The organism is Epibacterium sp. MM17-32 (assembly GCF_022348205.1).
In the GTDB taxonomy this organism is placed as follows: Bacteria; Pseudomonadota; Alphaproteobacteria; order Rhodobacterales; family Rhodobacteraceae; genus Epibacterium.
Map to the genome: position 1 here is coordinate 224,975 of NZ_JAKRFC010000005.1, position 86,916 is coordinate 311,890.

General features: G+C 60.7%; 84 protein-coding genes (1 of these 84 running past the window's edge). 56 read left to right on the plus strand and 28 right to left on the minus strand.

Annotated features, from left to right (window positions below; genetic code table 11):
- A protein-coding gene (locus MHM88_RS10740; RefSeq protein ID WP_239364291.1) for a shikimate dehydrogenase crosses the window boundary here: on the minus strand, nucleotides 1–629 show its 5' portion. Its footprint begins 205 nt before the window's first position; the window shows 629 of its 834 coding nt (coding positions 1–629); the start codon lies at nucleotides 627–629; its stop codon lies off the left edge, out of view.
- Nucleotides 626–1,225 (minus strand): nucleoside triphosphate pyrophosphatase, encoded by a 600-nt coding sequence (locus tag MHM88_RS10745; RefSeq protein WP_239364294.1) that lies wholly within the window; start codon nucleotides 1,223–1,225, stop codon nucleotides 626–628. The genes MHM88_RS10740 and MHM88_RS10745 overlap by 4 nt, the downstream gene beginning before the upstream one ends.
- Nucleotides 1,226–1,643: 418 nt before the next feature.
- Between MHM88_RS10745 and MHM88_RS10750 the strand changes: the two genes are divergently transcribed.
- The 7 genes from MHM88_RS10750 to MHM88_RS10780 all read left to right on the plus strand — a co-directional run bounded on the left by MHM88_RS10750 (nucleotide 1,644) and on the right by MHM88_RS10780 (nucleotide 9,038).
- The gene (locus MHM88_RS10750) at nucleotides 1,644–2,099 is read left to right on the plus strand and encodes a CopD family protein (RefSeq protein ID WP_239322274.1); all 456 of its coding nucleotides are present in this window, start codon (nucleotides 1,644–1,646) and stop codon (nucleotides 2,097–2,099) included.
- A 127-nt stretch (nucleotides 2,100–2,226) separates the two neighbouring features.
- Nucleotides 2,227–3,498 (plus strand): transcription termination factor Rho, encoded by a 1,272-nt coding sequence (gene rho, locus MHM88_RS10755; RefSeq protein WP_239322275.1) that lies wholly within the window; start codon nucleotides 2,227–2,229, stop codon nucleotides 3,496–3,498.
- 30 nt (nucleotides 3,499–3,528) lie between these two features.
- Entirely contained in the window at nucleotides 3,529–4,815 is a 1,287-nt protein-coding gene (mnmE, locus tag MHM88_RS10760; RefSeq protein WP_239364297.1) for a tRNA uridine-5-carboxymethylaminomethyl(34) synthesis GTPase MnmE, read from the plus strand.
- 12 nt (nucleotides 4,816–4,827) lie between these two features.
- Nucleotides 4,828–6,702 carry a tRNA uridine-5-carboxymethylaminomethyl(34) synthesis enzyme MnmG gene (mnmG, locus tag MHM88_RS10765; protein ID WP_239364300.1) on the plus strand — a complete coding sequence of 625 codons (1,875 nt, stop codon included), beginning with the start codon at nucleotides 4,828–4,830 and terminating at the stop codon, nucleotides 6,700–6,702.
- Nucleotides 6,699–7,316: a 16S rRNA (guanine(527)-N(7))-methyltransferase RsmG gene (rsmG, locus tag MHM88_RS10770; protein ID WP_239364312.1), complete on the plus strand. Its 618-nt coding sequence runs from the start codon at nucleotides 6,699–6,701 to the stop codon at nucleotides 7,314–7,316. Before mnmG ends, rsmG begins: the two co-directional genes overlap by 4 nt.
- Entirely contained in the window at nucleotides 7,309–8,121 is an 813-nt protein-coding gene (locus tag MHM88_RS10775) for an AAA family ATPase (RefSeq protein WP_239364315.1), read from the plus strand. The genes rsmG and MHM88_RS10775 overlap by 8 nt, the downstream gene beginning before the upstream one ends.
- Before the next feature lie 17 nt (nucleotides 8,122–8,138).
- Nucleotides 8,139–9,038: a ParB/RepB/Spo0J family partition protein gene (locus MHM88_RS10780; protein ID WP_239364318.1), complete on the plus strand. Its 900-nt coding sequence runs from the start codon at nucleotides 8,139–8,141 to the stop codon at nucleotides 9,036–9,038.
- Here MHM88_RS10780 and MHM88_RS10785 read toward each other — a convergent pair.
- The 4 genes from MHM88_RS10785 to rph are packed head-to-tail and all read right to left on the minus strand — an operon-like array spanning nucleotide 9,028 to nucleotide 11,856.
- A complete protein-coding gene (locus MHM88_RS10785; protein WP_239364321.1) occupies nucleotides 9,028–9,381 on the minus strand; it encodes a YbaN family protein in 354 nt (117 codons plus the stop codon). The genes MHM88_RS10780 and MHM88_RS10785 overlap by 11 nt on opposite strands.
- A gap of 3 nt (nucleotides 9,382–9,384) precedes the next feature.
- Nucleotides 9,385–10,539: a radical SAM family heme chaperone HemW gene (gene hemW, locus MHM88_RS10790; RefSeq protein ID WP_239364324.1), complete on the minus strand. Its 1,155-nt coding sequence runs from the start codon at nucleotides 10,537–10,539 to the stop codon at nucleotides 9,385–9,387.
- Nucleotides 10,532–11,146 carry an RdgB/HAM1 family non-canonical purine NTP pyrophosphatase gene (rdgB, locus tag MHM88_RS10795; RefSeq protein ID WP_239364326.1) on the minus strand — a complete coding sequence of 205 codons (615 nt, stop codon included), beginning with the start codon at nucleotides 11,144–11,146 and terminating at the stop codon, nucleotides 10,532–10,534. Before rdgB ends, hemW begins: the two co-directional genes overlap by 8 nt.
- Nucleotides 11,143–11,856, minus strand: coding sequence for a ribonuclease PH (gene rph / locus MHM88_RS10800; protein ID WP_011540185.1), 714 nt, complete (start codon nucleotides 11,854–11,856; stop codon nucleotides 11,143–11,145). The genes rdgB and rph overlap by 4 nt, the downstream gene beginning before the upstream one ends.
- Nucleotides 11,857–11,995: 139 nt before the next feature.
- On the opposite strand from rph, the gene hrcA reads away from it, so the two are divergent.
- Nucleotides 11,996–13,060 (plus strand): heat-inducible transcriptional repressor HrcA, encoded by a 1,065-nt coding sequence (gene hrcA / locus MHM88_RS10805; protein ID WP_239364339.1) that lies wholly within the window; start codon nucleotides 11,996–11,998, stop codon nucleotides 13,058–13,060.
- A gap of 9 nt (nucleotides 13,061–13,069) precedes the next feature.
- Nucleotides 13,070–13,633, plus strand: coding sequence for a nucleotide exchange factor GrpE (locus MHM88_RS10810; RefSeq protein ID WP_009177390.1), 564 nt, complete (start codon nucleotides 13,070–13,072; stop codon nucleotides 13,631–13,633).
- An 86-nt stretch (nucleotides 13,634–13,719) separates the two neighbouring features.
- Here the strand turns inward: MHM88_RS10810 and mutS are convergent, their stop codons facing one another.
- Both mutS and MHM88_RS10820 read right to left on the minus strand, forming a co-directional pair.
- The gene (gene mutS / locus MHM88_RS10815) at nucleotides 13,720–16,359 is read right to left on the minus strand and encodes a DNA mismatch repair protein MutS (RefSeq protein WP_239364342.1); all 2,640 of its coding nucleotides are present in this window, start codon (nucleotides 16,357–16,359) and stop codon (nucleotides 13,720–13,722) included.
- 123 nt (nucleotides 16,360–16,482) lie between these two features.
- Complete coding sequence (locus MHM88_RS10820) at nucleotides 16,483–17,331, minus strand: flagellin (protein WP_239364345.1); 849 nt, start codon at nucleotides 17,329–17,331, stop codon at nucleotides 16,483–16,485.
- Between the two features lie 324 nt (nucleotides 17,332–17,655).
- Here MHM88_RS10820 and MHM88_RS10825 point away from each other — a divergent pair, with 324 nt between their 5' ends.
- Both MHM88_RS10825 and MHM88_RS10830 read left to right on the plus strand, forming a co-directional pair.
- Complete coding sequence (locus MHM88_RS10825) at nucleotides 17,656–19,911, plus strand: NADP-dependent malic enzyme (protein WP_239364348.1); 2,256 nt, start codon at nucleotides 17,656–17,658, stop codon at nucleotides 19,909–19,911.
- A gap of 20 nt (nucleotides 19,912–19,931) precedes the next feature.
- Nucleotides 19,932–20,804 (plus strand): ribokinase, encoded by an 873-nt coding sequence (locus tag MHM88_RS10830; RefSeq protein WP_239364352.1) that lies wholly within the window; start codon nucleotides 19,932–19,934, stop codon nucleotides 20,802–20,804.
- Nucleotides 20,805–20,873: 69 nt separating this feature from the next.
- On the opposite strand, the gene msrA is transcribed toward MHM88_RS10830, so the two are convergent.
- Nucleotides 20,874–21,539 carry a peptide-methionine (S)-S-oxide reductase MsrA gene (msrA, locus tag MHM88_RS10835; protein WP_239364356.1) on the minus strand — a complete coding sequence of 222 codons (666 nt, stop codon included), beginning with the start codon at nucleotides 21,537–21,539 and terminating at the stop codon, nucleotides 20,874–20,876.
- A 175-nt stretch (nucleotides 21,540–21,714) separates the two neighbouring features.
- Between msrA and MHM88_RS10840 the strand changes: the two genes are divergently transcribed.
- Nucleotides 21,715–22,428 carry an HAD family hydrolase gene (locus MHM88_RS10840; RefSeq protein WP_239364359.1) on the plus strand — a complete coding sequence of 238 codons (714 nt, stop codon included), beginning with the start codon at nucleotides 21,715–21,717 and terminating at the stop codon, nucleotides 22,426–22,428.
- A gap of 11 nt (nucleotides 22,429–22,439) precedes the next feature.
- On the opposite strand, the gene MHM88_RS10845 is transcribed toward MHM88_RS10840, so the two are convergent.
- The 4 genes from MHM88_RS10845 to MHM88_RS10860 form a co-directional block, all read right to left on the minus strand.
- Nucleotides 22,440–22,721: an SCP2 sterol-binding domain-containing protein gene (locus MHM88_RS10845; RefSeq protein ID WP_239364368.1), complete on the minus strand. Its 282-nt coding sequence runs from the start codon at nucleotides 22,719–22,721 to the stop codon at nucleotides 22,440–22,442.
- 85 nt (nucleotides 22,722–22,806) lie between these two features.
- On the minus strand, nucleotides 22,807–23,184 hold the full coding sequence (locus tag MHM88_RS10850; protein WP_239322396.1) for a DUF1036 domain-containing protein: 378 nt from the start codon (nucleotides 23,182–23,184) through the stop codon (nucleotides 22,807–22,809).
- Nucleotides 23,185–23,305: 121 nt separating this feature from the next.
- Entirely contained in the window at nucleotides 23,306–23,764 is a 459-nt protein-coding gene (locus MHM88_RS10855; RefSeq protein ID WP_239364371.1) for a DUF1810 domain-containing protein, read from the minus strand.
- Nucleotide 23,765: 1 nt separating this feature from the next.
- A complete protein-coding gene (locus MHM88_RS10860) occupies nucleotides 23,766–24,989 on the minus strand; it encodes an argininosuccinate synthase (protein WP_239364373.1) in 1,224 nt (407 codons plus the stop codon).
- 93 nt (nucleotides 24,990–25,082) lie between these two features.
- On the opposite strand from MHM88_RS10860, the gene MHM88_RS10865 reads away from it, so the two are divergent.
- Nucleotides 25,083–25,886, plus strand: coding sequence for a hypothetical protein (locus MHM88_RS10865; protein ID WP_239364375.1), 804 nt, complete (start codon nucleotides 25,083–25,085; stop codon nucleotides 25,884–25,886).
- Nucleotides 25,887–25,963: 77 nt separating this feature from the next.
- Nucleotides 25,964–27,190: a threonine ammonia-lyase IlvA gene (gene ilvA / locus MHM88_RS10870; protein ID WP_239364378.1), complete on the plus strand. Its 1,227-nt coding sequence runs from the start codon at nucleotides 25,964–25,966 to the stop codon at nucleotides 27,188–27,190.
- A 6-nt stretch (nucleotides 27,191–27,196) separates the two neighbouring features.
- On the opposite strand, the gene MHM88_RS10875 is transcribed toward ilvA, so the two are convergent.
- A complete protein-coding gene (locus MHM88_RS10875; RefSeq protein WP_239322296.1) occupies nucleotides 27,197–27,520 on the minus strand; it encodes an Hpt domain-containing protein in 324 nt (107 codons plus the stop codon).
- 172 nt (nucleotides 27,521–27,692) lie between these two features.
- On the opposite strand from MHM88_RS10875, the gene MHM88_RS10880 reads away from it, so the two are divergent.
- Nucleotides 27,693–28,964 carry a fused response regulator/phosphatase gene (locus MHM88_RS10880; RefSeq protein WP_239322297.1) on the plus strand — a complete coding sequence of 424 codons (1,272 nt, stop codon included), beginning with the start codon at nucleotides 27,693–27,695 and terminating at the stop codon, nucleotides 28,962–28,964.
- 6 nt (nucleotides 28,965–28,970) lie between these two features.
- Here the strand turns inward: MHM88_RS10880 and MHM88_RS10885 are convergent, their stop codons facing one another.
- Nucleotides 28,971–29,414, minus strand: a complete 444-nt coding sequence (locus MHM88_RS10885; protein ID WP_239364381.1) for an NUDIX hydrolase — start codon at nucleotides 29,412–29,414, stop codon at nucleotides 28,971–28,973.
- A 76-nt stretch (nucleotides 29,415–29,490) separates the two neighbouring features.
- On the opposite strand from MHM88_RS10885, the gene MHM88_RS10890 reads away from it, so the two are divergent.
- The 8 genes from MHM88_RS10890 (at nucleotide 29,491) to MHM88_RS10925 (ending at nucleotide 38,846) form a co-directional block, all read left to right on the plus strand.
- Nucleotides 29,491–30,468 (plus strand): Hsp33 family molecular chaperone HslO, encoded by a 978-nt coding sequence (locus MHM88_RS10890; RefSeq protein ID WP_239364390.1) that lies wholly within the window; start codon nucleotides 29,491–29,493, stop codon nucleotides 30,466–30,468.
- 5 nt (nucleotides 30,469–30,473) lie between these two features.
- Complete coding sequence (locus tag MHM88_RS10895) at nucleotides 30,474–31,073, plus strand: CoA pyrophosphatase (protein WP_239322300.1); 600 nt, start codon at nucleotides 30,474–30,476, stop codon at nucleotides 31,071–31,073.
- On the plus strand, nucleotides 31,070–32,230 hold the full coding sequence (locus MHM88_RS10900) for a CCA tRNA nucleotidyltransferase (protein ID WP_239364393.1): 1,161 nt from the start codon (nucleotides 31,070–31,072) through the stop codon (nucleotides 32,228–32,230). Before MHM88_RS10895 ends, MHM88_RS10900 begins: the two co-directional genes overlap by 4 nt.
- Before the next feature lie 234 nt (nucleotides 32,231–32,464).
- Nucleotides 32,465–34,303, plus strand: coding sequence for an ABC transporter ATP-binding protein (locus MHM88_RS10905; RefSeq protein ID WP_239364396.1), 1,839 nt, complete (start codon nucleotides 32,465–32,467; stop codon nucleotides 34,301–34,303).
- Nucleotides 34,300–36,144 carry an ABC transporter ATP-binding protein gene (locus MHM88_RS10910; protein WP_239364398.1) on the plus strand — a complete coding sequence of 615 codons (1,845 nt, stop codon included), beginning with the start codon at nucleotides 34,300–34,302 and terminating at the stop codon, nucleotides 36,142–36,144. Before MHM88_RS10905 ends, MHM88_RS10910 begins: the two co-directional genes overlap by 4 nt.
- Before the next feature lie 57 nt (nucleotides 36,145–36,201).
- On the plus strand, nucleotides 36,202–37,446 hold the full coding sequence (locus MHM88_RS10915; RefSeq protein WP_239364400.1) for a class I SAM-dependent RNA methyltransferase: 1,245 nt from the start codon (nucleotides 36,202–36,204) through the stop codon (nucleotides 37,444–37,446).
- A 22-nt stretch (nucleotides 37,447–37,468) separates the two neighbouring features.
- Entirely contained in the window at nucleotides 37,469–38,254 is a 786-nt protein-coding gene (locus MHM88_RS10920; protein ID WP_239364402.1) for an ion transporter, read from the plus strand.
- A 76-nt stretch (nucleotides 38,255–38,330) separates the two neighbouring features.
- Nucleotides 38,331–38,846, plus strand: a complete 516-nt coding sequence (locus tag MHM88_RS10925; RefSeq protein ID WP_239364412.1) for a murein L,D-transpeptidase family protein — start codon at nucleotides 38,331–38,333, stop codon at nucleotides 38,844–38,846.
- A gap of 91 nt (nucleotides 38,847–38,937) precedes the next feature.
- Here the strand turns inward: MHM88_RS10925 and MHM88_RS10930 are convergent, their stop codons facing one another.
- A complete protein-coding gene (locus MHM88_RS10930; protein WP_239322307.1) occupies nucleotides 38,938–39,432 on the minus strand; it encodes a CAP domain-containing protein in 495 nt (164 codons plus the stop codon).
- 166 nt (nucleotides 39,433–39,598) lie between these two features.
- On the opposite strand from MHM88_RS10930, the gene MHM88_RS10935 reads away from it, so the two are divergent.
- On the plus strand, nucleotides 39,599–40,216 hold the full coding sequence (locus MHM88_RS10935) for a L,D-transpeptidase (RefSeq protein WP_239322308.1): 618 nt from the start codon (nucleotides 39,599–39,601) through the stop codon (nucleotides 40,214–40,216).
- A 139-nt stretch (nucleotides 40,217–40,355) separates the two neighbouring features.
- Entirely contained in the window at nucleotides 40,356–40,538 is a 183-nt protein-coding gene (locus MHM88_RS10940; RefSeq protein ID WP_239322309.1) for a hypothetical protein, read from the plus strand.
- 90 nt (nucleotides 40,539–40,628) lie between these two features.
- On the opposite strand, the gene hemH is transcribed toward MHM88_RS10940, so the two are convergent.
- Nucleotides 40,629–41,690: a ferrochelatase gene (gene hemH / locus MHM88_RS10945; RefSeq protein WP_239364415.1), complete on the minus strand. Its 1,062-nt coding sequence runs from the start codon at nucleotides 41,688–41,690 to the stop codon at nucleotides 40,629–40,631.
- Between the two features lie 110 nt (nucleotides 41,691–41,800).
- Complete coding sequence (locus tag MHM88_RS10950; protein WP_239364417.1) at nucleotides 41,801–42,634, minus strand: class I SAM-dependent methyltransferase; 834 nt, start codon at nucleotides 42,632–42,634, stop codon at nucleotides 41,801–41,803.
- Between the two features lie 11 nt (nucleotides 42,635–42,645).
- Here MHM88_RS10950 and MHM88_RS10955 point away from each other — a divergent pair, with 11 nt between their 5' ends.
- The 4 genes from MHM88_RS10955 to MHM88_RS10970 all read left to right on the plus strand — a co-directional run bounded on the left by MHM88_RS10955 (nucleotide 42,646) and on the right by MHM88_RS10970 (nucleotide 44,984).
- Nucleotides 42,646–43,377: a double zinc ribbon domain-containing protein gene (locus MHM88_RS10955; RefSeq protein ID WP_239364420.1), complete on the plus strand. Its 732-nt coding sequence runs from the start codon at nucleotides 42,646–42,648 to the stop codon at nucleotides 43,375–43,377.
- Nucleotides 43,378–43,448: 71 nt separating this feature from the next.
- On the plus strand, nucleotides 43,449–43,706 hold the full coding sequence (gene grxC, locus MHM88_RS10960) for a glutaredoxin 3 (RefSeq protein ID WP_239322313.1): 258 nt from the start codon (nucleotides 43,449–43,451) through the stop codon (nucleotides 43,704–43,706).
- A 4-nt stretch (nucleotides 43,707–43,710) separates the two neighbouring features.
- Nucleotides 43,711–44,544 carry a carbon-nitrogen hydrolase family protein gene (locus tag MHM88_RS10965; protein WP_239364537.1) on the plus strand — a complete coding sequence of 278 codons (834 nt, stop codon included), beginning with the start codon at nucleotides 43,711–43,713 and terminating at the stop codon, nucleotides 44,542–44,544.
- Entirely contained in the window at nucleotides 44,544–44,984 is a 441-nt protein-coding gene (locus tag MHM88_RS10970; protein ID WP_239322315.1) for a MarR family winged helix-turn-helix transcriptional regulator, read from the plus strand. The genes MHM88_RS10965 and MHM88_RS10970 overlap by 1 nt, the downstream gene beginning before the upstream one ends.
- Before the next feature lie 298 nt (nucleotides 44,985–45,282).
- On the opposite strand, the gene ubiG is transcribed toward MHM88_RS10970, so the two are convergent.
- Nucleotides 45,283–46,026: a bifunctional 2-polyprenyl-6-hydroxyphenol methylase/3-demethylubiquinol 3-O-methyltransferase UbiG gene (gene ubiG, locus MHM88_RS10975; RefSeq protein WP_239364430.1), complete on the minus strand. Its 744-nt coding sequence runs from the start codon at nucleotides 46,024–46,026 to the stop codon at nucleotides 45,283–45,285.
- Between the two features lie 50 nt (nucleotides 46,027–46,076).
- Between ubiG and pip the strand changes: the two genes are divergently transcribed.
- From pip to infB, 8 genes are all read left to right on the plus strand, one after another.
- On the plus strand, nucleotides 46,077–47,057 hold the full coding sequence (gene pip / locus MHM88_RS10980; RefSeq protein ID WP_239364432.1) for a prolyl aminopeptidase: 981 nt from the start codon (nucleotides 46,077–46,079) through the stop codon (nucleotides 47,055–47,057).
- On the plus strand, nucleotides 47,054–47,911 hold the full coding sequence (locus tag MHM88_RS10985; protein WP_239364434.1) for an ABC transporter substrate-binding protein: 858 nt from the start codon (nucleotides 47,054–47,056) through the stop codon (nucleotides 47,909–47,911). The genes pip and MHM88_RS10985 overlap by 4 nt, the downstream gene beginning before the upstream one ends.
- A 95-nt stretch (nucleotides 47,912–48,006) precedes the next feature.
- A complete protein-coding gene (locus tag MHM88_RS10990; RefSeq protein WP_239322319.1) occupies nucleotides 48,007–48,540 on the plus strand; it encodes an RNA polymerase sigma factor in 534 nt (177 codons plus the stop codon).
- Nucleotides 48,537–49,283: an anti-sigma factor gene (locus tag MHM88_RS10995; protein ID WP_239364443.1), complete on the plus strand. Its 747-nt coding sequence runs from the start codon at nucleotides 48,537–48,539 to the stop codon at nucleotides 49,281–49,283. The genes MHM88_RS10990 and MHM88_RS10995 overlap by 4 nt, the downstream gene beginning before the upstream one ends.
- A gap of 145 nt (nucleotides 49,284–49,428) precedes the next feature.
- Complete coding sequence (rimP, locus tag MHM88_RS11000; protein ID WP_239364446.1) at nucleotides 49,429–50,040, plus strand: ribosome maturation factor RimP; 612 nt, start codon at nucleotides 49,429–49,431, stop codon at nucleotides 50,038–50,040.
- Nucleotides 50,040–51,656 carry a transcription termination factor NusA gene (nusA, locus tag MHM88_RS11005; RefSeq protein ID WP_239364449.1) on the plus strand — a complete coding sequence of 539 codons (1,617 nt, stop codon included), beginning with the start codon at nucleotides 50,040–50,042 and terminating at the stop codon, nucleotides 51,654–51,656. The genes rimP and nusA overlap by 1 nt, the downstream gene beginning before the upstream one ends.
- A gap of 28 nt (nucleotides 51,657–51,684) precedes the next feature.
- The gene (locus MHM88_RS11010) at nucleotides 51,685–52,302 is read left to right on the plus strand and encodes an RNA-binding protein (protein WP_239364452.1); all 618 of its coding nucleotides are present in this window, start codon (nucleotides 51,685–51,687) and stop codon (nucleotides 52,300–52,302) included.
- Nucleotides 52,303–52,310: 8 nt separating this feature from the next.
- The gene (gene infB, locus MHM88_RS11015) at nucleotides 52,311–54,821 is read left to right on the plus strand and encodes a translation initiation factor IF-2 (RefSeq protein WP_239322324.1); all 2,511 of its coding nucleotides are present in this window, start codon (nucleotides 52,311–52,313) and stop codon (nucleotides 54,819–54,821) included.
- A gap of 75 nt (nucleotides 54,822–54,896) precedes the next feature.
- Here the strand turns inward: infB and mutT are convergent, their stop codons facing one another.
- Genes mutT through MHM88_RS11030 form a run of 3 tightly spaced genes read right to left on the minus strand, consistent with a single transcriptional unit; the run spans nucleotide 54,897 to nucleotide 57,416 of the window.
- Entirely contained in the window at nucleotides 54,897–55,307 is a 411-nt protein-coding gene (gene mutT, locus MHM88_RS11020) for an 8-oxo-dGTP diphosphatase MutT (RefSeq protein WP_239322325.1), read from the minus strand.
- Nucleotides 55,304–56,530, minus strand: a complete 1,227-nt coding sequence (argJ, locus tag MHM88_RS11025; protein ID WP_239364455.1) for a bifunctional glutamate N-acetyltransferase/amino-acid acetyltransferase ArgJ — start codon at nucleotides 56,528–56,530, stop codon at nucleotides 55,304–55,306. Before argJ ends, mutT begins: the two co-directional genes overlap by 4 nt.
- 34 nt (nucleotides 56,531–56,564) lie before the next feature.
- Nucleotides 56,565–57,416: a peptidylprolyl isomerase gene (locus MHM88_RS11030; protein WP_239364457.1), complete on the minus strand. Its 852-nt coding sequence runs from the start codon at nucleotides 57,414–57,416 to the stop codon at nucleotides 56,565–56,567.
- Nucleotides 57,417–57,593: 177 nt separating this feature from the next.
- Between MHM88_RS11030 and secA the strand changes: the two genes are divergently transcribed.
- From secA to MHM88_RS11055, 5 genes are all read left to right on the plus strand, one after another.
- On the plus strand, nucleotides 57,594–60,293 hold the full coding sequence (gene secA / locus MHM88_RS11035; RefSeq protein ID WP_239364459.1) for a preprotein translocase subunit SecA: 2,700 nt from the start codon (nucleotides 57,594–57,596) through the stop codon (nucleotides 60,291–60,293).
- A gap of 133 nt (nucleotides 60,294–60,426) precedes the next feature.
- Nucleotides 60,427–61,329, plus strand: coding sequence for a hypothetical protein (locus MHM88_RS11040; protein WP_239364461.1), 903 nt, complete (start codon nucleotides 60,427–60,429; stop codon nucleotides 61,327–61,329).
- 23 nt (nucleotides 61,330–61,352) lie between these two features.
- Nucleotides 61,353–62,906, plus strand: a complete 1,554-nt coding sequence (locus MHM88_RS11045; protein ID WP_239322330.1) for a phosphate ABC transporter substrate-binding/OmpA family protein — start codon at nucleotides 61,353–61,355, stop codon at nucleotides 62,904–62,906.
- Nucleotides 62,906–64,210, plus strand: coding sequence for an SDR family oxidoreductase (locus tag MHM88_RS11050; protein WP_239364464.1), 1,305 nt, complete (start codon nucleotides 62,906–62,908; stop codon nucleotides 64,208–64,210). The genes MHM88_RS11045 and MHM88_RS11050 overlap by 1 nt, the downstream gene beginning before the upstream one ends.
- On the plus strand, nucleotides 64,207–64,674 hold the full coding sequence (locus tag MHM88_RS11055; RefSeq protein WP_239364466.1) for a DUF2269 domain-containing protein: 468 nt from the start codon (nucleotides 64,207–64,209) through the stop codon (nucleotides 64,672–64,674). The genes MHM88_RS11050 and MHM88_RS11055 overlap by 4 nt, the downstream gene beginning before the upstream one ends.
- 51 nt (nucleotides 64,675–64,725) lie before the next feature.
- On the opposite strand, the gene MHM88_RS11060 is transcribed toward MHM88_RS11055, so the two are convergent.
- Both MHM88_RS11060 and MHM88_RS11065 read right to left on the minus strand, forming a co-directional pair.
- Entirely contained in the window at nucleotides 64,726–65,784 is a 1,059-nt protein-coding gene (locus MHM88_RS11060; protein WP_239364468.1) for an ABC transporter ATP-binding protein, read from the minus strand.
- Nucleotides 65,785–65,836: 52 nt separating this feature from the next.
- Nucleotides 65,837–66,628, minus strand: a complete 792-nt coding sequence (locus tag MHM88_RS11065; RefSeq protein WP_239364470.1) for an IclR family transcriptional regulator — start codon at nucleotides 66,626–66,628, stop codon at nucleotides 65,837–65,839.
- 140 nt (nucleotides 66,629–66,768) lie between these two features.
- On the opposite strand from MHM88_RS11065, the gene MHM88_RS11070 reads away from it, so the two are divergent.
- The 10 genes from MHM88_RS11070 (at nucleotide 66,769) to MHM88_RS11115 (ending at nucleotide 78,782) form a co-directional block, all read left to right on the plus strand.
- On the plus strand, nucleotides 66,769–68,022 hold the full coding sequence (locus MHM88_RS11070) for an ABC transporter substrate-binding protein (protein WP_239364472.1): 1,254 nt from the start codon (nucleotides 66,769–66,771) through the stop codon (nucleotides 68,020–68,022).
- A 144-nt stretch (nucleotides 68,023–68,166) separates the two neighbouring features.
- Complete coding sequence (locus tag MHM88_RS11075; protein ID WP_239322336.1) at nucleotides 68,167–69,090, plus strand: carbohydrate ABC transporter permease; 924 nt, start codon at nucleotides 68,167–68,169, stop codon at nucleotides 69,088–69,090.
- Nucleotides 69,090–69,938 carry a carbohydrate ABC transporter permease gene (locus MHM88_RS11080; RefSeq protein WP_239322337.1) on the plus strand — a complete coding sequence of 283 codons (849 nt, stop codon included), beginning with the start codon at nucleotides 69,090–69,092 and terminating at the stop codon, nucleotides 69,936–69,938. The genes MHM88_RS11075 and MHM88_RS11080 overlap by 1 nt, the downstream gene beginning before the upstream one ends.
- On the plus strand, nucleotides 69,935–72,001 hold the full coding sequence (locus MHM88_RS11085; protein WP_239364474.1) for an alpha-galactosidase: 2,067 nt from the start codon (nucleotides 69,935–69,937) through the stop codon (nucleotides 71,999–72,001). The genes MHM88_RS11080 and MHM88_RS11085 overlap by 4 nt, the downstream gene beginning before the upstream one ends.
- Nucleotides 71,998–73,713 carry an IlvD/Edd family dehydratase gene (locus tag MHM88_RS11090; RefSeq protein ID WP_239364477.1) on the plus strand — a complete coding sequence of 572 codons (1,716 nt, stop codon included), beginning with the start codon at nucleotides 71,998–72,000 and terminating at the stop codon, nucleotides 73,711–73,713. Before MHM88_RS11085 ends, MHM88_RS11090 begins: the two co-directional genes overlap by 4 nt.
- Nucleotide 73,714: 1 nt before the next feature.
- Nucleotides 73,715–74,485 carry an SDR family NAD(P)-dependent oxidoreductase gene (locus MHM88_RS11095; protein WP_239364480.1) on the plus strand — a complete coding sequence of 257 codons (771 nt, stop codon included), beginning with the start codon at nucleotides 73,715–73,717 and terminating at the stop codon, nucleotides 74,483–74,485.
- Complete coding sequence (locus MHM88_RS11100; protein WP_239364483.1) at nucleotides 74,482–75,408, plus strand: 2-dehydro-3-deoxygalactonokinase; 927 nt, start codon at nucleotides 74,482–74,484, stop codon at nucleotides 75,406–75,408. The genes MHM88_RS11095 and MHM88_RS11100 overlap by 4 nt, the downstream gene beginning before the upstream one ends.
- On the plus strand, nucleotides 75,405–76,010 hold the full coding sequence (locus MHM88_RS11105) for a 2-dehydro-3-deoxy-6-phosphogalactonate aldolase (RefSeq protein WP_239364486.1): 606 nt from the start codon (nucleotides 75,405–75,407) through the stop codon (nucleotides 76,008–76,010). Before MHM88_RS11100 ends, MHM88_RS11105 begins: the two co-directional genes overlap by 4 nt.
- Entirely contained in the window at nucleotides 76,007–76,855 is an 849-nt protein-coding gene (locus MHM88_RS11110) for an SMP-30/gluconolactonase/LRE family protein (protein WP_239364505.1), read from the plus strand. Before MHM88_RS11105 ends, MHM88_RS11110 begins: the two co-directional genes overlap by 4 nt.
- Before the next feature lie 7 nt (nucleotides 76,856–76,862).
- The gene (locus MHM88_RS11115) at nucleotides 76,863–78,782 is read left to right on the plus strand and encodes a beta-galactosidase (protein ID WP_239364507.1); all 1,920 of its coding nucleotides are present in this window, start codon (nucleotides 76,863–76,865) and stop codon (nucleotides 78,780–78,782) included.
- Between the two features lie 19 nt (nucleotides 78,783–78,801).
- Here MHM88_RS11115 and radC read toward each other — a convergent pair whose 3' ends face one another.
- The 3 genes from radC to dnaK all read right to left on the minus strand — a co-directional run bounded on the left by radC (nucleotide 78,802) and on the right by dnaK (nucleotide 82,868).
- Nucleotides 78,802–79,572, minus strand: a complete 771-nt coding sequence (gene radC / locus MHM88_RS11120) for a DNA repair protein RadC (RefSeq protein WP_239364510.1) — start codon at nucleotides 79,570–79,572, stop codon at nucleotides 78,802–78,804.
- A 136-nt stretch (nucleotides 79,573–79,708) separates the two neighbouring features.
- Complete coding sequence (dnaJ, locus tag MHM88_RS11125) at nucleotides 79,709–80,860, minus strand: molecular chaperone DnaJ (RefSeq protein WP_239322346.1); 1,152 nt, start codon at nucleotides 80,858–80,860, stop codon at nucleotides 79,709–79,711.
- Between the two features lie 76 nt (nucleotides 80,861–80,936).
- Nucleotides 80,937–82,868: a molecular chaperone DnaK gene (dnaK, locus tag MHM88_RS11130; protein WP_239364517.1), complete on the minus strand. Its 1,932-nt coding sequence runs from the start codon at nucleotides 82,866–82,868 to the stop codon at nucleotides 80,937–80,939.
- Between the two features lie 207 nt (nucleotides 82,869–83,075).
- On the opposite strand from dnaK, the gene MHM88_RS11135 reads away from it, so the two are divergent.
- Complete coding sequence (locus MHM88_RS11135) at nucleotides 83,076–83,678, plus strand: alpha-ketoglutarate-dependent dioxygenase AlkB (protein WP_239364520.1); 603 nt, start codon at nucleotides 83,076–83,078, stop codon at nucleotides 83,676–83,678.
- A 14-nt stretch (nucleotides 83,679–83,692) separates the two neighbouring features.
- Here MHM88_RS11135 and MHM88_RS11140 read toward each other — a convergent pair whose 3' ends face one another.
- Entirely contained in the window at nucleotides 83,693–84,514 is an 822-nt protein-coding gene (locus tag MHM88_RS11140; protein WP_239322349.1) for an ABC transporter permease, read from the minus strand.
- 147 nt (nucleotides 84,515–84,661) lie between these two features.
- On the opposite strand from MHM88_RS11140, the gene cysQ reads away from it, so the two are divergent.
- The 3 genes from cysQ to MHM88_RS11155 all read left to right on the plus strand — a co-directional run.
- On the plus strand, nucleotides 84,662–85,432 hold the full coding sequence (cysQ, locus tag MHM88_RS11145) for a 3'(2'),5'-bisphosphate nucleotidase CysQ (RefSeq protein WP_255734600.1): 771 nt from the start codon (nucleotides 84,662–84,664) through the stop codon (nucleotides 85,430–85,432).
- Nucleotides 85,433–86,233: a 3-deoxy-manno-octulosonate cytidylyltransferase gene (locus MHM88_RS11150; RefSeq protein WP_239364524.1), complete on the plus strand. Its 801-nt coding sequence runs from the start codon at nucleotides 85,433–85,435 to the stop codon at nucleotides 86,231–86,233. It abuts the gene before it with no gap.
- Nucleotides 86,234–86,412: 179 nt separating this feature from the next.
- The coding region (locus MHM88_RS11155) for a UTP--glucose-1-phosphate uridylyltransferase (RefSeq protein WP_239364529.1) at nucleotides 86,413–86,916 on the plus strand (504 nt) is incomplete at its 3' end.

Here is an 86,916-nt window from a genome sequence, read left to right on the forward strand (position 1 = left end):
AGAGGCACGCGCAGCGCGCGTTGACCAACCATGCCAAGGGACGTCGTATTCACCACCAGCGCGGCATCTTCGAGGATATTCCCGGCCTGGACCCAGTCTATGACCTTGATTTTCTGACCAAAGGCCTCGGCCAGATCATCGGCACGCGCGCGGGTACGGTTGGTGAGGCGGATTTCGGGAACGCCCGCCTCGATCAGGGACGCAACGACAGCACGGCTGGCCCCACCTGCGCCAAACACCGTCGCCGGCCCCGACTTGGGATCCCACTCCGGCGCTCCGTCATGCAGATTGGTGATAAAGCCGTATCCGTCGGTGTTGTCGGCGACAACAGATCCGTCCTCGCGAAAGATCAACGTGTTGGCCGCGCCCATCAGCTTGGCCCGGTCCGTGACCTTGTCGGCGATGTCCATGATCGCCTGCTTGTGCGGGATGGTGACATTGGCACCGACAAACCCCATCCGCGGCATCATCCGGACGACGGTTTCGAGGTCTTCGGGCTCCACGTGCATCGGCATGTAATGACCGTTGATGCCATGGGTCGTCAGCCAGTGACGATGAATCTGCGGCGACTTCGAATGCGCGATGGGGCAGCCGATCACACCGGCGAGGGGGACTTTCTGCTCTGTCATTGTTCGATAATCCCCTGCAATCCCAGATAGTTTATGAGTTCCAACATCGGCAATCCCAAGACATTAAAGTAGCTGCCGTCAATGGTTGTAAACAGCCGCACGCCCTCTTCTTCGAGTTTGTAGGCGCCGACCGCGTGGCGAATGCTCTCCCAGTTGCGGTCCACGTAGCTCTCCAGATAGGCGTCGCTGGCCATGCGCATCACCAGCCGCACCTGTCCGACATGGCGCCAGAGCGGCTCCCCATCGCGGTAGATCACGGCGGCCGACAACAACATGTGACGTTTGCCGCGCATCGCCTTGAGCTGATCCAGCGCCTGGTCCTTTGTGTCGGGCTTTGACAGCAGCGTGCCCTCAAAATCGAGCACCTGATCGCAGCCCAGAACCATCTCGCCGGGATGTTTTCCCGACACTTTGCGGGCTTTGGCCTCTGCAAGCGTGTCGGCAATGTCGCGTGGCGCGGCCCCTTCAGCCAGAAGCGCGGCCTTTATTGCGCCTTCGTCGACGCGTGCGACCTCCACACGGAACGCAACCCCCGCCTGACGGAGCAGGTGAGCGCGGATCTCCGATCCGGAAGCTAGCAGGATGTGGGTACTCATGTGGACAACCCTATGGGAAAACGTCTGATCATTCAGGGACGTTTTGTATGATTTTCCACCCTCAGCGCAAGGGTGGGACAACTCCCGAAATCTCAGGTGATTCCTCCGCGATTCCTCCATCGGGGATTGGGATAACTTTGATCACGTGGATAAGTCGCGCTCTCCCGGTTTGTCCCGATGTTATCCCCAGAGTCTCATATGTAAATATTTTGTTAACGCCTCTAATTTTAAGGGTGTTAAGGAGTTGTTCACCCTTCTGGCGGGAATAAGGCAAGAAAACTGTCCACCCTGTGCAGAACCGGTGTGAAGACTCGATAATCCACGGATTCCGGGGTGCACTACAAAAACATCATCCTTATAAAACTTATTAATTATATTAGGGTGGCCCACCGACCCGACTGCACCAAGGAAGCCTTCCATGGATCTGACTGATCTGATGTTCACCCTGTATCCTTACGTGAAATCGCTTCACATCATGGCAGTGATCAGTTGGATGGCGGGTCTCTTCTATCTCCCACGTCTGTTTGTGTATCACGTGGAGGAGGCTGAGAAGGTCCAGGATGTGGCGCCGATCTTTCTCACCATGGAACACAAACTGCTCAGAGTGATCATGGGTCCAGCAAGCGTTGTGACCTGGGTCGCAGGGCTGTTTATGGTGTTCACGCCGGGGCTGGTGGATTGGTCCTACATCTGGCCCTGGACCAAGGGCGCATCGGTGCTTGCGATGACATGGTTCCATCATTGGCTGATGTTTCGTCACAAGGACTTCAAAGCGGGCAAGAACACCCTCACAGGGCGCCAGTATCGCCTGATGAACGAGGTTCCGACCCTTCTGATGGTGGTGATCGTGGTCTCTGTGATCTTCAAGTTCTGACGCGGGGTTTGACTCACCTCCGGAGACTCACTATCTAGCGATAAAGCGGCCCCGTCCGGGATTCCCGCATTTTCCGTATTTGATACTGTGACGCCCTCCACCCTGAGGGAATAAAGGCCGTGTGCATATGACCGAGCAATCCCTGAACCTTTCCGATCTCAAGGCGCAAAGCCCAAAAGCCCTCCTGGCAATGGCCGAGGAGCTGGAGATCGAAAACGCCTCCACCATGCGCAAGGGCGAGATGATGTTCCAGATCCTGCGTGAACGCGCGGATGAGGGCTGGAACATCGGTGGGGATGGGGTTCTGGAAGTGCTCCAGGACGGTTTTGGCTTCCTGCGCTCGCCAGAGGCCAACTATCTGCCCGGTCCGGACGATATCTACGTCTCTCCTGACATGATCCGCCAGTTCTCGCTGCGCACCGGCGACACGGTTGAGGGACAGATCAAGGCACCGCTGGAGAACGAGCGTTACTTCGCCCTGACCACAGTGACCAAGATCAACTTTGAGGAGCCTGAAAAGGCCCGTCACAAGATCGCATTCGACAACCTGACGCCGCTGTACCCGGATGAGCGCCTGAACATGGAGATCGAGGATCCCACCGTGAAGGATCGCTCCGCGCGTGTGATCGACCTGGTTTCGCCGATCGGTAAGGGTCAGCGTTCGCTCATCGTGGCGCCGCCGCGGACCGGTAAGACGGTTCTGCTGCAAAACATCGCCCACTCGATCGAGCAGAACCACCCGGAATGCTATCTGATCGTCCTTCTGATCGACGAACGCCCCGAAGAGGTGACCGACATGCAGCGCTCCGTCAAAGGCGAGGTTGTGTCCTCCACCTTTGACGAGCCCGCAGCGCGTCACGTGGCGGTGTCCGAGATGGTCATTGAAAAAGCCAAACGCCTTGTTGAGCACAAGCGCGACGTGGTGATCCTGCTCGACTCGATCACGCGTCTCGGTCGTGCGTTCAACACGGTTGTGCCGTCGTCTGGTAAGGTCCTGACCGGTGGTGTCGACGCAAACGCCCTGCAACGTCCCAAGCGCTTCTTTGGTGCTGCGCGGAACATCGAAGAGGGCGGCTCGCTCACCATTATCGCAACCGCGCTGATCGACACAGGCAGTCGGATGGACGAGGTTATCTTTGAAGAATTCAAAGGTACGGGGAACTCCGAGATCGTTCTGGATCGGAAAATTGCCGACAAGCGCGTGTTCCCCGCCATCGACATTCTCAAGTCCGGCACGCGGAAAGAGGACCTTCTGGTCGACAAGGCGGATCTGGCCAAAACCTTTGTCCTGCGCCGTATCCTGAATCCGATGGGCACCACGGATGCGATCGAGTTCCTGCTTTCTAAGTTGAAGCAAACAAAGACAAATTCTGAGTTCTTCGACTCGATGAACACATAAACGGAGCAGGGCGAGGAAAGAGGCCATCCCATGGATACGATCTTTGCGTTGGCCACCGCCCAGGGAAAGGCCGGTGTCGCCGTCATTCGTGTCTCCGGCCCAGATGCACCTGAGATCGGAGAGCTTCTGACGCGTCGGACGCTTCCTGCGCGGGGCATGATATTTTCGAAATTGAAAGATAGAGATGGCCAGGTCCTGGATGAGGCCCTGGTCCTGTCGTTCACGGCACCGGATAGCTTCACCGGTGAAAATATTGTTGAATTTCAAATACATGGAAGCGTGGCCGTCGCCGATGCGGTCCTGGATGCAATCCGGGCAACAGAGCGAGCCCGTTTGGCTGATCCCGGAGAGTTTACGAGACGCGCCTTGGATAACGGCAAGCTCGACCTGACGCAGGTCGAGGGGCTTGCAGACCTGATTGATGCCGAAACCGAGGCGCAGCGCAAACAGGCCCAGGTCATCCTGTCTGGCGGTCTGGGAAAGATCGCGGATGGCTGGCGATCGGATCTGATTCGGGCAGCGTCGTTGATCGAAGTGACGATCGATTTTGCCGATGAGGATGTGCCTGTTGACGTGACACCCGAAGTGACAGCGCTGCTGCAGAACGTTCTGACAGGATTAAAAACACAGGTCGAGGGTGTCGGGATCGCTGAACGAATCCGCACTGGATTTGAAGTCGCGATCGTCGGCGCACCGAATGTCGGAAAATCCACCCTTCTCAACGCTCTGGCGGGCCGGAATGCGGCCATCACATCAGAATATGCAGGCACGACGCGGGATGTGATCGAGGTTCGCATGGATCTCGCCGGACTCCCGGTAACGCTTTTGGACACCGCAGGAATTCGTGCCACTGACGATCACGTCGAAGGGATCGGCATCAAGTTGGCACAGGAACGGGCAGAGGCCGCCGATCTGCGCGTTTTTCTTGCCGAGCCAGATGATGTTCTGGATGTCCCGATGAAAGAAGGTGATTTGCGGCTGCTGCCAAAGGCGGACCAGAGAGAAGACGCGGCGGGTGCGGTGTCGGGAAAAACCGGTGCGGGAATAGACGAACTGGTTTTGCACATTTCGTCGACATTGAAGAATCGGTCTTCTCATGCGGGGATTGCGACGCGCGCCCGTCACCGCGATGCAATGCAAACTGCTCTGGAGAGCTTGCATCAGGCGGTTACGATGCTTGAGAATGGTTCCGAATTCTATGATCTCGCGGCTGAAGATATGAGGTCGGCGATACGCGCGTTGGAACTTCTGGTGGGGCGTATCGATGTTGAGAATCTCTTGGACGAGATCTTTTCGAGTTTTTGCCTGGGAAAGTGAGGAGTGTTTCACGTGAAACATCCGGACTATGATGTTGTGGTTATCGGCGGTGGGCATGCAGGGACCGAAGCGGCCCACGCGTCAGCGCGCATGGGTGCAAAGACTGCGCTGATCTCCCTCCGTAAGGATGGGATCGGGATTATGTCCTGTAATCCTGCGATCGGAGGTCTTGGAAAAGGGCACCTCGTCCGCGAGATTGACGCTTTGGATGGGGTAATGGGCAAGGTTGCCGACCTCGCAGGGATTCAGTTTCGGCTGCTGAATCGTCGCAAGGGGCCAGCGGTCCAAGGCCCCCGTGCCCAAGCGGATCGCGAGATCTATCGCAGAGAGATCCTTAAGGCGGCGGAGCAGCAAGAGAATCTGGATATTGTCGAAGCAGAGGTCACGGATTTCCTGATGTCTGGTGATCAGAGGGTGGCCGGTGTCAAGCTTGCGGACGGTTCCGAAATCTGCGCTCCTTCGGTTGTACTTACATCCGGGACGTTTCTGAACGGCGTCATCCATATCGGGGATGTTGCTGTCTCCGGCGGCCGTATGGGGGATAAGCCTTCCATCAAGCTCGCTGAGAGATTGCAGGCGTTTGCGTTGCCAATGGGGCGTTTGAAAACCGGGACGCCACCGCGTCTGGATGGGCGCACGATAAACTGGGACATTTTGGATGCCCAACCTGGTGATGAGGAGCCGACGCTGTTCTCATTTCTCAGTACTGGCGTATCAGCGAAGCAAATCTCCTGCGGGATCACGCATACGAACGAGCGTACGCACGAGATTATTCGAGCTAATCTTGATCGTTCCGCGATGTATGGCGGGCATATCGAAGGGGTTGGCCCTCGTTATTGTCCGTCGATCGAAGACAAGGTCGTTCGCTTTGCAGAAAAGTCCTCGCATCAGATTTTCCTGGAGCCCGAAGGTGTCGATGACCATACGGTTTATCCAAATGGTATCTCGACGAGTCTTCCTGAGGAAGTTCAGCTGGACTACGTGCAGTCCATCGTTGGATTGGAACAGGCCAAGATCCTGCAGCCAGGATATGCGATCGAATATGACTACGTAGATCCCAGAGCGCTGCATGCGACGCTTCAGCTCCGCGAAATTGATGGATTATATCTTGCTGGGCAAATCAATGGCACCACCGGCTATGAAGAGGCGGCGGCGCAAGGCTTGATCGCCGGGTTGAACGCGGCGAGACATGCATTGGGCGGTGATGACATCGTGCTGGGACGCTCCAGCAGCTACATTGGTGTTATGATCGATGACCTCATCACCAACGGGGTGAGTGAACCCTACCGGATGTTTACATCTCGCGCTGAATTTCGGCTATCGCTGCGAGCAGACAACGCGGACCAGCGGTTGACGCCGCTTGGTCTTTCTATTGGATGTGTCGGTGAACATCGCAAGGTGATGTTTGAAGAGAAGAGAGAAGCACTTGAACGTGCAAAGCGCGTTCTCACTTCGTCAGTCTTTACGCCCAAGCAACTGGTCGAAGCTGGTCTTGAGGTCAATCAGGATGGTAAGCGTCGAAATGGCGTAGATGTCCTGGCTTTTCCGAACGTCGGCTTTGAGGATATCCTCGAGCTCTTTCCAGAGTTAGGCCCCGTTTCGAAAGAGGTGCGGACACAGCTCGAAAGAGATTCGTTGTACGCGAACTATATCTCCCGGCAAGAGCGCGAAGTCCTCGCTCTCAAGAAGGATGAATCTCAGATTATCCCAGCTGATTTCGACTACCAAATCGAGGGTCTGTCGTTTGAGTTACAGCAAAAGCTCGAACGCGCACGCCCGTCGAATCTCGCGCAAGCCGCACGAATTGATGGAATGACACCGGCAGCGCTTGCGCTTATTCTCGGGAATCTAAAGCGTTTACAGAGAGTTGGAGCGCAATCTGCATGAGCCTCGAAATGGTAACGGAGCGCTTCAATGTTTCACGTGAAACATCTGAACGCTTAAAGATATATGCGGATACGCTGACCAAATGGAACCCCAAGATCAATCTGGTTTCGCGAAGGAGCCTCGAGGATCTTTGGACACGGCATATCCTCGATAGCGTGCAGGTATTTGAAGCAGTCGAACCAGCCGAGACATGGCTCGACATTGGCAGCGGTGGCGGGCTGCCGGGCATTATCGTGGCGATCATGGCTGCAGAACAAGCGCCGGATATGTCTGTCACGCTGATGGAGAGTGATCAGCGCAAGTCCGCGTTCTTGCGCAGCGTGGCCAGAGAATGTGGAGTGAACGTCGCAGTAAAAGCCGAGAGAATTGAACATGCGTCACCAGTCGGGGCAAGGGTTCTTTCCGCGCGCGCGTTGGCCGATCTGTCCGATCTCCTGAGTTTTTCCAAGCGCCACTTGCAGCCAGGTGGCGTTTCTGTGTTCCCAAAGGGCGCCAGTTGGAAAAAAGAAGTGGATAACGCACGCAAACAATGGCGGTTCGAGTGCGAAGAGATTACAAGTCTTACTGAGCCAGAGGCTGTCATTCTCAAAATCAAGGGAGTAGAGCGTGTCTGAAGTGTCCCGTTCGGGAGGCCCCCGCATTGTTGCAATTGCAAATCAGAAAGGCGGGGTAGGGAAGACAACCACGGCCATCAACCTCGCTGCTGCAATGGTGGAAGAGGGGATGCGAGTACTTCTTGTGGACCTTGATCCGCAGGGAAACGCTTCCACCGGCTTGGGTGTTGAGGCGGATGAGCGGGATCATACGACGTATGACCTTCTGGTCGAGGAAGCCGAGCTATCGCAATGCATTCGCGAGACCGACCTCGAAGATCTCTGTATAATACCTGCAACCGTTGATCTGAGCTCCGCCGACATTGAGTTGTTTTCCAATGAGAAGCGCAGTTTCCTTCTTCATGATGCTTTGCGACAGCCGGCCATGGCCGAATACGATTGGGATTACATCCTGATCGACTGCCCGCCATCGTTAAACCTATTGACTGTGAATGCGATGGTTGCGGCGCATTCGGTGCTGATTCCGCTTCAGAGCGAGTTTTTTGCGCTTGAAGGTCTGTCGCAACTGATGTTGACAATTCGAGAAGTCCGCCAGGCCGCAAACCCCAATCTTCGGATCGAGGGGGTCGTATTGACAATGTACGATCGGCGGAACAACCTTTCTCAGCAGGTTGAACAGGATGCGAGAGACAATCTCGGTGATCTGGTCTTTCGTACCAAGATTCCGCGCAATGTCCGGGTCAGCGAAGCACCATCCTACGCTATGCCGGTGCTGAATTATGATGCCGGGTCGCTCGGCGCAAAGGCTTATCGGCAACTTGCGGGTGAGATCATTGGAAACCATGAAAATGTTGCGGCGGAATAAGAACAAGAGGGGCAGAAATGGCAGATAAGAAACCGAAACCGCGTGGCCTTGGCCGGGGATTGTCGGCATTGATGGCGGATGTGAATGCGGAACCGGTAAGTACCGAGGGAGGAACCCCGCCTCGGAACGCCGTTGTTCTTGTCCCGATCGAGAAGGTTCAGGCCAATCCTGATCAGCCTCGACGCCAGTTCCTGCAAGAAGATCTGGATGATCTGACAGCATCGATCAAGGAAAAAGGGGTGCTTCAACCTCTGATCGTGCGGCCGCGAGAGGGTGGTATCTACGAGATCGTCGCGGGCGAACGTCGTTGGCGCGCCGCTCAGGCCGCGCAGCTGCACGAGGTTCCGGTTCTGATCCGCGACTACTCCGATGTGGAGATGCTCGAAGTCGCGATCATCGAGAATATCCAGCGATCAGATCTGAACGCGCTGGAAGAAGCGCAGAGCTACAAGCAGCTGATGGACAAGTTCGGTCATACGCAGGAAAAGATGGCCGAGGCTCTTGGTAAAAGCCGCAGCCACATCGCCAATCTGGTGCGGTTGCTGCACTTGCCAGAGGATGTCCAAGGTCTTGTTCTGGATCGCAAGTTGTCCGCAGGTCACGCGCGCGCGCTGATTACATCTGACAATGCGTCTGAACTCGCGAAGAAAATTGTCAAAGGCGGCCTGTCGGTCCGTGCGACAGAATCTCTGGTGAAAAAGGATGCGGCGGGGATCTCTGGTGGCACCGGGGCCAAGAAACCAAAGTCCCAAGCGGAGAAGGATGCAGACACGCGTGCGCTGGAGGGCGATTTGTCAGCGATGATCCGCATGAAGGTTTCTATCGATCACAAACCGGGCGGAGAGTCCGGTACAATGACAATCTCGTATGAGACTTTGGATCAGCTGGACGAGCTGTGCAATCTGCTTAGCCGTTAGGGCGGGTCCAGATAAAGATCATCACCGCGGCCAAGGTCACCGCTTGTATCAACAGGATGTGGCCGGGAAGCTGAAGAAATATCGAAAGCAATAAGACAGCGGCGACCGAGACGGTTGCCGCTTTTTTTGCGCCAATGCGAATGGCGCCGTGTTCATTCCAGTCCGAGATCATCGGACCAAAGGTGGCGTGGGAGAGCAACCAGTCATGCAAGCGATCAGAGGAGCGCGCGAAAAAGAAGGCAGCCAATAGGAGAAACGGAACGGTTGGTAGCAATGGAAGTGCGATCCCTACCATCGCCATCAGGACGCAGAACAGACCAAGGCAGAGGTAGATAATCTTCATAAATCAATCCATTAGGAGTTCACGGAGCACAGCGTTCAAAACCGCTCGTCCCTCAGAAGTAGCCTTGAGCCGTGATCCGTCCACGTCAATCATTCCCAGCTCCTTGAGCTGGTGAATTTTGGTCGTGGGAAGCGGGAGCCCCGCAAGACTGGAATGGCGATCGAGGTCTAGCCCCTCATGTAAACGCATCCCCATCATCATGTGTTCAGCCACTTGATCTTCTTGGGACAGCGGGTCGAAAGGGAGGAGGCCGCTCCCCTTTTTCACGGCGTCAAGCCAAGCACCGGGCGCGCGGGGGGCTTCGGTTGCATACCGCTGACCATTCAGCGTGATTCTGCCATGCGCGCCGGGACCAACCCCAACGTAATCGCCATAGCGCCAGTAGATCTGATTGTGGCGGCTTTCCGCGCTGGGACGGGCATGGTTGGAAATCTCATATCCCGGAAGACCGTAGGCGTCACAGATGTCTTGTGTCGCAAGATACATATCGGCGGCGTTGTCGTCTGTGGGGAGGTCACGGAGTTTGCCGCGCGCGTAGCGATCCCCAAAGGCGGTGCCGTCCTCGATCGTGAGCTGATAGAGGGACAGGTGGTCGATCGCCATGCTAAGGGCCTCGGAAAGCTCTGCTTTCCACGCCGCCAAGGTCTGACCCTGACGTGCGTAGATCAGATCAAAGCTGACGCGATCAAAACAGTTCCGCGCCACGTCAAAGGCTGTCCGCGCCTCATCGACGGAATGGATGCGGCCCAGGCGACGCAGGTCATCGTCGTTCAGCGCCTGTATTCCCATCGAGATGCGATTTACGCCAGCATCACGATAACCGGCAAATCGCCCCGCCTCGACGGAACCCGGATTGGCCTCTAGCGAGATCTCGATGTCGTTGGCAAAGGTCCAGTTCTCGCGCGCCGCTTCAATCACCGCAGCGACGGTATCCGGATGCATCAGCGAGGGTGTGCCGCCGCCAAAAAAGATGGAATTCAGCAGACGATCAGGGAGCAGCTCGCCCATGCGGCGCAGCTCGGATTGATAGGCGGTCACCCAGGCCGATTGATCGATCTGGGAAACCACATGGCTATTGAAGTCGCAGTAGGGGCATTTGGCCTGACAGAACGGCCAATGCACGTAGAGACCAAAGCCCCCGTTGCGCCAATCATCCACCAAAACACCCCTGCACAAACTGGGCCAATGCGCGGCCACGATGGCTGATGCGGTTTTTCTCCGCCTTGTCCATCTGCGCGCAGGTCACGTCATAGCCTTCGGGCATGAACATCGGATCATAGCCAAAGCCGCCCTCGCCACGTATGGGCCAGACAAGGCGTCCGGGCATAACGCCCTCAAAGACCTCATCGTGACCGTCGGGCCAGGCCAGAACCAAAGTGCAGCGAAATTGTGCGGTACGGGGAGCATCGGGGCCTTTTGCGGTAATTTCATCATTGGCGCGGGTCATCGCCATCATGAAGTCACGACCCTGATCGGTCTCGGCCCAATCTGCGGTATAGACGCCGGGCGCACCATCGAGCGCGTCGATGGTGATGCCGCTGTCGTCCGAAAGGGCCGGGAGGCCGGTGGCCTTTGCCGCGGCATGCGCCTTGATGCGGGCGTTGCCGACAAAGGTGTCTTCGGTCTCTTCGGGTTCGGGCAGGTTCATTTCGCCCGCACCGACAACCTTCACGCCAAAGGGTGCGAGGATCTCGGTGATCTCGCCCAGCTTTCCTGCGTTATGTGTAGCGACGAGCAAGGTGTCGCCTTCGAATTTGCGGGTCATGCGCAGGCGGCCTTCTGCATCTCTGCGAGTTCGGAGGTGCCTTTGGCCGCAAGGTCCATCAGCTCATTCATCTGATCGCGAGAGAAAACAGAGCCCTCGGCGCTCATCTGAACCTCGATGAGTTTGCCCGAACCCGTCATGATAAAGTTGCCATCGACGCCGGCCTCGGAGTCCTCGGGGTAGTCGAGATCAAGCACGGGCTGGCCTGCATAGATGCCACAGGAAATGGCGGACACCGGATCAACCAACGGGTCCATGGTGACGTCGCCCGCCTTCATCAGTTTGTTGACAGCCAGACGCAGCGCCACCCAGCCCCCGGTGATCGACGCACAGCGGGTGCCACCGTCGGCCTGAAGCACATCGCAGTCAACGGTGATCTGGCGTTCGCCCAGAGCCACACGATCAACTCCCGCACGCAGTGCACGGCCGATCAGACGCTGAATTTCGACGGTGCGCCCGCCTTGTTTGCCGGACGCAGCCTCACGACGCATACGGGTGTTGGTCGCGCGGGGCAGCATGCCATATTCTGCGGTGACCCAACCCAAGCCAGAGCCTTTGATGAAGGGGGGAACGCGGTCCTCGATCGTTGCGGTACACAGAACATGGGTGTCGCCCATCTTGATCAGGCAGGAACCTTCTGCATGTTTGGTAAAGCCGGTTTCAATGGAAACGCTGCGCATTTCATTCAGGGCACGTCCGGAGGGTCGCATGTGGATATCCTTTTGTTGTTGCCCCGTCGATACCGCCCGTGGGGTTGGCGATGCAAGGGTCATTGACCATATCTGAGGATGCGCTTTAGTGACAAATGAGGGGTATGAAGGCCTTCGGGTCGGAAACATCGGGTAAGAGATGACGAACGCGAATTCCATTCTCCAGGATATGAACGATCGCTCACGCGAGGTGTTTCGGATACTGGTGGAGAACTATCTGGATACTGGTGGACCTGTCGGTAGCCGGACCCTGACGCGATCCCTGAGCGAGAAGGTCAGCGCCGCGACTGTTCGAAATGTCATGCAGGATCTGGAATATCTCGGTCTGCTCGACAGCCCGCATGTCAGCGCGGGCCGTATTCCAACGCAGATGGGGTTGCGGTTGTTTGTCGATGGCCTGTTGCAGATGGGCGATCCGAGCCGGCAGGATCGCGAGATGATCGACCGTACGTTGGGGGACAATTCCAGCGATGTGGGCGGCATGCTGGATCGTGTGGGCGCTGCGCTTTCGGGGGTGACGCATGGGGCATCGCTGGTGCTGACGCCCAAGCATGAGGCGGAACTGCGCCATATCGAATTTGTGTCTCTGGCGCAGGATCGTGCGCTGGTGGTTCTGGTGTTTTCGGACGGGCATGTGGAAAACCGGCTGTTCACGCCGCCGCCGGGACAGACGCCAAGCTCGATGCGGGAGGCGGCCAATTTCCTCAATGCGCTGATCGAGGGGCGGACGCTAAGCGACGTGCGCAAGGATGTGCAGGTCGAGATCGAAAAGCGCCGTCAGGAGATCGACACCCTGGCAAGCGACATGATCGAAAGCGGGCTGGCAGCCTGGGAAGATGACGGTAGCGACCAGGCGCGTTTGATCGTGCGGGGACGGGCGAATCTCCTCTCGGAAGACGGCGCACCGGACGAATTGGAGAAGATCCGCAGCCTGTTTGACGATCTGGAACGCAAACGTGACATCGCCGAATTCCTTGAACTGACCGAAGAAGGCGACGGTGTGCGCATTTTTATCGGCTCGGAGAACAAACTTTTCTCACTTTCGGGTTCCTCTTTGGTGGTGTCTCCATATATGAACGCTGATCGAAAGATCATCGGTGCGGTCGGGGTCATCGGCCCCACGCGCCTGAACTACGGACGGATTGTGCCGATCGTGGACTACACGGCACAACTGGTCGGGAAAATGGTATCCGACCGGAGCTAGAGGTGGATTATGGCAGAGCCCAAGAACGAAGACTTTTTGGACGATATCGAGGCAGCCGAAGCCGAGGAGCTGTCGGCTCAGACCGAGGAATTCGACGACGAAGCGCTGGAGCTGGACAGCCTGCGTGCGGAGCGTGATGAATACAAGGACCGCTTCATGCGCGCCTTGGCCGATGCGGAAAACGCGCGCAAGCGTGGCGACAAGGCACGGCGTGAGGCGGAGCAGTATGGCGGCTCCAAACTGGCGCGGGACATGCTGCCGGTTTACGACAACATGAAGCGTGCGGTTGAGGCTGCAACCGAAGAGCAGAAGGCTGTGTCTGCTGCGTTGATCGAAGGGGTTGAACTGACCATGCGCGCGCTGCTGGACGTGTTCCAAAAGCACGGCATTCAGGTGGTAACACCTGAGGTTGGAGACCGGTTTGACCCGCAGGTGCATGAGGCCATGTTCGAGGCACCCGTGCCCGGCACAAAGGCCGGTGACATCATTCAGGTGTCCGCTGAGGGCTTCATGCTGCATGACCGCCTGCTGCGACCCGCACAAGTTGGCGTGTCGTCAACACCCGCGTCCTAATAGAAATGGGCCCTGATGGGCCCATGCCTCCGGCGGTGGTATTTTTGAAAAGATGAAAGGGCGGCCGTTTGGGACCGTCCTTTTTCTTAGCTCTTGCTGGCGTCCTTTAGCCGGTAGAGCGCTTCGAGTGCCTCGCGCGGGGTGAGATCATCGGGGAAAATCTCTTCGAGGAGCTTTTCTGCCGGCGAGGGGCCTTTGGCGGGTTTGGGCTGCGGCGCTGGCGCGGCGGCGAACAGTGGCAGGTCATCGATTTGTACCTTGCCCGCGCCGCCGCCTTCGCGGCTGCTTTTCTCCAGCATATCAAGGACGCTGCGTGCGCGTTCCACGACGGAAGCGGGTAGGCCCGCGAGTTGCGCCACTTGCACACCGTAGGAGCGATCTGCGGCGCCTTTTTTGACCTCATGCAGGAAGATCACTTCGCCTTCCCACTCCTTGACCGACACCGTGGCATTGTCGACACCGGGCAGCTTTGCGGCGAGCTGGGTCAATTCGTGGTAGTGGGTGGCAAAGAGCGCGCGGGAGCGGTTGACCTCATGCAGATGTTCAAGCGTCGCCCAGGCGATCGACAGGCCATCGTAGGTGGCCGTGCCACGTCCGATTTCATCAAGGATCACCAGCGCGCGGTCATCGGCTTGGTTCAGGATGGCGGCAGTTTCCACCATCTCCACCATGAAGGTTGAGCGACCCCGGGCGAGGTCGTCGGAAGCTCCGACGCGGCTGAACAGCTGGCTGACCATGCCGATGTGGGCGGATTCAGCCGGTACATAGCTGCCCATCTGGGCCAGAACTGCGATCAGCGCATTCTGACGCAGGAAGGTTGATTTACCCGCCATGTTCGGACCGGTCAGCAACCAGACAGCGGCGCCATCGTCCGTGCTGAGGTCGCAGTCATTGGCAACGAAAGTCTCGCCGCCTTGTTGGCGCAGCGCCTGTTCCACGACCGGATGGCGGCCCCCGTCCACGTGAAACGCGCGCGAGGTATCAACCCGTGGCCGGGTCCAGTTTTCACCGCGGGCCAGATCGGCCAATGCGGTCACCAGATCAATCTCGGCAAAGCCACGTGCAGCCTGGTTGAGACGCGCGGCGCAGTCGAGAATTGCGCCGGAAAGCCTTTGATAGAGCCGCTTTTCGATCTCCAGGGCCAGGTTTCCGGCATTGAGGATCTTGGTTTCAATCTCGCTCAGCTCCACCGTTGTGAAGCGTACCTGATTTGCGGTAGTTTGACGGTGGATGTAGGTTTCCGACATCGGTGCCGACTGCATTTTGGCGGCATGGGTCGCGGTGGTTTCGATGAAATAGCCAAGCACGTTGTTGTGCTTGATCTTCAGCGAGCTGATGCCGGTGTGTTCCGCGTATTTCTTCTGAAGACCTGCGATGACGGAGCGGCCCTCGTCGCGCAGGGTCCGGGCTTCGTCCAATTCGCTGTCATACCCTGACGCGATAAAACCGCCATCACGGGCGAGCAAGGGGGGCTCTGCAATCAAGGCTGCATCCAGCAAGGACAGAAGCTCGTCAAATCCGCCAAGGGCGTTTCTGGCTTCTGTCAGAAGAGGCGGTAGATCTTCGCCCTGAAGTTCGCGCTCGATCTCTTCGCCTTGGGTCAGCGCGTTGCGAATGGCGGCGAGGTCGCGGGGGCCGCCGCGGTCCAGCGCAAGCCGCGACAGGGCCCGGTCGATATCGGGCGTTTTGCGGAGAAGACCCCGCAGCGCATCGCTCCGCGTCGGGCCCTCAACGGCGGCATCGAGCGCAGCAAGACGCGAAGAGATCACATCGAGATTGCGCGAGGGGCTGGAAAGCCGTTGTTCCAGTAGACGCGCGCCCCCCGGGGTCACGGTACGATCCACGACCGCGAGGAGCGATCCGGCGCGCCCCCCAGAGAGTGAGCGGGTAAGTTCGAGATTGCGCCGTGTCGAGGCATCGATTTGAACGGTGCGATCTTCGGACTCTTGCAAGGGCGGCTGCAATAGCGGCAGTTTGCCCTTCTGTGTGATCTCCAGATAGTCCACCACAGCGCCCATCGCGGAAATTTCCGCGCGGCTGAAGGTGCCAAACCCATCGAGCGCGCCCACGTTGAACAGGCTACAGAGACGTTTTTCGGCGGCAGTGCTGTCAAAACTGGCTTTGCCCAGTGGGGTCAGCGGGATCTTGTATTCCTCCGCCAGCGGTAGCGTGGCGTCATAAACCGCGCCATCGGCGACAATCAGCTCTGACGGAGCAAGGCGCGCCAGCTCCGGGCTGAGCCGCACACGGGCGACCGGCATCACGTGGAACACACCGGTGGAAATATCGGCCCAGGCAAGCGCGGCCTGATCGCGCAGTTCCGAATAGGCCACGAGGAAATTATGCCGACGGGCCTCCAGCAGGGAATCCTCGGTCAATGTGCCGGGGGTGACCAGACGCACCACATCGCGTTTCACAACGGATTTCGAGCCGCGTTTTTTGGCCTCGGCCGGGCTTTCCATCTGTTCTCCGACAGCAACCCGAAACCCCTTGCGGATCAGGGTCAGGAGATAGCCCTCTGCCGCGTGCACCGGCACGCCGCACATGGGGATGTCTTCGCCTTCGTGTTTGCCGCGTTTGGTGAGGGCGATATCAAGCGCCTCGGCGGCGTTCACCGCGTCCTCAAAGAACATCTCGTAGAAATCGCCCATGCGATAGAACAGCAGCGCATCCTGGTATTGCGCCTTGATCTCGAGATATTGCGCCATCATCGGCGTGACAGACATGCGAGCCCCCATTCGTCAGGTCGCATGACGTTTACATGGCTCGAGTCGCGAGGAAAACCCGGCAATCCAAAGGCCGAACCCCGCATCTGCGGAACTCGGCCATAGGTGTTGTTTTCAGGGCGATCAGGAGTAGAGCGACCGCAAGGATCCCGGTGAGGCGTTGGCGATCGAGAGCGACAGCCCGCTGAGCTGTTCCTGAGCGCTGAGGGCCTCGTATCGGGCGGCGGCGTCTTCCATGTCGGTATCGGTCAGCTCGCTTATGCCCATCTTCACCGCATCGCTGAGCTTGTCGAGAAAGACATCCTGCTCGGCCATCTGCTGCGCACCGGCGCCAAGAGCCGCGGCACTGTCGGTGGCATAGCGCAAGAAGCCCTCTATTTCGCCAAGGGCGGTACGGGCCGAGGCTGCATCGGTCACCGCGGTACGGTTGTTGATGTCAAAGCTGGCGTTGCCTTCGAAATCGACGCTGTCGACGGTGATGGTGGATTGCGTCGGCGCCGCGTCACCAGAGCGATCCTGAGACGCCGCGACCGTCAGACCCGTGCCGCCATTGCCATCGGCGTCGGTTGCCAGAAGATTGACCCCGTTGAAGCCAGAGGACGAAATGATCGTATTGATCTGCTCTGTCTTCTGGGCCAGCTGTTCCTCGATCATCGAGTAGTCGCCGACACCGGAGCTGGCCTGGACCGTCAGCTCCTTCATGTCGGTGAGGATCGAGGTGATCTGTTCCGCACCGGCAGAGGCAACGGAAACGGTGGCCTCGACGACGTTCAAGCCACTGGAGGTGGCTTCGAACCCGGCCAGATCAGATCCCATGATTTCGGAAATGGCCCAGATCGCCGGAGCGTCCTTGGCTTTGTCGACCTCTTTGCCGGTGGAGATGTCGTCCTGGACATCCTCCTTTTCCACCTGCTTGTCGGTGAGAACCCGAAGCGCGATCTCTGCGCCCGGGTTGGTGTTGATACTTGTCATTTGTGCACCCCTATATAACCCAATACCTGGTATGCATGCTTCATTGGCCCGCGCGGGAAAGGCCCGAACGGACGGGGGATGCCATTCTGACATATGCAGTCGACAGATGAGTCGCTGCGCCACTTGGGCAGCAAGTGCAGTTAAGAAACACCAAGGAAGTGTAGCAAAGACGGGTCTGGATTGGGGCCAAACTTTGACAAACCCTTTCGATTTTAAGCCGTGATTTGAAAGAAATGCAAAAGAGTGAATTGTGAAAGCGGTGGATTGAGAGGCTGCGGCCGCTGGGATATGACAGTTTTCGACTAGGAGAGGACGAAGACCGACATGCCCAAAGCCAAGATCACCAATGAAGAGGCGCTGGCCTTTCACCTGGAGCCCAGCCCCGGCAAATGGGAGGTCACCGCGACGGTCCCCATGACCACCCAGCGGGATCTGTCCTTGGCCTATAGCCCCGGCGTGGCGGTCCCCTGTGAGGCGATCGCCGAAAACCCCGAACTTGCCTATGATTACACCAACAAGGGCAATCTTGTTGCGGTGATCTCCAACGGGACGGCGGTTCTGGGGCTTGGTAATCTCGGTGCACTCGGCTCCAAACCGGTGATGGAAGGCAAATCGGTCCTTTTCAAACGTTTTGCGGATGTGAACTCGATCGACATCGAGCTCGACACCGAGGACCCGGACGAGTTCATCAAGGCGGTGAAGCTGATGGGGCCGACCTTTGGCGGTATCAACCTCGAAGACATCAAGGCGCCCGAGTGTTTCATCATCGAGCAGAAGCTCAAGGAAGAGATGGATATTCCGGTCTTCCACGATGACCAGCACGGCACCGCGGTGATCTGTGCCGCTGGCCTGATCAATGCTTTGCACCTGTCTGGCAAGAAAATCGAGGATGTTCGGATCGTTCTCAATGGGGCAGGGGCGGCAGGCATCGCCTGTATCGAGCTGTTGAAATCCATGGGTGCGCGGCATGAGAACTGCATCGTCTGCGACACCAAGGGCGTGATCTACCAGGGTCGGACCGAAGGGATGAACCAGTGGAAATCGGCCCACGCGGTCAAGACCGAGCTGCGGTCCCTCGAAGACGCCATGAACGGCGCGGATGTTTTCCTCGGCGTGTCGGTCCGGGGCGCGGTGACCCAAGAGATGGTGAAATCCATGGCCGATAATCCGGTCATCTTTGCCATGGCGAACCCCGATCCCGAGATCACCCCCGAAGAGGCGCATGAGGTCCGTGTGGATGCCATCGTTGCCACCGGGCGTTCGGACTATCCGAACCAGGTGAACAATGTGCTGGGCTTTCCCTACCTGTTCCGTGGGGCGCTCGACATTCATGCGCGCGCCATCAACGACGAGATGAAGATCGCCTGTGCCCATGCACTGGCCCGCCTGGCCCGTGAGGATGTGCCGGATGAGGTGGCGCTGGCCTACGGCAAATCGCTGTCCTTTGGTCGCGACTACATCATCCCGACGCCGTTTGACCCGCGTTTGATCCACCGCATCCCGCCTGCGGTTGCCAAGGCCGGTATGGATACCGGCGTGGCGCGCCGTCCGATCATCGACATGGACGCCTACGAACACGGCCTGCGAGGACGGATGGACCCGACGCAATCGATCCTGCGCGGCCTCAACGCGCGCGCCCGTGCGGCACAGTCTCGTATGATCTTTGCCGAAGGGGATGATCCGCGTGTGCTGCGTGCGGCTGTGACCTATCAGCGCTCCGGCTTTGGCAAGGCGCTGGTGGTTGGCCGTCAGGAGGATGTCAAAGCCAGGCTCGAAGAGGCCGGTCTGGGCGATGCGGTGCGCGAATTGGAGGTGGTCAACGCCGCCAATACCCATCACTTTGATGCCTATAAGGAATTCCTTTATAACCGCCTGAACCGGAAGGGGTTTGATCGCAAGGATATCCACCGTTTGGTGGGGCGCGACCGGCATGTGTTCTCTGCGCTGATGCTGGCACATGGGCACGGCGATGGTCTGGTGACCGGGGCGACCCGGAAATCCGCGCATGTGCTGGAACGCATCAACCATGTGTTCGACGCCGATGCCGACCACGGTGTGGCCGGGGTGACGGCGCTCTTGCACAAGGGGCGCATCGTGTTGATCGGCGACACGCTGGTGCATGAATGGCCAAACGAGAATGACCTTGCCACCATCGCAGAGCGTGCCGCCGGTGTGGCCCGGCACATGGGGCTTGAACCCCGGGTGGCCTTTGTGAGCTTCTCGACCTTTGGCTATCCGGTGTCGGAGCGGGCGGAGAAGATGCATATCGCGCCGACCGTGCTCGACAAACGCGGCGTCGATTTCGAATATGAGGGTGAGATGACCGTGGATGTGGCGCTGAATGCCAAGTCGCAGGAACATTACCCGTTCCAGCGCCTGTCCGGTCCGGCCAATATCCTGGTGGTTCCGGCACGGCACTCGGCCTCGATCTCGGTCAAGCTGATGCAGGAAATGGGCGGGGCGACTGTTGTGGGGCCGATCCTGTCGGGCGTCGACAAGCCGATCCAGATCTGCTCTACCAGCTCGACCGCCAATGACGTGCTGAACATGGCCGTTCTGGCGGCCTGCAACATCGGCTGAACCACGAGGGGGCGCGCATCATGGCAATCTGGAACCTTGGGTCGATCAATATAGACATGGTCTATGCCCTGCCGCATATGCCGGCCCCCGGCGAAACACTGGCCGCCAACTCCCTGGAGCAGGGGCTTGGCGGCAAGGGCGCGAATATGTCGGTTGCGGCGGCGCGGGCCGGTGCGCATGCCTGTCACATCGGTGCAGTCGGGCCGGAGGGCAAATGGTGCGTTGATCGGTTGACCGAATACGGCGTCGATACGCGCCACATCGCGCAGATGAATACCGCCACCGGGCATGCGATCATCGCTGTCGACCCGGCGGGGGAGAACCAGATCATTCTCTATCCCGGTGCGAACCGGGCCCTGAGCGCGGATCAAATCGGTCAGGCCCTGACGGCTGCGCATGCCGGTGACATTCTTCTGATGCAGAATGAGACGAATATGCAGGCCGAGGCAGCTGAGATTGGTCGCAAGCTTGGCCTGCGTGTGGCCTATGCGGCAGCGCCGTTTGATGCAGCGGCGGTGCAGGCGGTTTTGCCATTCATGGATCTGTTGTTCCTCAATGAAGTTGAGGCGGCGCAGCTTCAGGATGCGACCGGCAAAGCACCGCAGGATCTGGGTGTGGACGATGTGATCGTCACACTTGGTGCCGAGGGCGCGCGCCATTTTGATGGCCGCACCGGGACCGCTACAGATATTCCTGCGCAGAAAGTGACGCCCGTGGATACCACCGGCGCGGGCGATACCTTTACCGGATACGTGCTCGCCGCATTGGACCGCGGCCTGCCGATGGCACAAGCTATGGCGCAGGCGTCGCGCGCCGGCGCGCTGATGGTCACACGTCACGGGGCCGCGGATGTGATCCCAGATCTGAAAGAGGTGCAGGACGCCAGTTTCTGAGGCCTGGACATTTCAACCTGAAGAAAGGGGCCCACGGAGGCCCCTTTTTTTGCACCGGTTGCGCAGGGTTTAATGTGTTCCGACAAAGGGCGCCTCGTCGCCCCACAGGTCTGCAACCCGCGCGTCACGACCACAGGCGGTGCGATAGCGTTTGTAGGCTTTGGATTGGCGCAGCGGGCCAAAACGGGTCAACACCAGACCGTCGCCCTTGTAGTAGTCCTGATGATAGTCCTCGGCGTCGTAGAATGTTTTGGCATCCAGGATCGGCGTGACGATTTTCTGACCAAGCTCCCTCTGGGCGTCGGATCGGACTTGCTCGGCGAGAGCCTTCTCTGCCTTGTTAGAGACAAATATCGCGGTTCGGTAGACCTCGCCCCGATCACAGAACTGTCCGCCGGCGTCGGTCGGATCGATCGAGCGGAAGAACAACTCCAGTAGGCTCTCGCGCCGGATGACAGAGGGATCGAAGAGGATTTTGACCGCCTCGTAATGCCCGGTGCCGCCGCGTCCGACCTGTTTGTAGGTGGGGTTCTTGGTGGTGCCGCCGGTGTAACCGGAGATCACCTCCGAGACACCTTTCACCGATTCAAAATCGCTCTCGACGCACCAGAAACAGCCGCCTGCCACAATCAGTTCCTGTTGCGACTGGGCGCGTGCTTCGATGCCCTTTGCCAGCGATCCGATGATGATGAACGCGGCGAGCGTGATGTGTTTCAGTGTATCAAGACGACCCATGGCATCCTCCTGAATGAAGGGGTTCCTGCATTGCGACGAGCCTGCCTGACGCGACGTGCTGCGCCAAGGGAGTGACATCGAATGTCACGCATCGGTGACGGCAGTTTACCGGTTGGCGCGCCGGGGAGTTTCTTCTAGCGTCGGCAAAAATTGCATGAGGTCAGGGAGTATAGTGATGCGGATTGCCATGTGGTCGGGACCGAGGAACCTGTCTACCGCCATGATGTATGCCTTTGGGGCGCGCAGCGATTGCGCGGTTGTGGACGAACCGTTCTACGCCGCCTATCTGGCCCGCACCGGCCTTGAGCATCCGATGCGCGACGACATTCTGGACAGCCAACCGCAGGATCCATCGGTCGTCGCAGAGCAGCTCCTGGGTCCGGTGCCCGGCGCCAGGCCGCATTTCTATCAGAAACACATGTGCCAGCACATGATCGCGGAGGTGCCCCGTGAGTGGCTGCGTGATGTCACTAATGTCTTTCTCATCCGCCATCCCGCGCGGGTGATCGCCTCCTTTGCCGCGAAATATGACCAGATTGGCCTCGACGACATCGGGTTCAGCCAGCAGATGGAGCTGATCGAGCTTGTGCGCGGATGGGGACAGAAACCGCTGGTTATCGACAGCTATGACATCCGTCAGAACCCCAGGGAAAAGCTGGAACAGCTGTGCGAGGCGATCAGCTTGCCGTTTTCGCCCGAGATGTTGAGCTGGCCGAAGGGTGGCCACAAGGATGACGGCGTCTGGGCGCCGCATTGGTACGGGGCGGTGTGGAACTCGACCGGTTTCGCCGGGCCAGAAGGCGCATTGCCCGAGGTTCCAGAGCGTCTGCAACCGGTTTTGGAACAGGCGATGGAAATCTACGAGGAGATGCGGGCGATCAAGATCTGAGCCCGCAGCGGTCAGCCGATCAGTTTGCCGAGCTTCATCGCGACCGCCATGTCGCCGGAAATCTTGATCTTGCCCATCATCACCGCGGTCATCGGATTCAGCTGCCCGCGCAGGAGCTTTTTCAGGTTTTCGATGCTCAGGCGCAATGTGCAATCGGTGGCTTGTTCCTGGGTCGTGACATTGCCGTTGTCGAGAACGATCACACCCTCGGACCCACAGTCGAACTTCAACGACCCGTCAAAGCTCTTGCCATCCAAACCGTTGCGAATATCCGTTGCGATCTCTTCCATCATTGCGCCCCCCAACTGCGGTGATGCGCACAGGCTTAGGGGGTCGGGGCACAAACTGACAAGCGTGACCAAGGGGCAGCGGGACGGCTCAATCCGTCAGGTTCTGGGTCCAGTCCAGAGCATTGCCCGTGTCGACCTCAAAAAAGCCTCCGGTCTTGTAGCCACGAGAGGTGCAGTTTTCGTCGCCACGAATGGTGTAGGCGTCATTGATGTAGCAAAAGGAATAATCACCGGTCCAGTTCCCGGTCTCGCTCTCGGCGCGGATGTAGTAGTAGCGGTTCTTCAGATCGCCAACGACAGGAATGCTGCAATCGCCCGGTTCGATCGTCCACCAGCCCTCTGACACCCATGTGTCGCCATCCTTGTAGCCGATGGAGGCAAAGGCCTTGCTGTTTGTCTTGTTGCAGATGTTAAAATCTGCAAGCACAGGCGAGGCCAGACAAAGCATCAGGCCGCTGAGGATCATAGGCTTCACTGCGCCACTCCCGGTTTGTGTCTCAGGTCATGCCAAGCTTAGCAAAACTTGCCCGGAGCGCGACAGGTGTTTTGCCAGCAAGTTGCCATGTTTTGCGCAGGAACAGCCGAGTTCAGCCGACTTCATCCGCAGTATGGGAGCAGGGTTCGCCGGCGTAGAACAGTTGCAGGATCTGGGCGCAGTGATCGGGCGCATTCGGTGCAGCAGCAAAGAGGGTCATGGACGAGCGCAGCTTTTTGGCATCCACCGGGCCCAGGATTTCTGCGGCGTCCTTGCCGGCATGACCCAGCATCAGATCGCAGACCTCGATCAGGCGTTGCCGCAAGACCGGGTGATCCAGATAGATCTGCGCCTCTTTCAGATCTTCCAGACCGTAGAGCTGCGCCATGTGGGATTGCCCGAGGCTGGCCAGCTGCGGAAAGACGAACCACATCCAGTGGCTCGTTTTCTTTCCAGCCTTGAGTTCGGCCACGACATCGCCCCAGACCGCGTCCTGAGCCTCGACGAACATGTCGAGTTCCTCTTCCAGATCGTCCTCCGGAAAGTCGTCTTCGAAGTCGTCCCCGGCCATATTATTTCACGCGCTTGTTGCGTGCGGCGAGCAGCTTCAGGCGCAGCGCATTGAGCTGGATGAAGCCCTGTGCGTCTTTCTGGTCATAGGCGCCTGCGTCTTCTTCAAAGGTCACATGCGCCTCGGAATAGAGCGAATGCTCGGACCAGCGGCCAACGGTTTTGGCGGAGCCCTTGTAGAGTTTCAGACGGACGGTGCCGGTGACATGCTTCTGGCTCTCGTCAATCAGTGCCTGAAGCATCTCACGCTCCGGGGAATACCAGAAGCCGTTGTAGATCAGTTCCGCATAGCGCGGCATGATCGAGTCCTTCAGGTGGCCGGCGCCGCTGTCGAGCGTGATCTGTTCGATACCGCGGTGCGCTTCCAGCAGGATGTCGCCGCCGGGGGTCTCGTAGATGCCGCGGGACTTCATGCCCACAAAGCGGTTTTCCACAAAGTCCAGACGCCCGATGCCATGCTTGCGGCCGTATTCGTTGAGCTGGGTCAGGATCGTTGCGGGCGACAGGGCCTCGCCGTTGATCGCTACCGCATCGCCTTTTTCAAAGGCGATCTCGATGAATTCGGGTTCATCCGGCGCGTCTTCGGGGTTCACGGTACGCTGGAACACGTAGTCCGGCGCCATTTCGGCCGGGTCTTCCAGAACCTTGCCCTCGGAGGAGGTGTGCAGGAGGTTGGCATCAACCGAGAAGGGGGCCTCGCCGCGCTTGTCCTTGGCGATCGGGATCTGGTTTGCCTCGGCAAATTCCAGCAATTTGGTGCGCGAGGTCAGATCCCACTCACGCCAGGGCGCGATCACCTTGATGTCGGGGTTCAGCGCGTAGGCCGAGAGTTCGAACCGCACCTGATCGTTGCCCTTGCCGGTCGCGCCGTGCGACACGGCGTCGGCGCCGGTGGCTTCCGCGATCTCGACAAGACGTTTGGAGATCAGCGGACGCGCGATCGAGGTGCCCAGCAGATAGAGGCCCTCGTAGACCGCATTGGCGCGGAACATCGGGAAGACAAAATCGCGCACGAACTCTTCGCGGATGTCCTCGATAAAGATGTTCTCCGGTTTGATGCCCAGAAGCTCTGCCTTCTTTCGCGCCGGTTCCAGTTCCTCGCCCTGGCCGAGATCGGCGGTGAAGGTGACAACCTCGCAGCCGTATTCGGTCTGCAACCATTTCAGGATGATCGAAGTATCAAGGCCACCGGAGTAGGCCAGCACAACTTTCTTGGGCGCGGACATGGGTTTTCCTCTTGGTCAGAACGTCAAGCGCCGTAGCGCCTTTTGCACGTGGGTGCAAGGTTTTCGGGGCTTTTCGTCCAGAATCCTTCCGTTATGAAGGGGCGACGGCAAGCTGTATTCAATAGGAGCATTTCCATGACGGGCTGGTATTTATTCAAACACGCGGTGTCGATGTTGGTGCGAAACTGGCAAATGGTCATCCGGATTTTTCTCCTGCCGACGGTGCTGGTTGGCGTGATCCTCGGGGTTCTCGCGCAACAAACCGGGGTGTTGGCGCTGCTGTCTCCCGGGGCCGCATCGGAGGTCACTCCCGGCGGCGGCCTTGTGGGCAGTTTGTTGCTGACCGCCATTGTCGTCATGCTGATTTCAATGTGGCCCATTGTGGCCTGGCATCGCTATGTCCTGGAGGAAGAGCAGAATCCGGGATTTCTGCCGCCGCTCCATCTTGATCGTATCCTGGCCTATGCGTTTCAGGGGATCTTGATCGGGCTTCTGGTGCTTCTGGCCATGATCCCGGTTCTGATCGTGATTGCGGTGCTGGCCAGCGTGCTCGGCGGGAACTTTGTTCACGTCCTGCCGATCCTGGAGCCGGGTCTGGCCTTGTTGCCGGCCTGGGTGTTCCTGCGTCTGTCGATCACATTGCCCAATGTTGCCCTTGGCAAGACGCGGTTGAGCATCACCGATGCGTGGAAGGCAACATCCGATGCATTTGGCCCGGTGTTCGGTCTGGTGCTGATTACGGTCGTGATGCAGTTCGCGATCGAACAATCGCTGCTCTTGCTGACCGGACCTGTGGTGGTTGTGTGGTGGGCGCTTACCTCCGTGGTGTTTGGCCTGATCCAGGTCAGTATTCTCACCACGCTGTATGGTCACTACGTTGAAAAACGCCCGATCTGAGCGCCGCTGACGGCATACCAAGGAATGCTTTGCCGCGCCCTCTTGCCTTGGGCGCGGCTTTGGGTCACCAAATCCCCATGACCAACTTCCGGACCCAGGCCAAGGCGGCCGAGGCGGCGATGCGCGATGTCTTCCCGCCCACGCCGCTGCAACGCAACGAACTCCTGTCCCAGCGCTTTGGCGCGGACATATACCTCAAGCGCGAGGACCTGAGCCCGGTGCGCTCCTACAAGATCCGCGGCGCGCTCAATGCCATGCGCAAGCAGGCAGGCAAGGATCTGTTTGTCTGCGCCTCGGCCGGGAACCATGCACAGGGCATGGCCTATATGTGCCGCCAGATGGACAAGCGCGGTGTGATCTTCATGCCGGTGACGACACCGCAGCAGAAGATCCAGAAAACCCGCATGTTCGGCGGCGACAATGTCGAGGTTCACCTGATCGGCGACTATTTCGATGACACGCTGGCCGCCGCGCAGGCCTGGTGTGCCGATAAGGGCGGCTGCTTCCTGTCGCCGTTTGACGATGCTGATGTCATCGAGGGTCAGGCGTCGATCGCGGTCGAGATCGAGGCACAACTGGGCAGGGCCCCGGATCATATCGTTCTGCCGGTTGGCGGCGGCGGCATGTCGTCAGGCGTGTCGCAGTACTTTGGCGAGGATGTGCATGCGCTGTTTGTGGAACCCGAAGGGGGCGCCTGTCTGAAGGCCGCGCTGGAGGCGGGTCACCCTGTTCCGCTGGGGCGGGTCGACACCTTTGTCGACGGGGCTGCGGTCGGAAAGATCGGGGAACGCCCCTTTGACATACTGCGCAACGTGCCGTTGCCGGATGTGCTGACCATGACCGAGGATCGGATCTGCACCACGATCCTTGAGATGCTCAACGTCGAAGGCATCGTGCTGGAACCCGCAGGTGCGCTGGCCGTGGAGGCGCTGGGCGACCTGCGCACGTGGATCAAGGGCAAGACGGTGGTCTGCCTGACATCTGGCGGCAATTTCGATTTTGAACGCCTGCCCGAGGTCAAGGAACGGGCGCAACGCTATTCCGGGGTGAAGAAATATTTCCTGTTGCGCCTGCCCCAGAGGCCCGGTGCGCTGAAGGAATTCCTCAATATTCTCGGCCCCGAAGATGATATTGCGAGGTTTGAATATATGAAGAAGTCCGCCCGCAACTTCGGGTCGGTGCTGATCGGGATCGAAACGAAACGGCCGGAGAACTTCGCACCGCTGTTTGCACAGCTGGATGCGGCAGGCTTCACCTATACGGATATCACCAACGATGAAACGCTGGCGCAGTTCGTGATCTGATCCCTGTCAGGCTTGTTGGTCCACTTCGGCAAGGAAGCGGGCCTTCGACAGGTCATAGCTGGAGAACACCCCGGGCAGGTCGATCGTGCTGTCCTGCCCGTTGGCCGCCAGCCGCTCCCCCTCAAAGCAGAGGTTGGAAAAATCCCGAAAGCCGAGGTTCAGCGCGCTGCCCTTGAGAAAATGCAGGTCCTGTTCAAGCTGGGACCGGTCGCCCGACTTCAATTTGTCGATGACGCCCTCCACCTCTTCGAGGAACAGTTCGATCACCTCTTCGAAGCCGTCTTCGCCGACTTCGTCTTTCAATTCGCGTACACGTGGCCAGTCAATCATCGTCTTCTTCCAAACTTCCGGGGGAGACGCGCGTATCCTATGTCAAATCGGGTAAAAGTATAGTAAAGGAAAAAAACTTGAGTAAAATTTTATTCTTCATCAGCTATTAAGCCGATCAAGTGTTTTCTAAGAAGGTCACGAGGGGACACGCCGCGTTAATGAGGGATTGTCGGTGCTGCCAGAGCATTCAGTTGAAAGCGAAGAGGTGCCTGTGAGCGGGTCCATCCGACGTGTGTTGGTGGTGGATGACAGCCGTTTGCAACGACGCATCCTCGTGGCCTCGCTCAAGAAGTGGGGCTTCGACGTCGTCGAGGCCGAGGGCGGCGAGGAGGCAATGGACATCTGTCGTGTCGATCCGCCTGACCTGATCCTCAGCGACTGGATGATGCCCGGGATGAACGGCATCGAGTTCTGCCGGGCCTTTCGTGCGAAATCCAACGAGGCGTACAGCTACTTCATCCTGCTGACCTCAAAGAGCGAAAAAAACGAGGTCGCCGAAGGGCTTGATGCGGGCGCGGATGATTTTCTCACCAAGCCGGTCAGCTCGGACGAGCTGCGGGCGCGAATCTCGGCCGGGGAGCGTATTCTGCGCATGCAGCGCGAGCTGTTCGAGAAGAACCGCATCGTGTCTGAAACGCTGGATGAGCTGCAGACCGTATATGACGCCATCGACAAGGATCTGATGCAGGCGCGCAAGATCCAGGAATCGCTTGTTCCGGAACTGACCCGCTCCTTCGGAGAGTCCGAGGTCAATCTGCTGTTGAAACCCTGCGGCCATATCGGCGGTGACTTGGTGGGGATGTTCTCGCCCGGGATCAACCGGCTGGGGTTCTATTCCATCGACGTGTCCGGCCACGGGATCACCTCGGCGATGATGACCGCGCGGCTGGGCGGTTATCTGTCCTCGACCTATTTCGATCAGAATGTCGGGATGGAAAAGAAGTTCAATCGCTTCTACGCGCTGCGCCCGCCAGAAGAGGTTGCAGGTGTGCTCAACGCGCGCCTGATCGCCGATACCGGCATCGAAGAATACTTTACCATGGCCTATTGCATCGCCGACCTGCGCACGGGCGTGATCAAGATGGTGCAGGCCGGGCATCCGCACCCGCTCCTGTTGCGTCGCGATGGGTCGATGGAGTTTATCGGCAGGGGTGGCGTGCCCGTGGGGCTGGTGCCCGATGTGGATTACGAGCAGGAAGAATTCGTAATGGAGAAGGGCGACAGGCTGCTTCTTTATTCCGACGGGTTCACCGAAGCGCATCTGAAGGATGGCTCCATGCTTGATACCGAGGGGCTGGTGGAGCTGGTCAAGCGCTGCGACCGAAAGCGCAGCGGCAAGGAATTCCTTGACGATCTGTATTGGCATCTCACCCAGGTGATGGGCGATGACAAGGGGCTGGAGGATGACATATCCGCCACCCTATTTGAGTTTCAGGGCCCCTGACGCCGGTCAGCCCAAGCGTGCCAGCAGCGCAGCAAAATGCTGGTCTCCCGCATTCCCGAGAACTCTGACCGCATCCTCCGTGGGGAGCCAAAGCGCACTATGATGCGGCTCGATCGGGGCACTAAGGCGCAAGACCGGGCGGGCGACATATATGTGGCAGAGTTTTTCCGCCCAGAGGTCATATTCCGGCATAAACACAAACCGGCGAAAGCTGCCGACCCGTCTCGGGGCTGCAATTTTCCAGCCGGTCTCCTCATAGACCTCGCGATGCAGCGCGGGGATCGGTGATTCGCCCGGATCGATCCCGCCGCCCGGCAGTTGGATGTCCGGCCCCGGGGTATGTTGACAGGTCAACAACAACTGGCCATCTCGTGGCAGCAACGCATAGGCGCCGGGGCGCAGACGGTAGGTCTGATCCCTGCGTGGTGCCTCTCCAAACCGTCTGATCACCGGACTCCCCTTCACTCTGAGGCTGAAAAGTCTATATAGCGTCGGTATGCCAATAGCCGGCCGTTAAGGAAACCCCATGATACTTGGTACGAAAATCGCGTGGGACGATACCGTCCTGCCCTTCCAGCTTGATGCATCCGACATGCGCGGCCGTGTGGCGCGGCTGGACGGCGTGCTGGATGGCATCCTGAAACAACACAACTATCCGCAACCGGTAGAGGCCCTGGTGGCCGAGATGGCGCTGTTGACCGCGCTGATCGGCCAGACCATGAGCCTGCGCTGGAAACTGTCGCTGCAGGTCCAGTCCAAGGGGGCGGTGCGAATGATCGCGACCGATTACTACGCCCCGGAAAAGGAAGGCGAGCCCGCCCGTATTCGGGCTTATGCCAGTTTTGACCCCGAGCGCATCACCGATGGCGCGCCGTTTGAGCAGGTGGGCGAGGGCTATTTCGCAATCCTGATCGATCAGGGCGAGGGCACGCAGCCTTACCAGGGGATCACGCCGCTGGCGGAGACCTCGTTGTCGCAATGTGCAGAAGCCTATTTTGCGCAGTCCGAACAGCTGCCGACGCGGTTCTCCCTCAGTTTTGGCAAATCTTCCGAACCGGGCAAACCCGAGCACTGGCGCGCGGGCGGCATCATGTTGCAGCATATGCCAAAGGCCTCGCCCTTTGCGGCGCAGGGCGAGGGAACCGGTGAGGTGCTGACCGCCGCGGATCTTGTCTCCGGCGAGGAAGAAGAGAACTGGAACCGCGTCAATATCCTGCTCGAAACGGTCGAGGACCTGGAACTGATCGGGCCGTCGGTGTCGCCAAGCGAGTTGCTCTTGCGTCTGTTCCACGAGGAACGCCCCCGGGTGTATGATGCGCAATCCGTGCGCTTTGGCTGCACCTGTTCGGAGGACCGTGTGCGGCAAAGCCTGTCGATCTACTCGGCCCGGGACATCGAAACGATGACCACCGAAGAGGGCCGGGTGACGGCGGACTGTCAGTTCTGCGGGGCGCATTACGATCTCGATCCCGCCACGCTTGGTTTTGATGCCACGAAGGAGTGAACCCCGTGTCAGCGCTTGCGGAGAAGATTGCCGAGGCGCTGGCCCGCGCTCAGACGGTGACGTCTGATTTCGACCTCAACCCGGATACCGTATTGCCGGAGGGCCGCAGGTTGCGCCCGGCCGGCGTGCTGGTCGGGATCGAAACATATGGCGCCGAGCCGCAGGTCCTTCTGACGAAACGGTCATCGGCGCTGAAACATCACCCGGGCCAGATCGCGTTTCCCGGTGGCAAGGTGGATGCCGGTGATCGGGATGTAACGGATGCGGCGCTGCGCGAAGCCTGGGAGGAGGTCGCACTCCCACGGGCATTGCCGCGGGTCCTCGGACATCTTCCGTGTCATGAAACCGTGACCGGGTTTCAGGTCACCCCCGTGATCGCCCTGATCGAGCAGCCCTTTGACGCGCGTGCCGAAGCGGGTGAGGTCGCCGAGATCTTTCGCGCGCCGCTTGCACATGTGCTTGATGTGGAACGCTATCAGGTACAATCGCGCCGGTGGCGCGGCACGCGGCGGCATTATTTTACAGCGCCCTTCGGCCCCTATTACATCTGGGGGGCAACTGCGCGCATGTTGCGAGGCTTTGCGACGATGATGGACCTGCAATGAAGATCGATGAGCCCTGGCTGCATACGCCCTCCACCCGCGCGGTCTGCGCGGCGCTGACTGCTGCGGGGGCCGAGATCTACTTTGTCGGGGGCTGCGTGCGCAATGCGCTGCTGCGTGAACCGACCTCGGACCTGGATCTATCCACCAATGTCGCGCCATCGCGTGTGATGCAGATCGCGGCCGACGCCGGCCTCAAAGCGATCCCGACGGGAATCGATCATGGGACGGTAACGATCGTGGCCGAGGGTGTCCCGCATGAGGTCACCACGTTTCGCAAGGATGTGGCAACGGATGGGCGTCGCGCCGTTGTGGCCTTTGCGACCGATATTGCCGAGGATGCGCGACGGCGTGATTTTACCATGAACGCGCTTTATGCGCGCCCGGATGGCGAGGTTGTCGATCCGCTGGGCGGTCTGGATGACCTGTATGCGCGCAGGGTGCGGTTTATCGGCGCGGCCCGCCAGCGTATTCGCGAGGATTATCTGCGCATCCTGCGCTACTTTCGGTTTCACAGCTGGTATGGCGACGCGGACGAGGGGTTTGATCCCGAGGCGCTGGGCGCCATCGCCGAGACGCAAGACGGACTTGCGGAGCTGTCGCGTGAGCGGGTCGGAGCCGAGATGATGAAACTGCTGGCTGCGGCCAATCCCGCGCCCTCGGTTGCAACCATGCGCCAGATCGGCGTGTTAGCGCAGATCCTGCCCGGTGCCGATGATCGCGCCCTCGCGCCCCTGATCCATCTGGAGGCCGGCTTGCCGGTCGAGGCGGAACTCCGCCTTGCAGCGCTGGGCGGTGATCAGCCGCGGGACGCCCTGCGCCTGAGCAAGGCCTCGGCGACGCGCGTTGCGCTCCTGCGCGAGTTGGCGACGGACGGCACAAGCGCGGCAGAGCTTGCGTATCGACATGATGCGCAGATCGCGAAGCGTGCCATGCTGTTGCGCTCCGCGCTGCTGGAAACGCCTGTTTCGCCCACATTAGACACTGATATTGACCGGGGTGCCACCGCGTCCTTTCCGATCAGCGCGCAGGATTTGATGCCGGTCGTGCAGGGGGCCGCCCTGGGCCGTGCGCTCAGGACGCTTGAGGCGGAGTGGATCGCAAGCGGTTTTGAATCCGACAAAGAGGCGCTCCTGCAGCGCCTGCCCGATCTGAGCTGACCCGGGTGTCAGGAAATCTTCATGACCCCGGGGGCGTGACAAAGCCGTTCTCTCGCGCTACCCAGAAAGCGTGAAACGGAACTGGCCGGAGGAATGCTGATGTATTACGGGATCTGGAACGACGATTGACATCCGAGTCCCGCCCGTAGGGTAGGTCGGGGGCCTCGGTCACCGCCTTTTGCCATGCGCATCGCATTTTCTCTTATTCTTTGCTCAAATTGATGGGGCAACACCATGTTTCGATTCTTTGAAAACCTCATAAACCCCTATTGCGACTATCCGGAAACGGACACTCCGCCGACCCGGCTCTGGCCGTTCATGCGGGACTACGCGCGGCCGTTCAAATCCGTGTTCTGGGCGGCTGGTCTGATGTCGATCGTTGTTGCTGCCATCGAAATCGGTCTGATTTCATACATGGGGCGGGTGGTCGATCTTCTTGCCGGGTCTCCCGAAGATGTTTGGGCCCGTCACGGCACCGAACTGATCCTGGTGGCGCTGTTCATTCTGCTGGTGCGTCCGGCGCTTCAGCTGGTTGATGTGCTGCTCCTCAACAACACCATCCTGCCCAACTTTGGCACCCTGATCCGCTGGCGGGCGCACAAGCACGTGCTGCGCCAATCCGTCGGCTGGTTCGAGAATGACTTTGCCGGGCGTATTGCCAACCGGATCATGCAGACTCCACCGGCGGCCGGAGAAGTGGTGTTTCAGGTTTTTGACGCCATTACCTTTGCCCTTGCGTATCTCGTGGGGGCGGCGCTGTTGCTGTGGGGCGCAGATCCCAGGTTGCTGCTGCCGCTGGTGATCTGGTTTGTCCTTTACGGGGCGCTGATCCGCTGGACGGTAAAGCGGGTTGGCCCCGCAAGCCAGGCGGCCTCTGATGCCCGCTCGACTGTGACCGGGCGCGTCGTGGACAGCTATTCCAATATCCACTCGGTCAAGATGTTTGCCCATCATGATCGCGAACTGGACTATGCCCGCGACGCCATCGAGAAAACCCGCACCACCTTTCAGGCCGAAATGCGGATCTTCACGATCATGGACGGAGCCCTGGTGATGCTGAACGGTCTGTTGATCGTCGGCGTTGTGGGCTGGGGGATTGCCCTCTGGATGCAGGGGCTGGCCTCTGTCGGGGTTGTTGCTGCTGCAACGGCGCTGACCCTGCGGCTGAATTCCATGACCGGCTGGATCATGTGGGCGCTGACCAGTTTCTTTCGGCAGCTCGGTGTGGTGTCCGAAGGGATGGAAACGATCGCGCAGCCGATCGAGCTGGTCGATGCCAAAGGGGCCACCCCCCTGCAGCTGACAAAGGGCGAGATCACCTTTGATGGGCTATCGCATCACTATGGACGTGGTGCCGGAGGGCTTGACCAGCTGGATCTGACGATCAAGCCGGGCGAAAAGGTCGGCCTGGTTGGACGTTCGGGTGCCGGGAAATCGACATTGGTCAAGCTGCTGCTGCGGTTCTACGATATCGAAAGCGGGCGTATCCTGATCGATGGTCAGGACATCTCCACCGTGACGCAGGACAGTCTGCGCCAGAACATCGGTATGGTGCAGCAGGACAGCTCGTTGCTGCACAGATCGGTGCGGGATAACCTGCTCTATGGTCGGCCGGACGCCAGCGAACAGGAGATGATCGCCGCTGCGCGCAAGGCTCATGCCCATGATTTCATTCTCGATCTCGAAGACCCGCAGGGCCGTACCGGCTATGATGCCCATGTCGGTGAGCGCGGAGTGAAGCTCTCTGGCGGTCAGCGGCAGCGGGTGACGCTGGCACGGGTGATCCTGAAGAATGCCCCGATCCTGTTGTTGGATGAAGCCACCTCGGCGCTGGACTCCGAGGTCGAGGCCGCGATCCAGGAAACGCTCTACGGCATGATGGAGGGAAAAACGGTGATCGCCATTGCGCACCGCCTGTCCACCATTGCGCAGATGGATCGGATCCTGGTGCTCGATCAGGGAAAAATTGTCGAAGCGGGCACGCACGAGGCGCTTTTGGCGGCGAATGGCCTATATGCACAATTCTGGGCGCGCCAGTCCGGAGGATTCCTGAACATAGAGGCAGCAGAATGAAGCTTGGAAATCTGATCGACGCCTTTCAACCGGCTGATGGTCCGCCGCCGCAGACGTTGCGCGCGTTTATGCGCTGGTGCCTGTCGGGGGCCTGGCCGATGCTGCTGGTTGCCGCGGTCTGCTCGGCGTTGGCGGGCGGAATGGAGGCAGGGACGGCGTATATCCTCGGTCTGGTGATCGATACCGCCATTGCCAGCGGCCCGGAGGGGTTCTTTGCCACCAATACGGTGGTCATCGTGGCGGCGCTGGCCTTCTTCATCCTGGTCCGCCCGTTGCTGTTCGGCCTTTCGGCGGCGTCGAACGGGATCATCGTGCAACCCAATGTCAGCCCGCTGGTTTTGTCCCGCCTCAATCGCTGGACGCTGGGGCAATCGGTGCGGTTCTTCGATGATGACTTCGCAGGCCGCATCGCCCAAAAGCAGATGCAGACGGCAACCGCGGTCACCACGGTGGTCGTCGAGATCATCAACGTAGTTGCCTTTGCGCTGGCGTCGCTTGCGGGGGCACTGATTTTGCTGGGGGCCGTCGATCTGCGCATCACGCTGCTGTTTCTGATCTGGCTGGCGGCCTATTTTGCGATGATCCGCTGGTTCCTGCCGCGGATTCGCCAACGCTCCGCCGGTCGCGCGGGCGCCCGGGCGAATGTGACCGGACAGGTTGTGGATACGATCACCAACATCAAGACCGTTCAGCTGTTTGCGCATGCCGACCACGAGGAGCGCGGCGCTCAGGACGCGATGGTGACCTTTCGCGACAAGGCGCTGGAGTTCGGATATCTTTCCGCGTCCTTCAGGTTCTGCCTGATGACGCTGGCCGGCGTGTTGCCAGTGTTGCTGATCGGGGCGACGCTCTGGTTGTGGCAGGGGGGCGGGGCCAGCGAGGGCGACATCGTTGCCGCCGGCGCGGTTTCGATCCGGATTGCGCAAATGACCGGATGGGTCAGCTTCACCCTGATGGGGATCTACTCCAACATTGGCGAGATCGAAAACGGGATGAAGACGCTGGCGCGGCCGGACCGGATCGAAGATGCCACCGACGCCAAGGACCTGACGGTGCGCGATGGCGCGATCACCTTCGATGATCTGCGGTTCACCTATGGGCGCGACATCGGCGGGATTGCCGATTTGTCCCTGACCATCAAGCCGGGCGAAAAGCTCGGCATTGTGGGCGCATCGGGGGCGGGAAAATCCACTCTGGTTTCGTTGCTCCTGCGCCTTTATGAGCCGGAACAGGGCCGTATCCTGATCGACGACGTGGATATTTCCTCGGTCAGTCAGAACTCGTTGCGCAGCCAGATCGGGATGGTCACCCAGGAAACGGCGATGTTCAATCGCTCGGCGATGGAGAACATCCTCTATGGTCGGCCCGACGCCAGCAAACAGGAGGTGATCGCCGCCGCCAAGGCCGCGGAAGCACATGACTTCATTACGGAGTTGCAGGACGGTCAGGGTCGGGAAGGCTACGAGGCCTTTCTTGGCGAACGCGGGGTCAAGCTGTCGGGGGGGCAGCGGCAACGCATCGCGCTGGCCCGTGCCATTCTCAAGGATGCGCCGATCCTGGTGTTGGACGAGGCGACATCGGCGCTCGACTCCGAGGTTGAGGCCGCGATCCAGTCGGCTCTGAGCCGGGTCATGGAAGGCAAGACCGTGCTGGCGATCGCGCACCGCTTGTCGACCCTGGCGGAGATGGACCGGATCATCGTCGTCGATGCAGGACGCATTGTCGAACAGGGAAGCCATGAAAGCCTGCTGGCGCAAGACGGGCTTTATGCGCAGTTCTGGAGCCGGCAATCCGGCGGGTTCATTCGCACCGAGGAGGAGTCGGCGGCGGCGGCCCAATAGGCCCCCGAGGTGCGTTTCAGTCTTTTGCCCAAGCGCACTCCGCGCTAAGGCAGGGGCATGACAGACGCAGCCAGAACCAGAGCCACGATCACACGTTTGGGACACCAGGGAGATGGAATCGCCCCGGGTCCCCTTTACGCGCCACGCATCCTGCCGGGAGAAATCGTGTCCGGCCGGGTGGAGGGGCAAGTGCTCTCGGATATCCGGATCGAAACCCCCTCGGAGCATCGCGTGCAGGCGCCCTGTCGCCACTACAAATCCTGTGGCGGCTGCCAGCTGCAACATGCAAGCGACGGGTTTGTCGCCGACTGGAAGACGGATGTTGTCCGTCAGGCCCTGAAAACACGCGGGTTAGAGACGCATTTTCGTCCGATCAAGACGTCGCCCCCCCGGTCCCGCCGCCGCGCGGTGCTGTCGGTCAAGCGCACAAAGAAAGGGGCGATGGCGGGGTTCCATGGCCGCGCGTCCGACATCATCACTGAAATCCCGGAGTGCCAGCTGTTGGCGCCGGAATTGTTGTCCGCGCTGCCCATGGCCGAGGAGCTCGCTATGATCGGGGCAAGCCGCAAGGCGCCGCTGTCTGTGACCTTGACCAGCTCCGATGCCGGTCTCGATGTTCTGGTGCGCAATGGCAAGCCCTTGGATGGCACATTGCGGATAGAGCTGGCGCAGGCGATTGAGCGCTATCGGCTGGCCCGGCTGACCTGGGATGACGAACCTGTCGGCATGGAGCAGCCGCCGGTACAAAGCTTTGGACCCGCCCGTGTCTGCCCGCCGCCCGGTGCCTTCTTGCAGGCGACACCGGAGGGAGAGGCCGCGCTTGTCGAGGCCGTGCAGGACATCGTCGGAGATGCCCGCCGGCTGGTCGATCTCTTTGCCGGCTGCGGAACCTTTTCCCTGCCCTTGGCCCGGGCGGCGGAGGTGCATGCCGTCGAGGGCGAGGGCGATATGCTGAGCGCGCTGGAGCTGGGCTGGCGCAAGGCGAAGGGGCTGAAGAAAGTCACCACCGAAACCCGCGATCTGTTCCGCAACCCGATGTTGCCCGAAGACCTGAAACCGTTTGGCGCAGAGTTCGACGCAGTCGTGATCGATCCTCCGCGCGCTGGCGCAGAGGCGCAGGTGATCGAGCTGGCGCAGGCCCGCATTCCGACCATCGCCTATGTGTCGTGCAATCCGGTCACCTTTGCCCGGGATGCGGAACGGCTTGTTAACGCGGGCTATACGCTGAATTGGGTACAGGTCGTTGACCAGTTCCGCTGGTCATCGCATACGGAGCTTGCAGCAAGTCTGAGCCTATCGTGAAACCTGCCCCGAGGAGAGCCCGATGATCGACCGCCTGACCGCCGTGCTGGAGAGCGACAGCTTTAGCCGGTTTATCACCGCTGTGATTCTGGTGAATGCGGTGACACTGGGCATGGAAACCTCAGATGTCATCATGGCGCATGCGGGCGGTATCGTTCACCTCGTGGACAAGCTGTGCCTGTTGATCTTTGTGCTGGAAATCGCGGCAAAGCTCATTGTGCGGCGCTTGCGGTTCTTTCTCAGTGGCTGGAACATCTTTGATTTTCTGATCGTGGGCATCGCCCTGGTCCCCGGGGCACAGGGGTTCTCCGTGCTGCGGGCCTTGCGGATTTTGCGGGTGTTGCGGGTCATTTCCGTGGCACCACGGCTGCGGCGGGTGGTCGAGGGGTTCATCACCGCGCTGCCCGGCATGGGCTCGGTCTTTCTGTTGATGGCGATCATCTTCTACATCGGGTCGGTGATGGCGACAAAACTGTTTGGAAACAGCTTTCCGGAATGGTTTGGCACCCTTGGGCTGTCGGCCTATTCGTTGTTCCAGATCATGACATTGGAAAGCTGGTCGATGGGCATCGTGCGCCCGGTGATGGAGGTCTACCCCCATGCCTGGGCCTTCTTTGTGCCATTCATCATGGTGACGACCTTTGCGGTGGTGAACCTGCTGGTCGGCCTGATCGTGAATTCGATGCAGGATGCCCATTCGGAGGAAGAGGGCGAGCGCACCGATGCCTATCGGGACCAGGTGATTTCCCGGCTGGAGGCGATCGAAAATCGCATTTCGCAGCTCCAGGACAGTTCGACGCGAAAGTGATTAGGATTTGTTAACCAAGTTTGATGTAGTGCTAATCAAAGAGCACAAAGCCTAGAAGAGCGGACAGAGCACAACAATGCACAGGCGAACATTTGGAGCAGGCGTCCTGGCTGCTCTCGGGACAGCGGGGTGTTCCAGCGGCCCCCATATTTCGCGCTACAACGGACCACCCGTGACGTCCGTCGTGGTCAACAAGGGCGCGCGAAAACTCTACCTGCTGAATGACAGCAATGTCTTGCGTGAATATCGCGTCGGTTTGGGGTTTGCCCCCATCGGGCACAAGCAGATCGAAGGCGATGGACGCACACCGGAAGGCAGCTATCTGATTGACCGGCGCAACCCGCGCAGCCAGTTCCACCTGTCCCTCGGGATCTCCTATCCCAACACCGCAGATCGGGCCTATGCGCGCGCGATCGGCGCAAGCCCAGGCGGCGACATCTTCATTCACGGTGAACCCAACGACAGGTCGGACCGGCGCCGCGCCTCAAGGGTTCAGGATTGGACCGCTGGCTGCATCGCTGTGCGCAACGATGAGATCGAGGAAATCTGGGCAATGGTCAACAACGGCACGCTGATCACGCTCAGAGCCTAGCACGGTCCGGCGCATGTAAGACGAGACATCAAAAAAAGGCCGCTCATGTCACGAGCGGCCTTTTTTGTATCAGAGGTCGTCGGGATCAGCGTCAGTTGGCCATCACCAGGGTCCACCAGATCTTGCCATTGGGTTCCTGGAACCAGGAAAACCCCATGTTGGTCGCTTTGGGGTCCATGATAACGGAGCGGGTGCCGCTGTCCTGCATCCAGGCCGCCAGCGTCTGCTGTTCGTTTTCGTAGGTTTCCGAAATCGCTTCGCCCAGCAGGGCGCCGCTGTATCCGACACGCGCGACCCGATCCAATGGGGAGGAGCCATCCGACCCGAAGTGCCAGGGGCGGTTTTGCACCGACATATCGCGGGAATGGGTGGCGGCTGCGGCATTCAACTGCGCGTTCAGCTGCACGGCGGGGCTGCCGGCGGCTTCGCGCAATGCGTTGACGGAATCGAGCATGCGGAACTGAACGCGTTCTTCGTTGCGAATTCTATAGACGCCCGACCCGGTCGCGGACCCATCATTGCCGGTGGTACAGGCCGCCAGGACAAAACTCGTCAGTGTAGCCAGAATCAGGAATACGCGTGTCATTCTAAACCCTAAGTGTTGGATCACAGCGTCCCTTAACGCTCCTGTGACTTATAGGCAAACCCGGCCCGGTCACATTGGCGAGATATGGGGGGATTGAATTGCGACTGAGGCATTCCGGCCATAAACTGTAGCGAAATCCCGCAGATTCATTGCAGAGAAGCATGTCATGACACGCAAACCATTCTTGACCCCGACCCGTCGGCAATTCCTTGCAGGCACGACATCTCTTCTGGCCGCACCCGCGCTGGCGCAGGACCTGAGCGAGGCAGAAGACCCCTCCTATGATCCGCTGCGGCCACCGCCGGAGCCCGAGCCCAATGTTGTTCGCAATATTTCGGCCTTCCGCGCCAAGGACTGGCGGCCCTATTTCGATAACCTGAAGCGGGGCGCCATCCTGGTGGATATCGACAGCCGTGCATTGCACTACTGGTCCGAGGACCAATCGGTCTACAAATTGTTCCCGTCGTCGGTTCCGCTGAGTGATGACCTGACGCGGCGTGGCCGCACCCGGGTTGTCCGCAAGGTCGAGGGGCCGGGCTGGGCACCGACGCCCAACATGCGCAAGCGCAATCCGGAATGGCCGGCCTATATCCCGCCGGGACCGGACAATCCGCTGGGCACCCATGCGCTTTACCTGAGCTGGAAGTACTATCGTATCCACGGCACCCACGACACGCGCAAGATCGGCCGTCGCTCCTCCAATGGCTGCATCGGCCTCTACAACGAACATATCGCCCAGCTTTTTGAGTTGGCACGAAACGGCACACAGGTGTTGCTAATTTGACGACAACCGCGTCGGGGCGGGTCAAAGGGATTTAACAAGCAATTGCAATCCGGTGGGTTTACTGCTTAGAAAAAAACCACGAGGTAAGTCTTGAGTGCGCACATCATATGTGTGCTGTGCGCGTATTCTGGAGGTTAACATGAAGAAACTCGTTATCGCTGCCGCTCTGGTCGCTGCTGCATCCGCTGCATCCGCTGGCTCCCTGGCAGAACCGATCGTTGAAGCACCGGTTATCGTTGAAGAAGCAACCGGTTCTTCTTCCGGCATCCTGCTGCCGCTGCTGCTGCTGGTCATTGTGGCCGCTGCTGCTGCAAGCAACTAATCGTTGCCCTAAAGAACAAGGAAGGCGGCTGGATCTCCAGCCGCCTTTTTTATTGCCTGCTTGGCCCCATGTCGTGCTGCACAAGGGGGCTCAGTCGAGCCAGCCCTTGAGGTTGTTGCGAATGACGCTCGACAGGGCGGAGATATGCGCGTCGCTGTCATTGAGGCAGGGGATATAGGTGAAGTTTTCACCGCCCGCGTGCTCAAAGCTCTCGCAGATCTCCTCGTTGATCTCTTCCAGCGTCTCGATGCAGTCCGCCGAGAAAGCCGGTGCGATCACCGCGATGTTCTTCTTGCCCTGCTTTGCCAGCTCCGCGACATGTTCGACCGTGTAGGGGCGCAGCCATTCCTCGGGCCCAAAGACCGACTGAAATGTGGTTGTGATCTGTGATTCGTCCCAGCCCAAACGCTCGCGCAGCAGCCGCGTCGTCTTTTGACATTGGCAGTGATAGGGATCGCCCTGCATCAGGTAGCGCTTTGGCATGCCATGGTAAGAGCAGACGAGAATGTCCGGCGTCTTTTCCATCTTGGCATAGGCGTCCTCGACCGACTTCGCCAGCGCGTCGATGTATTCGGGGTGATCGAAATAGGGTTCGATCGTGCGCGCCGCTGGCTGCCAGGGCTGATCCATCAGCACGCGGAAGAACTGATCGTTTGCAGTCGCCGACGTGGCGCCAGCGTATTGCGGATAAAGCGGCACAAACAGGATTTTGCGGCACCCGGCGGCGATCATCTCTTCGACCTTCGACTTGGTGGAAGGGTTGCCGTAGCGCATGCAGAAATCCACCAACACACGGTCGCCGTAGATCTCTTCCATCGCCTGTGCCATGGCCTTGGTCTGGTCCTTGGTGATCGTCATCAACGGGCTTTCGCCCTTGTCGTGATTCCAGATCGACTTGTAGGCCTCACCAGAGGCAAAGGGGCGCTTGCTGAGGATGATCAGCTGCAACAGCGGCTGCCATTTCCACGACGGATAGTCGATCACCCGCTTGTCCGAGAGAAACTCGCTCAGATAACGGCGCATCGGCCAGTAGCTGTAATGATCCGGAGTGCCGAGATTGGCCAGCAGGATGCCGACCTTTTCCGCCTTGACCGGCGGGTGATCCGCGGGCGCATGGTCAGGGCGGGTCGCAGGTGAGGTCGCATCCAGCATGGGCAAGTGTCCTGTGTCTCGGAAAAATAGATGTTTCGTCGATTGTTACGTCGGTACGGTGGGAAAGGCCAATTGGATCATCTCACTGCGACCATTGGCTCAGGTTATCATCACGTCTCGGGCAGTTTGGTTTCCGGCACCTTCAGCGCATCCGCAAGCCGCGCCTTGGCGGAGCCGGGACGCAGGGGCTGCGGTTGACTGTCGGCGGGGGACCAGCCGGTGAGGCATACCAGTTCGAAGGTTGCCGCCAGCGCGCCCTCCGGTGTGGCGAAGTTCTGGGCATAGATGTGATCGGCAAGCGTGAACACTGCACGACGGGTGGGGCTGCGTAGCCTCTCGGTCAGCGTGTTGGTTTCCCCCATATCGCGCAAATCCCGCATCAGATGTGCAAGGTCGCGGTACTGGACCGTCAAGGGCACAAGATCTGCGACCGGCAGGGCAAACCCCGCCCGTTGCAGCAACCCGCCAAGATCGCGGATTTCACCCATGGGCGTGACTCTTGGGGACAGACCGCCGCTGACATAGGTCTCTGCCTCCGCAAGGGCACTGCGCAGCTCGTGCAGGGTCTGACCGCCCAGCGTCACGACCAGCAGCAAGCCATCCTCCTTTAGCGCGCGCCGGCACTGGATCAACTGCCCGACCGGGTCGTTGGCGCAATGGAGCGCCATCACATGGATCACAAGATCATGCGCCTGCGGGTCCAGATCCAGCACCTCGTCATCCGAGATGATCTTTGCCTCCGGCAGCAGGTCCGCCCAGGGTTCCGCAAAAGGCGCAACAATCGCGGGCTTGGTAAAGACTCTCTTAACCATGCTGAGCCGATCCTCGATCTCGTCTCTGGCCAAGTCGTGCAGGAACATCGCCTCCGGTTTGCGCCGGGCGCGACGCAGTTTCAGCGCCTCTCGGTCAAAGATCTGGGGATGAGCCATCGGTTCTTTTGTCATGAGGTGTACCTATGACGTTGCGGGCACGGATTCAAACGGCAGTTTCACTGGTTTACCCCGCGCGCTGTCTGAACTGCGGCGGGTTGGTCGAGAGCGATTTTGGCCTGTGCAGCGCCTGCTGGCGTGACACCTCGTTTATTTCCGGGTTGGTCTGCGATTCCTGTGGTGCCCCCCTCCCCGGAGAGGCCGACGACCAGATTGTGCAGTGCGACGCCTGCCTGCGGACACCACGGGAATGGAGTCAGGGCCGCGCCGCGCTGCTCTATGGCGGGCAGGGGCGTCGATTGGTGCTGGCACTGAAACACGGCGACCGAACCGATCTGGCGCGGCCCGCCTCATCGTGGATGGCGCGCGCGGCGCCGGACCTTCTGGCGGACAAACCCCTGGTGGTGCCGGTGCCGCTGCACTGGACGCGCCTTCTGCGCCGACGCTACAATCAATCCGCGCTGCTGGCGCAGGCACTCGCGGCACGCGAAGGCTGTGACTGCTGCCCGGATGCGCTGGTGAGGGTCACCAAGACTCCGATGCTCGAGGGCCGCAGCCGGGAAGAGCGGATGATGCTTCTGGATGAGGCCATCCGGCCCAACCCGCGGATGACGTCGCGCCTCGATGGGCAGCGGGTGTTGCTTGTGGATGATGTGATGACCAGCGGATCGACGTTGTCTGCCTGCGCGCGGGCCTGTGTCGCAGCGGGCGCCGCGAAGGTCAGCGTCCTTGTTCTCGCGCGGGTCACGGCGGCGTGAAATCTCTGGCAATGCTTGATAAAAACACCCACATGCCGCAAAACCCATGAGCAATGCCTACGGAGCCCCCTATGAAACCGGTCGAAATCTACACTTCTCCCCTTTGCGGTTTTTGCCACGCGGCAAAGCGTCTGCTGAATCAAAAGGGTGTGAGCTTTTCCGAAATTGATGTGCTGGCCGACCCTGATCGCAAGGCGGAGATGATCCAGCGCGCAGATGGGGGCCGCACGGTACCGCAGATCTTTATCGGCGAAATCCACGTCGGGGGCTGTGACGAGCTTTATGCGCTGGATCGCGCCGGCAAGCTCGACCCGCTGCTGGCGGCCTGAGCAGATGGTGCGGGTTGGCCTCCTTCAGATGTGCTCCTCGGATATGCCCGAGGAGAACCTTGCAACCGCACGCGACATGATCGCCCGCGCCGTTGCCGAGGGGGCGGAGTTTGTCCTGACACCCGAGGTCACCAACTGCCTGTCCACCAGCCGCACCCATCAGCGCGCGGTTTTGCACCACGAAGACGATGATCCGACGCTGGCGGGGTTGCGCGAGACTGCTGCGCAACACGGGATCTGGCTCTCTATCGGGTCGATCGGGGTGAAAACAACGGATGTCGACGGCCGTTTCGCCAATCGGCAGTTCCTGATCTCGCCCACGGGTGAAATCTGTGCGCGTTACGATAAAATCCACATGTTCGATGTGGAGGTCACGCCAGAGGAAACCTATCGCGAATCTGATGGCTATCGGCCCGGAACGCGGGCGGTGGTCGCTGATGCAGGCTTTGCCAAAGTCGGCATGACCATCTGCTATGATGTTCGTTTCCCCGCGTTGCATCGCCGTCTTGCCAAGGGCGGCGCCGAGATCCTGACCGCACCCGCTGCCTTCAGCCATGTGACAGGTGCTGCCCACTGGCACAGCCTGTTGCGGGCGCGGGCGATCGAGACCGGCTGTTTTGTGCTGGCCGCGGCGCAGACCGGGACCCATTCCGCGAGTCGCGGCGCCAGCCGCCAGACCTACGGCCACTCCCTGGTGGTTGCGCCCTGGGGCGAAGTGCTGGCCGATGCGGGCACCGATGTCGGGGTGATCTGCGTTGACCTTGATCTTGAAGCGGTGAAAAAGGCGCGCAAACGCGTACCTTCGCTGACTCATGACCGGGAGTTTGATGGACCCTGATGGACGAGAACCATTCCCTTGCCATTTCGCTGTTCAGCGAAATCCTGATGGCGGACCAACTGGCCCGTGCCCGGCTTGGGAAAGCCTTGCCCAAGGGGATGGAGCTGTCGCATTTCTCCGTTCTCAATCATCTTGCGCGCGCCGGTCTGGAGCGCTCTCCGGCACAGCTGGCAAAGGCATTTCACGTCACCCGTGGCGCTATGACCAACACCATCAACAAGCTTGAGGTGGCGGGCTATGTGCATGTGCGCCCCGATTGGGATGATGCGCGTCGCAAGATGGTCGCGATCAGCCCGGCGGGCCGCAAGGCACGCGACTCGGCGCTGGCATCGATCATTCCGATGATTTCCGAAGTCGTGACAGAGCTGGGCGGGGACCGGGTGCGCGCGGCGCTGCCGATCCTGCGCGAGTTTCGCGGCAAACTGGAAACCGAGGACTGACGCCGAGCCTGATCGGGAGCGGACCCAAAAAAAGAGCGCCGGGAAATTCCGGCGCTCTTTTTTATTCAGGGGCCGTGAGTGGTGTGAGTGCGTCCCCAAGACTGTCATTCGAGTGTCCATGTGACCTGCGCGGTGTGAACGCCTGTCGCGATCGAATGTCTTTCGAGATTATGCATCCGCGGGTCAAAGCACAATCGCGCGGAAGGATGACCACCTATACCAAAGTATAGCACACCTCGATTATCAGGCGACGCAACGGGATGGCGATGCGCTGCGTGGACCCCGCGGCGCAAAAGGATCACGGTTTTATGCTTGCGGTGACGTAGTTTACGCTGAGGTCACGATCAGAGATCGACCATTTCCAAAGCAGCGGATTAAAGACGAACCCCTTGCGGTCCACAGGCCTCAGGCCGGCCTGTTCCAGCAGGTCGAACAGCTCATCCGGGGTTATGAACTTTGACCACTCATGCGTTCCGCGCGGCAGCCAGCGCATTACCACCTCGGCGCCAAAAATGGCCATGGCGTAGCTCTTGGGGTTGCGATTGATGGTGGAGCAGATCTGCAGGCCACCCGGCTTCAGAAGCTTTTGCGTCGCGGTCAGATAGCTGAGCGGATCGGCGACATGTTCCACCACTTCCATATTGAGCACCACGTCAAAGGTCTCACCAGCCTCGGCCAGGGCTTCGGCGGTGGTGTGGCGGTAGTCGATCTCCAGCCCGGATTGTTCGGCATGGATGCGGGCGACGGGCAGGTTGCCTTCGGCGGCATCGGCCCCGACCACGGTGGCCCCCAGACGGGCCATTGGCTCACTCAGCAGGCCGCCCCCGCAGCCGATGTCGAGGATGCGCAGCTCTGAGAACGGTGCCTCAGCAGTCAGGTCGCAATCAAATTCGCCCGCGATCTGGTCTGTGATATAGTCCAGTCGGCAAGGGTTGAGCATATGCAGGGGCTTGAATTTTCCGTTGGGATCCCACCATTCAGCCGCCATCGCTTCGAACTTGGCGATTTCGGAGGGGTCTACCGTGGACTGTTGCGCTTGCATTCCTGTCTCCGTGTGTTTTCTTGTGGGTTCAGTTGTTAGCTAGGTCAGTAATGGACAAATACCCGGATCAAAAGCGCGCAGTGCAGTTTCTCTACCCGCCGATCAAGCCTTTCGATCAGCGAATGCTGGATGTGGGGCAGGGGCACCGGATCTATCTGGAGCAATGTGGCAATCCGGACGGGATTCCGGTGATTGTCTGCCATGGCGGCCCCGGTGGCGGCACCAGCCCGGCAATGCGGCGTTATTTCGATCCGAGCATTTATCGCGTCATCCTGTTCGACCAGCGCGGCTGTGGCCGCTCGCGTCCGCATGCGTCTTGCGAGGACAATACCACCTGGCATCTGGTGGCAGACATGGAGATGATCCGCGAGCTGCTGGGCATCGATGCCTGGATGCTGTTCGGCGGCAGCTGGGGCGCGACGCTGGCGCTGGTCTACGCGCAGACCCACCCGGAGCGCGTCACGCATCTGATCCTGCGCGGCGTGTTCCTGATGACGCAGGCGGAGCTGAGCTGGTTCTATGGTGGCGGGGCTGGGAAATTCTGGCCCGAGACCTGGGCAAAGTTTACGGATCTCATCCCCGAGGATGAGCAGAGCGATCTGATCACCGCATACAACAGGCGCTTGTTCTCCGGGGATCGCGAGGAGGAAATCCGGTATGGGCGTGCGTGGTCCGCGTGGGAGAATGCGCTCGCCTCGGTCTATTCGAACGGCGTATCGGGAGAGAGCCCCGGCGATTACGCACGTGCGTTTGCCCGTCTGGAGAACCACTATTTTTCCAATGCCGGTTTTCTCCATATGGATGGTCAGATCCTCGCCAATATGGGCCGGATCGCCCATATTCCCGGCGTCATCGTCCAGGGGCGTTATGACATGATCTGCCCGCCACAATCGGCGTATAGCATCCACCAGAACTGGCCGAATTCGGATCTGATCATGGTGCGCAACGCCGGTCATGCGCTTTCCGAGCCCGGAATCAGTGCCGCGCTGGTCAAGACGATGGATCAGCTGGGCGAGGATCTGCTGTCATGAAGCGGCTGGATCGACGTGCGCTCTTTGCCACCGGTGCCGCGGCGGCGCTGCTGGCTGCCACGGGGGCGGGGTTGGCGCAACATCCCCAGCGGGGCGGGACGCTGCGTCTGGCGGTGCCGCGCGAAGACGATCTGATGTCCCGCGTTGCGCGTGGCGCGGTGTATAACCAACTGACCGAAGTTGCCCCTGATGGCGTGTTGCGCGGTGAGCTGGCGACAGGCTGGCGCAGCGATGATGCCGCGCGCCTGTGGTCGCTGGATATTCGCAGCGATGTGGCGTTTCATGACGGGCGTTTGCTTTCGGGGGCGGATGTTGTGGCCTCGCTGGAGGCGCATGCGGTGCGGGGTGATCTGCATCTGGAGGCGCTGGATGACATCTTCCTGTCACCAGAGGGCGCGGTGGTTCTGTCCTTGCGGGAGGGGAACCCACATCTGCCGTATCGGCTGGCTGATACCGGCCTTGTGATTGTGCCCGAGGGCGCGGTTGCGATGCCGCTCGCCAGCAGTGTCGGCAGCGGGCTTTACGAGGTCGAGCGGGCGCGCGAGCAGCATCATTTTCGCGCCGCGCGCCGCGCGCATCATTTCAAGGGAGAGCAGGCCGGATGGTTTGATGCTATCGAGCTGATTGTGATTCCGGATTCTGCGGTCCGGGCAGAAGCCTTGCGCGACGGCTTTGTCGACGTTGCGACATTGCCGTTGCCGGATGGGCTGCGCGGTCGCGGCAGCTTTCGCTTTCACCCGTCGGAGGGCGATATGGCGCTGGCCGCCGCGCCGCATGTGATGCTGCCGCACCGGGTGTCCTCCCGCGCACCACTGGACGATCACCGGATTGCCGAACGCTGGTGGATGGCATGAGCGCGCTGGCCAAACAATGAGTTGAGATCGCTCTCGGAATATCGTTAGAGTAGCGCCAATTACCTATGACGTGATAGATTGCGCAGTCCGCAGGAGTGGGATTCATTCTCGGTTTTTTGAAAAAAACGGCGCTTGAAGAGATCCGGGAGGGCATCGCAGCGGTTTATCCGCGGCTCTGGCGTTACTGCCTTGTGCAGACAGGCAAGCGGGATCGGGCGGATGATCTGGCCCAGAACACCTGCCTGCGCGCCATGGAAAAACACGAAAGCTATCAACCCGGTACGCATCTTGATCGTTGGCTTTTCACCATGGCACACCGGCTGTGGCTGAACGAGATCAGGGCGACGGCGGTGCGGACCGGAACCGGGATCGTGGCGCTGGAAGACACCGAGATTGCCGACGGATCTGCGACGTCGGAAGAGAATATTTTCGTCGCTGAAGTGTTTGCCAAGATAGGAGCGCTGCCGGAAGGTCAGCGTGTCGTCGTGCTTCTGGCCTATGTCGAAGGCTTCACCTATCAGGAAACTGCGGACACGCTTGGGATTCCGATCGGGACGGTGATGAGCCGTCTGGCCAGCGCACGCAAGAAGATCGCAGGCGCCCTGTCTGCGGTGGAGGCCGGAGAATGACCGAGGTAAGCAACAGTTTCACCGATGAGGATCTGACCGCCTTTCTCGATGGCGAGGCGGACGCCGCACTTGCGGCCCGGATCGAGGCCGGGCTGGAGAGCGACCCCGCCCTGGTCGCGCGTGTGGAAGGGTTGAGCCTGCCGATGGAGACGCTGCGCGCAGCATTTGCGATGGAGCGTATTGCCCCTCCGCCCGCGCCAGCCCTGCCGCGCCCCGCCGCCAATCGCAACTGGCGTCCGATGCAGCTTGCGGCCTCGGTTGTGCTGGCATTGGGAATCGGGTTCGCAGGCGGCTACCTGTCGCAACCAGAGCAAGCTGCGCCGGGCTGGATCGACGTGGTGGCCAGCTATCAAAGCCTCTACATGACCGAGACGGTGGAAGAGACCACCCAGGCACCAGAGGTTGCGCTGGGCGTTCTGGAGGATTTCCAAAGCCGGGTCGGCGTGGAGCTTGCGGCGGCCACTGCGGTCGAGGGCGTGGAGTTTCGCCGCGCGCAGGTTCTGGGGTTCAAGGGCAAACCGCTGATGCAAATGGCCTATCTTGGTGAAGATGGGACACCTTTTGCCCTGTGTGTCCTGACCACCAGCAATGACGACAGCGCGCCCAATGACCGCATGGCGCAGGGGTTGGCGGCGACGTCTTGGGTCGAAGATGGCGTCGGCTACCTGGTGATCGGCGGGCAGGATCCCGCGCGTACCCGCGCCCTGGCCGACGCCATGAAGCAGCGCCTCGGGCAGGGCTGATCGCCCGCTTCGGAGGAAAGGCTTGCAAAACGGTGACCGCAGGCGTATATCCACGCTCAACAGCGGCGCGTCGGGCTCTGGGCCTGAGGCACCTTTGATTGATTTCGACGGGCCGCAGGCCCGTTTTTTTGTGTTTGGAAGTCTGATGAGCAACGACCTGATAGCCAAAGCCGCGATCGACCGCCGCCTGGCCGAGATCATCACCCCGGTGATCGAGGATCTGGGCTATGAGCTGGTCCGCATCCGGTTGATGTCCGGCAAGACCACGACGCTACAGATCATGGCTGACCGTCCTGATGGCGGCATCGAGGTCGATGACTGTGCGGCGATCTCGAACGCCGTGAGCGCCACGCTTGATGTCGAGGACCCGATTCTCGATGCCTACACGCTGGAGGTCTCGAGCCCCGGCATCGACCGCCCGCTGACCCGCCTGAAGGACTTCGACACGTTCGAAGGCTATGAGGCGAAGCTGGAAACCGCCGATCTGATCGACGGTCGCCGCCGCTTCAAAGGAGAGTTGGCCGGCGTCGAAGACGATGAGGTTCTGATCAATATCGAGGAACACGGTGAGACCGTGACCATCGGTTTAAAATTCGACTGGCTGAGCGATGCAAAGCTGGTTCTGACCGACGACCTGATCAAGGAAATGCTGCGCCAGCGCAAGGCCGCTGGTGTTCTGAACGAAGACGCCTTTGACGACATCGAGACCGAAGGGTCCGCAGAAGGGACCACAGGGTCCGAAGAGGAGAACAAGTAATGGCTATCACCTCTGCAAACCAGCTGGAGCTGTTGCAAACCGCCGAGGCCGTGGCGCGTGAAAAGATGATCGACCCCGGCCTGGTGGTCGAAGCGATGGAAGAATCCCTCGCCCGTGCCGCCAAGAGCCGCTACGGCAGCGAGATGGACATTCGGGTCTCGATCGACCGCAAGACCGGCAAGGCGACCTTCACCCGCGTGCGCACCGTGGTCGAGGACGAGGAGCTGGAAAACTACCAGTCCGAACTGACCGTGGCGCAAGCCAAGCAGTACATGGAAAACCCCAGCGTGGGCGACACCATCATCGATGAGGTTCCCCCGGTCGAGATGGGCCGGATCGCGGCGCAATCGGCCAAGCAGGTCATCCTGCAGAAGGTGCGCGAAGCGGAGCGGGATCGCCAGTACGAAGAGTTCAAGGACCGCAACGGCACCATCATCAACGGTGTCGTCAAGCGCGAGGAATACGGCAACGTTATCGTCGATATCGGTTCCGGCGAAGGCATCCTGCGTCGCAACGAGAAAATCGGCCGCGAGAGCTATCGCCCCAACGACCGTATCCGCTGCTTCATCAAGGATGTGCGTCGCGAACCGCGCGGCCCGCAGATCTTCCTTAGCCGCACCGCGCCGGAATTCATGGCCGAGCTCTTTAAGATGGAAGTGCCGGAAATCTATGACGGCATCATCGAGATCAAGGCCGTGGCCCGTGACCCCGGTTCGCGCGCAAAGATCGCCGTTGTGTCCTATGACGGCTCGATCGATCCGGTTGGCGCCTGCGTCGGTATGCGTGGTTCCCGTGTGCAGGCGGTTGTGAACGAACTTCAGGGTGAGAAGATCGACATCATCCCGTGGAACGAAGATCAGCCAACCTTCCTGGTGAACGCGCTGCAACCCGCAGAAGTGTCCAAGGTGGTTCTGGACGAGGAAGCGGGCAAGATCGAAGTGGTGGTGCCGGACGAGCAACTGTCGCTCGCCATTGGCCGCCGTGGTCAGAACGTGCGTCTGGCGTCTCAGCTGACCAACCTCGACATCGACATCATGACGGAAGAGGAGGAATCCGCACGCCGTCAAAAAGAATTCGAGGCGCGCACCGCGCTGTTCATGGAGACCCTCGACCTGGACGAGTTCTTTGCCCAGCTGCTGGTCTCCGAAGGCTTCACCAACCTCGAAGAGGTTGCCTATGTGGAGCTTGACGAACTGCTGGTCATCGATGGCGTCGACGAAGGCACCGCCGAAGAGCTTCAGGCGCGGGCCCGTGACTACCTCGAAGCGCAGGCCAAGGCGGCGCTCGACAATGCACGCAGCCTGGGGGCCGAGGACAGCCTTATTGACTTTGAGGGCCTGACACCCCAGATGGTGGAAGCACTGGCGAAGGATGACGTTAAGACTCTCGACGACTTCGCCACCTGCGCTGACTGGGAACTGGCCGGCGGCTGGACCACGGTCAACGGCGAACGTGTGAAGGATGAAGGTCTCCTCGAACCCTTCGACGTGAGCCTTGAAGAGGCGCAAAATCTGGTGATGACGGCACGCATCATGCTCGGCTGGGTGGACCCGGCAGAACTTGAAGCCGATGCCGAAGATCCCGAAGAAGAAGCCGAAGGGGAAGCGGAAGCCTGATCGGCTTCCTGACGCCCAGGAGATATGGATGACCCGTGGTGGTGCAGAAAAATCCCGTGCTGACGGGCCAGAACGGAAATGTATCGCGACTGGCGAGACACAGCCCAAGGCCGGGCTGATCCGTTTTGTGCTGGGGCCTGACAATCAGGTCTACCCGGATGTGATGGGAAAGCTGCCCGGTCGTGGTGTCTATGTGACCGCGACGAAGGCTGCGCTGGAACAAGCGGTGAAGAAGAAACTCTTCGCACGCGGGTTCAAGGCGCAGGTCACGGTTCAGGACGGGCTGGTTGACGAGGTTGAGCGTCAGGTGTTGCGCCGCACGGTCGATCTGATCAGCCTTGCCCGGAAATCGGGCGATGCCGTGGGTGGCTATGAAAAGGTCAAGGATTGGCTGGACAAGGAAGAGGCACGGATCTTGATCCAGGCGTCTGACGGGTCCGGGCGAGGGAAGTCGAAACTGAGTACGCCGCACCGCGGCAAATACATCGGATGCATGACGGCAGACGAGCTTGGGATGGCTTTTGGGCGTGAAACTGTCATACATGCCGCGCTCGCCTCTGGTGGACTCAGCCAACGTGTTGTAGAGGAAGCCCAGCGATTGCAGGGTTTGCGCGAAAAGGGCGGCATCGGCCGCACGGAAGGATAAAGAGCTTTATGAGCGATAGTGACGGCAAAAAGACATTGGGTCTTCGTGGTAGCGGGTCTCGGCCCGGCAATGTGAAACAGAGCTTCAGCCACGGTCGGACCAAGAATGTTGTGGTGGAAACCAAGCGTAAGCGCGTGGTTGTCCCCAAGCCGGGCGCAGGCAAAGGCGGCGCCGGTGGCGTTGCTGCCGGCGATGCTTCGCGGCGCCCTGCTGGTATTTCTGATGCGGAAATGGACCGCCGCCTGAAGGCGCTTCAGGCCGCCAAGGCGCGCGAGGCCGAAGAGGCCGCCCAGCGTGAGGCCGAAGAGAAGGCCCGCGCCGAGGAGCGTGAGCGCCGCCGTGCCGAACAGGAGGCCAAGGAGCGCGAACAGCGCGAGGCCGAAGAAAAGGCGCGCCAGAAAGCCGAAGAAGAAGAGCGCAAGCGCAAGGAAGACGAAGAAGCCGCAAAGCGCGCGGCAGCCGAGAAAGCTGCGGCACCCAAGGCTGACAAGGGCGCCGGTGCGCCTGCGGCGGCACGTGGCCCGGCGGGCGGTGCGCCGAAACCGACCACGCAGCCGCGCAAGGCGGAACGCGAACGCGAAGAGCGTGGTCGCGGTGGCAAGGGTCGTGATGACGGCGGACGCCGCTCTGGCAAGCTGACCCTGAGCCAGGCGACTGGCGGAGAAGGCGGGCGGCATCGTTCCGTTGCAGCCATGAAGCGCAAGCAGGAGCGCGCGCGCCAGAAGGCGATGGGCGGTTCGGTCGAACGTGAAAAGGTGATCCGCGACGTGCAGCTGCCCGAAGCGATCGTCGTGTCCGAACTGGCGAACCGGATGGCAGAACGGGTTGCGGATGTGGTCAAATCGCTCATGAACATGGGCATGATGGTCACGCAGAACCAGACCATCGACGCCGACACCGCCGAACTGATCATCGAGGAATTCGGCCACAAGGTGGTCCGTGTCTCCGATGCTGACGTCGAGGACGTCATCAAGGAGGTCCAGGACAAGGAAGAAGACCTGGAACCGCGTCCGCCGGTCATTACCATCATGGGTCACGTCGACCACGGTAAGACCTCGCTTCTCGATGCGATCCGCGATGCCAAGGTTGTTGCGGGCGAAGCAGGTGGCATCACCCAGCACATCGGTGCGTATCAGGTGACGACCGACAGCGGTGCCGTGCTGTCGTTCCTCGACACCCCCGGCCACGCGGCCTTCACCTCGATGCGCTCTCGCGGGGCGCAGGTGACGGATATCGTGGTTCTTGTGGTTGCGGCGGACGACTCGGTCATGCCGCAGACGATCGAGGCGATCAATCACGCCAAAGCGGCCGAGGTGCCGATGATCGTGGCGATCAACAAGATCGACAAACCCGCCGCTGATGCGAACAAGGTCCGCGCCGAACTTCTGCAACACGAGGTGATCGTCGAAGCGATGTCCGGTGATGTTCAGGACGTCGAAGTCTCCGCCCATACGGGCCAGGGTCTGGACGAACTGCTCGAAGCGATCGCGCTTCAGGCGGAGATCCTAGAGCTGAAGGCGAACCCCGACCGTGCCGCGCAAGGCGCCGTGATCGAAGCACAGCTCGACGTGGGCCGTGGTCCGGTTGCAACGGTTCTGGTTCAGACCGGGACTCTGCGCCAGGGCGACATTTTTGTTGTGGGTGAGCAATACGGTAAGGTCCGCGCGCTGATCAACGACAAGGGCGAACGCGTCAAGGAAGCCGGTCCCTCGGTTCCGGTCGAGGTTCTCGGCCTCAACGGCACCCCCGAAGCGGGCGATGTGCTGAACGTGACAGAGACCGAAGCACAGGCGCGCGAGATTGCCGAATACCGCGAACAGGCGGCGAAGGACAAACGCGCTGCTGCCGGCGCTGCGACGACGCTTGAACAGCTGATGCAGAAGGCCAAGGAAGACGAGAACGTCTCCGAGCTGCCGATCCTGGTCAAAGCGGATGTGCAGGGCTCTGCCGAAGCCATCGTTCAGGCGATGGAAAAGATCGGCAACGACGAGGTGCGCGTGCGCGTACTGCACTCCGGTGTGGGCGCGATCACCGAAACCGACATCGGCCTTGCCGAAGCCTCCGGCTCGCCGGTCATGGGCTTCAACGTCCGTGCCAATGCCTCTGCCCGCAACACCGCCAACCAGAAAGGCGTGGAAATCCGCTACTATTCGGTGATCTACGATCTGGTGGACGATGTTAAAGCTGCGGCCTCCGGTCTGCTTTCGGCAGAGATCAGGGAGAACTTCATCGGGTATGCCGAGATCAAGGACGTCTTCAAAGTGTCCAACGTCGGCAAGGTTGCCGGCTGTCTCGTCACCGAAGGTGTGGCCCGCCGTTCTGCCGGTGTGCGTCTGCTGCGCGACAACGTGGTGATCCACGAAGGCACGCTGAAGACCCTGAAGCGCTTCAAGGACGAAGTGTCCGAGGTTCAGTCCGGTCAGGAATGCGGTATGGCGTTCGAGAACTACGAAGACATCCGCCCGAAAGATGTCATCGAGATCTTCGAGCGTGAGGAAGTCACCCGCACCCTCGACTGAGGATAGGATGAGACAACAAAAAACCCCCGGCTGGAAACAGTCGGGGGTTTTTGCGTGCTGGGGATGCGGGGGTGTTCAGAGCCAGTCCCGCAGGATCGGGATCAGCGGTATATCCGCGGGGGGCATTGGGTAGTCGCGCAGCTCTTGCGGACGTGCCCATTTCAGCACCTGACCTTCGCGGGCCTGCGGGATGCCTTCCCATTTGCGGCAGGCAAAGAGCGGCATCAGCAGGTGGAACTTTTCGTAGGAATGGCTGGCAAAGGTCAGCGGCGCCAGGCAGCTTGACCAGGTGTTGATGCCCAGTTCCTCTTGAAGTTCACGGATCAGGGCGACCTCGGGGGTTTCGCCCTGTTCGACCTTGCCGCCTGGAAACTCCCACAGACCGGCCATGGACTTGCCCTCGGGACGTTGCGCCAGAAGGATGCGGCCCTCGACATCGATCAGGGCGACGGCAGAGACCAGAACGACTTTTTTCTGATCCGTCATGAGCGATAGTCCGCGTTGATGGTGATGTACTGATGGGTCAGATCGCAGGTCCAGACGGTTGCGGACCCATCGCCAAGGCCAAGATCAACCTTCAGCGTGATCTCGTCCTTCTTCATTTCGGCGGCGCCCAGTTCCTCTTTGTAGGACGGGGCAACCCATCCCTTTTCGGCGACACGTATATCGCCAAACGAAATCGACAGCAGGTCACGGTCGGCCTTTGCGCCCGATTTCCCGATCGCCATCACCACGCGACCCCAGTTGGGATCTTCGCCGGCAATGGCGGTCTTGACCAGCGGCGAGTTGGCAATGGCCAGGCCGTGTACCTTGGCGTCGGCATCGCTGGCCGCGCCAGTGATCTGGATCTCGACGAATTTCGTCGCGCCTTCACCGTCGCGCACCACCTGATGCGCCAGATCCAGCATGACGCCCCGCAAAGCGGTGGCAAAGGCCGGGTGGTCGGTGGCATCCACACCGGACGCGCCAGTTGCACAGAGCATCAGGCTGTCGGAGGTCGAGGTGTCGCTGTCGACGGTGATGCAGTTGAATGAGGTATCATTCTCTGCCGACAACAGCGCCTGTAGCTTGGCCTGATCATAAATCGCATCGGTAAAGATATAGACCAGCATGGTGGCCATATCCGGCGCGATCATGCCCGAACCCTTGGCGATGCCGGCGATCTGCACCGGCACGCCGTCGATCTCGACCGTCGCGGAGGCCCCCTTGGCAAAGGTATCCGTGGTCATGATGGCCTCGGCAGCCTGTTGCAGCGCGGTATCGGACAGGGCGCCGTGCAGGTCATCCAGCTTGGTCACGATACGGTCGTGGGGGAGCGGTTCACCGATGACACCTGTCGAGGCGGTAAAGACCCGCTCCTGCCGCAGCCCGGTGCGTTGGGCGACCGCAGCGGTGATCTCTGCAACCGAGGTTTGCCCGTAGTGACCGGTAAAGGCGTTGGAATTGCCGGAGTTGACCAGGATGGCCGCACCCTGGCCCGGATCGCCGCCCAGCTTTGCCTGGCAATCCAGCACGGGGGCAGAGCGGGTGGCGGATCGGGTGAAAACACCCGCAACCGCCGTGCCCGGGTCCATCACCGCAAGCATCACGTCGGTGCGGCCCTGATACTTGACGCCCGCGGCGGCCGCGGCAAAGCGCACACCGCCGATCACCGGAAGATCCGGAAATGTTGCGGGCGCAAGCGGTGAACGGGGCAGGGATTTAGCCATCTTGGGCCTCCAGTTGCAAACGCAGGGGGTGGGATCAGTTCTGGATCAGGCTCATGTCGCGCAGCGCCGACGGATCCAGATCTTCGATCTCGGAACGCTCGATCATCGCATTTGCGGTCAGCTGATTGACGCGGTCTTCGACGGCCTGCACCGCCAGTTCCTGCGCGATTTCTTCGCGCACCTCGTCAAAGTCGGGTGCCTCCAGCTTGCGACGCTCATGCAGTTTGATGACGTGCCATCCAAATTCGGTCTGCACCGGGTCGGAGACCTCTCCGGCCCGCATTTCGGTGACTGCGGCCTCGAACTCGGGAACCATGCGCCCGTTTTGAAACCATCCCAGTGCGCCGCCATTGGGTCCGGACGGTCCGGTGGAGGATTCTTTCGCCAGCGATGCGAAGTCCGCGCCGGCATCCAGCTGTTCCTTGATGTCGATCGCGGCTTCTTCCGTCTCCAGCAGAATATGCGAGGCGTTGAACTCGTCGCCGCCGTCGCCGGTGGAATAGCGGGCGTCGTAGGCCTCACGAATCGCGTCTTCGGACTGGGCATTTTCCATGATCGTTTCGATCACCGTCGAGGCCAGAAGCGAGCGTTTCTCGTGCTCTACGCTCAGCCGCACAAGCTCCGGCACATCGCCGTGCAGCTGTTGTTTCAGCGTGGTCTGCTGAATCAGCTGGTCCAGCAGCGCATTGAACAGCACATCGTCCGGAAGGCTTTGGTATTGAGCCGGCAGTTTGGATCGCGCCACAATCATGTGACCCAGAGTGATCTCTTCGCCGTTCACCTTCGCGATGACGGTATTGGCGGTCTGTTCGGCATAAGCGGGCACTGTGAGGCCGAAAACAGTCGCTGCAACGACGCCCCGCAAAAAAGTGAGACCTTTGCGCATGGAAACCTTCCTATATTCCTGCCACGGAGGGTCGTGGCGTTGACACTTATTTTCCTGCCCCTTACATCGCCATAGGGCCTGCGGCAGGACCGTCTTTCCACCTTTGTTTATGGGTTGCGAACACGGCGGGCAAGCCTGCCGCAAAACAAGGCCGTGAACAGGACTTTTGGAGCGCACATGCTGGGTATCGGAACTCTCGCCAAAAAGGTCTTCGGCACGCCGAACGACCGCAAAATCAAGGCGACACGGCCGCTGATTGCAAAGATCAACGCGCTGGAGCCGGAGTTCGAGGCGTTGAGTGACCAGGGGCTGAAGGACAAGACCGAGGACCTGCGCAAGCGGGCTCTTGCCGGTGAAAGCCTTGATGCGCTCCTGCCCGAAGCCTTTGCCAATGTGCGCGAGGCCGCACGCCGCGCTCTGGGCCTGCGGGCCTTCGACACGCAGCTGATGGGCGGCACCTTCCTGCATCAGGGCAATATCTCCGAGATGAAGACCGGTGAAGGCAAGACGCTGGTCGCGACCTTCCCGGCCTATCTGAACGCGCTCACCGGCAAGGGTGTGCATGTGGTCACGGTGAACGAATACCTCGCCAAGCGTGACAGTGAATGGATGGGCAAAGTGTTCGAGGCGCTGGGGATGACCACCGGCGTGATCTATTCGAACCAGCCCGAGGCGGAGAAGATGGCCGCCTACGAATGCGATGTCACCTATGCCACCAACAACGAGCTGGGCTTTGACTATCTGCGCGACAACATGAAGCCCTCGCTGGATCAGGTGTTCCAGAAGCAGCACAATTTCGCGATCGTCGATGAGGTCGACTCGATCCTGATCGATGAGGCGCGGACGCCGCTGATCATTTCCGGCCCGGCCGAGGATCGCTCGGAGCTTTATGAGACCATCGACAAGCTGATTCCGACGCTGGATGAAGATCACTACGAGATCGACGAAAAGACCCGCGGCGTGACCTTTACCGACGAGGGCAACGAATTCCTCGAACAGTCGCTGCAACAGGCGGGTCTGCTTGAAGAGGGCGCCAGCCTCTATGATCCCGAGAGCACCACGGTGGTGCACCACGTGAACCAGGCGCTGCGTGCGCACAAGCTGTTCCAGCGCGACAAGGACTACATCGTGCGGGACGGCAATGTGGTGCTGATCGACGAATTCACCGGTCGGATGATGCCGGGCCGTCGCCTCTCTGAGGGGCTGCATCAGGCGATCGAGGCCAAGGAAGGCGCTCAGATCCAGCCTGAGAACACGACCCTGGCCTCGGTCACGTTCCAGAACTACTTCCGCCTCTATGACAAGCTGTCCGGCATGACCGGCACGGCGATGACCGAGGCGGAGGAATTTGCGGAGATCTACGGTCTCGGTGTAGTCGAGGTTCCGACCAACCGGCCGATCGCCCGCGTGGATGAGGACGATCAGGTCTATCGCACCGCTGGCGAAAAATACGCAGCGATGATTGCGGAGGCGAAGGTCGCCCATGCAAAGGGCCAGCCGGTCCTGCTGGGCACCACGTCGATCGAGAAATCCGAACTGCTGAGCCACCTGCTGCAACAGGAAGGCATCGAACACAATGTTCTGAACGCACGCCATCACGAGCAGGAAGCAAAGATCGTCGCTGATGCCGGGCGTTATGGTGCGGTCACCATCGCCACCAACATGGCGGGACGCGGCACCGACATTCAGCTGGGCGGGAACGTCGACCTGAAGGTGATGGAAGCGCTGGAGGCCAATCCGGAGGCGGATCCGGCGGCATTGCGCGCCGAAGAAGAAGCCAAACACGCCGAAGAGAAGCAGAAGGTTCTCGACGCTGGCGGTCTTTTTGTCATGGCCTCAGAACGCCACGAGAGCCGCCGCATCGACAACCAGCTGCGGGGCCGGTCCGGTCGTCAGGGCGACCCGGGGCGCACCCGATTCTACCTCAGCCTCGAAGACGACCTGATGCGCATCTTCGGCTCCGAACGGCTGGAGAAACTGCTCTCCGGGCTCGGCATGCAAGAGGGCGAGGCGATCGTGCACCCCTGGGTGAACAAATCGCTGGAGCGCGCGCAGGCCAAGGTCGAAGGTCGCAACTTCGACATGCGCAAGAACGTGCTGAAGTTCGACGACGTGATGAACGACCAGCGCAAGGTGGTGTTTGCCCAGCGTCGTGAAATCATGGCCTCGGAGGACACCCACGAGATCGTGACGGATATGCGTCACGAGGTGATCGACGATCTGATCGATATCTACATGCCGCCCAAGACCTATGCCGACCAATGGGACACCAAAGGGCTGCAGGAGGACGTCAAGGACAAGCTGAGCATTGACGTGCCCGTGGCCGACTGGGCCGCAGAAGAAGGCGTGGATGACGAGCAGATCCGTGAACGCCTGATCGAGGCGTCTGACAAGCTGATGGCCGAGAAGGTCGATGCCTTCGGTGAGGAGGGGATGAGCAACATCGAAAAGCAGGTGTTGTTGCAGACCATCGATGCAAAATGGCGCGAGCATCTGCTGACGCTGGAGCACCTGCGCTCTGTGGTCGGGTTCCGGGGCTATGCGCAGCGCGATCCGCTCAACGAATACAAGAACGAGAGCTTCCAGCTGTTCGAATCCATGCTCGATTCGCTGCGCGAAACCGTGACTCAGCAACTGTCCCGGGTGCGCCCGCTGAGCGAAGAAGAGCAGCGTGAGATGATGATGCAGATGGCGGCCCGCCAGTCTGCCATGCAACAGGCTGCGGCCCCGGCTCCCGCCGCGGCAGACCCCGTGGAAGAACCGCTTGCGGGCTTTGTCGAGGATGACCCCTCGACCTGGGGCAACCCCTCGCGCAATGACAAATGCCCCTGCGGGTCGGGCAAGAAGTTCAAACACTGCCACGGCCGCCTGGGCTGACGCAGACGATCGCGACAAGCGACGATTTCATTAAAGACTGTGGCAATCGCCGATATTCCTCCCGGCCCCTGCCACAGTCTGGCCTCCTTCGAGAGATACGAATCCTTAACCTTTTGGGGTAAGGAGAGTGGTTATGGGTACACGAGTGACAGTGCTGATTGTGGCGGCCACGGTCAGCTGCGCATTGGGCACAGGCTTGTACATGCAAAAGCGCGCCGATGAGATGCGCGGCCCTGGACCCGTCGCGGTTTCGGCCCCAGGCACACTGCCCAGCGAACCGGACACCGGAAAGCTGGTGCTGCAGGATCTCACCTTTACCTCGGCCGCGCCCGTTGTGCGCCCCTCTCGGCCCGATGCGGGCGCGGTGACGGATCCGGCTGCGGGATGTTTCGCGGATTTGACGGTGACCCCTGCCAAAGATGCCTTCCTGCAAGTCGAAATTGACGCACCGTGCCATGCGGGGGAGCGGTTCACCCTGCATCACAGCGGTCTGATGATCACCGAATCCCTGTCACCTGCCGGAACGTACTCCGGCCAGGTGCCTGCCATGGCGGCGCATTCCGTGGTGCTGGCGGATTTTGCAACCGGGCGCGATCTGGAGGCGAGCGCGCGGGTTGTGGATTTTGACCGCGTCGAACGTGTTGCGCTGCAGTGGCAGGGACACAGCGGGCTTGAGCTGCATGCGCTTGAATTTGGTGCCACCTATGGCGATGAGGGTCATGTCTGGGCCGGGTCCGAACCCGGTCGGGGCGCGGGCTCCGTCGAGCTGTTGGGCGACCCCGATCAGATCGCCCCCCATTTGCTGCAGGTCTACACCCTGCCGCAGAGCGCGGCTCTTGGCGATGCTGACGTCTCCGTCGAAGCGGAGATTACCGCGATGAATTGTGATCGCACCATCTCTGCCCAACTGGTGGAACGCCGCGGGGACCACCTGCGGACGCGGGATCTGACCCTGAACATGCCAGACTGTTCTGCGGTTGGTGATTTTCTGGTGTTGAATAATCTCGTCGAAAGCTTGAAAATCGCCGCCAACTGACGGCGACGACACCAGGATTTCTCATGAGCTATTTTCGTGCGGCGATTTGCGCCGCACTCTGTTTGTTCGGCGCAGGCGTCCCGGTTGCAGGCCAGGATGTGACACTGTCCTCGCCCGATGGCGCGATCGAGGTCACCGGCGACCTGCTGGGGTTCGATGGCGAGTTCTATCGTGTCGACACCCAGTTCGGGGAACTGACGGTTGATGGCTCCGGCGTCCATTGTGATGGGCCCGGCTGTCCCAGCCTGTCGGACTTTGTGGCCGAGATCACCCTGTCGGGATCCTCGACCATGGCCGAAGTGCTGTTGCCCGCGCTGGTGGAGGGGTTTGCCCTGCGCAACGGGTTTCAAACCACGCGGGAGCAGATCGATTCACGCCAGTTTGAATACACCCTGTTGCGTGACAGTGATCCGGCCGCCCGTTTCGTGTTCCTGGTGAGCAACACCAACGAGGGGTTTGCCGATCTTCTGGCAGATCAGACCGACATCGTCATGGCGTTGCGCGAAATCCGGGATGCCGAGCGCCGTCTCGCGCAGGACGCGGGCATGGGCGATATGACATTGTCCAACCGCGCGCGGGTGCTGGCGCTGGATGCGATGGTGCCGATCGTGTCACGCACCAACCCCGTGCGCCGGATTTCGTTGCCGCAACTGGCTGATGTCTATGCCGGCAAGCTCACCAACTGGAAGCAGCTGGGCGGAGCGGATGCGCCAATCTCGATGCATCTGACAGTCGAAGGCTCCGGTCTGGCGGAGGCCGTCGAAGACCGCCTGCTGGCCCCGGCGGGGCTGGAACTGTCGCGCGCCATCCGGCGGCATGACCGTGGCAGCTCGTTGGTGCGGACCGTGGCCACGGATCCGTTTGCGATCGGCATTGCCAGCTATGCCGAAACCGGAACGGCACGGATGCTGACCCTGACCGGGTCCTGCGGGTTCTCGCTGAGTGCCGGGCGCCGTATGATAAAAACAGAGGACTACCCGCTGACGGCGCCGATGTTCCTCTATCTTCCGGCCCGGAGATTGCCCCGGGTGGCCCGCGATTTTCTGACCTATGTCCGCGGGCCGGCAGCGCAGGCGGTGATCCGGCGAGCCGGGTTTGTGGATCAGGCCGCGGAACGGATTCCGATGGCGGCACAGGGGGAACGTCTGGGCAATGCGATCAAGGCGGCAGGAGAGGACATTGGCCTCGACGCGCTGCAAAGCCTGATCCGGGGGCTCGACAAATTGCAGCGGTTGACACTGACCTTCCGGTTCGAGGCCGGATCGTCGCGACCGGACGCGCAATCCCGCAGCAATATCGACCTGCTCGCGCGCGAGATCGAGGCCGGTATTTATGACAACAAACGATTGGTGTTTGTCGGATTCTCCGATGGGGAGGGCCCTGCCGAGGGAAATCTGGCGATCGCGCTGAAGCGGGCGGAGGCCGTGCGGCATGCGGTCGAGGCCGCGGCGGAAACGGCCAATCTGGACCGGCTGCGCATTGAGACCCAGGCCTATGGCGAAACGCTTCCGATCGCCTGCGATGACAGCGGTTGGGGCCGACAGGTCAATCGGCGGGTGGAGATCTGGGTGGAGTAATGTCGCAGCAACGCCGTGCCCTTGTCCTTGGTGCTTACGGGTTGATTGGCGCAGCCTGTGTGCGGGCGCTCGACAATGCCGGTTTCGAGGTCGTTGGTATGGGGCGTTCTGCTGCATCGGCGCAGGCGGCAAACTTGCCCGTGCAATGGGAGATCTGCGACATAACCACGCTCACCGTGGCACAATGGCAAGAGATGCTGCGTGACGTGGATGTGGTGGTAAACGCGGCAGGGGCGTTGCAGGACGGTGCGCGGGACAACCTGGAGGCCATCCATGTAACCGCTATCGCCAACCTGACCGAAGCCATCGGCGATCTGCCGGTGCGGCTGGTGCAGATTTCGGCGGCGGGCGTGTCCGAGACCGCCCCGACAGCGTTCTTTCGCAGCAAGGCGCGAGGCGACGCACTGGTGTCCGACCGGCTGTCGGATTGGGTGATTTTGCAGCCGACGCTGGTTCTGGCGCGCGAGGCTTATGGGGGAACGGCATTGTTGCGTGCGATCGCTTCGATCCCCTTGGTCCAGCCGCAGGTGCTGGCGGATGCGCCGGTTCAAACCGTTGCCCTCGATGATGTTGCAGAGGCGGTCGTGCGTGCCGCGACCGGGGATATTCCTGCGCGAACAACCGCAACACTGACCGAAGCGGGCGTGCAGAGTTTTGCGGAGCTCACGTCTCAGGTGCGCGCCTGGCTCGGGCTTCCGCCTGCGCGCTGGAGGCCGGTCGTGCCGGGCTGGATGATCCGATTGAGCAGCTGCGGTGCGGATCTTCTTGGCCACTTGGGCTGGCGGTCTCCGCTTCGACGCAGCGCGTTGCGCAGTCTTGAGGCGGGCATTCGCGGGGACCCCGGCTCCTGGATCGCGGCCGGAGGAGGGCCGTGCCGATCTCTTGCGGATACCCTCAATGCGCAGCCGGCGACGCGACAGGATCGGATGTTTGCCCGGGTCTACCTCCTGCTGCCCCTGGCAATCGCCACCTTGTCGCTGTTCTGGATTCTCTCCGGGATCATCCCGTTCTTTGACTATGCAGGAACGGTGTCGATCCTGACCGAGCGGGGTGTCGCCCCTTGGGCAAGTACCCTGGCCGTGATCGGCGGCGCTGTACTGGACATTGTGTTGGGCGCCGCACTCCTGTGGCGTCCGTGGGTCAGGCGGGCGGCGCTTGGAATGGTTGCGCTGTCGCTCAGCTATCTGTTGGGGAGCGTCGTGGCAGCCCCGGACCTGTGGCTCGATCCTTTGGGTCCGATGATAAAGGTGTTTCCGGGAATGGTGCTGGCGGGCTTTGTCTGGCTGGTCGTGGAGGCGCGATGACCTACGAGATCCTGCTGTTTCTGCATGTCATCGGGGCGATGGTTCTGCTGGGGACCGGCGCAGGCATCGCCTTTTTCATGGTGGTTTCACATCACAGCCGCGACCCAGCGCTGATCGCCCATGTGGCGGGTATCGTGGTGCTTGCGGATACGTTGTTCACCGCAACGGCTGCCGTGGCGCAGCCGATCACGGGCTATCTGCTGGCACGAGAGGTCGGATGGGCGTTGACCGAAGGCTGGGTTGCCCTGTCGCTGGCGTTGTATCTGGTGGTCGGAGCGTTCTGGCTGCCCGTGGTGTGGATGCAGATCCGGATGCGGAACCTGGCGCGACAGGCGCGGGAGGCCGGTGCGGCGCTCCCGGAGGCGTATTTTCGCCTCTATCGCTGGTGGTTCGCCTGTGGCTTTCCCGCGTTTGCAGCGGTGCTGGCCATCCTGTGGCTGATGCTGACAAAGCCCGCCCTCTAGCCACCGTCCAATCCTGTTCCGTGTTGTGTCCTGTTGGTCCCAACCCGGGGGTCAGCGCAATCGCGCTTCGCTGCTGGCGTCAAACAGGAACACATCCGCGTCGTCGAAATCGAGGGCGACTGCAGCCCCTTCCTCCAGCGAATCCTCGCCGCGCGTTTCGACGATAATCTTGGCGCCATCGGCGCAGATCAGGTGGTCATAGGCCACCGCTCCAAGGCGCTCTCGCAGATCAAGCGTCGCGGTGTGACCTGCCGAGACCGCGATATTCTGGGGACGCAGCCCGACGATGACCGGTGTGCCCTCCGCCGGCAATGCAACCTCGGTTGAGATCTGGCGTCCGTCAAACGCGGGGACGGTCACCTTGCCATCCTGGACGGTTCCGGTGACAAAATTCATGCTTGGGGAGCCGATGAAACCGGCGACAAACTTGTTGTCGGGATCCTTGTAGAGGTCCATCGGCGTGCCGACCTGCTCCACCCGCCCGGCGCGCAGCACGACGATTTTATCCGCGAGTGTCATCGCTTCGACCTGGTCGTGGGTGACATAGACCATGGTGGCGCCGATTTCCTTGTGCAGGCGCGCGATCTCCACGCGCATGTCGACGCGCAACTCGGCATCCAGGTTCGACAGGGGTTCATCGAACAGAAAAACCTCCGGCCCGCGCACGATCGCACGACCGATTGCAACCCGCTGCCGCTGACCGCCCGACAGGGCTTTGGGTTTGCGCGACAGATAGTCGTCTAGCTTGAGGATGCGGGAGGCTTCGGCGACCTTTTCCTTGATGTCCGCCTTTGGGTGGCCGGTCATCTTGAGCCCGAATCCCATATTCTCCTCGACGGTCATATGCGGGTAGAGGGCGTAGGACTGGAACACCATGGCCACGCCCCGCTCTGCGGCATCGACATTGGTGACGTCACGCGCGCCGATGTGGATTTGTCCGGCGGTGGTTTCTTCAAGACCAGCCACCATGCGCAGGAGCGTGGACTTGCCGCAGCCAGACGGCCCGACAAAGACACAGAACTCGCCGTCCTCAATCTGAAGGTTCACATCAAAGATGGTCTGGATTTCGCCGTATTTCTTTACGGCATTGGTCAGCGTGACGCCGGTCATGATCGTGATCCTTTCTGCGGCGCGGGGTCCTTGCCCGCTGCGCCGGTCCTCCTCAGGTGGGGAACTGCCAGCTCTCGGCAGCCTCCGCGATGTCATTGGCGGTTTTCAGCAGCAGCGGGCGAAAGGCGTCGAGCCCCTCAAGAGATTGCCGCTGGGTGGATGATGTGATCGACAGGGCGCCCATGACCCGGCCCTTGGTGGACAGGATGGGGGCGGCGATGCAGATGATCCCGGGTTCATGTTCTTCGCGGTCGAACGCCACGCCATCGGTCCGGATCCGGTCCAGCTCGGCGCGAAAGGCGTTTTCGCTCGCCAGTGTGTGGGGCGTGTGTTGGACATAGGCCTGCCGACGGATCGCATCATCGCGGGCGGTTCCGTCCAGATGCGCGATCATCGCCTTGCCAACGCCGGTACAGAAGCCCGGGCCAACCTTGCCCGCCTGGCTGAACATCTCGATCGGGGTGCGGGCGTTGCGCTTGTCGACATAGAGCACCTGCCCCTGATCCAGCTGGGCGAGGTGGATCGTCTCGCCAACCTCGATCGAAAGCGCGTCCAGATGATCGCGGGCGACCGGGGCCAGTGAGCTCTGCCGCCAGGCGGCATGGGCCAGCCGCACTAGGCGCAGGCCCGGTGCATAGGTTTGCTGTTCGTCGTCAAAACACAGCATGCCCTGATTCGTCAGAGTTCGCAGGAGGCGGTACAGCGTTGCCTTGGGGTGGCGCGACGCAGCGAGCAGCTCGGCAAAGCGCACAGGGCGTCCGTACTCGGCAACCCGGTCCAGAATTTCCAAGGCTTTTCCGACTGTTCCGTCGTTGCCGCGCTGCGGCGTGTCCGGCGTTGCCATTGTTGTCCTCCCTGACGTCCCGCCGCCCGGAGGCGAAGAGACTGTTGACATTCATAGACAGTATCATTCATGGTTTCAATAGTTGGAAACTGGTTCCATTATGTGAAACCAAACGCCAGCCGTCAATATGGGAGGACATCATGAACTTGCTGAAGGGAACGGTCGCGGGTATCGCAATGACCGTCGGTCTGGCTGCATCTGCACAGGCCTCGGAGTTGAGCGGGACGCTCAAGATTTTTTCGGATATGTCGAATCCGGCGCCACGCGCTGTGATCGAGAAGCTGGCGGAAGATTTTGATGCCATGCATCCCGATCTCTCGGTCGAGCTGACCGTGATTGATCGCGAAGCCTACAAGACCCAAATTCGCAACTTCCTCACCGCCAATGCCCCGGATGTGGCCAACTGGTATGCGGCGAACCGGATGCGTCCCTATGTATCGGCTGGTCTGTTCGAGGATGTCTCCGACCTGTGGGCCGAGCCTGAAATCGCCGAGAATCTCGCGTCGACCAAAGGCGCCATGACCATCGACGGCAAGCAATGGGGCGTGCCCTATACCTATTATCAATGGGGCGTCTATTACCGCGAAGACATCTACAACGAGCTGGGGCTGGAGGAGCCGACGGACTGGGAGAGCTTCAAGGCAAACTGCCAGAAGATCCTCGATTCGGGTCGCAAGTGCTTTACGATCGGGTCGAAATTCCTTTGGACCGCCGGGGGATGGTTCGACTACCTCAACATGCGCACCAATGGCTATGACTTCCACATGGCACTGACCAACGGGGAAATCCCGTGGACCGATGAGCGGGTGCAGCAGACCTTTGCCAACTGGCGCGAACTGATCGACATGGGGGCGTTCATCGATAACCACCAGTCCTACAGCTGGCAAGAAGCGCTGCCGTTCATGGTCAATGGTGAGGCCGCAGCCTATCTGATGGGCAACTTTGCCGTCGCGCCGCTGCGCGAGGCCGGGTTGGGTGAAGATCAGATCGATTTCTATCAGTTCCCGGCGATCAACCCGGATGTCGAGATGGCCGAAGACGCGCCCACCGACACCTTCCACATCCCGGCGGGGGCGCAGAACAAGGACGCGGCGCGCGAATTCCTGCGCTATGTCGTGTCCGCAGATGTGCAGACCGACATCAACAGCGGCGACAAACTGGGCCAGTTGCCGGTCAACGCATCCTCTTCGGTGGATGATGACGAGATGCTGACCCAGGGCTTTGAACTGCTGTCATCCAACAGCCCCGGTGGCATCGCGCAGTTCTTCGATCGCGACGCCCCGGCCGAGATGGCGTCGGTTGCGATGGAAGGGTTCCAGGAGTTCATGGTGTTCCCGGACAATCTGGACGACATCCTGAACCGCCTCGAGAAAGCCCGTCAGCGGGTCTACTGATCCAAAGTGATCGGGCGGGAACAGTCCCGCCCGATACCGTGGATGGGCGGCGCGCTATGCCGCTGCCAGAGATCCAATCACCTCTTTCGCCTGTCCCGCCGTCTGTGACCGAAGGCGGGTGGAAAGTACCCCGGGAGACCTCCTATGGCTGACACAGCCTTGCCGCTCACAGATCGTGCCCCCGGTTGGATTCGACGCAACCGGCAGGCCCTTGCACCGTTCCTGTTCCTGTTGCCGGGCACGTTGTTCTTCTTGTTCTACGTGATCTTTCCGATCCTCCAGAGCTTCAACCTCTCGTTCTATCGCTGGGATGGACTGGGAGAGCCGCTTTATGTGGGCATGGAAAACTACGTGGAGCTGATGGACGATCGCGCGTTTGAGGTCTCCTTGTGGAACAATCTGAAATGGCTGCTCCTGTACCTTCTGGCGATCCCCGCCGGCCTGGCGATCGCGTTGTTCCTAAATCAGAATGTCGTCGGTATCCGGCTCTACAAGTCGTTGTTCTTCTTTCCATTTGTCATCAGCCAAGTAGTCGTCGGTCTGGTGTTCAGCTGGTTCTATGATCCAACCTTTGGCTTGCTGAACCAGATCCTCGGTTTTTTTGGCTTTGGCACGCTGAACGTTCTTGGTGACCCCAGCCTTGTGACCTACGGGATCATCCTTGCCGGTCTTTGGCCGCAGACTGCCTATTGTATGATCCTTTATCTGACGGGGCTGAATGCGGTGGACCCGGAGCAGGTGGAGGCTGCGCGCCTTGATGGGGCCAAGGGCATGAAGATGCTGTGGTATGTGATCATTCCCCAGCTGCGGCCCGCGACCTTCATTGCCTTCGTGGTGACGATCATCGGCGCGCTGCGCTCCTTTGACCTGATCTCCATCATGACCAACGGCGGACCGTTTGGATCGTCGCGTGTGCTGTCGTTCTACATGTTTGAAAAAGCGCTGTCGGAATACGGCTTCCGCATGGGCTATGGAGCGGCGATTGCCGTGGTGCTGTTCCTGATCATGCTGTGCTTTATCGCCTATTTCCTGTGGTCGATGTACCAAGAAGAGAAAGGGGGCCGCTGATGTTCCCGCGTCCGATCCAGAAATCCTCGCCCGCCTGGGCCGCCACCTATCAGGCCATGGTGCCGATGGCGCTGGTGCTGTGGCTGCTGCCGCTGATCGCGGTCGCCGTGTTCTCCATCAAGCCGGATGTGGATTTCACCACCGGCAATTACTGGGGCTGGCCGTCCGCCTTCAAAGGGTTCGAGAACTACGGCAAGGTGTTCTTTGCCTCCGACATGCCGCGCTATCTGATGAACTCGGTGCTGATCACGGTGCCGACGGTGATCGGGGCGGTGGCGCTGTCCTGCATGACGGGTTTTGCGCTGGGCGTGTATAAGTTCCGTGGCAACCTGTTGTTGTTCTTCATGTTTGTGGCGGGGAACTTCGTGCCCTTTCAGATCCTGATGGTTCCGGTGCGCGACCTGACGCTGGATCTGGGTCTTTATAATACCAAGACCGGCCTGGTGCTGTTCCACGTTGCTTTTCAGACCGGGTTCTGCACCCTGTTCATGCGCAATTTCATTCGCGCCCTGCCGTTTGAGTTGATCGAAGCGGCGCGCGTCGAAGGCGTCGCGGAGTGGCGGATCTTCTGGTTTGTGGTGCTGCCGCTGATGAAGCCCGCGATTGCCGCGCTGTCGGTGCTGATCTTCACCTTCATCTGGAATGACTATTTCTGGGCGGTGGTGCTGACGCAGGGGGCTGAAAGCCAGCCGGTGACGGCGGGGATCACCTCTTTCAACGCGCAATATCGCGCGGCCTATCACCTGATGAGTGCCGGCTCGATCGTGGCGGCGCTGCCGCCGGTGGCGATGTTCTTCCTGATGCAGCGACATTTCATCGCCGGTCTGACCCTCGGGGCGGTGAAATGAGCGACGATCTGCACCTCTGGCGGATCGATGCGCCGGGTCAAACGCTGGTGCTGTCGTCTGACGGCGGTCTTCCCGGCGCGCTCTACTGGGGGCCTGCGCTGCTGCCGGAGACGGATCTGGCCGCACTGGCCCGGGCCTGCGAACAGGAAGTGACCGGCGGGATGATTGATCGGCTGCCGCCGCTGTCGCTGTGTCCAGAGGCGTCACTGTCGTTTGAGGGGCAGCCGGGTCTGGTGGCCTATCGCGATGGGGCACCGCTCCATCCGCGGTTCCGTCTGGAAGACACCAACGGGGCGCAGTTCACCTGCCGGGATCGCGATCTTGGGCTGACGCTGTTGTTTGATTTTGAGGTCCGGGGCGAGACAATCGCCGCCTCGACCACGCTGATCTCGGATCGGGAGGTCACCCTGCACCACCTTGCCGCGCCGGTATTCCCGGGGCCGCAGATGGGACATGAGATCGTCGATGTCTCCGGCCGCTGGATCGGGGAGTTCCAGATCGAACGCGCACCATGGCGAGCGGGGATCCACACGCGCGAGGCGCGCACGGGGCGCTCCGGCCATGAGCATCCGCCCTTGGCCTATTTCCCCGAAGCCGGCGCCAGCAATACCCAAGGCACCGTCTTTGCCATGCATTACGGCTGGTCCGGTGGGCATGTGATGCTCGCCGAAGAGCTTCCCTCCGGACGGCGGCAGATCCAATGGGGCCATGCGACGGGGACCCGTGCGGCGGGTACCAAATTCCGCACCGCGCCGCTGTATCTGGCGGTGTCGCAGGCAGGCTTCAACGGCTGTGCCGTCGCCTTTCAACGTCTGCTACGCGATCATGTGGTTGCCTGGCCCAAGCCCGAAACCCCACGCCCGGTGCACTACAATTGCTGGGAGGCGGTCTATTTCAATCATGATTTCGCTGTCCTGAGCGAGATCGCAGAGCGGGCGGCCAAGCTTGGTGCGGAACGTTTTGTGCTGGATGATGGCTGGTTCGGGAGACGCGATGACGACACGTCGTCGTTGGGCGATTGGGACATTGATTGGCGTAAATGGCCCGAGGGGCTGACGCCGCTGATCGACCACGTGGAACGCCTCGGCATGACCTTCGGCCTGTGGGTGGAGCCGGAGATGGTGAACCTTGACAGTGATCTGGCGCGGGCGCATCCGGACTGGATCCTCGGCCCGGCGGATCAGATTGAGGGACGCCAACAGCGGGTGCTGGACCTGTCGCGCGACGACGTGCGGGCGCACCTGTTCCGGACGCTGTCGACGATCCTGAGCGACAACCGGATCGACTACCTGAAATGGGACCATAACCGCCTGCTGCCGATCACCGATGCGGCTCAGGCAGAGGGTATCTACGCGCTGCTGCGGGATCTGCGCACGGCGTTTCCGGAGGTCGAAATCGAGAGCTGCGCCTCGGGCGGGGGGCGGATCGATGCAGGTATCCTGAGCCTCACGCAGCGGGTCTGGCTCTCGGACAGCAACGACGCATTGGAACGCTTGCGGATCCAGCATGATGCGGCGCTGTTCCTGCCGATAGCCGTGACGGGATCGCATGTCGGCCCGCGGATCTGCCATACCTCGGGACGGAGCATCGACATGCCGATGCGCGCCTGGGTCGCGGCCCAGCGGCACATGGGGTTCGAAATGGACCCCCGCGAGTTGACAGAGGCGGAGGCCGAGGTGCTCACCTGGGTCACTGCCTGGTGGAAGCACAATCGCCATTGGCGGATGGGCGCGGATATTCTGCGCCTAGACAGCGCGGATGACACTGTGATCGCGGAACAGCAGCAGGCGGCCGATGGCAGCCGCTTTGTGGTCTTTGCCGGCAAGGCGCGGACCTCGCATCAGATCATGCCGCGCCCGCTGCGCCTGACTGGTCTCGATCCCCAAGCGCTTTACCGGATCGACCTCGTGAACCGGGAGGATCTGCACCACCTGTCGCGCGGGCGCACCGCACTGAAAGAGGGACCGCTCACGCTCAGCGGTCAGATCCTGATGCAACAGGGGCTGACCCTTCCCTGGCAATTTCCTGAAACGATCTGGGTGATCGAAGGAGAAAAACTATGACCAAAGACCGTCGCAGCCGTGGCTGGTATGGCAAGCTGGACAAGGACGGCTTTATTCACCGGTCCTGGATGAAAAACCAGGGCTTTCCCGATCATGCCTTTGACGGGCGGCCGATCATCGGGATCTGCAATACGTGGTCCGAACTGACACCCTGCAACTCCGGCCTGCGGGACCTTGCCGAAGGGGTGAAGCGCGGCGTTTGGGAGGCGGGCGGCTTTCCTGTCGAATTTCCGGTGATGTCGCTGGGCGAAACCCAGATGAAGCCGACGGCGATGTTGTTCCGCAACCTTCTTGCGATGGACGTCGAAGAATCGATCCGCGCCTATGGGATCGACGGTGTGGTGCTGCTTGGCGGTTGCGACAAGACCACGCCGGGTCAGTTGATGGGCGCAGCCTCCGTCGATCTGCCCGCGATCGTTGTTTCCTCGGGGCCGATGCTGAACGGCAAATACCGCGGTCAGGACATCGGGTCCGGCACCGACGTCTGGAAATTCTCCGAAGCGGTGCGCGCGGGCGAGATGACGCTGAAGGACTTCATGAACGCCGAGTCGGGCATGAGCCGCTCCAAAGGGGTCTGCATGACCATGGGCACGGCCTCGACCATGGCGTCTCTGGTCGAGGCGATGGGGATGTCGCTGCCCACAAACGCGGCGCTGCCTGCGGTGGATGCGCGTCGCATGGCGCTGGCGCATCTGACGGGCAAGCGCATCGTCGAGATGGTCGATGAAGACCTGAAACCCTCAGACGTGCTGACCAAACAGGCCTTCGAGAACGCCATTCTTGCCAACGCTGCGGTCGGCGGCTCCACCAATGCGGTGGTGCATCTGCTGGCGCTGGCCGGTCGGGTTGGCGTGGAACTGGACCTGAAGGATTTCGAGATCGGCTCCGAGATCCCGCTGCTGGTGAATTGCATGCCCTCCGGCACATACCTGATGGAGGATTTCTGCTACGCGGGGGGCATGCCCGTGGTGCTGAAGCAGCTGCAGGACAAGGGCCACCTGAGATCCGCACGGACCGTTCTTGGTGGTGATATCACCACCTATGCCGACGGGGCGGAGTGTTTCAACGACGATGTCATCCGCGGTTTCGACGCGCCGGTGAAACCTGCTGCCGGTTTGCGGGTGCTGCGGGGCAACCTGGCGCCGAACGGGGCCATCGTGAAACCCTCGGCGGCCTCCGATCACCTGCTGGAACACGAAGGCGAGGCCTATGTGTTCGAGAGCATCGAGGACATGAAAGCCAATATCGACCGCGAGGATCTGCCGGTGACGGCGGATAGCATTCTGGTGCTCAAGGGCTGCGGACCAAAGGGCTACCCGGGGATGCCCGAAGTGGGCAACATGCCGATCCCGCGCAAATTGGTGACCCAGGGGGTGAAGGACATGATCCGGGTGTCGGACGCGCGCATGTCCGGCACCGCCTTTGGCACCGTGATCCTGCATGTCTCGCCCGAGGCGCAGGCGGGGGGACCGTTGGCGCTGGTCAAGACCGGCGACCGCATCCGGGTGTCGGCCACCAAGGGCGAATTGGAGCTTCTGATCTCCGCCGAGGAGATGGAGACCCGCCGCGCCGCATGGCAGCCGGACGCGCCGCACTACACCCGCGGCTACGCAAAACTTTATATCGATCACGTCCTTCAGGCCGATCAGGGCGCGGATCTGGATTTCCTGGTGGGCAAGGACACCCGCCCGGTAACGAGGGAGAGCCACTGACATGGATCTGAACGCAACTTTCCACGATCTGGAGGGCGCCTCCGTCTTCATCACTGGCGGTGGATCCGGTATCGGCGCGGCCCTGACCGAGGGGTTTCTGCGGCAAGGGGCCAGGGTGGCCTTTGTCGGGCGATCCGACGCCAGTGAGTTTGTCGAGCGGATGGAGGCCGAGACCGGCACCCGACCGCTGTTCATTCAATGTGACATTACCGATATTTCGGCGCTTCAGGCCGCGATTGCCCAGGCGGCAGACGCGCATGGCCCCGTTGGTATCCTAGTGAACAATGCGGCCAACGATCAACGCCACGCGACTTTGGATGTCGATGAGGCGTTCTGGGACTGGTCGCAGGCGGTGAACCTCAAGGCCTATTTCTTTGCCTGCCAGGCAGTGGTGCCGGGGATGCAACAGCTCGGCGGCGGGGCTATCGTGAACTTCACCTCGATCAGCTACATGATGGGCAACAGCGGGTATCCCGCCTACACGACCGCCAACTCCGGCATCAATGGCATGACCCGCAGCCTTGCGCGCGAATTCGGACCTGATCGCATCCGCGTCAACGCGCTCGCACCGGGGTGGGTCCTGACTGAAAAGCAGCTCGACAAATGGGCGACGCCCGAGGGGCTGGCGGCCCATCTTGAACGCCAATGTCTCAAGGATCACCTCGCGCCACAGGACATCGTCGAGTCCACGCTCTTTCTGGCATCGCAGTCCAGCCGCATGATCTCCGGTCAGGCGCTGGTGGTCGATGGCGGTGTCGTGGTGTCCGGATGACGGATCACACCAATACCAGCGCCGCCTGGGTCGCTGTGGACTGGGGCACCTCTCATCTGCGCCTGTGGCCCATGGGGGAGAACGGTCGCCCCCTGCGCCGCATCGACTCTGACAAGGGTATGGCGAGTCTGGCGCGTGAAGACTATGAAAAGACCCTATTGGCCTTGTTAGAGCCTTATATCGAGTCTGGACGGACGCTGAATGTCCTCTGTTGCGGCATGGTTGGCTCGCGCCAGGGATGGTGCGAGGCCCCCTATCTCCAAGCCCCCTGCGCGCCGCCGGGATTTGACACCGCAACCCGCGTTGAAACATCCGATCCGCGGATCGAGGTGCATGTCCTGTCGGGGGTGAAACAGCTTCATCCCGCCGACGTCATGCGTGGGGAAGAGACACAGATTGCGGGGGTCCTGGCGCTGTCTCCCGACCTGTCGGGCGTGATCTGCCTGCCCGGGACCCACACCAAATGGGTTCTGGTCGAGGACGGGGAAATCAGGCAATTCTCGACCTTTCTGACGGGCGAGCTGTTTCAGCTGCTCGGCACGTCCTCCGTTCTGCGCCATACTCTGGCGAGGGACAGCTGGAACAGCGCCGCATTTGAGGCCGGATGCCGTGCCGGCAGCCAGTCACCGCAGCTGCTTGGCAACCTGTTGTTTGGTCTGCGCGCCGAAGCGCTGCTGACCGATCTCGATCCGGTGGAGGCCAGGTCGCGGGCGTCGGGGCTGCTGCTGGGGCTCGAAATCTCGGGCATGCGTCCCCTCTGGCAGGGAAAGACCACGATTCTGGTGGGCGAAAGCGACATCGCGCAGGCCTATGCCACAGCGCTTGCGATCGAGAACGCCGAGGCACGGGTGCTGGACGCCGAGCAGGTCACGCTTGCCGGATTGGGCGCAGCGCGCGCAAATGACATGAGGAACAGACCATGAGCCGCAACATCATCGCCATCCTGCGCGGACTGACGCCGGAAGAAGCGCTCCCGGTAACGGATGCCCTGCTGGAGGCGGGCATCACCCAGATCGAGGTGCCGCTCAACTCGCCCGATCCCTTCGACAGCATCGCGCGGATGGTCGCCTATACCACCGGCCACGCCCAGGTCGGCGCGGGCACTGTCCTGGACCGTGCCGATGTTCAGCGGTTGCAGGAGATCGGGGCGAAGCTGGTGGTGTCGCCCGATTGCAATCCGGATGTGATTGCCGCCACAAAGGCGGCCGGGATGCTGTCCTTTCCAGGTGTGTTTACGCCGACCGAAGCCTTCAGCGCCCTGCGCGCCGGTGCGGATGGCCTGAAATTCTTCCCGGCCTTCAAGCTGGGGATCGACGGGTTTGCGGCGGTCAAGGCCGTCTTGCCCACACAGACGCAAACCTTTGCCGTCGGTGGTGTCGGGCCGGAGAATTTTGCCGACTGGAAAGCCGCCGGGATCACCGGGTTCGGGATCGGGTCCAACCTCTACAAACCCGGGCGGGGCATTGCCGACATCGCCGCCAGAGCGCGGGACATGGTCTCGGCCTATGATGCGGTGTCGGTATGACCGTGGCGGAGGTCTTCAGTTCCCACAGGTGTATTCTGGGGGAAGGGCCGCTCTGGCACCCGGAACGGCAGCAACTGTTCTGGTTCGATATCCTCGGCAAGCGTCTCCTTACTGTCGAGGGCACCGAGGACCATATCTGGCAGTTCGAGGAATGTGTCTCGGCGGCGGGCTGGCTGGACCGCGATGCCTTGCTGATCGCCAGTGAAACCGGGCTCTGGCGTTTTGATCTGCGTTCGCAAGAGCGCGATCTGATCTGTGCGCTGGAGGCCGACAATCCGCTGACCCGGTCCAACGATGGCCGGGCTGACCCTTGGGGCGGCTTTTGGATTGGGACCATGGGGTTCAATGCAGAACCGGGCGCAGGGGCGATCTATCGCTTCTATCGCGGGGAGCTGCGCAAGCTGGTGCCCCATGTGACGATCTCGAATGCGATCTGCTTTGCCCCGGATGCAAGCTGCGCCTATTACGCAGACACCAAGGCGGGGCGCATCATGCGTCAGCCTCTGGCTGCGGCGGACGGCTGGCCGGAGGGTAAGGCGGATGTTTTCCTCGATGCCAGCAGGGAAGATTTCGGAGTTGATGGGGCCGTCGTGGACAGGTCTGGACACCTCTGGAACGCGCAGTGGGGTGCTGGCCGCGTGGCCTGTTATAGTCCCGAAGGCGCCTTGTTAGAGACTGTTCAGGTGTCGACACCTCAATGCTCCTGCCCGGCCTTTGGCGGCGCAGACCTGTCGACCCTCTTTATCACGACGGCGGCCGAAGGGTTGGACGACCCAAATGCCGGTCAGACCTATTGTGCCCTGACAGGCGCAACCGGTCAGTATGAACACAAGGTCATTTTGTGAGGATGACATGAAGCGAAGCCTGGGCACCTGCTACTATCCCGAACACTGGCCCGAGGAGATATGGACCCAAGATGCGAAGCGCATGGCTGATATGGGGCTCAGCTGGGTGCGCATCGGGGAATTTTCCTGGGCAAAACTGGAGCCATCGCCCGGCCAGTTGCAGTGGGACTGGCTCGACCGCGCCATTGACGTGCTGGGCCAGCATGGGCTGCGGGTTGTGCTGGGCACGCCGACGGCCACGCCACCGCGCTGGATGGCGGACCGGTATCCGGACATGTTTGCGGTGGATGCTGACGGGCATCCGCGTGGGTTCGGCTCCCGCCGCCATTATTGTTTCAGCCACAGAGGGTATTTTGCCGAAAGCCAGCGGATCACCCGACTGATGGCAGAGCGTTATGGCGCCAATCCCCATGTGGCGGCGTGGCAGACCGACAATGAGTACGGATGTCACGACACCACCCTGAGTTATTCCGAAGCGGCACGGGTGGCGTTTCGGGACTGGCTGCGGGATCGGTTCGACGCGGACATATCTGCGTTGAACGCTGCCTGGGGCAATGTCTTCTGGTCGATGGACTACCGTGACTTTTCCGAAATCGGATTGCCCAATCTCACCGTAACGGAACCCAATCCGGCACATGTGCTGGCCTTCAAGCGGTTCAGTTCGGATCAGGTTGTTGCCTTCAACCGGGCGCAGGTCGAGATCATCAAGCAGTTCTCGGACGCGCCGATATCGCATAACTATATGGGGCGTATTACGGATTTCGACCACTTCAAGCTGGGCGAGGATCTGGAAATCGCCACATGGGACAGCTATCCGCTGGGCTTTCTCGAAGATCGCGTTGGGGCGACACCGCAGGAGCAACGCGCCTATGCACGGCAGGGAGATCCGGATTTTCAGGCTTTGCACCATGACCTCTATCGCGCCGTGGGGCGCGGTCGTTGGTGGGTGATGGAGCAGCAACCGGGGCCTGTGAACTGGGCGCCCTACAACCCCGCGCCTCTGCCCGGCATGGTCCGGCTCTGGTCCTGGGAAGCCTTTGCACATGGCGCAGAGGCCGTGTGCTACTTTCGCTGGCGACAAGCGCCCTTTGCCCAGGAGCAGATGCATGCTGGTCTCCTGCGTCCGGACAGCGAGGAGGCGCCGGCGGCCGTCGAAGCCCGTCAGGTGGCAGAGGAGATCAACACAGCGCCGATGGTTCAGCCTGCGCAGGCCCCCGTCGCCCTCCTGTTCGACTATGATGCGGACTGGGCGTGGTCGACGCAGCCACATGGCGCCGGGCTGAGCTATTTTGGCCTGGTCCTTGATCACTACAAGGCGTTGCGCCGCGCAGGCTTGAGCATCGATATATTGCCCGCGACCGTGCGGGAGTTCGGCGGCTATGATCTGATCCTTGCGCCGGGATTGATGCATATGCCCGAAGATCTGAAAGCTGCTCTGGCGGATTGCGAAGGTGACGTGCTCTACGGGCCGCGCACCGGGGCGCGGGATGCGCATTTCAACATTCCGACCGCGCCTCTGCCCCCCGCCTTGCCGGGGCTGGATGTCATCGTGTCGAGGGTGGAGAGCTTGCGTCCGGATATGCCTGTGCCGCTGGCTGGGGGCGGCGCCGCCACGCGGTATCTGGAGGAGCTGGAAGGCGATGCGGAGGTCCTTCTGTGCACCGCCGACGGGGCGCCGGTGGCGATGCGCAACGGAGAGCAGATCTACTGCGGAGGATGGCTCGATGCAGAAGCTCTGGATCGACTGATTGCCCAGGTCGGGGCGGCGGCGGGTCTGGCCATGCGACGCCTGCCGGACGGGGTGCGCACCCGCCGCACCGCAACGGAGGAGTTCTGGTTCAACCATACGGCGGTGCCGGTTGAGACGGAGGTTGGGCTTCTGCCTGCGGCAGGCGTAGTGCGCCACGGCCTTGAGGCTGGGGAATGACAGGGTTCCGCGCCGGGGCTCAGCACAGCAGGCCCTCGGCGCGAAAGGACAGCTCCTGCGAGGCGCCGATGATGAGGTGATCGTGCAGGGTGACGCCCAGGGCCTCAAGCGCGGCCTCCACCTTGCGGGTCATGGCAATATCCGACTGCGATGGGGTGGGATCGCCGGAGGGGTGGTTGTGGACCAGGATCAAGGCACTGGAATTGAGTTCCAGCGCCCGTTTTGCAACTTCGCGCGGATAGACCGGCACGTGGTCGACCGTGCCGCGCGCCTGCTCCTCATCGGCGATCAGAGCGTTTTTGCGATCGAGGTAGAGCACCCGGAACTGTTCGGTTTCGCGATGGGCCATGGCGGTGTGGCAATAGTCCAGAAGCGCGTCCCAACTGGAGATCACCTGTCGCTGCATCACCCGGGCGCGGGCCATGCGCTGGGCGGCAGCTTCCAGGATCTTGAGGTCGCAGATCACCGCCTGGCCGATGCCCTGTACGTCGCCGAGGCGTTCGGGGGAGGCGGTGATTACGCGGTTGAAGTCGCCGAAGTGGTCCAGAAGCTGGCGCGCCAGTGGTTTTACATCCTGGCGCGGGATGGACCGGAACAGGATCAACTCCAGAAGCTCGTAATCGGGAATGGCGGTGGCGCCCCCGGCCATGAAACGCGCCCGCAGACGGGAGCGGTGGTCCTTGATATAGGACGGAAGGCGCCCCCCCTGCGGCAGCTTGGCGGCAGGGGGGGCATCGCGCTCCTCAAAGAGAGGCAGCATCTGTTCTTCGAAACGACCCGATTTTCCCATGTCGCTAGGGTGCGGTCAGCTTGGTTAGTGAGATGTTAACGTGTGGTGGCGAAACCGTAAGGCTACCAAAAAGAAAAACGCCCCGAAGGGCGTTTTACAGGTTGAGACGGGCTTGCGCCCGTCGGTTGGACCAAGATCAGCCCTTCATGCCATCCCAGAAGCTTTTGACCGATGAGAAGAAGCTGCGGGTTTCAGGGTTGGTGTTTTCCTCTGAAATCTCGTCAAACTCCTTCAGGATCTCCTTCTGGCGCGCGGTGAGGTTCACGGGGGTTTCCACCGCGAGTTCGATGAACATGTCACCGGTGCCGCCGCCGCGAAGCGCCGGCATCCCCTTGCCGCGCAGGCGCATTTGGCGACCGGACTGGCTGCCCTCCGGGATCTGCACGCGGCCCCGGCCACCGTCGATGGTCGGAACCTCGATCGCCCCGCCCAAGGCCGCTTTGGCCATGGAGACCGGAACCCTGCAATGCAGGTTGTTGCCTTCGCGTTCAAACAGCTCGTGCCGCGTGACCTCGATAAAGATATAGAGATCGCCCGGGGGACCACCGCGCAGGCCTGCTTCACCTTCGCCGGCAAGACGAATGCGGGTGCCGGTTTCCACGCCTGCCGGGATGTTCACCGACAGCGAGCGATCCTTTTCCACCCGGCCATGGCCGTGGCAGACCTTGCAGGGGTTCTTGATGATCTGACCCAGGCCCGAACAGGTCGGACAGGTGCGTTCAACGGTGAAGAAGCCCTGCTGCGCGCGCACCTTGCCCATGCCGGAGCAGGTCGGGCAGGTGGTCGGTTCGACCCCGCCTTCGGCACCGGTGCCCTCGCAGGCGGTACAGCTGACGGAGGTTGGCACATTGATGGTCTTGTGCAGGCCGGAGAAGGCCTCCTCAAGCGACAGGCGCAGATTGTAGCGCAGATCGGCGCCCCGGGTGGCGCGCTGACGCCCGCCACCACCGCGTCCGCCGCCCATGAAGTCGCCGAAGAGGTCATCAAAAACATCCGAGAAGGCGGAGGAAAAGTCACCACCCGGATGGCCACCGCCGCGCGCACCACCGCCGCCCATGCCGTTTTCAAAGGCGGCATGGCCGTAGCGGTCATAGGCGGCCTTGCGCTCCGGGTCCTTCAGGACGTCATAGGCCTCGTTGGCTTCCTTGAACTGCGCTTCCGCATCCGGATTGTCGGTGTTGCGGTCCGGGTGCAGTTCCTTGGCTTTCTTGCGAAAGCCTTTCTTGATCTCGTCGGCGCTGGCCCCTTTAGAGACCCCGAGCACCTCGTAATAGTCACGTTTTGACATCGGAAAATCCCTTCTGCCTCAACGAAAGAGGGCCGGTCCGGGATCGGACCGGCCCACCTTTGGCCAAGGTGCAGCCTTAGCGCTTGTTGTCGTCCAGATCCTCGAACTCGGCATCCACGATGTCATCATCGCCGGGGCCTGCGGCCGACTCGTCGGCTGCAGCGGATGGGTCCTCCGCCTCGCCACCTTCTTCAGCCTGCGCCTTGTAGATCGCTTCACCCAGACGCATCGCCGCTTCGGTGACGTTCTGAATGCCGGATTTGATCTTTTCGGCGTTGGCCTTGTCGCCTTCGAGGTCGTCCTTGAGCGCGGCGATTGCCAGTTCGATCGCCTCGATGGTGGACGGGTCCACCTTGTCGCCGTGATCCTCGATCGATTTCTCGGTCGAATGGATCAGGCTTTCGGCCTGGTTGCGCGCCTCGATCAGCTCGCGGCGTTCCTTGTCCGCCTCGGCGTTGTCCTCGGCGTCCTTGACCATCTTTTCGATGTCATCGTCCGACAGGCCGCCGGAAGCCTGGATGGTGATCTTCTGTTCCTTGCCGGTGCCTTTGTCCTTGGCGGACACGGAAACGATGCCGTTGGCGTCGATGTCGAAGGTCACTTCGATCTGCGGCATGCCGCGCGGCGCTGGCGGGATGTCCTCAAGGTTGAACTGACCAAGCATCTTGTTGTCCGATGCCATCTCGCGCTCACCCTGGAACACGCGAATGGTCACGGCGTTCTGGTTGTCCTCTGCGGTGGAGAAGACCTGGGACTTCTTCGTCGGGATGGTGGTGTTGCGGTCGATCAGGCGGGTGAACACGCCACCGAGGGTTTCGATGCCCAGGGACAGCGGGGTCACGTCGAGCAGGACAACGTCCTTCACGTCACCTTGCAGAACGCCGGCCTGAATGGCGGCACCCATGGCAACCACCTCATCAGGGTTCACACCCTTGTGCGGCTCCTTGCCGAAGAATTTGGTCACCTCTTCGATGACCTTGGGCATGCGGGTCATACCGCCAACCAGAACCACCTCGTCGATGTCCGATGCAGAGAGACCGGCATCCTTCAGCGCGGCCTGGCAGGGCTTCATCGAGTTCTTGATCAGGTCGCCAACGAGGGTCTCCAGCTTCGCACGGGTCAGCTTCATCACCATGTGGAGCGGCTGGCCGGTGGACGAATCCATCGAGATGAACGGCTGGTTGATCTCGGTCTGGGACGAGGAGGACAGCTCGATCTTGGCTTTCTCGGCGGCCTCTTTCAGGCGCTGCAGCGCCATCTTGTCCTTGGTGAGATCGACGCCATGCTCTTTTTTGAACTCATCCGCGAGGTAGTTCACGATGCGCATGTCGAAGTCTTCACCGCCGAGGAAGGTGTCCCCGTTGGTGGATTTCACTTCGAACAGGCCGTCGTCGATTTCGAGGATGGTGACGTCGAAGGTACCACCACCAAGGTCATAGACCGCGATGGTCTGGGTGTCGGCCTTGTCGAGGCCATAGGCCAGCGCAGCCGCGGTCGGCTCGTTGATGATGCGCAGCACTTCGAGGCCCGCAATCTTGCCGGCGTCCTTGGTGGCCTGACGCTGAGCGTCGTTGAAGTAGGCCGGAACGGTAATGACCGCCTGGGTCACTTCATCGCCGAGATAGCTTTCGGCGGTTTCCTTCATCTTGCCGAGGATGAAGGCGGAAATCTGGGAGGGGGAGTATTTCTCGGTCTTGGCTTCCACCCAGGCGTCGCCATTGCCGCCGTCGATCACGGCGAAGGGCAGGTTCTTCTTGTCCTTGGCGAGGTCACTGTCGTCGAACCGGCGACCGATGAGGCGCTTCACACCAAAAATGGTGTTGTCCGGGTTGGTCACGGCCTGGCGTTTTGCCGGCTGGCCAACAAGGCGCTCTTCATCGGTGAAGGCGACGATGGAAGGGGTGGTGCGTGCACCTTCTGCGTTCTCAATCACACGCGGCTGAGAGCCGTCCATGATGGCAACGCAGGAGTTGGTGGTACCGAGGTCGATCCCGATCACTTTGCTCATTGTGTTCGATCCCTTTTACTTCACAAGGCGATTACCCGAAGCCGAAACCCGTTTTGGCATTCCGGCCCCGATTCAGTTGCGGTAGGATCTGCATCCAACCGCTTCCCGGGGTATATAGGGAGCGAAAATCACCCCTGCAACCGCGTCATTGCCCCGTCATAGGCAATTCTGAGCGCTTTTGCGGCAAACAGAGTAAAGATTGGGTAAATGGCACGGCTGAAGGTGCGCGGATTCGAGATTCACAAGGGATTTCTGTCGGTGGAGGCGCAGCAGGCGCTGATTCACGCCCTGCGCCCGGTGTTGCGCGCCGCGCCCCTGTTTTCACCGGATGTGCCCGGGGGCGGCCAGATGTCGGTGCGCATGACCTCGGCGGGGCGGTTTGGATGGTACAGCGACAAGAGCGGATACCGCTATATCGAGCAGCATCCGTCCGGACAGGCTTGGCCGGAAATTCCCTCCGATGTCCTGAGGGTCTGGACGGATCTGGTGGACCGGGACCGCATGCCGGATTGCTGTCTGTTCAACTACTACGGCGAGGGCGCGCGCATGGGGTTGCATCAGGACAAGGACGAGGCTGATTTCTCTTATCCCGTGGTGTCGATTTCCCTGGGAGATGACGGGCTGCTGCGCATGGGTGGTACTGTGCGCAAGGAAAAGACGGAATCGATCTGGCTGAACTCAGGCGATGTGGTGGTGATGGGTGGCGATGCGCGCCTTGCCTATCACGGGGTTGATCGCATCCGATTCCGCTCTTCCCGCTTGTTGCCAAAAGGCGGTCGGGTGAACCTCACACTGCGGGTCGTCACCTGAGGGCGGGCGCTGCATCAGCGCCGCGCACTCCAGCTGAGAGAGACGGCGCGGCGGGTGTAGAATTCACCCATGAGACCCAGCACAAAGAAGATGAGCGCCAGCCATGCGGCATATTCCCACCAGGTGACATGGGGGTTGTAGTTGATGAAGATATAGCCGCGCGCCTGGTCGATAGTGTGAAACAGCGGGTTCCAGATGAACATCGGCAGCATGTATCCGGGCAGAGAGTTGGCCAGTACCATCTTGCCCGAGAACAGCATGTTTGACCGTTGGTAGATCGTCGAGATGATCCCGATCGCGCCCGGCAGCCAGGGTTTCAATACATAGAGCACCAGTCCGATCGCCGCGCCGGAGGCCCAGGAGAGAAGCAGCATTCCAAAGGCGGGAATGGGTTCCTCAATGTGGATCGGGGTGAAGGCCACGTGATAGGCGAACAGGATGATCAGCATCGACAGCACCTGCAGATAGAGCGCGCCGATGGCCGCCGACAGGATGGCGATGGTGGTGTTCATCGGCGCATGCTGCATCATCGGGCTGGACGCGCCCTCGGCCCCCACCACCGCCCCGACGGTCTTTGTGTGGGTCATGAACAGGAACACGCCCGACATCATATAAAGCAGGAAATCGCCCCGGATGGCGCCACCGCGCATGCCAAGCACGGAGAACATGAAATAGAAGAACATCACGAACATCACCGCCTGCACGATGTTCAGCGCCAACGCCATGAAGGCGTTGTTGTGCTTTGACCGCACACTGCGCACCACCGAGTGGAAGACGACTTCACCCAGGGTTATGGCGCGGGACAGCGCGGATCTATCTTTGCGATACTGGAACATGGCCTCAATTTCAGCAGTGCGTTGCTCATTGTTGCACGGATTTCTTGCCGATCCATTGCGATGCGAGCATAAGGAACGCAAATCTTTGTGGCAACTTGTGGGTCTTTGGGAGTTTTTGCAGTGAATTATGACGAACTGGTCGTGGAGATGCGGCGCCTTGCGCTGGAGGCCGGGGACAAGATCATGGAGATCTACAACGCCGATGACTTCGATGTGAAAGTCAAATCCGACGACAGTCCGGTGACCGAAGCGGATGAAGCGGCAGATGCCCTGATTTCCGCCGGGCTGCGCGCCGCCTTTCCCGGTGTGATGCTGGTGACGGAGGAGCAGGCCGAGTCGCACAGCGCCAAGGGGGATACCTTCCTGATCGTCGATCCGCTGGACGGGACCAAGGAATTCATCAACCGTCGCGGTGATTTCACCGTCAATATCGCCTATGTCGAAGCGGGCATCCCGACGCGCGGGGTGGTCTATGCTCCGGCGCGCGCGCGGATGTTCTACACGCTTGCCGATGGCACATCGGTCGAGGAGAAAGGCCCCTTTGCACAGGATGTGGCGGGAGAGACCTCCGCTCTCCGTGTGGCGGACAGCGACAATGCGGCGCTGATGGTGGTGGCCTCGAAATCGCACCGCGACCAGGCCACTGACGACTACATCAACAAATACAACGTCAAGGACATGAAAAGCGCAGGCTCGTCGCTGAAGTTCTGTCTGATCGCAACCGGAGAGGCGGATCTATATCCCCGCGTGGGGCGCACCATGGAATGGGACACCGCGGCGGGACATGCCGTCCTCAGCGGTGCGGGCGGCAAGGTGGTCCGCTTTGATGATCACAGCCCGCTGGTCTACGGCAAAGAGGGGTACGCGAACCCATTCTTTATCGCCTACGCGCCCGCCGTTGAGTTGAAAGAGGCCTGAATGTCCGTTCTGATCGTTATTCCGGCACGCTACGCATCGACGCGGTATCCCGGCAAGCCGCTGGCAGAGCTGACAGGGGCGACCGGTCAGAAGCGCACGCTGATCGAACGCTCCTGGCGGGCGGCGCAAGGGGTGGCCGGCGTTGACCGCGTGGTTGTGGCGACCGATGACGACAGGATCAGACAACACGCAGAAAGCTTTGGCGCGGAGGTCGTGATGACCGCGCCAGAGTGCGCCAACGGCACCGAGCGCTGTGCCGAAGCACATGCGGCGCTTGGGGATGGCTACGAGATCGTGGTGAATTTGCAGGGGGATGCCCCTTTGACACCACATTGGTTTGTCGAGGAACTGGTCGCCGGGTTGCGCACCGCACCGGATATGGGGCTGGCGACACCGGTCCTGCGTTGCGACGGTTCGGCGCTGAACAGCCTGCTGGCTGATCGCAAGGCGGGACGCGTTGGCGGGACCACCGCAGTCTTTGCAAGCGATCAGAGCGCCCTGTATTTTTCCAAGGAGGTGATCCCCTATACCTCCAGCAGCTACGCGGACGTGGATGCGACACCGGTGTTCCATCATGTCGGGGTCTATGCCTATCGCCCGGAGGCGCTACGCAGTTACCCCTCCTGGTCGGTGGGGCCGCTGGAAACCCTTGAAGGATTGGAGCAGCTGCGGTTTCTGGAGAATGGCCGGCGCATCCTCTGCGTCGAGGTCGAAGCGCGGGGCCGGGAGTTCTGGGAATTGAACAACCCGGAGGATGTGCCGAAAATTGAGACCATGATGCGTGCAATGAACCTCGACTAGGCGAATTCTGCCGGAATTGTGCTGCTTGTTTCGGCAGGTCTCGGCACCATGACCGGGGAGGTCGGGGCGAATGTCCGCTCAGCCGCAAACCGATCCAACCGGACGATCTCTTTGACCCGCGCTTCCGGAGACCGGGTGCCATGCAGCACGAGACGTCTCCAAGAATAGAGTATGAACAAATGCGTAGAAAAGTAAGCAAAGCCATTTTTCCGGTTGCGGGTCTCGGGACCCGGTTTCTGCCGGCCACCAAATCCGTTCCCAAGGAGATCATGACCCTGGTCGACCGGCCGCTGGTGCAATACGCCATCGACGAGGCGCGCGCGGCGGGCATCAAGGAATTCATCTTTGTCACCTCGCGCGGCAAGGGCGCGCTGGAGGATTACTTCGACCATGCGCCGGTGCTGGAGCAGGAGCTGCGCAAAAAAGGCAAGGACGAGCTGCTCTCGGTGTTGAAAAACACCAATATGGAGTCCGGCGCCATCGCCTATATCCGCCAGCATCAGGCTCTTGGTCTGGGGCACGCCGTGTGGTGTGCGCGCCGGTTGATCGGCAATGAGCCCTTTGCGGTCATGCTGCCCGATGACGTGATCGCGGCGGACAAACCCTGCCTGCAGCAGATGGTCGAAGCCTATGAGGAAACCGGCGGCAATATGGTGGCGGCGATGGAAGTCGCGCCCGAGAAG

Coding starts and splice junctions, on each gene's coding strand:
- MHM88_RS10820 (WP_239364345.1), bottom strand. CDS start 17,331: ATGACAAGTATCAACACCAACCCGGGCGCAGAGATCGCGCTTCGGGTT.
- MHM88_RS11105 (WP_239364486.1), top strand. CDS start 75,405: ATGAGCCGCAACATCATCGCCATCCTGCGCGGACTGACGCCGGAAGAA.
- ubiG (WP_239364430.1), bottom strand. CDS start 46,026: ATGCAAGCGCAACAGTCCACGGTAGACCCCTCCGAAATCGCCAAGTTC.
- MHM88_RS10750 (WP_239322274.1), top strand. CDS start 1,644: ATGGATCTGACTGATCTGATGTTCACCCTGTATCCTTACGTGAAATCG.
- ilvA (WP_239364378.1), top strand. CDS start 25,964: ATGACCAACTTCCGGACCCAGGCCAAGGCGGCCGAGGCGGCGATGCGC.
- rimP (WP_239364446.1), top strand. CDS start 49,429: ATGAGCAACGACCTGATAGCCAAAGCCGCGATCGACCGCCGCCTGGCC.
- MHM88_RS10855 (WP_239364371.1), bottom strand. CDS start 23,764: ATGGCCGGGGACGACTTCGAAGACGACTTTCCGGAGGACGATCTGGAA.
- cysQ (WP_255734600.1), top strand. CDS start 84,662: ATGCGGCGCCTTGCGCTGGAGGCCGGGGACAAGATCATGGAGATCTAC.
- hrcA (WP_239364339.1), top strand. CDS start 11,996: ATGACGAACGCGAATTCCATTCTCCAGGATATGAACGATCGCTCACGC.
- secA (WP_239364459.1), top strand. CDS start 57,594: ATGCTGGGTATCGGAACTCTCGCCAAAAAGGTCTTCGGCACGCCGAAC.
- mutT (WP_239322325.1), bottom strand. CDS start 55,307: ATGACGGATCAGAAAAAAGTCGTTCTGGTCTCTGCCGTCGCCCTGATC.
- MHM88_RS11110 (WP_239364505.1), top strand. CDS start 76,007: ATGACCGTGGCGGAGGTCTTCAGTTCCCACAGGTGTATTCTGGGGGAA.
- MHM88_RS10920 (WP_239364402.1), top strand. CDS start 37,469: ATGATCGACCGCCTGACCGCCGTGCTGGAGAGCGACAGCTTTAGCCGG.
- MHM88_RS10955 (WP_239364420.1), top strand. CDS start 42,646: ATGACGTTGCGGGCACGGATTCAAACGGCAGTTTCACTGGTTTACCCC.
- MHM88_RS10900 (WP_239364393.1), top strand. CDS start 31,070: ATGAAGATCGATGAGCCCTGGCTGCATACGCCCTCCACCCGCGCGGTC.
- rph (WP_011540185.1), bottom strand. CDS start 11,856: ATGCGACCCTCCGGACGTGCCCTGAATGAAATGCGCAGCGTTTCCATT.
- MHM88_RS10910 (WP_239364398.1), top strand. CDS start 34,300: ATGAAGCTTGGAAATCTGATCGACGCCTTTCAACCGGCTGATGGTCCG.
- MHM88_RS11040 (WP_239364461.1), top strand. CDS start 60,427: ATGGGTACACGAGTGACAGTGCTGATTGTGGCGGCCACGGTCAGCTGC.
- MHM88_RS10890 (WP_239364390.1), top strand. CDS start 29,491: ATGATACTTGGTACGAAAATCGCGTGGGACGATACCGTCCTGCCCTTC.
- MHM88_RS10785 (WP_239364321.1), bottom strand. CDS start 9,381: ATGAAGATTATCTACCTCTGCCTTGGTCTGTTCTGCGTCCTGATGGCG.
- hemH (WP_239364415.1), bottom strand. CDS start 41,690: ATGCTGGATGCGACCTCACCTGCGACCCGCCCTGACCATGCGCCCGCG.
- MHM88_RS10780 (WP_239364318.1), top strand. CDS start 8,139: ATGGCAGATAAGAAACCGAAACCGCGTGGCCTTGGCCGGGGATTGTCG.
- grxC (WP_239322313.1), top strand. CDS start 43,449: ATGAAACCGGTCGAAATCTACACTTCTCCCCTTTGCGGTTTTTGCCAC.
- MHM88_RS10830 (WP_239364352.1), top strand. CDS start 19,932: ATGGCAATCTGGAACCTTGGGTCGATCAATATAGACATGGTCTATGCC.
- MHM88_RS11135 (WP_239364520.1), top strand. CDS start 83,076: ATGGCACGGCTGAAGGTGCGCGGATTCGAGATTCACAAGGGATTTCTG.
- pip (WP_239364432.1), top strand. CDS start 46,077: ATGGACAAATACCCGGATCAAAAGCGCGCAGTGCAGTTTCTCTACCCG.
- MHM88_RS11060 (WP_239364468.1), bottom strand. CDS start 65,784: ATGACCGGCGTCACGCTGACCAATGCCGTAAAGAAATACGGCGAAATC.
- MHM88_RS10935 (WP_239322308.1), top strand. CDS start 39,599: ATGACACGCAAACCATTCTTGACCCCGACCCGTCGGCAATTCCTTGCA.
- mutS (WP_239364342.1), bottom strand. CDS start 16,359: ATGTCTGTCACGCCGATGATGGCGCAATATCTCGAGATCAAGGCGCAA.
- msrA (WP_239364356.1), bottom strand. CDS start 21,539: ATGGGTCGTCTTGATACACTGAAACACATCACGCTCGCCGCGTTCATC.
- dnaJ (WP_239322346.1), bottom strand. CDS start 80,860: ATGTCAAAACGTGACTATTACGAGGTGCTCGGGGTCTCTAAAGGGGCC.
- MHM88_RS11030 (WP_239364457.1), bottom strand. CDS start 57,416: ATGCGCAAAGGTCTCACTTTTTTGCGGGGCGTCGTTGCAGCGACTGTT.
- MHM88_RS10810 (WP_009177390.1), top strand. CDS start 13,070: ATGGCAGAGCCCAAGAACGAAGACTTTTTGGACGATATCGAGGCAGCC.
- MHM88_RS10985 (WP_239364434.1), top strand. CDS start 47,054: ATGAAGCGGCTGGATCGACGTGCGCTCTTTGCCACCGGTGCCGCGGCG.
- MHM88_RS10860 (WP_239364373.1), bottom strand. CDS start 24,989: ATGTCCGCGCCCAAGAAAGTTGTGCTGGCCTACTCCGGTGGCCTTGAT.
- MHM88_RS11070 (WP_239364472.1), top strand. CDS start 66,769: ATGAACTTGCTGAAGGGAACGGTCGCGGGTATCGCAATGACCGTCGGT.
- MHM88_RS11140 (WP_239322349.1), bottom strand. CDS start 84,514: ATGTTCCAGTATCGCAAAGATAGATCCGCGCTGTCCCGCGCCATAACC.
- MHM88_RS10845 (WP_239364368.1), bottom strand. CDS start 22,721: ATGATGGAAGAGATCGCAACGGATATTCGCAACGGTTTGGATGGCAAG.
- MHM88_RS11090 (WP_239364477.1), top strand. CDS start 71,998: ATGACCAAAGACCGTCGCAGCCGTGGCTGGTATGGCAAGCTGGACAAG.
- nusA (WP_239364449.1), top strand. CDS start 50,040: ATGGCTATCACCTCTGCAAACCAGCTGGAGCTGTTGCAAACCGCCGAG.
- dnaK (WP_239364517.1), bottom strand. CDS start 82,868: ATGAGCAAAGTGATCGGGATCGACCTCGGTACCACCAACTCCTGCGTT.
- MHM88_RS10745 (WP_239364294.1), bottom strand. CDS start 1,225: ATGAGTACCCACATCCTGCTAGCTTCCGGATCGGAGATCCGCGCTCAC.
- MHM88_RS10905 (WP_239364396.1), top strand. CDS start 32,465: ATGTTTCGATTCTTTGAAAACCTCATAAACCCCTATTGCGACTATCCG.
- MHM88_RS11085 (WP_239364474.1), top strand. CDS start 69,935: ATGAGCGACGATCTGCACCTCTGGCGGATCGATGCGCCGGGTCAAACG.
- MHM88_RS10970 (WP_239322315.1), top strand. CDS start 44,544: ATGGACGAGAACCATTCCCTTGCCATTTCGCTGTTCAGCGAAATCCTG.
- rdgB (WP_239364326.1), bottom strand. CDS start 11,146: ATGACCCGCAAATTCGAAGGCGACACCTTGCTCGTCGCTACACATAAC.
- MHM88_RS11150 (WP_239364524.1), top strand. CDS start 85,433: ATGTCCGTTCTGATCGTTATTCCGGCACGCTACGCATCGACGCGGTAT.
- MHM88_RS10940 (WP_239322309.1), top strand. CDS start 40,356: ATGAAGAAACTCGTTATCGCTGCCGCTCTGGTCGCTGCTGCATCCGCT.
- MHM88_RS11100 (WP_239364483.1), top strand. CDS start 74,482: ATGACGGATCACACCAATACCAGCGCCGCCTGGGTCGCTGTGGACTGG.
- MHM88_RS11045 (WP_239322330.1), top strand. CDS start 61,353: ATGAGCTATTTTCGTGCGGCGATTTGCGCCGCACTCTGTTTGTTCGGC.
- argJ (WP_239364455.1), bottom strand. CDS start 56,530: ATGGCTAAATCCCTGCCCCGTTCACCGCTTGCGCCCGCAACATTTCCG.
- MHM88_RS11115 (WP_239364507.1), top strand. CDS start 76,863: ATGAAGCGAAGCCTGGGCACCTGCTACTATCCCGAACACTGGCCCGAG.
- MHM88_RS10995 (WP_239364443.1), top strand. CDS start 48,537: ATGACCGAGGTAAGCAACAGTTTCACCGATGAGGATCTGACCGCCTTT.
- MHM88_RS10825 (WP_239364348.1), top strand. CDS start 17,656: ATGCCCAAAGCCAAGATCACCAATGAAGAGGCGCTGGCCTTTCACCTG.
- MHM88_RS10850 (WP_239322396.1), bottom strand. CDS start 23,184: ATGATCCTCAGCGGCCTGATGCTTTGTCTGGCCTCGCCTGTGCTTGCA.
- MHM88_RS10865 (WP_239364375.1), top strand. CDS start 25,083: ATGAAGGGGCGACGGCAAGCTGTATTCAATAGGAGCATTTCCATGACG.
- radC (WP_239364510.1), bottom strand. CDS start 79,572: ATGGGAAAATCGGGTCGTTTCGAAGAACAGATGCTGCCTCTCTTTGAG.
- MHM88_RS11075 (WP_239322336.1), top strand. CDS start 68,167: ATGGCTGACACAGCCTTGCCGCTCACAGATCGTGCCCCCGGTTGGATT.
- rho (WP_239322275.1), top strand. CDS start 2,227: ATGACCGAGCAATCCCTGAACCTTTCCGATCTCAAGGCGCAAAGCCCA.
- MHM88_RS11095 (WP_239364480.1), top strand. CDS start 73,715: ATGGATCTGAACGCAACTTTCCACGATCTGGAGGGCGCCTCCGTCTTC.
- MHM88_RS10915 (WP_239364400.1), top strand. CDS start 36,202: ATGACAGACGCAGCCAGAACCAGAGCCACGATCACACGTTTGGGACAC.
- MHM88_RS11050 (WP_239364464.1), top strand. CDS start 62,906: ATGTCGCAGCAACGCCGTGCCCTTGTCCTTGGTGCTTACGGGTTGATT.
- MHM88_RS10950 (WP_239364417.1), bottom strand. CDS start 42,634: ATGACAAAAGAACCGATGGCTCATCCCCAGATCTTTGACCGAGAGGCG.
- MHM88_RS11010 (WP_239364452.1), top strand. CDS start 51,685: ATGACCCGTGGTGGTGCAGAAAAATCCCGTGCTGACGGGCCAGAACGG.
- MHM88_RS10965 (WP_239364537.1), top strand. CDS start 43,711: ATGGTGCGGGTTGGCCTCCTTCAGATGTGCTCCTCGGATATGCCCGAG.
- MHM88_RS10840 (WP_239364359.1), top strand. CDS start 21,715: ATGCGGATTGCCATGTGGTCGGGACCGAGGAACCTGTCTACCGCCATG.
- rsmG (WP_239364312.1), top strand. CDS start 6,699: ATGAGCCTCGAAATGGTAACGGAGCGCTTCAATGTTTCACGTGAAACA.
- infB (WP_239322324.1), top strand. CDS start 52,311: ATGAGCGATAGTGACGGCAAAAAGACATTGGGTCTTCGTGGTAGCGGG.
- MHM88_RS10875 (WP_239322296.1), bottom strand. CDS start 27,520: ATGATTGACTGGCCACGTGTACGCGAATTGAAAGACGAAGTCGGCGAA.
- MHM88_RS11080 (WP_239322337.1), top strand. CDS start 69,090: ATGTTCCCGCGTCCGATCCAGAAATCCTCGCCCGCCTGGGCCGCCACC.
- mnmE (WP_239364297.1), top strand. CDS start 3,529: ATGGATACGATCTTTGCGTTGGCCACCGCCCAGGGAAAGGCCGGTGTC.
- MHM88_RS10930 (WP_239322307.1), bottom strand. CDS start 39,432: ATGACACGCGTATTCCTGATTCTGGCTACACTGACGAGTTTTGTCCTG.
- MHM88_RS11055 (WP_239364466.1), top strand. CDS start 64,207: ATGACCTACGAGATCCTGCTGTTTCTGCATGTCATCGGGGCGATGGTT.
- MHM88_RS10925 (WP_239364412.1), top strand. CDS start 38,331: ATGCACAGGCGAACATTTGGAGCAGGCGTCCTGGCTGCTCTCGGGACA.
- MHM88_RS11065 (WP_239364470.1), bottom strand. CDS start 66,628: ATGGCAACGCCGGACACGCCGCAGCGCGGCAACGACGGAACAGTCGGA.